Raw genomic sequence first — 115,343 nt, forward strand, 5'->3', positions numbered from 1 at the left:
GGTTCTTTAAGGTAAGGAGGTGATCCAACCGCAGGTTCCCCTACGGTTACCTTGTTACGACTTCACCCCAGTCATGAATCACAAAGTGGTAAGCGCCCTCCCGAAGGTTAAGCTACCTACTTCTTTTGCAACCCACTCCCATGGTGTGACGGGCGGTGTGTACAAGGCCCGGGAACGTATTCACCGTGGCATTCTGATCCACGATTACTAGCGATTCCGACTTCATGGAGTCGAGTTGCAGACTCCAATCCGGACTACGACATACTTTATGAGGTCCGCTTGCTCTCGCGAGGTCGCTTCTCTTTGTATATGCCATTGTAGCACGTGTGTAGCCCTACTCGTAAGGGCCATGATGACTTGACGTCATCCCCACCTTCCTCCAGTTTATCACTGGCAGTCTCCTTTGAGTTCCCGGCCGGACCGCTGGCAACAAAGGATAAGGGTTGCGCTCGTTGCGGGACTTAACCCAACATTTCACAACACGAGCTGACGACAGCCATGCAGCACCTGTCTCAGAGTTCCCGAAGGCACCAAAGCATCTCTGCTAAGTTCTCTGGATGTCAAGAGTAGGTAAGGTTCTTCGCGTTGCATCGAATTAAACCACATGCTCCACCGCTTGTGCGGGCCCCCGTCAATTCATTTGAGTTTTAACCTTGCGGCCGTACTCCCCAGGCGGTCGACTTAACGCGTTAGCTCCGGAAGCCACGCCTCAAGGGCACAACCTCCAAGTCGACATCGTTTACGGCGTGGACTACCAGGGTATCTAATCCTGTTTGCTCCCCACGCTTTCGCACCTGAGCGTCAGTCTTTGTCCAGGGGGCCGCCTTCGCCACCGGTATTCCTCCAGATCTCTACGCATTTCACCGCTACACCTGGAATTCTACCCCCCTCTACAAGACTCTAGCCTGCCAGTTTCGGATGCAGTTCCCAGGTTGAGCCCGGGGATTTCACATCCGACTTGACAGACCGCCTGCGTGCGCTTTACGCCCAGTAATTCCGATTAACGCTTGCACCCTCCGTATTACCGCGGCTGCTGGCACGGAGTTAGCCGGTGCTTCTTCTGCGAGTAACGTCAATTGCTGAGGTTATTAACCTCAACACCTTCCTCCTCGCTGAAAGTACTTTACAACCCGAAGGCCTTCTTCATACACGCGGCATGGCTGCATCAGGCTTGCGCCCATTGTGCAATATTCCCCACTGCTGCCTCCCGTAGGAGTCTGGACCGTGTCTCAGTTCCAGTGTGGCTGGTCATCCTCTCAGACCAGCTAGGGATCGTCGCCTAGGTGAGCCGTTACCCCACCTACTAGCTAATCCCATCTGGGCACATCCGATGGCAAGAGGCCCGAAGGTCCCCCTCTTTGGTCTTGCGACGTTATGCGGTATTAGCTACCGTTTCCAGTAGTTATCCCCCTCCATCGGGCAGTTTCCCAGACATTACTCACCCGTCCGCCACTCGTCACCCAAGGAGCAAGCTCCTCTGTGCTACCGTTCGACTTGCATGTGTTAGGCCTGCCGCCAGCGTTCAATCTGAGCCATGATCAAACTCTTCAATTTAAGTTTGATGCTCGTGAATTAAACTTCGTAATGAATTACGTGTTCACTCAGAGACTTGGTATTCATTTTTCGTCTTGCGACGTTAAGAATCCGTATCATTGAGTGCCCACACAGATTGTCTGATAAATTGTTAAAGAGCAGTTGCGACGCGCTTTGGCGCTCTGTCGCGAGGTCCCGTATAATACGTTTTCCTCATTCAGAGTCAAGCATTTATTTTTGCTTTTCTCTGCGAAGTTCTCAGTGGAACCCCGCTGACCCGGCGGCCTGTAGTCCGTTGTTCCGTGTCAGTGGAGGCGCATTATAGGGAGTTATTTCAGGCTGACAAGGGGAAATTTAAAATAACTTTCTGATTGCGTGTTTTTTCACCAAAACTGATTAAACCGTCAGCTTTTCGAGCGTTTTGAAGCCATAACGCTGCAAAACGGGCAATAATTGTTCAGCTTCTGTCGTCATTGCCATGCAGAAGGCAATGTTCTCATCAGTTGATTTCGCATCAGGCGCTTCATGTTCTAATAACCAAGCCGTTCGACGCGCAATCGCTGCTCCTGAATCCACCAGTCGCGTCCCTTCAGGAAGAACCTGCAAAAGTTCTTCCTGTAATAGAGGGAAATGCGTACATCCCAAGACCACCGTATCCGGTGGCTCTGGCATCCGTAGCCACGGCCGCAGAATACGACGCAGTTCCTCCAGGGAAACGGGTTCACCGTGGAGCTTCGCTTCAGCCAGCTCCACCAGCTCAGCAGATCCCAGCATTGCAATCTGGCATTCGTTAGCAAACCGCTCAATCAGTTCGTGCGTATAAGAGCGCTTTACTGTCGCACGCGTAGCCAGTAACCCGACGATGCCATTAGCCGTGAGTCGCGCCGCCGGTTTAATAGCAGGTACAACACCAACTACAGGGAAGGCGAACTTTTCGCGTAAGGCGGGGAGTGACACCGTACTTGCGGTATTACACGCGATGACAGCAAGTGAAAGGGGGTAGCGCTGCTGAACCGCAGTAACTATCTCAACGACACGCTCGACAATAAACTCCTCGCTCTTCTCTCCATAAGGAAAGGCAACGTTATCGAAAGCGTATATATAGTGGAGATCCGGCAAGAGATTCCGGATCTCATTGTAGACCGACAACCCACCGACGCCGGAATCAAACACCAGCACGGTGGGACGTGGATCAGAAGGTGTAGCTGCCAGACAAGGTGTATTCCCGTCCTGCAGTTTGGTAGCCATATACTGTCTCGTAATCTTTATCGAACAGGTTGGCGATTTTACCACGAACTGTCAGCTGTGAGGTGACCGGATATGAAAGTCCAATATCCCACAGACTAACACCACCTAGTTTAACCGGATGAGAAGTGCCGGTTGCTTCGTCATAGGCGTTGTCATTGCGCTGCCCCATATACTGGTAAGCCACATTCCAGCCGAGATCATAAATCTGCCCCGTCAGCTCATACTTCACCTGCTGTTTCGCACGGCGAGCAAGGGTCTTATTGGTTTCATCATCGCGCGGATCAACATATTGCAGCGTCAGGTGATGTTCCACCGGGCCGGTCGTCACATTCCCCGTCCACTCAAGCCCCTTAATAGTTGCCGACTTGACGTTGACATACTGGTTGAGGCCATTAGTGCTTTTATAGTCAATCAGGTTTTGAATTTCATAACGGTATGCCGAGAGACGCCAATCCAGTGGCCCGGTTAAACCATCAATCCCCGCTTCCCACTGTTTAGACTCTTCTGGCTTCAAATCCGGGTTGGCAGAGATACCAGAATAATATTCCGAAGCATAACGTGTAGCGCCAAACTGCTGACCCAGAGACGGCGCCAGAAAGCTGGTTCCGTAGGAAAGCGTTGCGCGATAGCCGTCCACAAACTCCCAACCGGCGGCGGTCTGCCACGTACCATGCCAGCCAAACTGCTCGTCGTGGTCTTCACGGCCTGAAGCTTCCAGCGTCACACTATCGATCTGCTGTTGCCCGGTCAGGTAAAGCCCGGTGGTATCGCGTTTGTAGACATCGGATTTTGTTGTGCTGCTGGATGTCAGCTTTTCCTGTTTCCAGTCAACACCACCATTAATCGCCCCATGCCCGACCTCAACGCTATTACCCCACTGGATATAGCGCTGTTCCATGTCATCCAGTGTGGCATCACCCGCATAGCGACCAAGATTATTGGTGTAGTTGTAATTTTTAAGATGTTGGTAATTAGCGATCAGTTGGGAAGAATAGATACCAGAATTGTAGCGCAGACCTGTATCCCAGGATTGGTTGTAATTCTGGCCTTCTTCATTACCTTTAGCAGAACCATATGCTGAACCCTGGTCGTAATCGCTGTTAGCGGTATAGCTATAGCCGCGGAAGAAGCCAGAGAGGTTATCGTCAAACTTGTGCTGCACGCCACCCCAGAACAGCTTATTACGGTAGCCATCACGATCGCTGTCCCCGCTGTAAGGAGAATTAGGCTGGATATTAAAGCCTTTGGTGGTCTGGTACGCGCCGGCCGCTGTCACCATCGTGTCGCCAAAACGCTTGTTAACCGCACCATCATAGGTCTGGTAGCCGTGCGTTCCCATCCCTGCATTTATTTGCGCGCGCTCATCATCCGACATGGTAATGATATTGACCACACCACCAATCGCGCCAGATCCGTACACCGCTGAACGCGGTCCGCGAATGTATTCAATGCGTTGCACCAACGATACCGGAATCTGACCAATATCAATCGCGTTGCCAATACCCGCACGCGCCATTGGCACACCATCAATCAATACCAGAACATGGCGCGATTCAGTGCCACGGACATACAGAGAAGAACTACTCCCCATACCGCCACTCTGCGAGATGTCCACACCAGGAAGGCGGCGCATTACGTCATTGAGATCTTTTGACTGCCAGCGCTGAATATCTTCATGTGTCACCACATCGGTAGGCGCCAGAACAGTATTAACAGGCTGCTGAAAACGGTTCGCAGTGACGACGAGTGTATCCGGGCTAGCGTCCTGCGCCCAACCAGAAGATGCCGCGACGGAGAGTGCCGTCAACAGCAACGATTTTTTAATCATTGTAAAGCATCCACAATATAAGAAGGATGCCGCAGGCCCCACCGATAGTACGCGATGGTGAAAACCAGATGCGACGTTAGCCGGCAGGTCTTCGGGCTTGGAAGGTTATTCAGGATATAGAATAAAAAGAAATGAAGACTTCCCACCCGCAGGCAGTGTCTGCTTACGCTCTCATCTCACCTTTCTTTACCGCTGCGCGTCAGCTCCAGATTCACACTGGATTCCCTATTAACTCACAGGACCGGAACGCGGATGCTACAGTCTGTTACAACCTTGTGTCCAGACCGTATATCACAATATCGGAAATCATCAATAACTGGACATCTACTGAGCAATCCCTACAATCCCCGCGTACTTTTATTTTTCAGGATACATCATGACCCCCGAACACCTTCCGACAGAACAGTATGACGCGCAGTTAGCTGAAAAAGTGGTGCGTTTGCAGAGCTTAATGACACCATTCTCTGATCAAGCTCCGGAAGTGTTTCGCTCACCGGTCAGTCATTACCGCATGCGCGCTGAATTCCGCCTGTGGCATGACGGTGATGATTTGTATCACATCATGTTCGATCAACAGACCAAAAGCCGTATTCGCGTCGACAGCTTTCCGGCGGCCAGCGAACTCATCAACACGCTGATGACGGCAATGATTGAAGGTGTTCGCAACAACCGTATCCTGCGTCACAAACTCTTCCAAATTGATTACCTCACCACCATGAGCAATCAGGCGGTGATATCTATGCTGTATCACAAAAAGCTGGATGACGAATGGCGCCAGGAAGCCAAGGTATTGCGTGACGCGTTGCGTGCACAGAATCTGAACGTGCATCTGATTGGTCGGGCAACCAAAACCAAAATCGAGCTCGATCAGGATTATATCGACGAGCGTTTGCCGGTTGCGGGGAAGGAGATTATCTACCGCCAGGTTGAGAACAGCTTTACACAACCCAACGCCGCCATGAATATTCAGATGCTGGAATGGGCGATTGATGTCACCAAAAATTCAAAAGGCGATCTGCTCGAACTTTACTGCGGCAACGGTAACTTCTCACTAGCCCTGGCACAAAATTTCAACCGCGTACTGGCAACCGAAATCGCCAAGCCATCTGTTGCAGCCGCACAGTACAACATTGCGGCCAACCACATAGATAACGTACAAATTATTCGTATGGCAGCTGAAGAGTTTACTCAGGCGATGAACGGTGTACGTGAATTCAACCGTTTGCAGGGAATCGATCTGAAGAGCTACCAGTGTGAAACCATTTTCGTGGACCCACCGCGTAGCGGTCTGGACAGCGAAACGGAGAAGATGGTGCAGGCGTATCCGCGAATTCTGTACATCTCTTGCAACCCGGAAACACTGTGTAAGAACCTGGAAACATTAAGCCAGACGCACAATGTTTCACGTCTGGCTCTGTTCGATCAGTTTCCGTATACGCACCATATGGAGTGTGGTGTATTGCTGACAGCAAAGTAGTTTGCAGTCCTGTAGGCCCGATATGCACAGCACCATTGGGCCTACAGAGCGGAGAAATTATTCAGAGATCTCCTGCTTACGGTTACGCACTTTGAAGCCGATCCAGAACACCAGAATTACCGACAGTACCGCCGGGAAGAAGTTAGAGCCGATATCCGGATATTCAGCCCGCACTACGGTACTGTACAGCAGGACGCCGAGAATGAAACAGGCAGCAGCCAGACCCGGCAATCCCACAGGCATGGTGCGATTTTGGTAACGTTGATGCAGGCAGTAAACCGTCAGCACCAGCGAAATAATCGGGAATACAGAGAATGGCACAATGGAGCTAAACAGCGCCGCGAATGTGCCATTGATCGATAAGCCAGCAACCAGCGCCAGCAGCAGAGTACCTTTATCTTGACCTGACTGTTTCATTGCTCGTCCTTCTCGTTACTCGGAGTGATGCGTCATCTTCTCTTGTTCACGGCGGTACCAATAAAATGCGCCTTTCGCGATCATGCGCAGCTGCAATACCAACCGCTCTTCCAACTGCCGGCGCTGTTCTGCGCCAACATCCAGTGCCTCTGCCCCCGCACTGAAAACAATCGTCACCATGGCTTCAGCTTGCGCTTCAGTAAACGCACGAGGCATATGGTTTTCGAGTTCCAGATAGTCCGCAAGTTCCGCAATGAAATGCTGAATTTCACGCGCTACCGCTGCACGAAACGCTGCGGAGGTACCAGAGCGCTCGCGCAATAATAAACGGAAGGCGTTGGGATTGTTGCCAATGAATTCCATAAATGTTGAGACCGAGGTACGGATCACACTACCGCCCTTGGCGATACGCTGACGCGCCTGGCGCATTAGCTGGCGCAGCATCAGACCACTCTCGTCTACCATCGTCAGGCCGAGTTCATCCACATCGCGAAAATGGCGATAAAAGGAAGTTGGGGCAATGCCCGCTTCACGAGCGACTTCTCGTAAACTGAGGCTGGCAAAACTACGTTCTGCGCTCAGTTGACTAAATGCAGCTTCTACCAGCGAACGCCGGGTTTTTTCTTTTTGTTGCGCTCTAACGCCCATCACGATGTCTGAATCCTTCCATATACCTTGCTGGCACTATACCAGAGATTAGGTTGTTGGCATGGCTTTGTGAATGTTTGTTTACGCGCAGTTTGTGCTTCGACTTCGCAAAAAAGCACAACGATAATTGGGTTATCCCGACAACGATGTTACTATTCTGTTGCTTTTATGTATAAGAACAGGTAAGCCTGACCATGTCACATTCCTACGATTACGATGCAATAGTAATAGGTTCCGGTCCCGGCGGCGAAGGCGCTGCAATGGGTCTGGTTAAGCAAGGAGCTCGCGTCGCGGTTATTGAGCGCTATCATAACGTCGGCGGCGGTTGTACCCACTGGGGCACTATCCCGTCTAAAGCGCTCCGCCACGCAGTCAGCCGTATCATTGAATTCAATCAGAACCCCCTTTACAGCGACCATTCCCGACTCCTCCGCTCCTCCTTTGCCGATATTCTCAATCACGCTGATAACGTGATTAACCAGCAAACGCGCATGCGGCAAGGGTTTTACGAGCGTAACCACTGCGAAATTCTGCAGGGAAATGCCCGCTTTGTTGATGAACACACCATTGCTCTGGAATGCCACGACGGCACAGTGGAAACGCTAACGGCAGATAAATTTGTTATCGCCTGTGGCTCACGCCCTTACCACCCTGCTGATGTCGACTTTTCCCACCCGCGCGTTTACGACAGCGATTCTATCCTCAGCCTGCACCATGAACCTCGCCATGTGCTGATTTATGGCGCTGGCGTGATTGGCTGTGAATATGCGTCGATTTTCCGCGGAATGGACGTCAAAGTTGATTTAATCAACACCCGCGACCGTCTGCTGGCGTTCCTCGACCAGGAGATGTCCGATTCGCTCTCTTATCACTTCTGGAACAGTGGTGTTGTTATTCGCCACAATGAAGAATACGAGAAGATTGAAGGCTGTGATGATGGCGTCATCATGCACCTGAAATCCGGCAAAAAGCTGAAAGCCGACTGCCTGTTGTACGCGAATGGTCGCACCGGGAATACAGATTCACTGGCGCTGGAAAACATTGGCCTGAAAACAGACAGCCGCGGGCAGCTCAAAGTGAATAGCATGTACCAGACAGCGCTGCCGCATGTGTATGCCGTGGGAGATGTTATCGGCTATCCGAGCCTTGCATCTGCAGCCTACGATCAGGGGCGCATTGCCGCCCAGGCGCTGGTGAAAGGTGAAGCTAACGCACATTTGATCGAAGACATTCCGACTGGCATTTACACCATTCCGGAAATCAGCTCTGTCGGGAAAACCGAACAGCAGTTAACGGCAATGAAAGTCCCTTACGAGGTTGGTCGTGCTCAGTTTAAACATCTGGCTCGCGCCCAAATCGTCGGGATGAGTGTAGGAACGCTGAAGATCCTGTTCCATCGTGAAACCAAAGAGATTTTAGGGATCCACTGCTTTGGAGAACGCGCTGCCGAAATTATTCATATCGGTCAGGCGATAATGGAGCAAAAAGGTGGTGGTAACACCATTGAGTACTTCGTTAACACCACCTTTAACTACCCGACCATGGCGGAAGCCTATCGGGTAGCGGCGCTAAATGGCCTAAACCGCCTGTTTTAACGCACTGTCGAAATGGCCATCCATTGCTCCACGGATGGCCTCTGCCAGCTGTTCATAACGGCTGCGCAGCGGCGAGCCAGGACGATACACCAGGCCAATCGTACGGCGTGGTTCAGGCTTAATGCACGGCAGATAGACAACACCATCACGTTTACGCTCCGGTGGAACCGCCAGCGCGGGCAGTAAGGTAATACCGCTGCCTGCCGCCACCATGTTACGCAGCGTTTCCAGGCTGGTAGCCCGGAAATGGGTATCTTCATCTGCACCCGCTTCAAAGCAGAAACCCATCGCCTGGTCACGCAGACAGTGGCCATCTTCCAGCATCAGCAGTTTTTCACCCGCCAAATCGGACATCGGAACGCACTCGCGATTTGCCCATGAATGTTCTTCATAGATCGCCAGCAACATCGGCTCATCAAATAGCGGAACTTCGATGAATGCCTCACTCTCTTTCACCAGCGCCAGAATTACGCAGTCAAGCTTACCGCTATCCAGTTGCGCCAGCAGCTGATGCGTCTGCGCTTCATGCAGGTACATTTCCAGTTTCGGGAAGGTCTGGTGCAACATAGGGATAATATGCGGCAGCAGATAAGGTCCCACCGTTGGGATCAAACCAATATGCAGAGGACCAGACATTGTCTCGCCTTGTTGGCTTGCCATCTCCTTGAGCACTTTGACCTCACGCAGCACAGTGCGCGCCTGATCCACCAGCAGTAAACCCGCCTGAGTGAACAGCACTTTACGACTCGTACGCTCCAGCAGCATGACGCCAAGCTCATCTTCCAGCTTACGGATTTGCCCGCTAAGCGTTGGCTGGCTGACGTGGCAGGAGTCCGCCGCTCGTCGGAAGTGACGATGTTCGGCTAGCGCTACCAGGTATTCAAGATCACGAATATTCATTATTCATCCTCCATTGCCACGATAGTTCATGGCGATAGGTAGCATAGCAACGAACGATTATCCCTATCAAGTTTTCTGTTTAATAATGCACCACAGAAACGGAGCGGTACCCTTTAACCCTTGAAGTCACTGCCCGTTCAGAGAGTCTCTCTCATACTCGAAATAACTAAAGCCAACGTGAACGTTTGCGGACCTCTGGTCCGCTTTTTTTTTTGCGTAAAAAAGCCCGGCTTAATGCCAGGCTGGATTGATACAACAATGTGCTGTTGTTACGTTGCTACCGTGCTCAGTGCATCAGCGACACGTTTGAACCGTTCGAATCGGCTCCGCAACATACTATGTTTCGCCGCATCCGGCTCCAGGCGAATCACTGGTGGCAGGGTCGCTTTAATCGCCTGTTCAAAACCTGAATAATCACCGGTTCCCACGGCAGCACACATTGCAGCTGCCCGGCAACCGGACTGTTCAATATCAACAATCTCAATCGGCAAGTTACTGGCATCACAAAACATTTGCATCCAGATACGCGAATGCGTTGGACCACCGGTAAAACGAATTGATTCCGTGCCGTCACTGAGCTGCAACAATTTGTCCTGATGCAATAAATGCGAAAAAACGACACCCTGATAGATTGCGTAAACCATATCCGCAACATCGTGATGGCCTCCTACCCCGAGAAATCCACCACTCAATGAATCGCAGTAGTTTGAGCCGTACAACCAGGGGAAAAATAGAATGCAGTCCTGTTTCTCGTAGCCACGAGCCGCCCATTGGTTGAGCGTGTCATGATCGTCCAGTAAATCCGGGAAAAAACGATTAATAAACCAGGTCAAATTACTGGCAGAAGTAGGGCTTCCTTCATGGGCAAAGTATTGCCCAGGGATACTGAATTTCCCCCACACATACGGATATTCTGCCGGAATGATGTTATCAAAAACGCGGGTGGCAATAGACCATGTTCCAGCAACAGCGCTGAGTTGCGTATTGTCATACACTCCGGAGGTCATTGCTGCGCCAACAACATCAAAGACGCCGCCAAAGACCGGCGTTCCCGGTTTTAATCCACACAATGCGGCAGCGTCTGTCGTAACGACTCCTGCCAGATCGGCGGAGCCGATCACCTTAGGCATACACCCCATCATCTCTTCAATGCCAAATATCGAGAACAATTCAGGATCGAATTCATTACGTTGCAGATTGAATAACTGGCTACCCGAAATATTAGTCTCTTCACAGGTAAATTCAGCCGTAAGGCAGTAACGTATGTAATCGTGAGCCATCAAAACATAGCCCGTACGTGCGTAACTCTCTGGCTCATGCTGCTTCAACCACCCCAACAACGCGACCGGATGAGAAGGCCATAGTTGTTGGAAACTGCGTGGATAAGCCAAACGATCGATATCCTGCGCCTTCCAGGCAGTAACCAAGGGCTGGGCCCGAGAATCAGAGGACACAATACCATTGCGTACCGGGTGCCCTGACTTATCGACCAGATAAAGCCCCTTACCGTGTGAGGAAAAACCAATCCCGCGAATCTGTTCCGCTGAAAGATGGCTCTCTGTCAACGCTCGCCGGATAACTTCACAGGTTGTCATCCAGAGGTCAGTCATATCACGTTCACAAAACCCCGCCTGCGGACTCAATAATGGTAAGGTCTGGGCGGCCACAGTGATTTCCTTACCCTCGGCAGTGTAGAGCCCCACTTTGGTAACAGTGCCGCCCAAATCAATGCCCATATAGTAATGGTCCATCGTATTCTCCTTATCCGGCGATAAGCGACCGCTCGTCATACCATCCAGCCGCCTGCATCTTGCTCTCTATCCACTGGCGTGCGTGAATAATTTCCAGTAATGGCTCTGCAGATTTTTCCGTCCACATTTCTATCAAGAAGGTTCCCCGATAGTTAAGTTGGCGTAATATTTTGAATAATTTGATAAAATCTACGCAACCTTCACCAAAGGGAACATCGCGGAACTGCCCTGGGGAATCCGGTGTCACTGGAAATGTGTCTTTAAGATGGATTGCGGCAATCCGATCAATACCTTTTGCCAGTTCACTCTCCAACTCGTTGCCCCATGCAGTTAGATTGCCGACATCAGGATAAACGGCAAACCATGGAGAGTTAATTTTGGCATCCAGCAATTTCCATTTACTGATGGAGTTAATAAAAGGTGTATCCATAATTTCCACAGCGCACATAACCTGTGCAGCCGCAGCTTGTTCCGCCGCCCAAGCCATCGCATCTTCAAACCAGGCAATAGTTTCATCATTTTGCGGCTCATAATAAACGTCATAACCGGCAAGCTGGATGGTTCTAATCCCCAGATCCTGCGCCAGTCGTAGCGCTTTTTGCATAATAATTCGCGCTTGCTGTCGAGTATCACTATCGCGACTGCCAAACGGAAAGCGTCGATGGGCAGAGAGGCACAATGTTGGAATACGTACCCCTGTCTTCTGAATGGCGCTGATAATTTCCATACGATCCGCAAGGGACCAGTCCAGGCGAGCCAGCCGGTCCTCACTCTCATCCACCGACATTTCAACAAAATCAAAGCCGCATGATTTAGCCAGTGCAAGCTTCTCGACCCAACTGGTGTTCCTGGGGAGCGCCTTTTCATAAATACCTAACGGGTGGCTACGCATTATCTTCCCTCACGAGTTGCCAATTGTTGTTGAAACGCTTTCCGACTGTTATTCATGGCGCGCCGTGCCTGCCATTTTTGTTTGAAGAACTTAAATGCCAGTGCGGCAATCAATGTAATCCCCCATACAGCCAGATTAAAATGCAGGCTAAGACCTAGCAGGCTAAGCCCGGTAGCGATAACCTGGAGCACCAATAGTGCGCAAAATACATGAGCAACTTTGCCTACCCCACCGAACGGATCGGTGCCGCCCAAAACAATGGCCAGTACTGTGAGCAGAAGATAAGAATCGCCATATCCCATACGAGCGGAATTGAAGCGAGCAAGCATAATCAGCCCCGCCAGGACGCATAACAGACTGGAGATAGCATAAATAGCAATCAGCACGCGCTCGGTGCGAATGCCGCTAAACCAGGTTGCATTAATATTGCTGCCGCACATATAGATGACTTTTCCAGTGCGCGTTTTTCCAAGGAATAGTGCCAGCCCGAGAGTCGTAATGATAAAAATCACCATCGGAACCGGCATCCCATAAATGACCTCTGACCCAATGCTACGGACTATCGGTGGCATACCACTTAAGGCAGCGCCTTTAGTGAGGTAAATACCAATACCACTGATAATCGTCATACTGCCCAGTGTTACCAAAATTGGGTGTGCGCCAACACGAGAGATGATCATTCCTGTCACAGCGCCAATCGCGACAGCGATCATCATCGCTCCCACTATCGCCAAAAATAACCACCCTAACTGCATACTGGTAGAAGCATCAGCAGGTACGAATTGGATCAACAGCCAGGCCATAAACAGGCTGGTTAGATTAGCGGTACCAATAATCGCCAGATTCAGCCCACCGCTCAGCATTGGCACAAACATCGCGAAAGTGAGCAATCCCAACTCGGGTAGCTGGAAGGCAATACTCAGAAAAGTATTATCGGTAAAAAAACGTCCGGGCATCGCCAGGCTAAAAGCCACTACTGCAAAGAAACATATCGCCAGTAAGCCGGAGCTGGTGCCATCAATTGGTAAAAATGCCTTTTTTTTCATTTCACGCCCCCTGTCAGACAAATCCAACGTCCGTTTCTTTACGCTTTTTGTAATGGGTGACGCAGATAGCCGAAACAATCACCACACCGATGACGATATTGACGAAGTAGCTGGACACGCCAATCAAGTTGAGACCATTTTTGAGTATGCCGATGAGGAAGACCCCCATAAGCGTACCGATCACCGAACCACGACCCCCGGATAAGCTAGCACCTCCCAGTACAGCAGCGGCCAGAACATCCAATTCACCGCCAACCAACGCATTGGGAACAACCTCGCTCATGCGGTAAGCCTGCAGCATTCCGCCGATCGCCGCCGCCGCGCCAAGATAGCCGTAGGCGAACAAATAAATCAGTGAAACCCGGATACCAATACGCCGCGCCGACTCTGTACTGCCGCCCACAGCATAAAGCTGACGTCCAATATGGGTTTTCGTCATTACAATCCATGTAAAACAGGCCATGCCCAGCATCACTACCAGAGGCAATCCAACCTGATAAACCTCCCCTTCAAATTCGAAGCTAAAAAGGGAACGTTGCGTTATCCACCAGTCAGGTAAGTCATAGATGCTGTGACCATTAGTCAGCCACATCAACATGCCGAATAACAACGACTGCATACTGATGGTGATAATGATGGAAACTACATTGAGGTAATAAATGAGGATCGCATTGATCAGGCCAAACAAAACACCCAGAGAAATAGCAACCCCGAGACATAGCAGTGGATTAGCTATTGTTTCGTTAAGCAGTAATGACGCCACCACATACTGAACAACTGAGGCTACAGCAGCGAATGAAATATCAATTCCTCCTGTCACCAGCACAACAAATAGCCCGAGGGCAAAGATCCCTGTAACGGCATAGCTTTCTGTCAGATCCAGCAGGTTTTGAATTGACAGAAATTGATCATTCATAAGAGAAAACAGTACCAGCATCAGGGCGATAACCCATCCCAGCCATCCTTCGACTGAACGTGGAAACCGCAGGTGCAATAAACTAGCCATTAATCACCTCCGCTAGCTGTTGTTCGGTATAGAGAGAAGGCTGCAGTTCGTTAATAATCTTCCCACGCCGCATGTGAAAAATACGATCGCAGTTGTAATACGCTTCTGGCGCTTCATCAGTAATCAGCAAGACTGAAATACCTACACCGGAAAGCCGGTGAATAAGCTGATAAATACTGTCTTTCGCTCCTATATCGACACCAACTGTAGGGGCATCAAGAATAAGTACTTTTGGACGCGTTAAAATCCATTTCGCCAGCACCACTTTTTGTTGATTACCACCAGAAAGTGTTGAAAGTGGGTTATCAGGATTGGTGACTTTAATATCCAGATCCTGAATCCATTCTTTAACCAAGGCGTCCTGGCGTTTTTCATCAATAAATTGCCATGGTGTTTTTAACCTGTTAAGAATCGAAAGTACCATATTGTCACTGACTGACTGGGATAAAACCGCTCCCAATGTAAGACGATCTTCAGAGACATAGGCAATACCTAATTTCGCTGCATGGGTATTATCTTTAATCACAACTTTTTTACCCTCCAGATAGATATCTCCGCTATCTGGATGAGTAATACCAAATAGGCTCAACGCCAGCTCTGTTCGTCCCGAACCTAACAAACCGCACAATCCCAGAACCTCACCCTGATGAAGTTTCAGGGAAATATCTTCAAATTGTCCTTTCCTGCTCAACTTTTTCAGTTCAAGGACAACTTTACCTTCAACACTATTCGGTAATTTTTTCTGGTGAACAATGGTCCTGCCGGTCATCAGTTCTGTGATGCGTCCCGGAGACAACTGTTCAGCTGCCCAGGTACCTATAATTTCACCATCGCGAATAACCGTGATACGGTCGGAAATCTCTTTGACCTCATCCAAGCGGTGGCTAACAAAAACTACAGTGATATTTTTATGACGGAGATAATTTACCGTACGTAGTAGTTGGTTAACTTCGGTACGAGTAAGCGAAGCCGTTGGTTCGTCCATTATCACCAGTCGGGCTTCTGCGACCAGAGCACGACAAATGGCAACCTGCTGGCGCTGCGCAATAGGCAAATGCTGAACCAATGCGTCAACATCGAGGTTAAAATTTAATTCCTGTATAATCTTCTCTGATACCGCTTTCAGATGTGCTTTTTTGTGCCACCTAAAATAACCCTTAAGGTTATATTCAAAGGCTATGTTTTCTGCCACCGTCAAATTAGGAAATAATGAGAGATCCTGATAAATAACCTGGATACCTAACTCGCGAGCTCTATCTGGTGAAAGTCTGGACCAGGATCTATTATCAATAATAATTTCGCTACCCGTATCCGGGATATACACACCACTCAGCGTTTTTATTAATGTACTTTTACCACAACCATTTGCACCAGCAAGACAGTGGACTTCACCTTTATTTAGAGTGAGATCAATATTTTTTAATGCCCGATGACCGCCGAAGCTTTTAGTTAACGATTTTAACGTCACTAACGGTTCACCTGTATTTTTCTCTGTAATATGAGGCATCATACTGTTCCTAAACGACCAAAGGATTTCCGGGCCAGTTTAGGCCCGGTGATGCAAACTAAAATTACAAACCTAACTTCACTAAACGTTGCGTATTTTCCAGATCGAGTTTTTCAGGGTTATCGCTGAGAATGGTGTTGTTCTGAACTTTAATTTCTCCCATATCACCGATTTTTACACCATCCTTAATTGGCTCACCGTTCATCATCGCCGTGGCGACCTGAACAAACACTTTACCTGCAGTCATCGGGTTAGAAATGTAGCCGCCATCGATAGCACCTTTTTCCAGCAACTTAATGCCCTGGCCTGGGGTGAACGTACCAAATACGCAAATTGCATCATTTTTCTTACGTTTATCAATAGCACGGCCTGCACCGATTGGTCCCTGCGAACCAAAAGACATGATGCCTTTCAGATCTTTGTATTTAGACATCAGATCATTGGCTGTACGCATAGAGTCATCTACAGACTCCGCTACACCAAAGCGATCCTCAACGAGCGTCATTTTAGGATAATGTTCTTTTTGATAAGCAATGGCGGCATCAGCCCAGTCATTCACCAATGGAACCGTCAGACTGCCTACAAACATTGCGTACTTCCCTTCTTCACCCATGCATTTCGCCATGTCTTTCATGTGATTGGCGCCCATCGTTTGGGTGTTAAGCAACTCAAAGTCCCAGTCAGCATTGGCCTGGTTCGGTGACTCATGAGTAATGACTTTAATACCAGCCTCCTGGGCGCGCTTTAACACCGGTTCCAGAACTTTCGCATCATTTGGAACAACGCCAATCACATCAACTTTCTTGGCGATTAAATCTTCAATAGCTCGCACTTGCTCGGCGGGATCCGCAGTTGTCGGTCCTACTTGCCAGGCATCTACACCTAATGCTTTACCTTCTTCCTTAATGCCTTGTTCCATCACGTTAAACCATGGAATACCACCAACTTTTACCACGACGCCCATCGTAAAAGGTTTATTCGCTTTTTGTGCTGCTGCAGGTTGTTCTGCCCATACAACAGATGATGACAAAGCTGCAGTAATCAGACAGGGTAAGATTAATTTTTTCATCGTAAATTCCTTAAGAAATATTCTTCATATGTCAGGAAATCCCGATAAAAATATCAGCCTGACTTTTTATTTATTTCAACTTTCCTCTGGTATTGGCTAAATAATCGGGCACAGCCTTAATTATTTAGTTAACGACTAACATCTATTACTTATCGACTTCTACTACATTTAATTGCGGGTAAAGGCTACGATAACGTTCGTCAATACAATTATTAGTAACCATGACGTCAATTTCATCTAACATACAAATTTTACTGAATGCATACTGCTCAAACTTACTGGAGTCTACCATTAATATTTTTTGAGCAGAGACCTGAAGCATCACCTGTTTTAATCTGGCATTTATTTCGCTGCCATCTCTAACTCCATTCTCCAAATTCAGCCCCTGACATGAAAAGAAAAAGCTATTAATCTGGAAATTCCTGATCGCACTCTCTGCTACTGGTCCATGAAAGTCATCATGACGCTCTGAATACTCTCCGCCGATACCAATAATGCGAACTTTATCCCGGCACGCTAATGCCTGGATAATCCGTAACGAATTCGTCACAACCGTAATATCAATATCCGGAATCTGCCGAGCAAGAAACCAACAGGTGCTACTGTTATCCATCAAAATACAATCGCCAGAGCGAATAAACTGCAACGCCGCCTTGGTTATTTTGGCTTTAACATCGGGATGTGCTTCAGTACGCTTGCGAAATGACTCTGCGCGATCCACGCTATTTGTTTGCCAAGTTTTATCTTCTGTTATAGCCGTAGATATTAAATCAGGAGCATCCAAAGATACGGCACCGCCAAAGCTGCGGGTGAGTTTCTTTTTTTGTTCAAGTTTTGTCAAATCTCTTCGAATAGTTTCCTGGGATACCTGGCATAATTTCGACAGTTCCGTTACACGCACAGCGCCCATTTGTTGAACGTGTGCGCAAATTATTTTATAACGTTCTGCCTGCAACATAATTTCAGCCCACCAAGACAAAATTCACTGTGTCTACATAATTAATCTTTTTGCCTTAACTTAAAGTGATTGGTATCAAGAATTGCTTTACAGAAATAATACACAATTAACAGTGTGATCTAAGCTCAATTTATTGATGTAATAAATTAATTCTATAACACCATATTGAGATTTTCATCACAGAATTAATCTCTTTTCTTATTTAACTATCACAGCATAACGACTAAACGGGCATATACGGGCATCAATAAAATAGAAAAATACGCCCGAATACTTCCGAATTTGACCGTTTTAGCCGTTTTATACATAAGTATCGTCTGCTTGTATTTTACATCTTATGTATTCGGCGTAATTTAAATAGCAACATGATTTCCCAGCAAAATTAAAGAACTCATTTTTATAAAGCTAAATAATATTTCTGGAGTCAAGAATGGATACACTGAAGGAAAAAGTATTTAACGCTAATTTATCCTTGCCAGCCCATCATCTGGTGACGTTTACATGGGGCAACGTCAGCGGCATTGATCGTGAAAAAGGCATAATGGTCATTAAACCTTCTGGTGTCGAATATGACAGCATGAGCCTGGATGATATGGTTGTTGTCGACATACAAAACGGGAAGGTTGTTGAGGGGAATAAAAAACCTTCATCTGATACCGACACACATCTGGCTCTGTATCACGCCTTTCCAAATATCGGTGGGATCGTTCATACCCATTCCCGTCATGCCACCATTTGGTCACAAGCAGGAAAAGACTTAATGCCGCTGGGAACAACGCATGCGGATTATTTCTACGGTGCGATTCCCTGTACACGAACGATGCTTGATGACGAGATTAATGGGCATTATGAACATGATACCGGCAAGGTAATCATTGAAACATTTAAACAACGTGGAATATCTCCCGACCATATCCCGGCAGTGTTGGTTAACAGTCATGGTCCTTTTACCTGGGGAACTGATCCCGCCAACGCGGTTCATAACGCTGTCGTGCTTGAAGAAATTGCCTATATGAATTTGTTCACACAGCAACTGCAACCCCATTTGACTGCCATGCAACAAACGTTACTGGATAAACACTTTTTAAGAAAGCACGGTGATAATGCTTATTATGGTCAGTAAAAAATAGGTCTTTTGACAAAAAGCCTGGCACCACGCCAGGCCTTATAATGATCAATGCCGTTACGCGAGACGTGCCTTCGCGTAGTCAATCGCTTGTGCGACTTGCTGCGGTGAAACACCACCTTTTGCCGCACGTTTATCGAGACACGACTGCAGCGACAGAATCGGGTAAACATCATCGCTAATTACGCTGCTGAACTTCTGTAAATCAGCAAGCGGCAACGCTTCCAACGGTTTGCCCTGACGAATCGCCTCTACGACCGTTTCACCCACAATATGGTGCGCTTCACGGAACGGTACGCCTTTCGCTACCAGATAATCTGCCAGTTCGGTGGCGTTAGCATAGCCCTGCTGCGCCGCTTCCTGGCAGCGTGGGCGTTTCACCTGAATACCGTCCAGCACCAGTGCAGCCATATGCATGCAGTCCAGCCAGGTATCAAGAGCATCGAACAGCCCTTCTTTGTCTTCCTGCATATCTTTATTGTAAGCCAGCGGCAGTCCTTTCAGCGTCATCATCATTCCGGTCAGCGCGCCCTGTACACGACCGCACTTGCCACGAATCAGCTCTAACGCATCCGGGTTTTTCTTCTGCGGCATCAGCGATGAACCAGACGTCACGCGATCGGACAGCTCAACAAAGCCCGCTTCGCCGGTATTAAAGAAAATCAGGTCTTCGGCGAAGCGCGACAGATGCACCATACCGATAGAGGCGTCGGAGAGCAGCTCCAGCACGTGGTCGCGGTCAGACACACTGTCCAGGCTGTTACGGGTTGCCGAAGCAAAGCCCAGCCAGTCGGCCAGTTGCTCACGATCGATTTCATAGGCGGTGCCAGCCAGCGCGCCGCAGCCTAACGGGCTAACGTCCAGGCGCTTGAGCGTATCCTGCAGGCGGCTCTCATCACGTGCCAGCATTTCTACATAGGCCAGACACCAATGAGCAAACGTCACCGGTTGCGCGCGCTGCAGGTGAGTGTAACCCGGCATTACGGCGTCCTGGTTGTTCTCCGCCGTAACCACCAGTGCACTTTGCAACTGTCGGTTGGCGGAAAGCAATTCAATCACTGTGTCTTTGCACCACAGTTTGAGATCGGTCGCAACCTGGTCATTACGGCTACGACCAGTGTGCAGTTTTTTACCGAGTTGACCGACTTTATCGATCAGCTTACCTTCCACCCAGCTATGAATGTCTTCGGCATCGCTCTCAAGAATTTGCTGCGGATTCACACGAACCTCTTCCAGCAAAGTGTTCAGCGCCTCTTCCAACTGGAGTTGTTCATCCGCAGTCAACACGCCTACCGTTACCAACGCTTTGGACCAGGCGACAGAGCCAGTAATGTCCTGCTCCGCAAGGCGATAGTCGAAGCGCAAAGAGTCATTGAACTGTTTGAACCGTTGATCCGCAGCCTGTGTAAAACGCCCACCCCAAAGTGCCATAACTTTTTTCCTTAAGTTCTTCGATTTCAATGCCGCCGGATGATGCTATGTTCATCCAGCCTTCGGTCTTGTAGGCCCGGCAAGCAAAACGCCGTCGGGCATAAAGTCTTAAGCCAAAATACGTGTGCCAATCGGCGTGCCGTTAAACAGCGCCGGAAGCTGTTCTGCATGACGCCAGGAAGCGATATCCACCGGACGACCCAGCGTACGGGCAGCATCCAGCGCGGCGTTCACCTTCACTATCATGCCATCAGTAATAATGCCCTGCTCGATCAACTGTTCCGCTTTCGCAGCGGTCATTTCGCCAATACGCTGACCTTTGCCATCGAGGATACCACTAACGTCAGAAAGCAGGATCAGATCCGCGCCCAGCGTTGCCGCCAATGCCGTCGCCGCCTGATCGGCATTGACGTTCATCAGTAACCCATCATCTGTTACGCCAATGGAGCTGACGACCGGCAAAAAACCGCTTTCCAGCAGGGTATTAATCAGCTTAGGTGAACCCGGTTGCGCCAACCCAACGTGGCCTAACTCTTTATCAAGCGGGGTTACTTTAACGCTATCACCATCGCCAAGATACAGACCCACTGAAGAAATACGATGTTTTTTCGCCCATGCCAACAGCGTTTTATTCGCGGTTCCCGCCAGCGCACCGGTGATGATGTCAATCTGATCGGCAGGCGTCACACGCAGGCCATTTTTCTTTTTCACAGGCAGGTTAAGCTGTTTCATCAGCTCATCGACCACGCAGCCACCACCGTGCACGATGACCAGTGGACGCTGATGCGACTCGCGATAATTCACCAGCGCGGTAAACAGACGCTCCAGCGCCTCTTCGCTATCCAGTAACACACCGCCCAGCTTGATAATTAATGGATTCATCATTGCACCCTTAAATAAGAGACTGCGTCTCAGCAAAGCCGAAACGGATATTTGCACACTGCATGGCCTGTGCTGCCGCGCCCTTCAATAAATTATCTTCTGTCGCTACCACAATCAGATGCTCACCCTGAACGGCGAATCCGATATCGCAGAATGGTAAACCAACCACGTTTTTCAGTGCCGGTACACCTTTGTCATACAGACGTACCAATGGCTTATTGCTATACGCCTGCTGTAACACATCGGCGACCTGGGCGTGGGTGATACCCGGCTGCAAACGGCAGGTGATAGTTTCCAGAATCCCGCGCGGGAAGTTGCCCAAATGTGGTGTGAAAATAACGTCCGCCCCCAGATGAGTAGCAATTTCTGGCTGATGGCGATGGGTAAACACGCCATACGGCTGCAGACTGACCTCGCAAAAACTGTTCGATATTGCCGCTTTACGGCCCGCGCCGCTCACGCCACTGGTGGCGTTAATCACAGGCCACTGGCTGAGATCCAGAAGATCGGCATCAATCAGCGGCTTGAGTGACAGTTGCGCTGCTGTCGGGTAACAACCGGGGACGGCAATCAGATTCGCGTCTTTCAGTTTGTCTGCGCTCCACTCAGCCAGGCCGTACACCGCCTGCTCCAGCAGGTCCGGGTGCTGGTGAGTAAAGCCATAATATTTTTCATAGAAGGCGCCGTCGTTTACACGGAACGCACCCGAGAGATCGAATACCACACAACCCGCTTGCAGAAACTGTGGCGCCAGGTCATGGCTCACTTCATGCGCTGTTGCGAGGAACACAATGTCAACCCCTGCGCTAAACTCGCTAATATCCGACATTGGCTGCAATGGTAAATCAACAATGCCCTTTAACTGCGGATGTAAATCAGAGATTAATTTTCCTGCATCATTGCTTTGCGCTGAGACAGTCAAAGCGGTTATGGTCATATCAGGATGGCGATTTACATAGGTCACAAGCTCTGCGCCAGCATAGCCACTGGCGCCCACAATCAGCGTATTCAACATCGGGGCTGTTCACCTTCTTATATTCGGTTGCCAGGTATAAGCCTTTATCACCTCACCTTACACTTGGTGGGTTTTATTACGCTTAACGTTAGTGTATTTTTATTCACAAATAATGCATGAATATTGATACTATCATGACCCGAGGTGTGTCAACAATGAAAAACAATTTACCGCCATTTATCGAGATTTACCGCGCTCTGATTGCCACACCGTCGATTAGCGCCACGGAAGAAGCGCTCGATCAAAGTAATGCAGGTTTAATCACTATGCTGGCGGACTGGTTCAAAGAATTAGGCTTCAGTGTTGAAGTCCAGCCTGTTCCCGGTACGCGCAATAAATTCAATATGCTGGCAAGTATCGGACAAGGTGCAGGTGGTCTGTTGCTTGCGGGCCATACCGATACCGTACCGTTTGATGACGGACGATGGACGCGTGATCCATTCACCCTGACCGAACACGACAATAAGCTCTATGGCCTGGGCACGGCGGATATGAAAGGCTTCTTCGCCTTTATCCTCGATGCGCTGCGCGATGTGGATGTCGCGAAACTGAAAAAGCCGCTCTACATTTTGGCGACCGCCGATGAAGAAACCAGCATGGCGGGGGCACGCTATTTCGCTGAAACCACCTCGTTACGCCCGGACTGTGCAATCATTGGCGAACCGACCTCCCTGCAACCGGTTCGTGCGCACAAAGGTCATATTTCTAATGCGATACGTATTTTGGGGCAGTCTGGTCACTCCAGCGATCCGGCGCGTGGGATTAACGCTATCGAGCTGATGCATGACGCGATTGGCCACATCATGAAGCTGCGCGATGACCTGAAAGAACGTTATCACTATGAGGCGTTTACGGTTCCGTACCCCACGCTCAATCTCGGCCATATCCACGGGGGCGATGCCGCTAACCGCATTTGTGCATGCTGCGAACTGCACATGGATATTCGTCCGCTCCCGGGCATGACGCTCAACGACCTCAATGGGTTACTAAACGATGCACTGGCTCCGGTCAGTGAACGCTGGCCGGGTCGTCTGACGGTATCCGAACTGCATCCACCCATCCCTGGCTACGAATGTCCGCCAGATCATCAATTGGTGGAAGTGGTTGAAAAACTGCTGGGCGCGCAAACGGAAGTGGTGAACTACTGCACTGAAGCGCCGTTTATCCAGACGTTATGCCCAACGTTGGTACTCGGACCGGGTTCAATTAATCAGGCGCACCAACCAGATGAGTATCTGGAAACACGCTTTATTAAACCAACTCGCGAATTGATAACCCAGGTTGTTCATCACTTCTGCTGGCATTAATTTATATTGCCCGGTGGCGTAACGCTTTCCGGGCCAACAATCGCGTGCATGCCAGCCGTGATCGTTTTGTGCTCAGTTTTGTATATTCCCATAAGCATTTCTTATCTGGCAGGTTGTGAATTAACTTTCGTAAATTCCCGCCATTTATTCGTTTGCTGAACCGATTTCGCAGCAATTGACGTCAGGGGTTTTACGTGGCTTTATAAAAGTGAATAAAGTTGAGCCTGAAAGATTTCGCAGCGCAGCAAGACGGCAAGCAGGCACATCCCAGGGAGCATAGTGACCAGGGTGAGCAAACGCAGCCAATACCGCTGTGCGTGAAAGCTACAGGGCAATCAAATTAAAGATGGGGTGTCTGGGGTCATATGAACGAACAATATTCCGCGTTGCGTAGTAATGTCAGTATGCTCGGCAAAGTGCTGGGAGAAACCATCAAGGATGCGCTGGGAGAGAACATTCTTGATCGCGTAGAAACAATCCGTAAGTTGTCCAAATCATCTCGCGCTGGCAATGAAGCTAATCGCCAGGAGTTGCTCACCACGCTACAGAACCTGTCTAATGACGAGCTACTGCCAGTTGCCCGCGCGTTTAGCCAGTTCCTGAACCTGGCCAACACCGCCGAGCAATACCACAGCATTTCGCCAAAAGGCGAAGCTGCCAGCAACCCGGAAGTGATTGCTCGCACCCTGCGTAAACTGAAAGCCCAGCCCAACCTTGATGAAGCCACCATCAAAAAAGCAGTGGAGGCGTTGTCTCTGGAGCTGGTACTGACCGCACACCCGACCGAAATTACCCGTCGCACGCTGATCCATAAAATGGGTGAGGTCAATGCCTGCCTCAAACAACTGGATAACAAAGACATCGTCGATTACGAACGCCACCAACTGATGCGCCGCCTGCGCCAGTTAATCGCCCAGTCCTGGCATACGGATGAAATCCGTAAAATACGTCCCAGCCCGGTTGATGAAGCCAAATGGGGCTTCGCCGTGGTTGAAAACAGCCTGTGGGAAGGTGTGCCGAACTATCTGCGTGAACTGAACGAACAGTTGGAAGAGCATCTGAACTATAAGCTGCCCGTCGATTTTGTCCCGGTCCGATTCACCTCCTGGATGGGGGGTGACCGTGACGGCAACCCGAACGTGACGGCGGATATCACCCGTCATGTGCTGTTGCTCAGCCGCTGGAAAGCGACCGACTTGTTCCTGAAAGACATCCAGTTTCTGGTTTCTGAGCTATCGATGGTCGATGCCACTCCGGAGCTCTTAGCGCTGGTGGGTGAAGAAGGGGCGGCAGAACCTTACCGCCACCTGATGAAAATGCTGCGTTCACGCCTGATGACGACCCAGGCCTGGCTGGAAGCGCGTCTGAAAGGCGAAAAATTGCCAAAACCTGCAGGCTTGTTGACGCAAAACGAGCAGCTATGGGAACCGTTGTACGCGTGTTACCAGTCTCTGCAAGCTTGCGGTATGGGTATCATCGCCAATGGCGAACTGCTCGATACCCTCCGCCGGGTGAAATGTTTTGGCGTACCGCTGGTGCGTATCGATATTCGTCAGGAAAGCACCCGTCATACCGAAGCGCTGGGCGAACTGACCCGTTATCTGGGAATTGGCGACTACGAAAGCTGGTCAGAAGCAGACAAACAGGCCTTCCTGATCCGCGAACTGAATTCCAAACGTCCACTGCTGCCACGCAGCTGGGAACCGAGTAACGAAACCCGTGAAGTGCTCGATACCTGTCGGGTGATTGCCGAAGCACCTTATGGCTCTATTGCCGCCTACGTTATCTCGATGGCGAAAACGCCGTCAGATGTGCTGGCCGTTCACCTGCTGCTGAAAGAAGCTGGCATTGGTTTTACCATGCCGGTAGCACCGCTGTTTGAAACGCTGGACGACCTGAACAATGCTGACGATGTTATGACTCAGCTGTTAAATATCGACTGGTATCGCGGTCTTATTCAGGGCAAACAGATGGTCATGATCGGCTACTCTGACTCGGCAAAAGACGCAGGCGTGATGGCGGCCTCCTGGGCGCAATATCAGGCACAGGATGCGCTGATCAAAACCTGCGAAAAAGCCGGCATTGAGCTGACGTTGTTCCACGGCCGTGGCGGTTCAATTGGACGGGGTGGCGCACCAGCCCATGCCGCGTTACTCTCCCAGCCGCCTGGCAGCCTGAAAGGCGGACTGCGTGTGACTGAGCAAGGTGAGATGATCCGCTTCAAATACGGTCTACCGGAAGTCACCATCAGCAGTCTGTCTTTGTACACGGGCGCAATTCTGGAAGCCAACTTGTTGCCACCGCCAGAGCCGAAAGATGCCTGGTGTCATATTATGGACGAGCTTTCAGATATCTCCTGCGAACTGTACCGTGGTTATGTTCGCGAAAACAAAGACTTTGTTCCGTACTTCCGCTCTGCAACCCCGGAGCAAGAGCTGGGTAAATTACCGCTCGGCTCACGTCCGGCAAAACGCCGCCCAACTGGCGGGGTAGAGTCTCTGCGAGCCATTCCGTGGATTTTTGCCTGGACCCAGAACCGCCTGATGCTTCCGGCATGGTTGGGTGCAGGTACCGCGCTGCAAAAAGTGGTTGAAGATGGAAAACAAAGCGAGCTTGAAGCAATGTGCCGCGACTGGCCTTTCTTCTCCACGCGTCTTGGCATGCTGGAAATGGTGTTCTCGAAAGCTGACCTGTGGCTGGCAGAGTACTACGATCAGCGTTTGGTCAAAAAAGAGCTGTGGCCGCTGGGCGAAGAACTGCGTCACCGTCTGGAAGCTGACATCAATGTGGTGCTGGCGATTGCCAATGACTCACATCTGATGGCCGACCTGCCGTGGATTGCCGAGTCTATTCAGTTAAGAAATATTTATACTGATCCGCTAAACGTTCTACAGGCAGAGCTTTTACATCGTTCGCGCCAGGCGGAAGAACAAGGTAAAGCACCGGATCCACGCGTTGAACAAGCGCTGATGGTCACTATCGCAGGTGTTGCTGCCGGTATGCGTAATACAGGTTAAGTTAATCCCCCGTCACCCTCGTGCTATTGCGCGGGGGTGACCTCGAAAACGCTTGTCATAACCACTTCATTTCAAATATATTTCCAGCCTGATTCATTCATTTCATGAATAAATCATCAACAAAACGCGATATTTACGTCGCGAAGCTTCAGTTCCTCTTAATATTTAGCCGCTACTCTTGGCGACACGATTAAAGACAGGCTCACACTATGCAATCCTTACAACTCCAGCCTAAACCTTTGTTTAGCTGGAAAGCCCTGGGTTGGGCGCTCCTCTATTTTTGGTTTTTTTCCACCTTACTACAGGCCGTTATTTATTTCAGTGGTTACAGCGGGTCTACCGGATTACGCGACTCTTTACTGTTCAGCTCACTGTGGTTGATCCCAGTATTCTTATTTCCAAACCGTATTCGCATTATCGCCGCCGTTATTGGCGTGGTGCTGTGGGCTGCTTCACTGGCTGCGCTGAGCTATTACGTTATTTACGGACAGGAGTTCTCGCAGAGCGTTCTGTACGTGATGTTTGAGACCAACGCAAACGAAGCCAGCGAATACCTGAGCCAATACTTCAGCCTGAAGATTGTCCTTATCGCATTGGCCTACACGGCAGTTGCTATTCTGCTGTGGACCCGCCTGCGCCCGGTCTATATTCCGTCACCCTGGCGTTATCTGGTGTCGTTTGCGCTGTTATACGGTCTGATTCTGCATCCGATGGCCGTTAATACGTTTATTAAACACAAACCTTTTGAGAAAACGCTGGATGGCCTTGCTTCACGTATGGAGCCAGCCGCGCCGTGGCAGTTTATCTCAGGCTACTATCAGTATCGTCAGCAACTGACCTCATTGAATAGCCTGCTGAATGAGAACAATGCGCTGCCGCCACTGGCTAACTTTAAAGATAACTCAGGTGATGCCCCGCGCACGCTGGTACTGGTGATTGGTGAATCAACTCAGCGTGGACGCATGAGTTTGTACGGTTATCCACGTGAAACCACGCCTGAGCTGGACGCATTGCACAAATCTGATCCTAATTTAACCGTGTTCAATAATGTCGTGACCTCACGTCCGTACACGATTGAAATCCTGCAGCAGGCGCTGACCTTCGCTAACGAGAAGAATCCGGATTTGTATCTGACGCAGCCGTCACTGATGAATATGATGAAACAGGCGGGGTATAAAACCTTCTGGATCACCAATCAGCAAACAATGACTGCGCGTAATACCATGCTGACCGTATTTTCTAAGCAGACGGACAAGCAGTTTTATATGAATCAGCAGCGTACCCAAAGTGCGCGCGAATACGACAGCAACGTGCTGGCTCCATTTAAAGAAGTCATGGCTGACCCGGCACCGAAAAAGTTCATCATCGTTCATCTGCTGGGTACGCACATTAAGTACAAATTCCGTTATCCGGAAGGTCAGGGCAAGTTCGATAATAATATCGACAACGTTCCTCCGGGTCTGAGCAGCGATGAACTGGAGTCATATAACGATTATGACAATGCCAATGTTTATAACGACCACATCATTGCTAGCCTGATCAAAGCTTACAAAGCGACCGATCCGAACGGCTTCCTGCTCTATTTCTCTGACCACGGAGAAGAGGTATATGACACACCGCCGCATAAAACGCAGGGTCGAAATGAAGACAACCCAACTCGCCATATGTATACGGTTCCGTTCCTGCTGTGGACCTCTGAAAAATGGCAGGCCGCGCATCCACGAGATTTCTCCCAGGATGTGAATCGAAAATACAGCAGCTCTGAGCTTATCCATACCTGGTCTGATTTAGCTGGCTTCACTTACGATGGATTCGATCCGACCCGTGCTATTACCAACCCGCAGTTTAAAGAAACAACCCGCTGGATTGGTAATCCGTACAAGAAAAACGCCCTGATTGATTACGATACCCTGCCGTATGGGGATCAAATCGGGAATCAGTAATAGAATGCCTTATCCGGCCTACGATCCACTTAGTCCCGTAGGCCGGAAAGCGCAGCGCCATCCGGTAATTTATCACTTGAGACTCCCCGCTTTCGACGCTACTGTTTCCCTGTCTGCGATCTGCAAGGGATTAACATGTATCACGACATCAGCCATCTTCTCTCCCGCCTGATTAACGGCCCGACACCACTGTGCAAGGTGTATTTCCCCAGTACTAATGGTTCAATGCCAGAGCTGGCATATCAGGTTGATTTTCCGCGACTGGAGATTGTGCTGGAGGGCGAATTCACCGATAGCAGTGTTGCAGGCGCATCCACTACGTTAACGCCTTATGATGTTCTGTATATCCCGGCAGGGGGCTGGAACTTCCCACAATGGCAAACACCGGTAACGACGCTGAGCATCTTATTCGGCAAACAGCAACTGGGTTTCAGTGTCGTGCAGTGGGATGGTAAGCAGTATCAAAACCTCACAAAGCAACACGTCGCACGACGCGGGCCACGTATCGGTTCTTTCCTGTTACATACACTCAATGAAATGCAGATGCAGCCTCAGGAGCAGCAAACGGCCAGACTGATCGTCTCCAGTCTGCTCAGCCATTGTCGCGACCTGCTGGGAAGCCAGATCCAGACGGCGTCACGCAGCCAGGCGCTTTTTGAAGCTATTCGTGACTATATTGACGAACATTACGCCTCTCCGCTCACCCGGGAATCCGTGGCCCAGGCGTTCTACATCTCTCCAAATTACCTTTCGCACCTGTTTCAAAAAACAGGGACCATTGGCTTTAACGAATACCTGAACCATACGCGGCTGGAGCACGCAAAGACGCTACTAAAGGGTTACGATCTGAAAGTCAAAGAAGTGGCCCACACCTGTGGATTTGTTGACAGCAATTACTTCTGTCGCCTGTTTCGAAAAAATACCGAGCGTTCACCTTCAGAGTATCGTCGGCAATATCACAGCCAGTTGACGGACAAGAAAGTTAGTCCAGAATAAGATGAGTATGTTGTGGTGCCGACAGTACTTTACGTACGGCACTCATCACCCGTTGAGGTTCCCGCAAAAAAGCGCTAATTCCCGACTGGACGTAACGACTTTGCGTAAATCGCTCAGCACCTGCCAGCTCAATATCGGTAATCAGCAACACCACATCGGCGCGACTAATATCGTCTTCCGTCAAACGATTCTCCGTTCCCAGCGCCCCCTGAGTTTCAATCTTGATGTTCCACTTGTCCTGCTGAAAGAGTTTTTCCAGCCGCTCGGCAGCCATATAGGTATGTGCGACGCCGCTGACGCAAGCGGTCACTGCAACCAGATATCGAACAGATGCGACTGCCATATCAACCTCCTACGGTTACCTGAAATCCGGCGTCTTCTGCCATCTTACGCAACGTCGCCACCTCTTGTGCTGACGGGGCGGGCACATCCTTCATCGACCACTGCTGCCCAAGAAGGCGATATTTCGGCTCACCATACTGATGAAACGGTAGCAGATGTACTTGCTTTATATCTAATGATGACAATAAGGTCAGCGCACGCTGCATGTTCTCCACGCTGAGCGTAAAGCCCGGAATCAGCGGCAGACGAGGGATCACATTGACCCCCTCACCAACTAATAGCTGTAAATTCTTTAGTACGCGCGGCAGATTCATATTCACCACCTCGCGAGCCTGGCTTTCATCCATAATTTTAAGATCGAAAAGCACCTCATCGCATAACTTTGCCAGCGGGAGCAGACGACTGGCGGGAGCATCCCCCGCCGTTTCAATCGCGCACTGCACACCGTTGCGTCGCAGACGCTGTAAAAACCGGATGGCGAAAGCGGCCTGCATCAGTACTTCGCCACCAGAAAGCGTCACCCCGCCACCAGAGGTTTGAAAGAAAATATCATCTTTCATTACCTCACGTTCCAGCGCATCAAGGGAGATATCACGACCAATGTGCTCAAACGCGCCGGAAGGGCATTCATCGACATCTCGCAGACACGGCGCGCAGTGCAGACATTTACTCTCCCGCCGTACTGTTTCAATACGCGGGGAAATAGATTCAGGATTAGCACACCACGGGCAGGTGTGCGGGCAGCCTTTAAAAAAGACTACAGTGCGGATCCCCTGCCCGTCATTCAGCGAGTAACGCTGAATATTGAAAATGCGTGCAACCTCCTCGCCGGATATCTCCACAACCTCACAGTTGATGTGCGGTCCGGCGAATAATGTCATCCTGAATCTCCTTCGATAATTCGACAAAGAAAGCGCTGTATCCAGCCACGCGAACCACTAGTCCGGCGAAGTCCTGCGGACGCTGCTGGGCTTCCCGCAACGTATCGGCATTCACCACGTTAAACTGGATATGCTGTAGTTTAAGCTGGGTAAACGCCCGCAAGAAATCCGCCAGCTTGCGCAAACCAGCCTCACCTTCCAGCGTGGCCGGTGTGAACTTCACGTTCAATAACGTGCCGTTCGACAGCAGGGTGTTGTCCAGCTTACTAACTGACTTCAGCACCGCTGTCGGCCCCTGCATATCCTGACCGAGCATCGGCGATAAGCCGCCATCAGCCAGCTGCTCCCCGGCATAACGACCGTCCGGCGTCGCCCCAACGACCGATCCCAGCGGTACGTGTGCAGATACAGTATATGAACCGGGTGTAAATTGCCCACCGCGCGGATTCTGGTATTTTTCCACCTCTTTACAATAATGACGCAGCAGTTCGGCACTGATGTTATCCACATCATCAATATCGTTACCGTATTTCTCAAATCGGTTAATCAGTCTGGCGCGAATTTTCTCGCCCTCCGTCGTAGCGAAATTACGCTTCAATACCGACAACAGCTCGTCAAAACTTAAGCGCTGCTGTTCGAATACCAGCCCATTAAGGGCATGCAGAGAGTCACTCAGGTTGGCAATACCGATCCCTTGTACGCCGGAGAAATTGTAACGCGCTCCACCATCGGTGATATCGCAGCCCTTCACCAGACAATCGTTAATAAACGAGGAGAGCAACGGTACCGGAGCCCAGTCACGATGACCGATGTCGCAAATATTACTCCCCTCCACCATCAGGGTAATGTAGTGGCTGATTTTGGCTCGAATGTGTGACAGCAGACCTCCGAACGTCAACTCGTGGTTACCCTCATTCTCATACAGGCTGATTTCCATCACTTTCAGCAAATTAAACATGGCAATATCGTGCAGACCGTAGGTTCTACCCGGGATCGACAGCTCCACACAGCCCACCACCGCGTAATCTCGCGCATCTTCCAGCGATACGCCCCGGTTCAGGAAAGCAGGCACCACCACTTCGTCGTTAAAGACTTGAGGAATACCGGTGCCCAGGCGGATGGTTTCCGCCGTTTTCATCAGGAATGGCGTATCAATTAACGCATTGGTGCGTACACCGAGATTTGGCTGTGGTAGTTGCACACTCTGGTAGGCATCAAGGCAGAGGAAAGAGAGCACGTTTACCGCACTGCGCCCGCTCTCCGTCAACCCACCAAGCAATGCGGTATACCCCGTCGGGAATCCGGCGAAGTAGCGCGCGCTACTGGTGGAACGCAGCAGCACGATGTCATTGCATTTCACCCACAGCGATTCGAGCAGCTCTTTTAAGAAGGCTGGATCGTCTCCCTGGGTCAGGGAAACCTGGTAAAACGGCAGCATATACTGATCAAAACGTCCCAGCGAGAGCGAGCTGGCATTGGATTCATACTGCAGAATGATGTTCATGTACCAGAACAACTGGCACGCCTGCCAGAAAGTTTGTGGCTTATGTTGCATGTTATGACGAGAGTTAGCAGCAATAGCGAGCAGTTCCTGACGACGATGCGCATCCGGACAGCTTTCCGCCATTTTCTCTGCCAGTGTGGCATAACGTTGAATGTGGTTTTGCGAGGCCTCAAGTAACAACAGCGCCGCCTGATAAAAATGGTTATCCGGATTCAGTCGACTATGTGTACGCATCTGCGATACCAGTTCACCCAACCCGTGTTTCAACAGGTGCGGATAATCAATAATGATATGCCCCTGTCCTTTATCCGTTTGGTTAATGCTAAAAATCTGTGTACTGACTGCCGCCTTCACCTCATCGGTCATCTGGCCGTTGATGAAATCTTTCATCGAGCGTTTTTCCCAGTAGGGAAACAACACCTCGCGATAGAGACGCTTATCTTCTTCGCTGATGTCAAAACGATCCTGCGGACGTGTCGGGAACTGATCCAGCTCCTTAAGCAACCAGTACGGGTCCATTTCCGGCGACATAATACCTGCTCGCGGCTTCACGGTACGGTTCCCGGCAATCAGCTCCTCATCACGAATCGATATTTCAACATGCTCAAGGATATATGCGGTTGCTTTAGCCCGACGCAGAATAACCGGCTCCCCTTCTGTCTGCTGATGGCTAGCGGTATACAGCTGCGCACGCTCGAGCGAAATCTCACGATGGTTTTTAAACAGAGCGGCTTTGAGGCGTTGAATACGATTCGTCATGAGGCAGGCTCCCTGGCATATAAAGTTACGCGGTTTGCGCCAAATGCGCGCCAATCTTGTTCATGATGGCATCGGCACGTTTTACCGCATCGCTAATGTTGACACGAACGATGGTTTTCCCCGCAAAGCGCTCCTCAAACTTGATACCGATATCTTTGGTCAGAATCACCATATCGGCATCTGCCACATCCGCTGCGGTCAGTTCGTTTTCCAGACCAATCGAACCCTGTGTCTCAACTTTTATCTCCCAGCCCCTGGCCTTCGCTGCGTTTTCCAGCGCTTCGGCTGCCATATAGGTGTGTGCAACACCAGAAGGACATGCTGTTACTGCGATAATTTTAGTCATAGCTCATTCCTCACTTAATTCGTTTCAAAATCCAAATCCAGATCGTCTTCATTCTCGTCAACCAGAGACACTTTCTTCCTTGCCAGACTTTTCAGCACGTTAACGCAGACCGCCGTCACCACTGCCCCAACCACGACCGCCGCGATATAACCTAGTTTTCCTTCCACAACGGGCAGAACGATTAAGCCCCCCCAACCGGCATAACACTGTGCGCCAAACAACGCGGCCGTTACTGCACCACAAGTCGAACCGACCATAATGGATGGAATTACGCGCAGTGGGTCAGCAGCAGCAAAAGGAATCGCCCCTTCCGTAACACCAACACACCCCATCACTAATGCGGCTTTACCCGCTTCGCGTTCTTCAGAAGAGAAATTTTTACGGCTCATTAGCGTCGCTAGCCCTAATCCCAGCGGCGGTACACAGATCCCCACAGCCGCTATCGCTACCACGGTATAAACACCCTGCGCTACGCAAATCAGCATGAACGCATAAGCAACCTTGTTAATCGGGCCACCCATATCAAAAGCCAGCATCAGACCCATAATGACCGCTAACATCACGACACTGCCCTGCTGCATTCCCTGCAACCATTGCGTCAAATTGGCGGTTAACGCACCGACCGGTTCACCCAGTCCCCACATCATGATGCCCGCAGTAATAAAGGTGCCGACAATAGGAATAACAAAGATGGGCATTACCGAGCGCAACACCTTATGCACCGGAATCTTCTTCAGATAGTGAACAACAATACCGCCGATGACCCCGGCAATCAGCGCGCCAAAGAATCCAGCGCCAAAGCTGTTGCCCACCCAGGCACCAATCGCACAAGGTGCCAGCGCAGAGCGCTCGGCGATCGAATACCCGATATACGCCGCAAGAAAAGGCACCATTAAGGTCAGCCCGGCGACACCAATATCGAATAGCTTCTTGAGATTGGGATCGGTCACAGCATCCGGTACCGCTCCTTTGCCATACAGCATGACGGAGACCGCCAGTAAAATACCGCCCGCTACGACGAAGGGGATCATATGCGAAACACCTGTCATCAGGTGCTGACGGGTGTTTTTCAGGATCTGCACCAACTCTTTCATAAGTCGCTCCCGGGCTTTTTGAGGCCCATGTCCATAATGTTGTTGCGGAAACAATAGGCAATCCGATGCAGCGCAGACAGTGGATAAAAAGGCCATTTACTGGATTTTTGTAATATCAGTACAAAAATGCGATCCGCCTCATAACTTGCGGAATACCAGGAATTATTAAATGGATTAAGACTTGTGAGGTATATCCCACTTTGAAACTTACATTACATTTGTCCAGTTTTTGACAGATTTGTCACATGGCAGGCCTGGGCATTGCCCTTTTATTCTGTAGTCAGAAATCGTTATGGGAGAGAGGCTATGGCCCTGATTGTGGAATTTACTTGTGAGCTACCCAATGGCGTACATGCCCGTCCGGCAAGCCACATTGAAACGCTGTGCAACAGCTTTATCTCACGCATTGAGTGGCATAATCTTCGCACTGACCGAAAGGGCAACGCCAAAAGCGCGCTGGCGCTAATTGGCACCGACACTCTGGCAGGTGACAACTGTCAACTGCTGATCTCCGGTGCCGATGAGGAGACTGCTCACCAGAGATTGAGTCAGTGGTTACATGATGAATTCCCTCACTGTGATGCCCCGATGGAAGAGGTCAAAAACAGTGAACTGGAACTGCTTCCGACGTCACTAACGAATCTTAATCCTCAGCTTTTTCGAGCCAGGGCAGTCTGCAGCGGCAGTGCAGGCGGCATGCTGACACTTCTCTCTTCACTGGATCTTAACGCGCTCGGCGAACTCCCAACTGCCAACGATGTGGAAGCCGAGCAATCCATGCTCGATAATGGCCTGACGCTGTTGATGAAGAATATTGAGTTCCGCCTGCTCGACAGCGATGGTGCAACCAGTGCAATTCTGGAGGCTCACCGCTCACTGGCCAGTGACACCTCCCTGCGTCAACATTTGCTGACAGGCATTTCTCGTGGTTTAAGCTGCGCCCAGGCGATTGTCGAAAGCGCCAACCATTTCTGTGATGAGTTCACCCGCTCCAGCAGCAGTTATTTACAAGAACGCGCACTGGACGTACGCGACGTCTGCTTCCAACTTCTGCAACAAGTTTATGGCGAACAGCGCTTCCCGGCACCGGGCAAACTCAGCCAGCCAGCAATCTGTATGGCTGATGAACTCACACCCAGCCAGTTCCTCGAACTGGATAAAACATTCCTTAAGGGCTTATTGCTAAAAAGCGGTGGCACGACTTCCCATACGGTTATTCTTGCACGCTCATTCAATATTCCCACGCTAGTGGGCGTGGATATTGAAGCCTTAACGCCGTGGCAACAACAAACCGCCTACATCGACGGCAACGCAGGCGCGATCGTCGTCGCACCGACTGAACCCGTTGCCCGCTACTACCAACAGGAAACCCGCGTACAGGAGGCCTTGCGCAAACAACAGCGTATCTGGCTGACTCAGGAAGCTCGTACTGCAGATGGTATACGTATGGAGGTTGCAGCCAACATTGCTCATTCCGTGGAAGCACAGGCGGCTTTTGGCAACGGTGCAGAAGCCGTTGGCTTGTTCCGTACAGAAATGTTGTATATGGACCGCACCAGCGCTCCCGGTGAAAATGAGCTGTACAACATTTTTTGCCAGGCACTGGAGTCCGCACAAGGACGCAGCATTATTGTGCGGACCATGGACATCGGTGGTGATAAACCCGTTGACTACCTGAATATTCCAGCCGAAGCGAACCCGTTCCTCGGCTATCGCGCAGTCCGTATTTATGAAGAGTACGCTTCGCTGTTTACTACGCAGCTCCGGGCGATACTTCGAGCCTCTGCACACGGCAGCCTGAAAATCATGATCCCAATGATCTCCTCAATGGAAGAGATCCTGTGGGTCAAAGAGAAGCTGGCAGAAGCCAAACAACAGTTGCGTAATGAACATATCCCGTTTGATGAGAAGATTCAGCTCGGCATCATGCTGGAAGTACCATCAATAATGTTTATCATCGATCAGTGTTGCGAAGAAATTGATTTCTTTAGTATTGGCAGCAACGACCTGACCCAGTACCTGCTGGCAGTCGATCGCGACAACGCCAAGGTTACGCGCCACTACAATAGCCTGAACCCAGCCTTCCTGCGCGCTCTGGATTTCGCGGTACAGGCGGTACATCGTCAGGGTAAGTGGATTGGCCTGTGCGGTGAACTTGGCGCAAAAGGATCGGTGTTGCCGCTACTGATTGGCCTGGGATTAGATGAAATCAGCATGAGCGCACCATCCATTCCTGCCGCCAAAGCACGGATGGCGCAACTGGACAGCCGCGCCTGCCGCCAGTTACTGAATCAGGCGATGGCCTGTCGCACCTCGCTGGAAGTGGAGCACTTGCTGGCCCAGTTCCGCATGTCTCAACAGGATGCCCCGCTGGTTACGGCGCAATGTATTACTCTGGATAGCGACTGGCGCAACAAAGAGGAAGTGATCAAAGGAATGACTGACAACCTGCTGCTGGCAAATCGTTGTCGCTACCCGCGCAAGCTGGAAGCCGATCTGTGGGCACGTGAAGCGGTCTTCTCCACTGGATTGGGCTTTAGCTTCGCCATTCCGCACAGCAAGTCTGAACATATTGAACAATCCACGATTAGCGTGGCGCGCCTGACAGCACCTGTACGCTGGGGTGATGAAGATGCACAATTCATCATCATGCTTACGCTCAACAAACACGCCGCCGGTGACCAGCATATGCGTATTTTCTCACGCCTGGCGCGCCGCATTATGCATGAAGAATTCCGCAACGCACTGGTTAACGCGGCATCTGCCGATGCTATTGCTAGCCTGCTGCAACACGAGCTTGAACTTTAAGAGGGTATTTATATGGAACTGTATCTGGATACCGCCAACGTGGCGGAAGTTGAACGTCTGGCCCGCATCTTCCCTATCGCAGGTGTGACCACCAACCCGAGCATTGTGGCGGCAGGTAAAGAGCCCATCTGGGACGCACTGCCACGCCTGCAAAAGGCCATTGGCGAAAATGGCGTTCTGTTTGCCCAGACGATGAGTCGGGATGCGGATGGCATGGTGAAAGAAGCCAAACGCCTGAGCAACGCGGTACCGGGCATCGTGGTGAAAATTCCGGTCACTTCCGAAGGTCTCGCAGCTATCAAACAATTGAAAAAAGAAGGCATTACAACACTCGGCACTGCCGTATACAGCGCGGCGCAGGGACTGCTGGCAGCGCTGGCCGGGGCAAAATATGTCGCACCGTATGTTAACCGTATTGACGCTCAGGGCGGCGACGGTATCCGCACTGTACAGGAGTTGCAAACATTGCTGGAGCTGCATGCACCAAACAGCATGGTGCTGGCAGCCAGTTTTAAAACGCCACGTCAGGCACTGGATTGCTTACTGGCAGGATGTGAGGCAATCACCCTGCCATTAGATGTAGCGCAACAAATGCTCAACACCCCTGCGGTAGAGTCAGCAATAGAGAAGTTTGAGCAGGACTGGAACAACGCATTTGGTCACATCAACCTGTGAAGAGGATTAAAGTATGGATCGCATAATTCAATCACCTGGTAAGTACATCCAGGGGGCAGATGTTATTACCCGTCTTGGCAGCTATCTCAAACCACTGGCAGAACGCTGGCTGGTCGTTGGGGACAAGTTTGTCTTAGGTTTTGCACAACCCGCTATAGAAAAAAGCTTCCATGATGCCGGTTTATCACTGGAAATCGTGCCATTTGGCGGTGAATGTTCACAAAACGAAATCGACCGCCTGCGCGGTGTGGCTGAACAAGCGAAGTGTGGCGCGGTTCTCGGTATTGGCGGTGGTAAAACGCTGGATACCGCGAAAGCGCTGGCTCACTTTATGGACGTACCCGTCGCCATTGTGCCAACCATTGCTTCAACCGATGCGCCATGCAGCGCGCTGTCCGTGATTTATACCGATGCTGGCGAATTCGATCGCTATCTGCTGCTGCCCAACAATCCGGACAGGGTTATTGTTGACACCAAAATTGTGGCGGGCGCACCGGCGCGTCTGTTAGCTGCGGGTATTGGTGATGCGCTGGCGACCTGGTTTGAAGCACGCGCCTGTTCACGCAGTGGCGCCACCACGATGGCGGGTGGTCAGTGTACTCAGGCTGCGCTGGCGCTGGCTGAACTGTGCTACAACACGCTGATTGAAGAAGGCGAAAAAGCCATGCTTGCCGCCGAGCAGCATGTGGTTACCCCGGCACTGGAACGCGTCGTAGAAGCCAACACCTATCTGAGCGGCGTCGGTTTTGAAAGCGGTGGTCTGGCTGCCGCGCACGCAATCCATAACGGCCTGACGGCAATCCCGGATGCACATCACTACTACCACGGCGAGAAAGTGGCTTTCGGCACGCTAACGCAACTGGTACTGGAAAACGCACCGGTAGAAGAAATTGAAACCGTCGCCGCATTGTGTCATTCCGTTGGTCTGCCGATTACGCTGGCGCAGCTGGACATCAAACAGGATATTCCAGCCAAAATGCGCATAGTGGCACAAGCAGCCTGTGTCGAGGGCGAAACAATTCACAACATGCCTGGCGGTGCGACACCCGATCAGGTTTATGCCGCCCTGCTGGTGGCAGACCAGTACGGTCAGCGTTATCTGCAGGAATGGGAATAAAATCTGACCAAGACCCCCGGCTCACGCCGGGAGTCTTTTTGAATGTCCTTCCTGTCGCTTCATTTTCCATCCGCCTGCGTTTTCCGGCTCACAAGCGCTAACGCCAGTACAATCAGCACAATGCCGCCGCCTTCAATCGGTCCTGGATTTTCACCAAGCAACCACCAGGAAAACAGCACACCGCATACTGGCACCGCCAGCGTACTTAAACTGGCAATGCTCGCAGGCAGATTTTTCAGCACAAACAACCACAGGCTCCAGGCCAGCGCAGTGGCCAGAATAGCGCTATAGGCCAGTGCCCAAAAAACAATAGGTTGCCAGTTAACTTCCGGTTGGGGCACCCACCAGGCAACGACGCTCATGACCAGCGCGGCATACAGCATTTGCCACGCCGTGAGTGAGAGCAAATCAATCCTGGGATGACGAGCGTACATTCGCTTGGCGACAATTGCGCTCGCCCCCCAGCTCACACCGGAAAGGATCGCCAGCAGCGCACTTTTCATCGAGGTGAAATCAAGCTGCCACGGTTGCATCACCAGCACCAGTCCAACAGCGGCAATGCCGATTGCCGCATATTGCATACGTCGAAACCGCTCCCCCAGAAACAACGCCGCCAGGATCACCACCCAGAATGGCATGGTATAAGTGAGGATGGCGACCTTTCCCGCCCCGCCGCTGACCAGCGCCCATTGCGCCAGTCCGATCATGCCACAGGTCTGTAACAACGCTATCGCCAGGGTAAATTTAAACGGCGTCGGTCTTAATCCACGACCACGCAAGAGCAAAACAAGAAATAAGACGAGGGTGCCGAAAATACAGCGAAGAGATGTAAAGTCGAACGCGCCAATATAGCTCGTGACTTGCTTCATGAAGATCCAGCTATAACTCCAGATAAGAGTGAGAACGAGAAGACCACTGACAGCCAGTGGGTTGCTCTTTCCTGAGGCAGACATGATAAATCCCGTAGAGTGACGTTTCCTTTATGTACTATACCCTAAATAATTCGAGTTGCAGGAAGGCGGCAAAGGAAGAAATCCCCAGGGGCATAGATAACTATGTGACTGGGGTTTCTGAGTGTAGCCAACACACCGGCAACTTGAAGTATGACCGGTATATACGCCTCAAAAAAAACTTCAGCGACTGCCGGGAAGCAGCCGCTGAAGTGTTAGACGTTGAGATTACAGCAGATCAAAACGGTCCAGATTCATCACTTTCACCCATGCCGCGACAAAGTCCTTCACGAACTTCTCGTGGGCATCGCTGCAAGCATAAACTTCTGCCAGTGCACGCAGTACCGAGTTAGAACCGAATACCAGATCGGCGCGGGTAGCGGTGTATTTCACATCACCGTTCAGGCGGTCGCGCCCTTCAAACAGTTCTTGCGACTCATCCACCGCTTTCCATTCGTTGCGCATATCCAGCAGATTGACGAAGAAATCATTGCTGAGCACGCCAGGACGATCGGTAAAGACGCCATGCTGGCTACCATCAAAGTTGGTTCCCAGCACACGCATACCACCCACCAGCACGGTCATTTCCGGTGCGGTTAACGTCAACTGCTGCGCTTTATCAATCAGCAGCGATTCGGTGGTTGATACGTCAGGACGGGAACGATAGTTACGGAAGCCATCGGCAATCGGCTTCAGCAATTCAAACATCTCAATATCGGTTTGATCCTGACGCGCATCCACGCGGCCTGGAACAAAAGGTACAGTGATACTGACGCCCGCTGCGCTTGCTGCCTTCTCCACACCGACAACACCGGCCAGCACGATAATATCGGCCAACGAGGCTGTATGGGCAGATTTATAGATACCTTCCAGCACAGGCAGAACACGTGCAGCAGTGGCATTCACATCCCAACCACGTTGTGGATTCAGCGCCAGGCGAGCACCGTTAGCACCGCCACGTTTGTCACCACCACGGAATGTAGAAGCCGAAGCCCACGCCACCGATACCAGCTCGCCTACGGAAAGTCCGGAAGCCGCGATGGTCGCCTTCAGGTTAAGAATATCTTCTTCGCTTGGGTTGAAGAACGCATGCGGCAGCGGATCCTGCCAAATCAGATCTTCTTGTGGTACTTCCGGTCCAATGTAACGCGCTTTCGGCCCCATATCACGGTGCGTCAGTTTAAACCACGCACGGGCAAAAGCTTCGTTGAACGCCTGCGGATCGTTAAGGAAACGACGAGAGATTTTCTCGAACTCAGGATCAAAACGCAGCGTCAGGTCGGTGACCAGCATCGTCGGCTTACGTTTTTTCGACGGATCAAACGGATCAGGAATGATTTCTGGCGCATCAACCGCTTCAAACTGGATGGCACCGGCCGGGCTGCGAGTTTGTACCCATTCGTATTTGAACAGGTTCTCGAAGAAATAGTTGCTCCACTGGGTTGGTGTTTGCGTCCAAACCACTTCCAGACCAGACGTGATAGCATCTGCGCCCGCACCGCTACCATAGCTGCTGGCCCAGCCTAAACCCTGTGCTTCAATCGGTGCTGACTCTGGGTCGGCCCCGACATGTGATGCAGGTGCTGCACCATGAGTTTTACCTAACGTATGGCCACCACCGATTAGCGCTACGGTTTCTTCGTCGTTCATCCCCATGTTGCCGAATGTCGCACGAATAGCTGCAGCTGCAGAAAGCGGCTCACCGCTGTGATCCGGACCTTCCGGGTTTACATAGATAAGCCCCATCTCGGTCGCGCCCAATGGCGCTTTTGCCAGCTCTTCAGGGTGGCGGTGAGTCAGCCAGGCTTTCTCATCACCCCAGTTTACGTCAAGATCCGGTTCCCAGACGTCTTCACGACCAGCACCAAAACCGAAGGTACGGAAACCTGAGTTTTCCAGCGCTACGTTACCCGCAAGGATAAACAGATCAGCCCAGGAAATTTTCTGACCATATTTCTGCTTAACTGGCCACAGCAGACGGCGTGCCTTATCAAGACTCACGTTGTCCGGCCAGGAGTTCAGTGGTGCAAAACGCTGCTGTCCACGACCCGCTCCACCGCGTCCATCAATAGAGCGATAGGTACCTGCGCCGTGCCATGCCATGCGGATAAATAAACCGGCATAAGTGCCCCAGTCAGCGGGCCACCACGGTTGAGATTCGGACAGGAGGGCTCTGAGATCCCCTTTCAGGGCAGAATAGTCGAGTTTGCTAAATTCTTTGCGGTAGTTAAAGTCCTCACCCAGTGGGTTCGAACGGTTGGAATGTTGGTTCAGCAGATCTACACGGAGTTGATTAGGCCACCAGTCGCGGTTGCTCGTTCCTGCTCCCGCGCTCTGGTCGTGACCGCCTTGATGAAAAGGACACTTACCGGCAGTTGATGCGTTATGGTTATCGTCGGACATGCTCATCTATATGCTCCCTTTACAGTGTTCTGACTACGATATACACCACCAGAGATAAGATATAGTCGAAATAACCCACAGATTCGATAGCTAATTCCTTTTATATTTTAAGTTACAGAGATGTAGATCAAAATGATCAATAAAAAGCCCTCCGTAGAGGGCTGGGGCATCTGTTTAATTCGGTCTTACACCCAGCGTGTGGCAAATAGCGTAGCTCATTTCCGCACGATTGAGGGTATAGAAGTGGAAATCTTTCACCCCTTCACGACTTAAAATCTTCACCATATCCATGGCGATATTCGCCCCAACCAGCTTACGGGTCTCGGCATCGTCATCCAGGCCATCAAACATTGTCGACATCCACGCCGGAATGCGAACGTTAGTCATGTCAGCAAATTTTTTCGCTTGCTTAAAGTTGGAAACCGGCAGAATGCCCGGGATAATCTCCACATCGATCCCCGCAGACACACAGCGATCGCGAAAACGCAAATAGCTTTCCACATCAAAGAAAAATTGGGTGATCGCGCGGTTCGCTCCGGCATCGACCTTACGCTTCAGGTTGAGCAAATCAGCCTGTGCGCTTTTCGCTTCAGGATGCACTTCCGGATAAGCCGCAACTGAGATATCAAAATCTGCGACATCTTTCAGCAAGGTCACCAGATCAGAAGCGTACATATCCGGCTTACCACCACCTGCCGGCAAATCACCGCGCAGAGCAACAATATGACGAATACCGTTGTTCCAGTAATCCTGAGCAATAGTGCGCAACTCATCACGGGTAGCATCAATACAGGTCAGGTGCGGAGCCGCTTCGAGGCCCGTGCGATCCTTAATTCCCTTAATAATGCTGTGCGTGCGGTCACGCTCACCCGAGTTTGCACCATAGGTGACGGAAACAAACTTAGGTTTCAGACTGCTCAGACGATCGATGGAGTTCCACAGGGTTTGCTCCATTTCACTGGTGCGCGGCGGGAAAAACTCGAACGAAACGTTAATCTGACCCTGCACTTCTGCCAGGCTCTGATTCAGGGCTTCCCGCTGGTTGGCGTGAAAAAAGCTCATACCTTACCTCATCAATCTTTTGTCGTTATATGTTGTGTTGTGAACTGCTATACGTTTAGACGTCTAGATGTAAAAATGACGGAAAAGCGCAGTGACGTCAACTGAAAAATCATTGTGGAAGGTGAGGAATACTCAGCGAAGGTGAAATAAATTCATTCTGGTTTGCTGGCAGAAGAGATTTTATCAACGCCGGGAGCCATTTCAGGCGATCTTCCTGCCCTGGTGATATCACCAGACCAGTGTTGATACGCAAATCACAGCCATTCAGCGGGCAAAAAGTCACGCCCTGACGCTGAATAGCCGCAAAAGAGGCGGGGAGAATACTCAGGCCATCGCCATGCGCAATTCGGGCTAATAAAACATCATGTTCAAGAGGTTCTTCAATACAGGCAGGAGAATAACCTGCGCGTCTGAATATCTGGTGGGTATAGTCGAAAAAGGCCGGATTACGCTCTCTCTTAAACCAGAACAGCGGCCTGTGATTGAGCGTCCTCAGTGACAGCGATTTCTCAGCCGCTTCTGGCCAGGAGGCTGGCAACGCGGCAATCAGCGGCTCATGCCAGGGTAAATCCGTCACCGTAAGCCCCGCCGTTTCCAGCGGTAATGCCACCAGCGCAGCATCCAGTTTACCCCGGCGTACCTGCCGCACCAGTTCGGTCGACGCGTGACGTACAATGTGCAGCGTCTCGACACGCTCAACCAAATGCGACTCAAACGATGCAAATATACCTTGCTCAAACGCTGTGCTTAACCCCAGTCGTAGCGCTTGCCCATCCGCTTTCGCCAGTTGGCTCAACGCAAGATAGGTTGTGTCCTGTAGCGTCAGCAGCGGGCGAACCATCTCCAGTACACGCAACCCATCTTCCGTCAGCGAGAGTCCACGGCTATGACGGGTAAAAAGCGTCACCCCCAGGCGAACTTCAAGCTGGCGAATATGGCGACTGAGCGGAGGCTGCGACATAAACAGGCGCTGTGCCGCACGGCTCATGTTGTTCTCTTCCGCTACCACGACGAAATAGCGTAGCAGGCGGATATCCAGAGAATTAAGCGGTTGGGTTGTCATACCGAAAAGGTATCACGAAAACGGTATTATCTATAGAAACGCCCACAACCTATCCTCACGTCATACACCAGACAAACGAGGGATAAACCATGTTTTCAGAACGCTATATTACCGGACAAAAAATGCTGCAACAGGTGGATGGCAAAAGCGGCGACGCAGTGCTGGAAAGCCTGAAAGATATTGCGCCAGATTTCGCCCGCTATCTGCTCGAATTTCCTTTCGGTGATATCTATTCCCGACCGGGACTCGATTTACGCAGTCGGGAAATTGCGACCGTCGCCGCATTAACCGCTCTTGGCAACGCGACGCCACAGTTGAAAGTACACATTGCCGCTGCTCTGCATGTTGGATTAACGCAGGAAGAGATCATTGAGGTGATAATGCAGATGGCTGTATATGCAGGTTTTCCAGCCGCGCTGAATGGCCTTTTCGCTGCAAAAGAGGTCTTTTCAGCTCACGAATAGCGAAGCTGCACGCCGGATAAGATGCGTTAACATCTTTATCCGGCCTAACAATCACACTGGCCGGATAAACTCAGCGTCATCCGGCAACAAAACTACAGCAGTTGCGCCAGGCGATTGATATCCGACTGAATAGCGCCAGCAGTCACATCGCGACCCGCCCCCGGTCCGCGAATCACCAGCGGGTTATCGCGATACCAGCGACTTTCAATGGCGAACACGTTATCGCACGGCAGTAGCGCCGCCAGCGGATGTTCTGGTCGCACCGCTTCAACACCGACGCGTGCTTTGCCGTTAGCATCAAAACGCGCCACGTAGCGTAGCACCAGCCCCATTTCACGGGCGGCTTCCAGACGCTGTACCATCTGCTCGTTCAGCTCATCGCCATTTTCAAAGAAATGATCAATTGAGCCTTCTTCACAGTGCGCTGGTACCAGGGACTCCACACGAACCTGATCCGGTTCGATATCGTAACCGGCTTCGCGCGCCAGAATCACCAGCTTGCGCATCACATCTTTGCCCGAAAGGTCCACTCGCGGGTCCGGTTCAGTCAACCCCTGCTGCCACGCCTGATCCACCAGATCGGTAAACGGGACAGATCCGTCAAATTGCAGGAACAGCCACGACAGCGTACCGGAGAAGATCCCACTGATCGACAGAATGGTGTCTCCACTGTCAATCAGATCGCGCACGGTATGGTTGATCGGCAATCCGGCACCCACGGTGGCGTTATACAACCAGTGGCGACCCGTTTTCTCGAAGGCATCGTGAATTTGGCGATATTTATTACTGGTGCTAGCTCCCGCCAGTTTATTGGCGCTGATAACGTGAAAACCGTGGCTGGCGAAATCCAGATACTGATCCGCCAGCTGTTCGCTGGCGGTCACGTCCAGCACAACTAAATCATCATACGGGTGGGCGCGCATCCACAGGAACAGCGACTCTTCATCCTGTTCCACTGCTTCGTCATCGAAGAAGGCTAATGCGCGGCTGGCATCCAGCCCTTCATAGTTCAGCAGGCTACGGCGGCTATCCACCACGCCTGCCAGCACAAACTCAAAACCAGTACGTGCAGAAAGCGTGCTTTGTTCACGGGCGAACAGTTCCAGCCAGCGAGAACCAATATTCCCCTTCCCGAACAACACCAGACCAATACGTTTTTCTGCGCGGAAGATAGACTGGTGCAGTCCCTGAATCAGGCTTTCAGTCGGACCGGTACGCAGTACGGCAACCAGACTGATGCCCTCTTCCGACTGCCAGGTAAACTCTACCGGCTGACCTTTCAGTTGCTGCCAGAAACGGTGGCAGTGCAGCGGATTGCGTGTCACGCCAGCCCCAACCATCGCCACCAGCGCCAGCCCCTGACGTAAACGCAGCTCGCCAGGTAAACCGGCCTCATCAAGAATTTTCAGTGCGCCGTCAGCGACTTCTGAGGTGTAGCAAAATTGCAGGAGTTGGCGATCGGGATGCACGCCAACCGCCAGCGGACGCACCTGTGTGCGTTTTAAAATCTGATCGATCTCTTTATACGCCAGCTTAAAGTCCTGACCACCTGGAACCAGGAATTCAATCAGGCAGACATCGTCATGGCTGGTCACAATACGCGCTCCGGTACCGGAAGCCAGCACGCGTTCAATGCGCGTCGATCCCTGATCCGGCGTATAGCTGCAGCGCAACTGAAGGTCGATATCGCTGCCAGAAACCGGCTGTAAAGTCCGGGCATGCAGAACCGGAGCGGCCAGACGAGCCAGTTCGCTGGCTTCGTCCAGACGCAGCAATGGCAACAGACAGGCATCCTTCACTTTTCGTGGGTCCGCACTGTATACCCCGGCGACATCGCTCCAGATGGTCACTCGGGAAACACCCGCCAGCGCACCGACTTGCGTCGCAGAGTAGTCAGAGCCGTTACGCCCCAGCAATACCGTTTCGCCCGCATTGCTACGACTGATAAAACCGGTCACTACCAGGCGCTTGCCCGGATGCTGAGCCAGCAGTTGTTGTAATAATGGGTAAGAGAGACCTTCATCCACCTGCGGTTGAGCGCCGCGCTCAGCACGCAAAAACTCACGCGCATCCAGCCAGGTCGACTCCAGCCCCTGCTGATTAAGCACGGCAGACATCAGGCGTGCCGACCACACTTCGCCATGCCCTACGACTTCGGCGTAGACCGTATCGTTCACGCCACTGTCGAGCAAACCGGCCAGGCGCTCCAGATCGTTGATAAACGCGCCGATCAACCCATCGGCCACGTCTGGCGGCAATAAGCCGCTAATAAGTTCGCTCTGATAGCGGCGTAACGCCTGCTGAACCTGATGCGCAGAAAGACGATCGGTCTGGCTTAACTTCAGCCAGCTAATCAACTGGTTAGTGGTGCTGCCTGCAGCTGAAACAACCATCATATCGTCAGGCTGCGAGTACTCCGCCATAATACCTGCGACACGCAAATAACATTTCACGTCTGCCAGACTACTACCACCAAATTTGTGCAGTTGACGACCCTTCGCCCCTGCCTGCGCAATCACACTCATGTTTACCCCTTGTTTGCAGCCCGGAAGCCATTTTCCAGGTCGGCAATTAAATCTTCGCCATCTTCAATACCGGTGGAGATACGCAGCAGCGTTTCAGAAATTCCGGCAGCAGCACGCGCTTCTGGTGCCATACCCGCATGTGTCATGGTTGCGGCGTGGGAGATCAGACTTTCAACTCCCCCTAATGATTCCGCCAGCGTAAACAACGACAACCCGCCCAGGAAGCGACGCAGCGTTTGCTCATCACCATCCAGTTCAAAACTCAACATCGCGCCAAAGCCTTTTTGTTGGCGCGCGGCAATCTCATGCCCCTGATTATCCGGCAGTGACGGGTGATACAGTTTTTTCACCAGCGGCTGGGTTTGCAAATAGTCCACAATCGCCTGAGCATTACGTTGTGCCACCTCCATACGCGGTGACAAAGTACGCAGGCCACGCAACAGCAGATAGCTATCAAATGCGCCGCCGGTTACGCCAATATTATTCGCCCACCATGCCAGCTCAGTGACCGTTTCAGGATCTTTCGCAATCACTACGCCAGCCACCACATCAGAGTGACCGTTTAAATATTTCGTGCATGAATGCAACACCAGATCGGCGCCCAATGCCAGTGGATTTTGCAGTGCAGGGCTTAAAAAAGTGTTATCCACAACACTCACCGCGCCAGCTTCACGCGCCAGCTGGCAGATTTTCGCAATATCCACCACGCGTAACAGGGGATTACTCGGGCTTTCCACCAGCACTAACTGCGGTTTTTCCGCCAGTGCCGCCTTGAGCGCCTGCTCATTACCCTGATCGACAAACAGGACGCGATAACAACCGCGCTTCGCCAGACTGTCAAACAGACGATAGCTGCCGCCGTAACAGTCGTGTGGCGCCACCAGTAAATCACCAGGCTTCAGGAACACCGTAGTCACCAGATGGATCGCCGACATACCAGTATTGGTCAGCACTGCACCAGCCCCTCCTTCCAGCTCAGCCAGCGCGCGCTGGACGACATCACGCGTCGGGTTGCCGCGACGTGAATAGTCATGGGCTCGCGGCTCATTAAAACCGGTGAAGTTATAGGTACTGGAAAGGTGAATCGGCGGGACAACGCAACCGTACTGCTCGTCGTCATTTAATCCGCTACGCACTGCGATGGTGGCCTGTTTACGCGTCATATTGAGGAGTTCCTGGCTGAGCCGGTGAAAAGTCAGGCACCAGAGTAATCATTGTTACAATAGCCGTCAATACATCTGGACATCTAAACTTCTTTGCGTATAGATTGAGCAAACTGGAAATAGCCGTTAAAATTATATGCATTAGCGCACATCTGCGATGGCTAACTTCGTGTCAGGGCCTCGCCACTACGATAAACTACGCGCAATGAAATTATGGCTCGGGCTCAGTTTCCGGCCTCAATATAAATGACAAAGAGGATTAGGTATCTCATGGCTGAATGGAGCGGCGAATATATCAGCCCATACGCTGAGCACGGTAAGAAGAGTGAGCAAGTCAAAAAAATTACGGTTTCCATTCCTCTGAAGGTGTTAAAAATCCTTACCGATGAACGCACGCGTCGTCAGGTGAACAACCTGCGCCACGCCACCAACAGCGAACTGCTGTGTGAAGCGTTTCTGCATGCCTTTACCGGGCAACCGTTACCCAACGATGATGATCTGCGTAAAGAACGCAGTGATGAAATTCCTGAAGAGGCGAAGGTAATTATGCGTGAACTGGGGATCGACCCGGAAACGTGGGAATACTAAACGCCGGATACAAAAAAAGCGCCGTAAGGCGCTTTTTTTTGACAGCAGAAAAACTTATTTGCTGCCCGGGATGCTGAAACGCTTGTTGAAGCGATCAACACGGCCACCGGTAGCAACATCACGCTGCTTGCCAGTATAGAACGGGTGGCACTGACCGCACACGTCCAGGTTCAGATCGTGACCGACGGTAGAGCGGATTTTCATGACGTTACCGCAAGAGCAGTTTGCAGTAATTTCTTCGTATTTCGGGTGAATATCTTTTTTCATGGGGAAACCTCGGTTTAAGGCCGCGTCGCTCTTCCAGCCCTAACGCCAGACACCACGCGATGTTAATAGTATAGGTCAGTGATACAAATTTGTATCAAAGGCGGCGAATCATACAGAAATTAACCTGCTCATGCAAACTGATCCGCATTCCGCTTCTCACTAATGTGTATACTAACCCGCCAGAATTCAAGTCAGGATGATTAAATGCCCGTTGCGCACGTTGCCTTACCCGTCCCGCTACCCCGCACCTTTGACTACCTCTTGCCGGAAGGCATGAACGCCAAAGCCGGGTGTCGCGTACGTGTGCCCTTTGGCAAGCAGCAGGAGCGTGTCGGCATTGTCCTGTCGGTAAGCGAGCAAAGCGAACTGCCGCTGAATGAATTAAAAGCCGTGATTGAGGTACTGGACAGCGAACCGGTCTATTCCTCCTCCGTCTGGCGTTTACTGCTGTGGGCTGCTGATTATTACCACCACCCTATTGGCGACGTGCTGTTTCATGCTTTGCCTATTCTGCTACGCCAGGGCAGACCTGCCACTAACGCGCCAATGTGGTACTGGTTTGCCACCGAAGAAGGTCAGGTTATTGATTTAAACAGCCTGAAGCGCTCCCCCAAACAACAGCAGGCGCTGGCAGCGCTACGCCAGGGAAAAATCTGGCGTGACCAGGTGGCTGAACTCGAATTTAATGACGCCGCATTACAAGCACTGCGTAAAAAAGGTCTCTGCGACCTGGCGAGCGAAACGCCAGGTTTCAGTGACTGGCGCACGCACTACGCCGTTTCCGGTGAGCGGTTACGGCTAAATACCGAACAGGCCACTGCCGTTGGAGCGATTCACAGCGAATCAGACTGTTTTAGCGCCTGGCTACTAGCAGGCGTGACGGGTTCTGGCAAAACAGAAGTCTATCTGAGCGTACTGGAAAATATCCTCGCCCAGGGCAAACAGGCGCTGGTGATGGTGCCGGAGATTGGTCTGACACCACAAACCATTGCCCGCTTTCGCGAACGCTTCAATGCTCCGGTAGAAGTATTGCACTCCGGTCTGAATGACAGCGAACGTCTTTCTGCCTGGCTGAAAGCGAAAAATGGTGAAGCGGCGATTGTCATCGGTACGCGTTCATCACTGTTTACACCGTTTAAAAATCTCGGCGTAATTGTCATCGACGAAGAGCATGACAGCTCCTATAAACAGCAGGAAGGCTGGCGCTATCACGCCCGCGATCTGGCGGTTTACCGCGCCCACAGCGAGCAGATCCCCATTATTCTCGGGTCGGCCACTCCGGCGCTGGAAACGCTGTGCAACGTGCGGCAAAAAAAATACCGTATGCTGCGCCTGACGCGCCGCGCCGGAAATGCACGTCCTGCCATTCAGCACGTACTGGATCTAAAAGGTCAGCAGGTACAGGCCGGACTGGCTCCTGCGCTTATCACCCGCATGCGTCAGCATCTGCAGGCGGATAATCAGGTAATTCTCTTTCTTAATCGCCGGGGATTTGCCCCTGCACTGCTATGCCACGACTGCGGCTGGATTGCCGAATGCCCGCGCTGCGATCACTACTACACGCTGCATCAGGCGCAGCATCATTTGCGCTGCCACCACTGTGACAGTCAGCGTCCCATACCGCGTCAGTGTCCTTCCTGCGGTTCTACGCATATGGTACCGGTCGGACTCGGCACCGAACAGCTTGAACAGGCTTTAGCCCCCTTCTTCCCAGGTGTACCGATTTCGCGTATTGACCGCGATACCACCAGCCGTAAAGGGGCGCTGGAGCAGCATCTGGCAGAAGTGCATCGCGGCGGCGCACGAATTCTTATCGGCACACAAATGCTGGCAAAAGGTCACCACTTCCCGGACGTCACACTGGTGGCATTACTGGATGTGGACGGGGCGCTATTCTCGGCAGATTTTCGTTCAGCAGAGCGCTTCGCCCAGCTTTACACACAGGTATCCGGGCGTGCAGGCCGTGCCGGTAAACAGGGTGAAGTGGTGCTGCAAACGCACCACCCTGAACATCCACTGCTGCAAACCTTGCTGTATAAAGGTTATGACGCCTTTGCCGAACAGGCACTGGCCGAACGCCAAACGCTGCAGCTTCCACCGTGGACCAGCCATGTGATCGTACGGGCAGAAGACCATAACAATCAGCATGCGCCGATGTTCCTGCAGCAACTGCGCAATCTGATTCAGGCCAGTCCGCTGGCCGACGACAAACTCTGGGTGCTCGGCCCGGTTCCTGCACTGGCACCCAAGCGTGGCGGCCGTTATCGCTGGCAAATTTTGTTGCAACATCCGTCACGCATTCGACTACAACATATCGTTAGCGGGACACTGGCGTTAATCAATACGCTGCCTGATGCACGCAAGGTCAAATGGGTGTTGGATGTCGATCCCATTGAGGGATAGCCCCCTCATGATGCGAGGCGGATCGTAAAATTAAATATCCATCACACTTTTTATGAAAATTCTGTAACTGCTTCTATTCACTATCTGATAAAAATATTTCAAATGAAGGTTACCCAGGGACAGGTCTGCGCCAGCAGCTCTCTGGCGAGGAGAAAGAGTGAAACCGAATAAGCAGGTCGCTGCCGCTACGATGAAAGATGTTGCCCTGAAGGCGAAAGTCTCCACGGCAACCGTCTCCCGTGCATTAATGAACCCGGACAAAGTCTCTCAGTCCACCCGTAGCCGGGTTGAGCAGGCCGCGCTGGAAGTGGGATATCTCCCCCAATCGATGGGGCGCAACGTTAAGCGCAATGAATCACGTACCATTCTGGTGATTGTTCCGGATATTTGCGACCCGTTCTTTAGTGAAATTATCCGGGGCATTGAGGTCACCGCCGCAGAGCAGGGTTACCTGGTGCTGATCGGTGATTGCGCGCACCAGAACCAGGAGGAAAAGACTTTTCTTAACCTCATTATCACCAAGCAGATCGATGGCATGGTACTGCTTAGCTCACGTCTGCCGTTTGATGCCAGCGTGGAAGAGCAACGCAATTTGCCACCGATGGTGATGTCCAACGAATTCGCGCCAGAGCTGGAGCTCCCCACCGTTCATATTGATAACCTCACCGCTGCGTTTAATGCGATGAACTATCTGCTTGAACTGGGTCATCAGCGTATTGGCTGTATCGCCGGACCAGAGGATATGCCACTGTGTCACTACCGCCTGCAAGGTTACGTTCAGGCGTTGCGCCGCAGCGGGATTACGGTCGATCCACATTTTATCGCGCGCGGTAATTTTACCTATGAAGCAGGTGCAAACGCACTGAAACAGCTGCTTGAGCTACCACAGCCGCCTACCGCTGTTTTCTGTCACAGCGATGTCATGGCGCTGGGCGCACTCTCATATGCCAAACGTCAGGGCTTAAAAGTACCTGACGATTTATCCATTATTGGCTTTGATAACATTTCACTCACAGAATTTTGTGATCCACCCCTGACAACCGTTGCACAGCCGCGTTTCGATATCGGACGTGAAGCTATGCTGTTACTGCTCGATCAATTACAAGGGCATAACGTCAGTAGTGGCTCACGTTTACTGGACTGTGAGCTTATTATTCGGGGCTCTACGCGGGCATTGACTTAAAGTAAAGTGCTTTCGGACTCCCCTGTCTGGTCAAAGGCCCGCCGCTTAAGTAACATGGCGGGCTGACGAACGAATAAATACAGCGAAACGATAGTGGCACAACGAGATTATGTACGTCGCGGCCAACCGGCACCTTCGCGGCGCAAAAAGAGCACTTCACGGAAAAAGCAACGCAATACGTCAGCGGTATCCCCCGCGATGGTCGCTATTGCGGCAGCCGTACTTGTGACCTTTATCGGTGGTCTGTACTTCATTACGCATCACAAGAAAGAAGAGTCCGAAACGCTGCAAAGCCAGAAAGTCACCGGTAATGGGATCCCACCGAAACCGGAAGAACGCTGGCGATACATCAAAGAGCTGGAAAGCCGCCAGCCGGGCGTGCGTGCGCCAACCGAACCTTCTGCTGGCGGTGAAGTGCTTAACGCCGATCAGCTTACCAATGAGCAGCGTCAGCTCCTGGCGCAAATGCAGGCTGATATGCGTCAGCAGCCCACGCAGCTCAATGAGGTACCGTGGAACGAACAAACGCCTGAACAACGCCAGCAAACTCTGCAGCGCCAGCGTCAGGTGCAGCAACAGCAGTGGACCAACGCACAGCAACAGGCTCAGCAGCCGCGTACGCGGGTAACGGAACAACCTTACCAGCAACAGCAACAGCAACAAACGCGTACGGTACAGGCTGCGCCGGTACAACAGCCGCGTCAAACGCAGCCAAAACCGGCGGCCCAACAGCCGTACCAGGATCTGTTGCAGACGCCAGCGCATACCACAGCTGCTCAGCCGAAAACGCAACCAGCCGCGCCGATTACGCATGAAACAGAAGCGCCAAAACAGACGGCAGAGAAAAAAGATGAACGTCGCTGGATGGTTCAGTGTGGATCATTTAAAGGGGCTGAGCAGGCAGAAACTGTGCGTGCACAGTTGGCCTTTGAGGGCTTCAATTCCCGCATAACCACCAACAACGGCTGGAATCGCGTGGTCATTGGCCCGCTCAAAGGCAAAGAAAATGCTGACAACACTATCAGTCGTCTGAAAGTGGCTGGCCACACAAACTGCATTCGACTCGCTACCGGGGGTTGAAACCCCCAAAATCCCCCCCATCTATACTTGCATTACGCCCCGTACACTGTGCGGGGCCTGTATTCTGCATTTGTAACCAAGGGGTCTGCTCGTGACAACAATAGTAAGCGTACGCCGTAACGGCCATGTGGTAATCGCCGGTGATGGTCAGGCCACACTGGGTAACACCGTAATGAAAGGCAACGTGAAAAAAGTCCGCCGTCTGTACAACGACAAAGTCATTGCGGGCTTTGCGGGCGGCACTGCGGATGCATTCACGCTGTTTGAATTGTTTGAACGCAAACTGGAAATGCATCAGGGTCATCTGGTGAAAGCTGCCGTTGAACTGGCGAAAGACTGGCGAACCGATCGTATGCTGCGCAAACTCGAAGCATTGTTGGCCGTTGCAGATGAAACTGCATCGCTCATCATCACGGGTAATGGCGATGTCATCCAGCCAGAAAACGATCTGATTGCCATCGGCTCCGGCGGTCCCTACGCCCAGGCTGCAGCACGCGCTCTGCTGGAAAACACCGAGCTTGGCGCACGCGAGATTGCTGAGAAAGCGTTGGATATTGCAGGGGATATCTGCATTTATACCAACCACTTCCATACCATCGAAGAATTGAACTCCAAAGCGTAAGGATCCCCCATGTCTGAAATGACCCCACGCGAAATTGTCAGCGAACTGAACAAACACATTATCGGCCAGGATAACGCCAAGCGTTCCGTGGCGATTGCCCTGCGTAACCGCTGGCGCCGTATGCAGCTCGACGAAGAGCTGCGCCATGAAGTCACGCCAAAAAACATTCTGATGATTGGTCCAACCGGTGTCGGTAAAACCGAAATTGCCCGCCGTCTGGCAAAACTGGCCAACGCACCGTTCATCAAAGTTGAAGCAACGAAATTCACCGAAGTAGGCTATGTTGGTAAAGAAGTTGACTCCATCATCCGCGATTTAACCGACGCAGCCATTAAAATGGTTCGCGTTCAGGCTATCGAGAAAAACCGCTTCCGTGCAGAAGAAATGGCGGAAGAACGTATTCTCGATGTGCTGATTCCTCCAGCCAAAAATAACTGGGGACAGTCAGAACAGCCGCAGGAACCTTCCGCTGCACGTCAGGCGTTCCGTAAAAAACTGCGTGAAGGCCAACTGGACGATAAAGAGATTGAGATTGATCTCGCTGCTGCACCGATGGGCGTAGAAATCATGGCGCCTCCGGGAATGGAAGAGATGACCAGCCAGTTGCAGTCCATGTTCCAGAACTTAGGCGGCCAGAAACAAAAACCGCGTAAGCTGAAAATTAAAGATGCGATGAAGCTGCTGATTGAAGAAGAAGCGGCGAAACTGGTCAACCCGGAAGAGCTGAAACAGGAAGCTATCGACGCCGTTGAACAACACGGGATCGTGTTTATCGACGAAATCGACAAAATCTGTAAGCGCGGTGAATCTTCTGGTCCGGATGTGTCCCGTGAAGGCGTACAGCGCGACCTGCTGCCGCTGGTTGAAGGCTGCACCGTCTCCACCAAGCACGGCATGGTGAAAACCGATCACATACTGTTTATCGCCTCCGGCGCGTTCCAGGTGGCGAAACCGTCTGACCTGATCCCAGAACTGCAGGGTCGTCTGCCAATCCGCGTCGAGCTACAGGCGCTGACCACCAGCGATTTCGAGCGTATTCTGACTGAACCGAATGCCTCTATCACCGTGCAATACAAAGCGCTGATGGCGACCGAAGGCGTGAATATCGACTTCACTGAATCAGGTATTAAACGTATTGCCGAAGCGGCCTGGCAGGTCAACGAAACCACCGAAAACATCGGTGCACGTCGTCTGCATACCGTTCTCGAGCGTCTGATGGAAGATATTTCCTATGATGCGAGCGATTTGAACGGCCAAAGCATCACAATTGATGCCGAATATGTGAGCAAACATCTGGATGCGCTGGTCGCAGATGAAGATCTGAGCCGTTTTATCCTATAATCGCGTTCAATGCATTTTCATCACTGTTGATGGGGCTGATAAAGCCCCATTTTTATTGGCGCTAAATATGACTGAACAACAACAAATTAGCCGCTCACAAGCCTGGCTGGAAAGTTTACGACCTAAGACCTTACCGCTCGCCTTCGCGGCGATCATCGTCGGTACGGCATTAGCATGGTGGCAAGGGTATTTCGATCCGCTGGTTGCTCTGCTGGCATTAATCACGGCAGGACTGCTGCAAATTCTGTCCAACCTTGCGAACGACTATGGCGATGCTGTCAAAGGCAGCGACAAGCCCGACCGCATAGGGCCGTTACGTGGAATGCAAAAAGGGGTCATCACGCAGCAGGAAATGAAGCGCGCGTTGATTATCACCGTGGTCTTAATCTGCTTGTCCGGTCTGGCGCTGGTAGCAGTGGCCTGCCACACGCTGACTGATTTTGTCGGCTTTTTGATACTCGGCGGCCTGTCGATTATCGCCGCTATCACTTATACCGTAGGTAATCGTCCTTACGGCTATATTGGCCTGGGCGATATTTCCGTGCTGGTCTTCTTCGGCTGGCTCAGCGTTATGGGGAGCTGGTATCTGCAGGCGCATACGCTTATTCCCGCGTTGATTTTGCCGGCAACGGCCTGCGGTCTGCTGGCAACCGCCGTGCTCAATATCAATAACCTGCGCGATATCAACAGCGACAGAGAAAATGGCAAAAACACGCTGGTTGTACGTTTAGGCGCCGTCAATGCCCGTCGTTACCATGCCTGCCTGCTGATGGGTACGCTGGTCTGCCTGGCACTGTTTAACCTGTTCTCGCTGCAAAGTCTGTGGGGATGGCTGTTTATTCTGGCCGCTCCGTTGCTGATCAAACAGGCAAGATATGTGATGCATGAGATGGATCCTACAGCGATGCGCCCAATGCTGGAACGCACCGTGAAAGCTGCGCTATTAACTAACTTACTGTTTGTTGTTGGGATTTTCTTAAGTCAGTGGTCCCTTTAACTGACAAATATCAATTAACAATTGATGATTTTGCCAACAGTACACATAGCGCGATATACTAAAAATTCTCGCAGCAACTGAACGTTAAGCCTATGAAATACGATACATCCGAGCTTTGTGACATCTATCAGGAAGATGTCAACGTCGTGGAACCGCTGTTCTCTAACTTTGGGGGACGGTCGTCGTTTGGCGGACAAATCATCACGGTAAAATGTTTCGAGGACAACGGGTTGCTGTACGATCTGCTCGAACAAAATGGCCGTGGTCGAATTCTGCTGGTCGATGGCGGCGGTTCTGTCCGTCGTGCGCTGGTCGATGCCGAACTGGCTCGTCTGGCTGTACAGAATGAGTGGGAAGGTCTGGTCATCTACGGCTCAGTCCGCCAGGTGGACGATCTGGAAGAACTGGACATCGGCATTCAGGCGATTGCCGCTATTCCGGTGGGTGCCGCAGGTGAAGGAACCGGGGAAAGCGATGTGCGCGTCAACTTTGGTGGCGTGACGTTCTTCTCCGGCGACCATCTGTACGCCGACAATACCGGGATAATCCTTTCCGAAGACCCGCTCGATATCGAGTGATCAAAAAAGGCACCGCAAGGTGCCTTTTTTATGCGTTATCGCTGAGTACCGGAAGCAGCTTGCGCCTTATCCAGCCTACACGTAGGGGCGATTACGCGAGAGATTTCGTGTTGTAGCAAGGCGGCAAACGAAGGTATCCCCAGGAGCGTAGTAAACTACGAGACTGGGGTAACTAAGCGCAGCCAACGCTGCTACGGCGCGAAAGATAAAGCGTAATTAGACTTCTTCCATACGGCCGAGCAGAGCATGCAGACGATCCTGCCAGCCATTCTGCTGTTCTTTCAGGCTGTTATTCTCACGCTCCAGCTCTTCACGCTGCTGCTGTGCAGACTGAACTTCCTGCGACAGTGAGTTATTCTTTTCTTTCAGCTCTTCGATTTCCATCTGCAACAGCGTGATGGTATCAATCGCCTGCTGTACTTTTGCTTCCAGTTTCTCAAACACTTCTAATGACATCGTCATACCTCTCCTGAATTGCAAGGCGTTGATGGATAAAAATCCTCGTCCCGATAACCGGCGACGCCTTAATAAAAACGAGCGCACTCTACTTAGCTCCGATTGTATGAAGCCGCGCCATCCCTGTCCAGCAGCATCCCGCGCAGATTGCGGTTTGCAACACTTTTAATCTTTGTCCTGGTGACAGACAGCGCATAACTCAAAAGTGTTAACATATTGGTTAATGAAATGATTCAGCTCACACTCTTTTTGTATAACAAATACCTCGTTATGGCGCGATAACGCTCATTTTGTTGATGCAGTACACACATTTCAATTTCGATATTTCTCGTTTTTGCTCGTTAACGATAAATTAACAGTGTGCCTACCGGCTCCGGGGATGTCAGTGACCTTCTCGAACACAATAAACATTAAACTCTCTTCAGGATCCGATTATGAGTCAAACATCAACCTTAAAAGGCCAGTGCATTGCTGAATTCCTCGGTACCGGGTTGTTGATTTTCTTCGGTGTGGGCTGTGTTGCTGCACTTAAAGTGGCTGGCGCTACTTTTGGTCAGTGGGAAATCAGTATCATCTGGGGTCTGGGGGTAGCGATGGCTATCTATCTGACGGCAGGCGTTTCTGGTGCACACCTGAACCCAGCAGTCACAATCGCACTCTGGTTGTTTGCGTGTTTTGACAAACGCAAAGTAGTACCTTTTATTATTTCGCAAATTGCCGGCGCCTTTTGCGCAGCGGCATTGGTTTACGGGCTTTATTACAATCTTTTCATCGATTTCGAACAAACTAACCATATCGTGCGCGGCAGTACCGAGAGCCTGGGTCTGGCTGGTACTTTCTCCACCTATCCGAACCCGCATATCAATTTTGTGCAGGCCTTCGCGGTTGAAATGGTCATTACCGCTATTCTAATGGGGCTGATTCTGGCACTGACCGACGATGGTAACGGTGTACCTCGTGGTCCGCTGGCACCCCTGCTGATCGGCTTATTGATTGCCGTTATTGGTGCCTCCATGGGTCCACTGACCGGTTTTGCGATGAACCCGGCTCGTGACTTTGGGCCGAAACTATTCGCCGGGCTCGCAGGATGGGGAGAGATTGCCTTTACGGGTGGTCGCGATATTCCTTACTTCCTGGTACCGGTGTTTGGCCCGATTACCGGCGCGATTTTGGGCGCATGGGCATATCGCAAACTGATTGGTCGCCATTTACCGTGCGATGTCTGCGCGATTGAAGAGAAAGACATTGCGGCCAACACTCAACAAAAAGCTTCGCAGTAATGTGACTACGGGACAAAAAATTATGACTGAGAAAAAATATATCGTTGCGCTCGACCAGGGCACCACCAGCTCCCGCGCGGTCGTGATGGACCACGATGCAAATATCGTTAGCGTTTCACAACGCGAATTCGAGCAAATCTACCCGAAAGCAGGCTGGGTAGAACACGACCCAATGGAAATTTGGGCGACCCAAAGCTCCACGCTGGTAGAAGTGCTGGCGAAAGCCGATATCAGTTCCGATGAAATTGCAGCGATTGGTATTACTAACCAGCGTGAAACCACTATCGTCTGGGAGCGTGAGACCGGTAAACCTATCTATAACGCCATTGTGTGGCAGTGTCGTCGTACCGCTGATATTTGCGAGAAACTCAAGCGCGACGGGATGGAAGATTACATCCGTAACAACACCGGCCTGGTAATTGACCCGTATTTCTCCGGCACCAAAGTAAAGTGGATCCTTGACCACGTAGAAGGTTCTCGTGAGCGCGCTCGTCGCGGTGAACTGCTGTTCGGTACAGTGGATACCTGGCTTATCTGGAAAATGACTCAGGGACGTGTACACGTAACGGATTACACCAACGCCTCACGTACCATGCTGTTCAACATCCACTCCCTGGACTGGGACGACAAGATGCTGGATGCGTTGGACATCCCGCGCGCAATGCTGCCGGAAGTTCGTCGTTCCTCCGAAGTCTACGGTCAGACCAACATCGGTGGTAAAGGTGGCACACGTATTCCAATCTCCGGTATCGCAGGCGACCAGCAGGCTGCGCTGTTCGGCCAACTGTGCGTGAAGGAAGGGATGGCGAAAAACACCTACGGCACCGGCTGCTTCATGCTGATGAACACCGGTGAGAAAGCGGTTAAGTCCGAAAACGGACTGCTGACCACCATCGCCTGTGGCCCAACCGGAGAAGTGAACTACGCGCTGGAAGGTGCGGTGTTTATGGCTGGCGCATCCATCCAGTGGCTGCGTGATGAAATGAAACTCATCAGCGATGCTTTCGACTCCGAATATTTTGCCACCAAAGTGAAAGACACCAACGGCGTGTACGTTGTTCCGGCATTCACTGGTCTGGGTGCACCGTACTGGGACCCGTATGCCCGTGGCGCGATTTTCGGTCTGACCCGTGGCGTAAACTCTAACCACATCATCCGTGCAACGCTCGAGTCTATCGCTTACCAGACCCGTGATGTTCTGGAAGCGATGCAGGCCGATTCCGGTATTCGTCTGCACGCACTGCGTGTTGATGGCGGTGCGGTTGCCAACAACTTCCTGATGCAGTTCCAGTCAGACATTCTCGGCACTCGCGTTGAGCGCCCGGAAGTCCGCGAAGTTACCGCACTGGGTGCCGCATACCTGGCAGGCCTGGCCGTAGGTTTCTGGCAGAATCTGGATGAGTTGCAGGAAAAAGCTGTTATTGAACGTGAATTCCGCCCTGGTATTGAAACCACAGAGCGTAACTTCCGTTACAGCGGCTGGAAAAAAGCGGTCAAACGCGCCCTTGCGTGGGAAGACCACGAAGAGTAATGCTGAAATGCCGGATGGGGTTAACGCCTTATCCGGCAAAACCTTCTCAACCCTGCACACGCACACACATCAATAATCCAGCCCCTTACCCTGTGCTACACTTCGCGCCATTCCTTTCTGCTACGAGTTTGCAATGAGACGAGAACTTGCCATTGAATTTTCACGCGTGACCGAAGCAGCCGCACTGGCTGGCTATAAATGGCTGGGTCGCGGCGATAAAAACATCGCTGACGGCGCGGCGGTGAACGCCATGCGTATTATGCTCAACCAGGTCAACATCGACGGCACTATTGTTATTGGTGAGGGCGAAATCGATGAAGCACCAATGTTGTTTATCGGTGAGAAGGTTGGGACCGGTCTCGGCGATGCCGTGGACATAGCTGTCGATCCAATCGAAGGCACGCGCATGACAGCAATGGGCCAGGCGAATGCCCTGGCAGTACTGGCTGTCGGTGATAAAGGCTGCTTCCTGAACGCGCCGGATATGTATATGGAAAAGCTAATTGTCGGCCCTGGTGCGAAAGGATCAATCGACCTGAATCTGCCGCTGGAAGCTAACCTGCGTAACATTGCTGCCGCACTCGGTAAACCACTTGGTGAGCTGACCGTCACCATCCTTGCAAAGCCTCGTCATGATGAAGTTATCGCTGAGATGGCGAAGCTGGGCGTACGCGTGTTTGCCATTCCTGACGGCGATGTCGCCGCCTCAATTCTGACCTGCATGCCAGACAGCGAAGTCGACGTACTGTACGGTATCGGCGGTGCACCGGAAGGTGTAGTTTCCGCTGCCGTAATCCGCGCACTGGATGGCGACATGCAGGGCCGCCTGCTGGCACGTCACGACGTCAAGGGCGACAGCGAAGAGAATCGTCGCATTGGCGAACAGGAACTGGCTCGTTGCCAGGCAATGGGCATTGAAGCAGGCAAAGCGCTGCGTCTGGACGAAATGGCGCGCAGCGACAATGTGATTTTCTCAGCGACCGGGATCACCAAAGGCGACCTGCTGGAAGGGATTAGCCGTAAAGGCAATATCGCAACCACTGAAACACTGCTGATCCGCGGGAAATCGCGCACGATCCGCCGCATTCAATCCATTCACTACCTGGATCGCAAAGATCCTGATGTGCAGGCGCACATCCTGTAACAGATTTGTTTGATTGAGCTTTCCAGTCCTCCGGGACTGGAATTTTTTTGTTCAGCGAACGAAGATAAGGCAAGCAAATCAGACAGGAGAAAACCATGGCAGATTGGGTAACAGGTAAAGTCACGAAGGTACATAACTGGACCGATGCCCTGTTTAGTTTGACCGTGCGAGCTCCAGTTCATCCCTTCACTGCTGGTCAGTTTACTAAGCTTGGCCTTGAGATCGACGGTGAGCGCGTCCAGCGCGCCTATTCCTATGTGAACGCGCCTGATAATCCTGATTTAGAGTTTTATCTGGTGACCGTTCCCGACGGTAAACTCAGTCCACGTCTGGCTGCGCTGAAACCTGGCGATGAAGTGCAGGTCGTAAGCGAAGCCGCAGGATTTTTCGTGCTGGATGAAGTTCCCGATTGTGACACGCTGTGGATGCTGGCAACCGGCACCGCTATCGGCCCATATTTGTCGATTCTGCAGTTGGGTAAAGATCTTGATCGCTTTAAAAATCTGGTGCTGGTCCATGCTGCCCGATATGCCGCCGATTTAAGCTACCTGCCGCTGATGCAGAGGCTGGAAAAACGCTACGAAGGTAAATTACGTATCCAGACCGTCGTCAGCCGTGAAACGGCTACAGGCTCGCTTACTGGACGGGTTCCCGCGCTAATTGAAAACGGCGAGCTGGAAAAAGCAGTTGGGCTGGCAATGGATACCACCACCAGCCATGTGATGCTTTGTGGAAATCCACAGATGGTACGCGATACCCAGCAGTTACTGAAAGAGACCCGGCAGATGACCAAACATCTGCGTCGTCGACCGGGCCATATGACTGCCGAGCACTACTGGTAAGACATTGCCGTGGGTTTATTGATTTTGTAGGTCCGATAAGCGTAGCGCCAGCGGGCGATCTGCCGGATGGCGGCAACGCCTCATCCGGCCTACGCTTTACCCTTTATACTTCACATCCAGCGTATCTACGCCAAATTTGTTTTCACCCTGAGTGCCAACAAACGCGCCCAGATCGATAATCATACCGACCAGAATCAGCGTAGGAATAAAGCGACCTACCACCCACTGCCAGATGCCTGGCAATATCGCCCAGTTTCCGGCCAGCAGCATCCACGCCAGAATCATCAATAGCGCCCACAATCCAGAGCGCCCCCGGTCATGCAGGCGTTTTACCGTCACTGCCGCCGTCGGCCAAAACAGACAGACCAGGCAAAACGCAGCCGTCTGGATATCGAGTAATTTTTTACTCGCCAGTGAGAACAGAACCAGCATACCGACAATCCAGAGGCCGACCCAAATCCAAAAATCACGGCGTCCGATACGCCCTTTAAATGAGAATAACCACTGCTGTATGGTCATGTAGGTTCCTTTAAAATTGGCCTTCAGAACAGTTTACCCTTTTGACAAGCCCGACAGTTATCGTTTTAATCGTGGACAGTCATAACGAAAGGTACGATTGATGAAGCAAGGATTTACTCTGTTTTTATTATTGTTTTCAGCCCTGTCCGTAAACACTACGGCACTGGCGGAAGAGCACTCGACAGCAACCACAGCCCCCTACCTGCTGGCGGGTGCGCCGACGTTTGATCTGTCGATCAGCCAATTTCGTGAAAACTTTAATACGCAGAATCCAAAACTTGCATTGAATGAGTTCCGTGCCATCGACAGCAGCCGTGATAAGGCAAATCTCACCCGCGCCGCCAGTAAGATCAATGAAAACCTGTATGCGTCATCTGCTCTTGAGCGCGGTACGCTGAAAATCAAAAGCATGCAGGTAACCTGGCTGCCGATTCAGGGGCCGGAACAAAAGGCCGCCAAAGCGAAAGCGCTGGAATACATGAGCGCCATCATCCGCACCGTAGCCCCTTTACTGACCAAAGAACAAAGCCAGAAAAAGCTGCAAAAATTGCTCACCGCAGGCAAAGGTAAGCATTACTACGCAGAAACTGAGGGTGCAATTCGCTATGTTGTTGCAGATAACGGCGAAAAGGGGCTGACCTTCGCTGTTGAACCGATTAAGCTGGCATTATCTGAGAGTCTGGAGGAGTCGAATAAATGACAAAAAGCAAAGCCTTTCCAGGGATGAATCTCTATACTGTTTCACAGACCATGCTGCCCTGACGGGCGGCCATATTCCTTAATTCGCTGATAAAGCGTGGAGAAATGAAATGCGACATCCTTTAGTGATGGGTAACTGGAAACTGAACGGCAGCCGCCATATGGTAAACGAACTGGTTGCTAACCTGCGTAAAGAACTGGCTGGCGTAGCTGGCTGTGCAGTAGCAATCGCTCCACCGGAAATGTATATCGACCTGGCAAAACACGCTGCTGCCGGTAGCCACATCATCCTGGGCGCGCAGAACGTTGACCTGAACCTGTCTGGCGCATTCACTGGTGAAACTTCAGCTGAAATGCTGAAAGACATCGGCGCGCAGTACATCATTATCGGCCACTCCGAGCGTCGTACTTATCACAAAGAGTCTGACGAGCTGATCGCTAAAAAATTCGCTGTGCTGAAAGAACAGGGTCTGACCCCGGTTCTGTGCATTGGTGAAACCGAAGCAGAAAACGAAGCAGGCAAAACTGAAGAAGTTTGCGCACGTCAGATCGACGCCGTTCTGAAAACTCAGGGGGCTGCGGCATTCGAAGGCGTGGTTATCGCTTACGAACCTGTATGGGCTATCGGTACTGGCAAATCTGCAACTCCGGCACAAGCTCAGGCTGTTCACAAATTCATCCGTGACCACATTGCTAAAGCTGACGCGAAAATCGCTGAACAAGTTATCATCCAGTACGGCGGTTCCGTAAACGCAGCTAACGCAGCAGAACTGTTTGCCCAGCCGGACATCGACGGTGCGCTGGTTGGCGGTGCTTCGCTGAAAGCTGACGCCTTCGCGGTGATCGTTAAAGCAGCTGAAGCCGCTAAACAGGCTTAAGTCGTTGCGACGGGAGGCATGCTCCTCCCGTCACATCCGGCGATTCCGTTTTACCAGTATCCCAGCCAGTGCCACCAAAAGGCTCCGGTCACTCCCCAGATAGTCAGGTTGACCACGCTCATCACTAGCCCCGTTTTCCACCACTCCGCCAACGTGACATAGCCCGAGCCAAAGATGATGGGTGCAGTACCCGTACCATAATGCGTGAGCGACATCATCAGTGAGGAAGAGAAACCCAGCATCAGTCCAAGCAGTGCCGGGGGAGCGCCGAGACCTAATCCCGCAGCGAAGAACGCCGCGAACATGGCCGTAATATGCGCGGTGGTACTGGCGAAAAAGTAGTGTGAATAGACGTAAAGCAGGATCAGCAGCAGTGTCGCGATACTCCAGTGGACACCGAGATGATCAATTGCACTGCCCACGCTCGTCGCCAGCCAACCCACCAGACCCAGTTTGCTCAGGAAGTCCGCCATCATCACCAGAGCGGCAAACCAGACTATCGTATCCCATGCACCGCGGCATTTAAGAATATCGTCCCAGTTTAATACCCCCGTCACGAGCAGAATGGATAGGCCAATTAACGCCGCACTGGTGGGGTTAACAGCCCAGCCGTTGCCCATCAGCATCGCAGGAACACCCGCCCACAGGCAAAGCAACAAAACGAAAACTGCGAGGGTGATTTTTTCTGCCAGCGATAGCGGGCCAAGCGCGCCCAGCTTTTCCCGGGCAAACTGCGGCGCATTCGGCGTACGCGTAATGGCCGGTGGATAGAGCCACCAGATAACGATGGGCATCACGATCAATGAGACGACAGCAGGAAGGAGCGCCGCGATGGCCCACATCCCCCAGGTCATATTCAGCACCCCATCTGACCCTTTAGTCAAAAAGCTAACAATTAAGGGGTTAGGTGCAGTCGCTGTGATAAACATTGCTGAACTGATCGGGTTAATGTTGTAGTTCACCAGTGCAAGATATCGCCCCGTTGAACCATTTTCCTTGTCGCCGGGTTGAGACCCGAGACTTTCTGCAATCGCCCGCATCACCGGATGGATAATGCCGCCGCCGCGCGCGGTATTGCTCGGCGTTACGGGCGCGATCATCGTTTCCGCCAGCGTTAATGCCCAGGCGATACCCAGTGTTCTTTTGCCGAACAAGGCAATAAACCCATAGCCGATACGCGCACCCAGCCCCGTTTTCAACAGACTTTGCGACAGCATGATGGATAACCCAATCAGCCAGATCAGTTGGTTCGAGAAACCGCTTAGCGCGTCGTTCAACGCCGCTGAAGGTTTACCAGGGTTGGTAACGCCTGTCATAGCCACCAGCATAATCGCCACAATTGCGATAGCGCCGATGGGCATGGCCTTGCCAATAATCGCCGCGATCGTGCCGATAAACAGCGCCAACAGATGCCACGCCTCAGGAGTTACGTCAGGGGGGCAAGGAATAATAAACCAGATTGTCAGCGTAATAACGATCGAGATGATGGCAGGCCAACAGCGGATGGGGGTCAATCTGTCCATGAATCAATCCTTGAGTTTCCAGTGCGCAAGTACGCGCTCCGGTATTAACCGGTATCAGCACAAATAAAACAATTCATCATCTCACAAAACAAAAAATTAACACCACGATGAAACTATAATTTCCCTAATACGCTAAACCACACGTAATCCAGCGGCAACAGTACCAGATACGTCGCCACCGCCAGCGTAATACACAGCAACATCCCTGCTCTTGCGGGCACTTTCCCTAACGCCATCGCCACCACAATCGGTGATGCCTGATACGGCAACAACGGGGTGGAATAACCCAGAACCTGAATCATAATCACCGACAACAGCGGGAACCCGGTCGCATCGGAAAAGCTCTGGGCCAACGTGGTATACAGTGCCGGAACGCCGTTAGCCGTCATAATAAAATTGAGCGCGGTGGTGATACCGGTCAACGCCAGGAAGCTGGTAAACGGTTTATTCGCATCCAACGGCATCACCTGTAACAGTGCCTCGCCCACCGCACTACCAATGCCGGTCTGCGTCACAGTGATCGCCAGCCCCAGGATACCTGCCACATATATACAGGTGCGGATATTTACGCCACTGGAAAACTCCTCCCCATTAATAAAACCAACACGGGGCAACAGCGTAATGACCGCTGCCGTCAGGCCGGTCCAGGCTGGACCAATGCCGTGCCAGCTTTCACTCACCCACATAATCAGCACGACCGTCAACATCCAGGCCAGACGTTTCTCATCACCACTCATCGGTTCAGGTGGCGTCAGATCACGCGGTGCATGAGGCTTGCCGGGGAACAGCCAGCAAATAAGCACAATAAGTACCACACCTTTCAGCCAACCCAGCACAGGCGTATGTAACAGCAAATAGGGAAGGTAATTCAGATGGATACCGTAAGAGCCTTCTGCTGCACCACTCATTACCAGGTTAGGTACGTTCGCGGGTAGAATCGTGGCGGAAAGCTGGAAGGTGCCAAAACCAACGGCTAACGCCAGGCCGTACCAGGCGCGGGTACCATCGGCAATTCCGGCACGTTTCGCCATCGCCGCAACAATCGGCATCAACAACGCAATGCGCCCCATATTGGATGGCATTACAAACGCCAGCGCATAGCTAAGCAGCACCACGCTCGCAACCATTAACGGCCAGGAGTCGGTCAGCCGGGACGACAACGCACGCGCAGCCCGATCCGCCAGTCCCGTTTTACGAATCGCAATACCCAGTACGAAACCGCTAAAGACCAGCCAGAACGCTGACGATGCAAAGCCACCAAAGATCACATCCGGTGAAGCAATTTTGGCCACCATCGCCACAGAAAAGAACAGCAGAGCGGTTATAAACTCCGGTAACAGCGACGTTGCCCAGAGCAGAATGGTGATGCCAACCACCAGAGAAGGAATAAACAGAGGGTGCGTAAGCCAGATCGACATGCCTGTCTCCTGTTGTTTTTTTCAACAAGAATACGGGGACAGGCAAAGAGAGTAAACGCCAGATTAGGTGGGGTTACTTCAGAATATCACATTGATGATCCTGAATTTCCTCGGCGGAGGCGAGATTCAATGACAGCAGATCGCGCTGCGTCGCCAGCAGGACAAAGGAGTCATCGCTCTGGCGTGCCATCGCCAGCGCATAGCTGCCCATGTGCTCACGCGCATCAGGAACTTCTTCCGCCAGCATCATAAACGGGCTACGTTGTACCAGCTCGCTTTCCGTCACGCGGCGCGCCAGATACTGGTGTCCGCGTAGCCCACCGGGTAAAGGCAGCCAGCGAGTACCGATCTTCGCCAGATTGTCATCCAGTTGCGTTCTGACATCAGGACGCAGACAAGAGATATGAATATGAAAGTGGTTTTGCGTGCGACCAGTGACTGAGTTGATCGCCAGTGATACTGCCTTGTCGGGAATTTCCTGACCATATTTCTGACTCATAAAGCTACGCGCCTGCCAGGCGAGCCAGAAAAAGTTTGGCGTGCCCGATTTCAGCAACAGCGGGCTTTCCATCCCGTTAATACGGTAGCCAGGCATCAACAGATATTGCAGAGGGCCGTTACGGTCCTTGAACACCACGTATCCGGCATCCGGCTTAACTTCAGCGCACGGTGCAGGATTTTGGTGTTGTAACTGGTTCGGCAGACATTGCTCAAGCACAATCTGGCGTAACGCGTCCGGATTAGCGGTAAACTTCCAGTAGCCAATACCCGCCGTCGCAGCGATAACGATCACCACCAGTAAAAAATAGCCTGCTTTTTTCATTGCGCGTTCCCTGTATCTTATTGAAGTGGAAGAGTAACGCAAAATGATGACAAATAAAAAAGCCCGGTCGCATTATGCCACCGGGCCTGAAAACGACATCCGCACTTACCGTTTACTAATCTGATCGAACGTGCCGCCGTTAGAGAAGTGTTCTTTCTGCGCCTTTGTCCAGCCGCCAAACTCCTCGTCGATGGTGAACAGCTTCAGCTTCGGAAACGCATTTTCGTATTTCTTCGCAATTTCAGGATCGCGTGGACGATAGTAGTTTTTCGCTGCAATTTCCTGACCCTGCGGGGAATAGAGATACTTCAGATAAGCTTCTGCCACTGCTTTGGTATCTTTCTTTTCGACCACTTTGTCGACAACAGAAACGGTCGGTTCCGCCAGGATAGATTCGCTCGGAGTGACAATTTCGAACTTATCTTTACCCAGTTCATTTGTCGCCAGCAGCGCCTCATTTTCCCAGGCAATCAGCACATCACCGATCCCGCGCTCGACAAAAGTATTGGTTGAACCACGTGCGCCGGAATCCAGTACTTCAACGTTTTTAAACAGAGCCTTGACGAAGTCCTGTGCTTTGGCCTGATCGTTGTTGTTGTGGTGCAGCGCGTAGCCCCACGCGGCCAGATAGTTCCAGCGGGCGCCGCCTGAACTTTTCGGGTTTGGCGTAATGACCGACACGCCCGGTTTAACCAGATCGTTCCAGTCATGAATTTGCTTTGGATTTCCTTTGCGGACCAGGAAGACGATGGTGGAGGTGTAAGGCGCAGAGTTATCCGGCAAACGCTTAATCCAGTTTTTATCGATACGACCACGTTCAGCGATGGCATCAACATCATAGGCCAGCGCCAGGGTTACCACATCGGCTTCAATACCGTTAATAACGGAGGTTGCCTGTTTGCCGGAGCCACCGTGTGACTGGCGGATCACGACATTATCACCCGTTTCTTGTTTCCAGTGCGCGCTGAATGCTTTGTTGTACTGTTCGTACAGTTCACGCGTTGGATCGTACGATACGTTAAGTAACTGAATATCCTTTGCCAGAACGCTGGTCGATGCCAGCAATAATGTTAACCCCACGCTCCATTTGTTCATCGCCCAGCTCTCTTATGTTGTGTTGTGATGAGCAAAGCGTGCCAGAAAGCGATCCAAACATTAAAGAATAAAAAAAGATTTGCTATAACTTGGGGGAATAAAAGCGAGGGGATGTGCCGGATGGCGACTAACGCCCTATCCGGCCTACAAGTCTCTGCAACCTGTAGACCTGATAAGCGTAGCGCCATCAGGCGCGGAAAAAACAATCAGTACAGTTTTTTCGCGCAGTCCAGCCAGTCACCTTTGAACGGACGCTTCATGTTTTCAATTGCGTCAATGATGTCGTGGTGAACCAGTTGTTCATTCTGAATGCCGACGCAACGACCGCCATGACCTTCCAGCAGCAGTTCAATGGCATACGCGCCCATACGGGAAGCCAGGATACGGTCGTAAGGCACCGGAGAACCACCACGCTGGATGTGGCCCAGTACGGTTGAACGCGTTTCACGGCCTGTTTCTTTCTCGATGTAATGCGCCAGTTCGTCAACGTCACACATGTGCTCAGTAATGGCGACGATGGCGTGTTTTTTACCTTTCGCGATCCCAGCTTTGATTTCAGCGACCAGATCGTCACGGCTGAATTCCACTTCCGGTACCACAACAAACTCACAGCCACCCGCGATTGCTGCCGCCAGGGTCAGATCGCCACAGTAACGGCCCATCACTTCAACGATGGAAATACGCTGGTGAGAAGAAGAGGTATCACGCAGGCGGTCAATCGCTTCTACCACGGTACCCAGTGCAGTGAAGTAGCCGATAGTGTAGTCAGTGCCTTTAATATCGTTGTCGATCGTGCCCGGCAGACCGATGCACGGGAAACCCATTTCAGTCAGGCGTTTTGCACCCAGGTAAGAACCGTCACCACCAATAACAACCAGTGCATCAATGCCACGTTTCTTCAGGTTTTCGATAGCCACTGCACGCACATTTTCGTCGCGGAATTCAGGGAAGCGAGCAGAACCGAGGAAAGTACCGCCACGGTTAATCATGTCGGATACGCTGTAGCGGTCAAGCTGGACCATACGGTCTTCATACAAACCCAGGTAGCCATCATGGATCCCCATGACTTCCAGTCCTTCCGACAACGCTGCACGTACAACACCACGGATTGCTGCGTTCATGCCCGGCGCATCACCGCCGCTTGTCAACACACCGATTTTCTTAATCATGACTACCTCTGAACTTTGGAATGCAAAATGAAATCTGCTGCCGGAAGTCGATTCCGCATATCGAAACGATCCAACGAATATGCAGATAGTATAACAATCACTTCCTGCTGAATTGATTCAGGTCAGGCCAAATGGTGGTAATTTATACACAAAATGCTGGCCTGGCACACTTTTTACAACGAATTAAACATCTTGCCTTCCCTGGGTACGACGGAACAGGGATCCTGGTGAATAATCACATCCGATCCCGGGAAACGCCGCAAAATTGCCTGCTCAACCTGTTCAGCCACTAAATGCGCCTGAACGAGCGGCAGATTATCTTCCATTTCCAAATGAATCTGAATAAAGCGGGTCGGCCCTGACTGCCGCGTGCGAAGATCGTGAGCGCCGCTGACTCCCGGCCATGACGTCACAATATCAATAATTTCCTGACGTTCCCCATCGGGTAAAGCGCGATCCAGTAAGGATTGCACCGCCTCATACCCCATACGTAATGCGCTATATAAAATATAGATGCCAATTCCGAGGGCAAACAAGGCATCCGCACGATGCCAGCCATACCAGGCAAGGCCAAGCGCAACGAGGATCGCTCCGTTCATCATAACATCAGACTGATAATGAAGCATATCTGCCCGGACAGCCTGACTTTGCGTACGTTTCACAACCCAGCGCTGAAACGTGACCAGTATGATAGTACAAATTAACGCAATGACGGTGACGATCACCCCTACGCCCGGATCTTTCATCGGCGTCGGCTGGACCAGATGCTGAATACCGGTCAAAAACAAAAACAGCGCCGAGCCTGAAATAAACATACTTTGTGCCAGCGCCGCCAGCGATTCTGCCTTCCCATGTCCGAAAGTGTGCTCATCATCAGCCGGTTGCAATGAATAACGCACCACCAAAAGATTGGTCAACGACGCGGCGATATCTACCAGAGAATCCACCAGTGCAGCCAGAATACTCACCGATCCGGTGTACCACCACGCAAAAATTTTGATCAAAAGTAACAGCGATGCCATCACTGTCGCGGCGATTGCCGCCCGGCTCACCAGCCGCCCATAGGTTTGATTCATAAACACTCCTGCCAGGATATGCCGCTAGTATAACGGATGAAGTAAAACAGTCAGGCAATAACAGAGTGTCAAATTTTGGGCAAAAAAAACCCCCACATCATGTGGGGGAAGACAGGGATGGTGTCTATGGCAAGGAAAACAGGGTTACTACTGGGAACGTGAGTTGCTACTACTCAATAAATTCAACGATGAGCTTTTTTGCCATTGCGCCATGTCGCGCAGTTGCTCCATTCGTTGTTCATGTTTCTCATTTAAAACCGCTTGCTGCTCGGGCGTTAACAGGCGATACATCTGGTTGCGAACCTTGGCTATTTCAACCTGGCGGGCAACCTGCTCTTGTGCCATTTTTTCTGCCTGAGCGCGCACAGCGCTTTCATCAAATTTCTCTGCGGTGACAAGGCGATGCATTGTCTCTATTTCGCTAACATTAACAGGAGGCTGCTCATGTCTTGCCTGCTGCATTAAATCTCGCATCTGTTGGCGTTGATGTTCGGTTAAACTGATACCGTCGAACATGTGGCTCTGCGCATTACGTTGCGAGCCGCTTTCTCCCAGGTGCCAGTGATCGCCTGTGACGACTTCAGCTGCATGGCTTAAAGTGCTGAGTGCCAGCGTTGAGGCCATGACGGCAGCGGTAACTTTGCCCATCACTTGCTCCCAAAATCTTTTCTGTCGCGATTCAACGAGAGACAGTTTACGATTCGGGCTGCAAACATGCGTCAGGGGGTGTAAAACAACGTAAAGTCATAGATTAGCGCCGCCTGATGACGTAATTTCTGCCTCGGAGGTACGTAAACAATGAATAAAATCCTGTTAGTTGATGATGACCGAGAGCTGACATCCCTGTTAAAGGAGTTGCTCGAAATGGAAGGTTTCGATGTGCTGGTTGCCCATGATGGGGAGCAGGCACTTGAGCTTCTGGATGACAGCATCGATTTACTTTTGCTCGATGTCATGATGCCGAAGAAAAACGGCATTGATACGTTGAAAGCGCTTCGCCAGACACACCAGACACCCGTAATCATGCTGACCGCACGCGGCAGCGAATTGGATCGCGTACTCGGCCTTGAGCTGGGCGCGGACGACTATTTACCGAAACCGTTTAACGACCGTGAACTGGTCGCGCGCATCCGCGCTATTCTGCGCCGCTCACACTGGAGCGAACAGCAGCAGAACAGCGACAACGGTTCGCCGACGCTGGAAGTGGATGCGTTAAGCCTCAACCCAGGTCGCCAGGAAGCCAGCTTCGATGGACAAACCCTGGAGTTAACTGGCACCGAATTCACCCTGCTCTATTTGCTGGCACAGCATCTCGGTCAGGTGGTTTCTCGTGAACATTTAAGCCAGGAAGTGCTGGGCAAACGTCTGACACCGTTCGACCGTGCTATCGATATGCATATCTCTAACCTGCGTCGTAAGCTGCCAGAGCGTAAAGACGGACACCCGTGGTTTAAAACCCTGCGCGGTCGCGGCTACCTGATGGTCTCCGCTTCATGATAGGGAGCTTAACCGCACGCATCTTTGCCATCTTCTGGTTGACGCTGGCACTGGTGTTGATGTTGGTACTGATGTTACCCAAGCTCGACTCACGCCAGATGACCGAGCTACTGGACAGCGAACAGCGCCAGGGGTTGATGATCGAGCAACACGTTGAAGCTGAACTCGCGAACGATCCACCCAATGATTTGATGTGGTGGCGTCGCCTGTTCCGTGCAATAGACAAGTGGGCACCGCCGGGACAACGTTTATTGCTTGTTACGACGGAAGGACGCGTGATCGGTGCAGAACGCAACGAAATGCAGATCATTCGTAACTTTATTGGTCAGGCGGATAACGCCGACCACCCACAAAAGAAAAAGTACGGTCGCGTTGAGATGGTCGGGCCTTTCTCTGTCAGAGATGGCGAAGATAACTACCAACTGTATCTCATTCGACCTGCCAGCAGTTCACAATCAGACTTTATCAACCTGCTGTTTGACCGACCGCTGTTACTGCTGATCGTCACCATGCTGGTCAGTTCCCCGCTGTTGCTCTGGCTTGCCTGGAGCCTGGCGAAACCGGCACGTAAGCTGAAAAATGCGGCGGATGAAGTGGCACAGGGTAACCTGCGTCAGCATCCGGAACTGGAAGCAGGTCCGCAGGAATTTCTTGCAGCAGGCGCCAGTTTTAACCAGATGGTGACCGCTCTGGAACGGATGATGACCAGCCAACAACGGCTGTTGTCGGACATCTCCCACGAGTTGAGAACGCCGCTGACGCGCCTGCAACTGGGTACCGCTCTGCTACGCCGTCGTAGCGGTGAGAGCAAAGAGCTGGAACGTATTGAAACGGAAGCACACCGACTGGACAGCATGATCAACGATTTACTGGTCATGTCGCGTAATCAACAGAAAAACGCGCTGGTCAGTGAAACCGTGAAAGCAAACCAGTTGTGGGGCGAAGTGCTGGATAACGCCGCCTTTGAAGCTGAGCAGATGGGTAAATCGTTAACGGTAAACTTCCCGCCAGGGCCGTGGCCGCTGTACGGTAACCCGAATGCGCTGGAAAGTGCGCTGGAGAACATTGTTCGCAACGCCCTGCGTTACTCGCACACCAAGATTGAAGTGGGCTTCGCGGTGGATAAAGACGGGATTACCATCACCGTAGACGATGATGGCCCGGGGGTGAGTCCCGAAGACAGAGAACAGATTTTCCGTCCGTTCTATCGTACCGATGAAGCGCGTGACCGCGAATCCGGCGGTACCGGTCTGGGTCTGGCGATCGTTGAAACCGCTATTCAGCAGCACCGTGGCTGGGTGAAGGCCGAAGACAGCCCGCTGGGTGGTCTGCGTCTGGTTCTCTGGCTGCCGCTGTATAAACGCTCGTAATTAAACCTGTTGTGCCGGGCGGCGACTTCGCCTTACCCGGTCTACGCTTCCTGCTGGGGGAATTATTTCCCCCACAATCTCCGCGAATTGTCTTCGATTTTGCCGCTTAAACGACGTTTCTGCATCGTTCTGGTCCAGCTTTTTGATAATCCCGCAGCCGACAGCAAACGGTGGTACTGTTCATCATCGAACGGCATATGCCAGGCAATAGCAATTGCCTCCTGTACGCTGACGTCACTGACACGTGAAGTCAGAATCAAGGGGGCATCCGCCGACACCATCCCTGGCGCGATAACGCTGTACAGCCAGCCGGTTTTGCCTGAGTTTTGCATCTGGCTGGCCATATCACTGATGCCAAAATGGTAGTTAAGCTTAAAACACGGCGAGCGCGGCTGCGTGACCTGAATCAGTGCCTCTCCCCAATGGAAGATATCACCGATATAAACATTCTCTTCCGTCATTCCTTCAGTTGAGAGGTTCTCACCAAAGGCGGGGGCAATAAATAACTCTGACTGTTCGGGGAATTCTTGTCTCCAGTGCAGATAGTGTTCACGCGGATAGTGGCACAGCGCTCGGTCCGGTCCACCGTGAATTTTCGTTTCCGCCTGCTCATCGCCTGCCAGACCCAGTTCAGTCAATATCAGCTCGCCATCGACCTGAACTTTCGCAATCGCGCTGGGACGGCTTCCTATGTAGTCCCGAATCTTGCCTGTAAAAACATCAACCGGATATCGCATCTGTTCCCTCTCCCGATAAATTTCCCCCATTACACCATATTTATTTTACCCCAGTCGCTCAAAATGAGAGCACGGTTCACATGAAAATTAGGTACACATGCTATCAATGTAAACTGGTTTTGAAACATCATTTCAATTAAGGAGTCAACAACGTGACTGGTCAATCGCAATTTGCTGGCGTCTGGTGTCCGTCCATTACGCCGATGGACAATGATGGCAAGATCGATCTCAACGGTCTGAGTCAGCATCTCAAACGCCTTACCGAGGCAAAGATCGACGTTATTTTACTGATGGGCAGCATTGGGGAATTTGCCTCCTTTACGCTGGAAGAGAGACTGTTACTGATCCGTGAGGCCCGGGCCATGAGCTCGCTGAAGATGGTCGCAAATGTCTCATCCACATGCCAAAATGATGTTCTGCTGATGGCGCAAGAAGCGTTTCACTCGGGATATGATGCCGTCATGATCCTGCCACCTTACTACTACGGACAAACATCGAAACAGTTGCTGAGCTACTTCCGCCAGCTAGGACAGAAGCTCAGTGGAAAATGGTTTGCCTATAACTTCCCGGCACGTACCGGCTGTGATTTAACGCCTGAACTGGTTGCCACACTCGCCGCTGAGTTCCCGAACTTCGCCGGTATTAAAGACACAGTGGACTGCCAGTCGCATACCCGCAGCATGATTCAGACAACCCGCGCCGTGCGGGAAGATTTTGCTGTGCTCTCCGGCTACGACGAATACTACATTCCTAACCTGCTGGCAGGTGGCGCAGGGATTATCTCAGGGTTGAACAACGTCATGCCGGAACTGTTTGTCAGCGCGCGCGAGGCATTTAAGCAGGGCGACCTGGCGGCGCTACGCGACATTCAGGATAAGATTGGCACGTATATGTCCATCTACGCGATTGGCGAGGATTTTGTCACCACCATTAAAACTGTAGTGTCACGTAAGTATGGTTATTGCTCAGGGGTTTCACGTAATGCAGGTGGGGAACTGAACGAGAGTGAGTGTCGGACAATTGACGAGGTCTTTGTCCTTTAGTTTTGCACCTGATGCCCGGTAGCGCGAACGCTTACCGGGCCTACATTGGCTGGATAAGCGCAGCGCTATCCGGTAAAAAATATTTACTTCACCGTGCCGCGAATATCAATTTCCGCCGCTCTGGCTTTAGCTCTTTTCGACCAGATAGAAGTGATAATCGGCACAAGAATTGATGTCACAATCACCGAGGTTGCCACCAGAGAAGTCGCTGCCGGAGCCATTGGTTTAAACGCTGGAACCATTTCGGCAATCAGCACCGGCGTGGCAACTGCCGCACCTGCAGAGCTGGAAGCCGCAATCCCCGCCGTACCATCCCCGCCGCCAATCAGTTTATCGGCGATAATCAATGGGATACCGGTGACGATAATCACCGCTACGCCCAGCAGTATACCCAGCACGCCGGTCTGAGCAATCACGCTCAAATCAATGGTGTTACCCAATGCGAAGGCAAAGAAAGGTATCAGCGTTTGCACCGCTTTACTGAAGAACTCGCGAAGCTCAGGGTCCAGATTTCCCAGTGCAAAACCAATCAGGAACGGCAACACCGCACCGACAAACACATGCGGTTCAAACGAAGCAATCCCCGCAGTTCCCAGAATGACCATAGTCATGAGCGGGCCGGACTCCAGTGACATCAGGACAAACGCCCCAGCCTCTTCCTTGGTGCCGTATTGCTGCATGATCGAGGCATACAGCCCGCCGTTGGTCATATCCATTGCAGCCACCAGCGCCAGTGTGGACAACCCGGCAAAGAACCCCACCTCCACTCCATGTTCTGGAAGAATGCGCGAAGCGATCGCCGCCACTACCCATGCCACAAGAATCTTGGTTATTACTAACGTGCCAGATTTACGCAGTACGGTTCCGGTGGCGCTTAGCTTAATCGACGCCCCCATGCAAAAGAACCAGACAGCCAGAATCGGCACTGTGCCAGTGATCATACCGTTGGTGAATGAGCCGAAGTATTTTCCGGCGCCGGGTGAAAAGGTGTGACATAACGCGCCCAGAAATAGCGGCACCAGCATCATACCGCCTGGGATTTTCTCTATCGTACGTTTGATATGCATTTCCATCACCTGTAGACATAAAAATGGGGCATTTTTATGGGCGATTGCATCTTGCTTATGAGATGCGCCCGTCTTGATGGAAAGAAGATAGACACTCAGAGGACAGATAAAAGTGATCCTAATCGCACAATAAAACATTGTTTCAATTTAAATGGATCAATGTTCCCATGTTGATTTTGATCACAAAAAAGCCCCCACAAGCATGACTTGTAAGGGCTGTATCAGGTCATCAGATCCCGGCCTGATAATCGTAACGCTATCAGGTTTCAGGCATCATCAAACTTATTTTTTCGTCGCAAAACGCGCTGCTGCTTCGTCCCAGTTCACCACGTTCCAGAACTCTTTGATGTAGTCCGGGCGACGGTTCTGGAATTTCAGGTAGTAAGCGTGTTCCCATACGTCCAGACCCACGATCGGGAAGCCAGAAGCACCAGAGATAGCTTCGCCCATCAGCGGGGAATCCTGGTTAGCAGTGGAAACAACAGCCAGCTTGTCACCTTTCAGAACCAGCCACGCCCAGCCAGAACCGAAACGGGTTGCTGCCGCTTTTTCAAATTCAGCTTTGAAGTTATCAACAGAGCCAAAGTCGCGCTCAATAGCGGCTTTCAGATCGCCCTGCAGCGTGGTACCGGTTTTCAGGCCTTTCCAGAACAGGCTGTGGTTAGCGTGACCGCCAGCGTTGTTACGCAGTACGGTTTTCTTATCCGCAGGCAGTTGATCCAGTTTGGTGATCAGCTCTTCAGCAGACAGGTTGGCGAATTCAGGCAGGCTTTCCAGCGCAGCGTTAGCGTTGTTTACATAGGCCTGGTGGTGTTTGGTATGGTGAATTTCCATCGTCTGCTTATCAAAGTGCGGTTCAAGGGCATCATAAGCGTACGGCAGGGATGGCAGTGTATAACTCATAATCATCTCCAGTATTGTCGGGCGGCCAGTGTTAACGCCGCGTAAGCAGTTGAGTCATTATAGTTAATTAAATGATATTGAAAATGATTATCAATGCCGTACTTTTTACATGGCTATTATGAGATGAAAATGTGAGCATTAGCGGAATAATCAGGCGAATTTTGCCAACACGCAGAGAAAACAGGCAACGACATAAAGGACACGGGAGACAAAGCAAGAGATAGTCTCTGGATTATCTCACGAGGAAATATTGCTATGTCTGTCAACATCGCCCTTTTCGGTATCGGCCTCGACACATACTGGCCCCAGTTTACTGGCCTGGAGTCACGACTTCAGGACTATCTGCAAACAATTGACGAGCGTCTGACGGCGCAACAAGCCACCGTAATTAACGGCGGCCTGATCGATAACGTCGACAAAGCCGACGCCCTTATCAGGCGGTTGCAGCAGCAGCCTGTCGATGCTGTCTGCCTGTACATCAGCACCTATGCCCTTAGCGCAACGGTACTGCCTTTGGTGCAAAGCATCAACAAGCCGGTCATTATTCTGGCCTTACAGCCAGAGCCTGGCCTGCCCTATTCGACAATCCGTCAAATCCCGGATCGGGGCGGGCGTACCGGAGAATGGCTGGCGCACTGCCAGGCCTGCAGCGCGCCCGAACTGGCAAACGTGTTTAACCGCGCGAATATCCGCTTTCAACTGATTGTGGGTGCATTACAGGGCGATGAGTACGTCTGGCAACAAACTGCGCAGTGGCTACAGGCCCTGAACGTACGCCAGATGCTGTCAAACTGTCAGGTCGGCGTACTCGGACACTATTATGACGGTATGGTGGACGTTTACAGCAATATGACGAATTTATCCGCCAGATTGGGCGTACGTTTTAAGCCGCTGGAAATGTGTGAGCTGGCGGAATATCGCGAGCAGGTCAGCGAGACGGACCTCTGCGCTAAACGGCAAGAGACGAACCGCGTGCTACAGGTGGAAGCAGCCTGTGAACCCGCTGAACTTGACCGCGCGCTCACCACGGCCTGCGCCATGGATAAACTTATTGCCCGGAATACCCTTGGCGCACTGGCCTATTACTACGAAGGTCGAAGCGGTAATGCTTACGAAAATATCATCACCTCAATCATCCTCGGTAACACGCTGCTCACCCACCGCGGTATTCCCGTGGCAGGAGAATATGAAATCAAAAACGTGCTGGCAATGAAGATCCAGCAGCTCCTGGGGGCCGGAGGTTCGTTCTCTGAACCCTATGGAATTGAATTTAATGACAATGTTGTACTGTGGGGGCATGACGGCCCGGCACATCCGCTGATGGCGGACGGCCCGGTTAACCTGGTACCGCTGCCGGTTTATCATGGTAAACCCGGTAAAGGTGTATCTATCCAGATGACCGTAAAACCCGGCCCGGTAACCTTTCTTTCGGTTGTTGAAGATGCCGAAAACGGCGTGCGTTTGCAGTATGCCGAAGGTGAAGCTGTGGCGGGTGAAGTACTGGATATCGGCAACACCAACAGCCGCTATCGTTTCCCTTTATCGGCTCGCGAATTCACAACGCAGTGGTGCCTGGGCGGTCCAGCCCACCATTGCAGCATTGGCCTTGGTCATCATGGCGACGTGCTGGATAAACTCGCCTGGCTGCTGGGCATTCAGGCAGTAAAAATCTGCTAACCCGCGACATTTCCGCCCTTCTCAAAAAAGAGGGGCGGAAGATCAATTTGTGATCAACATCCCTATCATCCCCTGAATTTTGCCAGCATTGCCAATCCTGCGGCAGCATGCTGAAGGTTAATTCATTGCTCACTCTTTAGACTTTCGATCATCAAAACGGGAGATTTTTATCCAGCCAGATCGATAATTTAAAAGGAAACAGAATGGGTAACGCAATTACGATGGGGATATTCTGGCATCTTATTGGTGCCGCAAGTGCCGCTTGTTTCTACGCCCCTTTTAAAAAGGTACAACACTGGACCTGGGAAACCATGTGGTCCATAGGCGGTTTTGTTTCATGGCTAATCCTTCCCTGGCTCGTCAGTTCGATCCTGCTACCGGACTTCTGGGCCTATTACCGTTCTTTCAGCGCTTCCACACTGCTGCCGATATTTTTATTTGGCGCGATGTGGGGGATCGGTAACATTAACTATGGTCTGACCATGCGCTACCTCGGCATGTCGATGGGAATCGGGATCGCCATCGGTATTACGCTGATTGTCGGCACCTTAATGACGCCTATCATTGCCGGTAAATTTGATGTGCTCGTCGGCACACCCGGTGGCCGTATGACCCTGTTCGGTGTGCTGGTCGCCCTGATCGGCGTAGCAATTGTCACCCGCGCCGGGCAGCTAAAAGAGCGCAAGATGGGCATCAAAGCGGAAGAGTTCAACCTGAAAAAAGGTCTGATACTGGCGGTGATGTGCGGCTTTTTCTCCGCCGGGATGTCCTTTGCAATGGATGCGGCAAAACCGATGCACGAAGCCGCTGCCGCACTCGGGATCGATCCGCTGTATGTTGCCCTGCCAAGCTACGTGGTGATCATGGGCGGCGGTGCGGTAATCAACCTCGGCTACTGCTTCATTCGTCTGGCAAAAATGAAAAACTTGTCGATAAAAGCCGACTTCTCGTTAGCAAAACCGCTGATTATCAGCAATATCCTGTTTTCGGCGCTCGCCGGGCTGATGTGGTATCTCCAGTTCTTCTTTTACGCCTGGGGCCATGCCAAAATTCCGGCGCAGTATGACTACATGAGCTGGATGCTGCACATGAGTTTCTACGTCCTGTGCGGCGGTATTGTAGGCCTGATTATGAAAGAGTGGAGCAATGCGGGCCGACATCCGGTCAGCGTGCTAAGCCTCGGCTGCGTGGTGATTATCGTCGCGGCCAATATTGTCGGTATGGGAATGGCAAGCTAATCGTTTTGATTACCGAGATGACGCCACTGGCTGGGCGTCATCCCGGTTTCCCGTGTGAACACCACCGAAAAATAGTTACTGTCCTCAAAGCCACAGCGCATAGAAATTTCACTGATCATCAACCGACTATGCTGAAGCAGATACTGAGCATGGCAAATTCGCACTTGCCGGAGGTACTGGTTGATAGTCATTCCTGTCTGGTTACGAAACTGCTGGCGCAAAACACGTTCGCTGCACTGCTCACGGTCGCAAAATTTGTCCAGTTCAAAGGCGTGTTCATGGCTCCCGGCCAGAGCGGTGATCAGTTTATCCAGCAGCGTTTCGCTTGATGTCGCCGGAAGCGTGTCCGTGGCATAACGATGCCGTTTCAGGATCATCACCAGTTGTCCAAATAACAGCTCTGCCAGGTCAAAAGCCTGCGGGTCGCGTTGATGGCTCTCATGCTCAAGCTGGCTAATGACCTGCCGGGCTTGAGTCATCCCGGCGCTGCCCAGTCGCCAGTGCGGCTGTCCCGCCGAGTCATTAAATCCTGGGATCGCGCTTTCCCAGCCCAGATTCAACGTCAGCCGTTCCGGGCAGTAGATAATATTCTGCAAAACGAGGTCGTTAACTGAGGTGTAGGAATGTTTATCTTCAGCACGAATATAAAACAGATCGCCACGGGTGATGCGGTACGGGCGATCGTTGAGAACATGCAGGCCATTGCCTCGCCAGACCATAACCAGTTCGCAAAACTCATGGGTGTGCTCAGCAAAGACGTTTTGCGGATAGCGATCGGCAACGGCGACCGCCTGCCGGGCATTGGCAAAAAAGTCTGACTTTAGAAGAATTAACCGCTCAGTCACCGTACCACCTCGATGCTTTGTTGCCTGATGGCGATACGCTTATCAGGCCGACACTGCGCCCTTGTAAGCCGGATAAGACGAAACTGTCATCCGGCGTTAAGGAACGTGATTATCTGAGAACTGGCGGCAAAAAACGTTGATAGCATTCGCGTTACTGGAGGCTGCTTCCCGCAGTGCGGTCACGTCCCTGGCGAATATCGCGTGGCGACCAGTCGAACTCCCGGCGAAACAGCGTCGAAAAGTGGTTACTGTCGCCAAAACCACAGCGATAAGCGATGTCCGTAACACTATCATCGCTGTGGCGTAATAAATGCCGGGCCTTAATGAGCCGCAGACGATTAAGATAGCGCTGTGGCGTCAATCCGGTTTGCTGTTTAAGCTGGCGGTGCATAGTGCGTAAAGAGAGCGAAAACTTTTCGGCTACCGCTTCCCAGCACACCTCATCGGCAAAGTGATCTTCCAGCCACGCCATCAGCTGATTAAGCCGCGCATCATTATCTGTAGCCACTTCCATCAGGCTACTTTTGCGTAACAACACCAGCAGTTGCATAAACAGGATCTCGCGATTTGCCGCCGACGGCGTGTCCATCTCATCACCGAGTTTTTCCATCTGCCCCACCAGCAAACGAACCTGTTGCAACACGCCCTGATTTACCCGCCAGTGGGACGGATACTGACCGTTCAGTTCCTGGGGCAAAAGCTGGTTCAGTCCGGCCAGAAACTGAAACGCATCCGGGGAACGATACAGAATATTTGTCAGACACAGGTTGTCAGTATGTTCATATAAGTGTCTGTCATGATCGCGGACAAAACAGACTGTTCCGCCGCTGATGGTGTAGGGCTGTCCGTTGAACACATGGATACCTGTCCCATGCTCAACCACCACAATTTCATGAAAATCATGGTGATGTTCAGGGAATGCTGACTGAGGAAGCCGCGGTTCAATCGTGAGGGTTGCTTTACCTGTCGGAAAAAAATCCACGCAATGCAGTACGGTCATGATGACATCCTTCCCGATCAAATGAACATGGCTGAATAGTAATTAAGGGTTACCAACCTCACCTTAAATTTTTGACGCCAAAGCGCGTAAACAGAGTTAATTCTTCAAGAAATAGTGGGAAAAAACGGGAATTGCGGAAGGGGTCACACCAGGCAAAATCACCTCCATTACCAGGAATTGTGAACACCATCACGTTCACCTTTGCCAGGCTGCCAGCCGCTTATTGAGGCTGTCACTAACAAGAAGGTACACCTTTCCGGGAGTTCTTAGACTGAGCGTAATAAAACTCAGAAGGACCTCGCTATGACTCTTCGCCATTGTGTCGCTGTCGATCTCGGCGCATCCAGTGGACGCGTAATGCTGGCGCGTTACGACAGTGAACACCGCACCCTGACGCTGCGTGAAATCCATCGCTTCGTTAACTGTCTGCAAAAAACAGACGGTTTCGACACCTGGGACATCGACAGCCTGGAAAACGACATTCGCCTTGGTCTGAAGAAAGTCTGCGATGAAGGCATTCGGATAGACAGCATCGGAATTGATACCTGGGGCGTGGATTACGTTCTGATCGGCAAAAACGGTCAGCGTGTCGGACTCCCCGTCTCTTATCGCGACAGCCGCACAACGGGCGTTATGGCACATGCCATGGCGCAGCTTGGCAAAAGCGAGATCTATCGCCGTAGCGGTATTCAGTTTCTCCCCTTCAACACCTTGTATCAGCTCCGAGCCCTGACAGAACAACAGCCAGAACGGGTCTCCCAGGTGGCCCATGCCTTGCTGATCCCCGATTACTTCAGCTATCGCCTGACCGGTGAACTGAACTGGGAATACACCAACGCCACAACCACCCAGTTAGTCAATATCAACACCGACGACTGGGATGACACTCTGCTGGCCTGGACCGGTGCAGCAAAATCCTGGTTCGGTCGTCCCACACATCCGGGGAACGTTATCGGCAACTGGATTTGCCCGCAGAAAAATCAAATCCCTGTGGTTGCCGTCGCCAGCCACGACACTGCCAGTGCGGTGATCGCGTCACCGCTGGCCGATCAAAACAGCGCGTATCTCTCTTCAGGCACCTGGTCACTGATGGGGTTTGAGAGCAGAACACCGTATACCAACGATACGGCGCTGGCAGCCAATATCACTAACGAAGGCGGCGCGGAAGGACGCTACCGCGTGCTGAAAAATATCATGGGGCTGTGGCTGCTCCAGCGCGTGTTAAAAGAACGGAACATCACCGACCTGACGGCGCTTATCGCCCAAACGCAAGCCTTACCGGCCTGCCGTTCCCTGATAAACCCTAACGACGACCGCTTTATCAATCCTGACGATATGTGCGCGGAAATTCAGGCGGCATGCCGCGAAGCAGGTCAGGCCGTTCCCACGCAAGACGCTGAACTGGCTCGCTGCATTTTCGACAGCCTGGCATTGCTGTACGCCGACGTCCTGCAGGAACTGGCGGACCTTCGGGGTGAGGCATTCAGCCAATTACATATTGTCGGTGGCGGCTGCCAGAACGCGTTACTCAACCAACTTTGCGCTGATGCTTGCGGTATCCGCGTCATGTCCGGGCCAATTGAAGCCTCTACCCTCGGCAATATTGGCGTTCAACTGATGACGCTGGACGAGCTGAACAACGTCGATGATTTCCGCCAGCTAGTGATAGCCAACTATGACCTGACGACCTTCATTCCAAATCCTGAAAGTGAAATTGCCCGCTACCAGGCGCAGTTTCAATCAATACGACAGACAAAGGAGCTTTGCGCATGACCACTCAACTTGAACAAGCCTGGGAACTGGCAAAACTACGTTTTGCAGCGGTAGGTATCGATGTCGAAGAGGCATTACGCCAGCTCGATCGCCTGCCAGTCTCTATGCACTGCTGGCAGGGCGATGATGTCGCTGGATTCGAAAACCCGGAAGGTTCGCTCACGGGCGGTATTCAGGCTACCGGCAACTATCCGGGCAAAGCGCGTAATGCCGTCGAACTACGTGCCGATCTGGAGCAGGCGCTGAGCCTGATCCCTGGTCCAAAACGTCTGAACCTGCATGCTATCTATCTGGAATCCGATACGCCAGTTGCCCGCGACCAAATCAAACCCGAACACTTTAAAAACTGGGTTGAATGGGCGAAAGCAAACCAGTTAGGCCTGGACTTCAACCCATCCTGTTTCTCTCACCCGCTGAGTGCCGACGGCTTCACGCTGGCACATGCTGACGACAGCATCCGTCAGTTCTGGATTGACCACTGCAAAGCCAGCCGCCGCATTTCGGCCTATTTCGGCGAGCAATTGGGAACACCATCGGTGATGAACATCTGGATCCCGGATGGCATGAAAGACATTACCGTCGACCGTTTGGCTCCGCGTCAGCGCCTGCTGGAAGCGCTGGATGATGTCATCAGCGAAAAACTCGATCCAGCGCATCACATCGATGCCGTGGAGAGCAAACTGTTTGGCATCGGCGCAGAAAGCTACACCGTCGGCTCCAACGAGTTCTACATGGGCTATGCCACCAGCCGCCAGACTGCGCTGTGCCTGGATGCGGGTCACTTCCACCCGACTGAAGTCATTTCCGACAAGATCTCCGCCGCCATGCTGTACGTACCTCGCCTGCTGCTGCACGTCAGCCGTCCGGTCCGTTGGGACAGCGACCACGTGGTGTTGCTGGATGATGAAACCCAGGCGATTGCCAGCGAGATCGTCCGCCACAACCTGTTCGACCGTGTACACATCGGTCTCGACTTCTTCGATGCCTCAATCAACCGCATCGCGGCCTGGGTTATTGGCACCCGCAATATGAAAAAAGCCCTGTTGCGTGCGCTGTTAGAGCCGACTGAACAGCTTCGTCAGCTCGAAGCCAGTGGTGACTACACCGCACGTCTGGCCCTGCTGGAAGAGCAGAAATCTCTGCCGTGGCAGGCGGTCTGGGAGATGTATTGCCAGCGTCATGACGCTCCGGCAGGCAGCCAGTGGCTGGACAGTGTCCGCGCCTATGAAAAAGAGATTCTGAGTAAACGTAAATAACCCTGATTGCCGGATGGCGCTGCGCTGATCCGGCCTACGGAAACGACATACATCGTAGGCCCGATAAGGCGTAATCCGCCATCGGGCAACAAAACAGACAGGAACACCAAACATGCAGAACATAACCACATCCTGGTTCGTTCAGGGAATGATCAAAGCCACTTCTGATGCCTGGCTGAAAGGCTGGGATGAGCGCAACGGAGGCAACCTGACGCTGCGCCTGGATGAAGCGGATATTGCGCCCTTTACCGCCGATTTCCACAAAGAACCACGTTATATCGCGCTGAGTCAGCCGATGCCGCTGCTGGCGAACACGCCTTTTATCGTCACCGGCTCCGGCAAATTCTTCCGCAACGTCCAGCTCGATCCGGCAGCAAATTTGGGCGTAGTGAAAATCGACAGCGACGGTGCGGGCTATCACATTCTTTGGGGGCTGACCCACGAAGCCGTTCCAACTTCCGAACTGCCAGCTCACTTTCTTTCCCACTGTGAGCGCATTAAAGCCACCCACGGTAAAGATCGGGTGATCATGCACTGCCACGCGACCAACCTGATTGCCCTGACCTACGTGCTGGAAAACACCACCGCGCTGATCACCCGCAAACTGTGGGAAGGCAGCACCGAGTGCCTGGTAGTGTTCCCGGATGGCGTCGGCATTCTGCCGTGGATGGTGCCTGGCACCGATGAAATCGGGCAGGCCACCGCGCAGGAAATGCAAAAGCACTCACTGGTACTGTGGCCGTTCCACGGCGTGTTCGGCAGCGGCCCTACACTCGACGAAGCGTTCGGTTTGATAGATACCGCAGAGAAATCTGCTGAAGTTTTAGTCAAAATTTATTCGATGGGCGGTATGAAGCAAACCATCACGCGTGAAGAGCTGATTGCTCTCGGCAAACGTTTCGGCGTCACCCCGCTTGCCAGCGCATTAGAGCTGTACTGATACCTCCCACCGTAGGCCTGATAAGGCGCGCCAGCGTCGTCATCAGGTAATAACACAATGCCGGATGGCAGTTCGCTTTATCCGGCCTACAGGACATTACTTTTAAGGAGAATATTCATGAGCTTTATGTTGGCACTTCCTAAAATCAGTCTTCACGGCGCAGGGGCAATTGGCGACATGGTTAATCTGGTCGCTAACAAGCAATGGGGTAAAGCGCTGATCGTTACCGATGGTCAACTGGTCAAGCTTGGCCTGCTGGATAGCCTGTTTGCCGCGCTTGATACGCATAAAATGTCGTATCACTTGTTCGACGAGGTGTTCCCTAACCCAACAGAAGAACTGGTGCAGAAAGGCTTTGCGGCGTATCAGGACGCACAGTGTGATTACATTATCGCTTTCGGCGGCGGCAGCCCAATCGATACCGCCAAAGCGGTGAAAATTCTGACCGCAAACCCTGGTCCGTCTACCGCGTATTCCGGGGTGGGCAAAGTGAAAAATGCGGGCGTACCGCTGGTCGCAATTAACACCACCGCAGGCACAGCGGCAGAAATGACCAGTAATGCGGTGATCATCGATTCCGCGCGCAAGGTCAAAGAGGTCATTATCGATCCGAACATTATTCCTGATATCGCCGTGGATGACGCCAGCGTCATGCTGGAAATTCCGGCCTCGGTCACCGCGGCCACCGGTATGGACGCCCTGACTCATGCGATTGAAGCCTATGTTTCCATCGGTGCGCATCCACTGACCGACGCCAACGCGCTGGAAGCCATTCGCCTGATCAACCTGTGGCTGCCAAAAGCGGTTGACGATGGTCATAACCTCGAAGCGCGTGAACAAATGGCGTTTGGCCAGTACCTGGCGGGCATGGCGTTCAACAGCGCCGGCCTCGGGCTGGTGCATGCGCTGGCACATCAGCCGGGCGCAACGCATAACCTGCCGCACGGCGTTTGCAACGCCATCCTGCTGCCCGTTATCGAAAACTTTAACCGCCCGAACGCCGTGGCTCGCTTTGCTCGCGTAGCGCAGGCAATGGATGTCGATACCCGAGTGATGAGCGATGAGACCGCAAGCATGGAAGCCATCAACGCTATCCGCGCGTTAAGCAAACGTGTCGGTATTCCTGCCGGGTTTAGTTCGCTTGGCGTCACCAAAGAGGATATCGAAGGCTGGCTGGACAAAGCTCTGGCCGATCCGTGTGCACCATGTAATCCGCGCACCGCCAGCCGCGACGAAGTCCGCGAGCTGTATCTGGAGGCGTTATGATCCGCAAAGCCTTTGTGATGCAGGTGAATGCTGATGCACATGAAGAGTATCAGCGTCGTCATAATCCCATCTGGCCGGAACTGGAAGCCGTACTGAAAGCCCACGGCGCACATCACTATGCCATTTATCTCGACCAGGAACGCAATTTACTGTTCGCCACCGTTGAGATTGAGTCCGAAGAGCGCTGGAATGCGGTAGCCAGTACCGACGTTTGTCAGCGCTGGTGGAAGCATATGCGTGACGTAATGCCTGCCAATCCGGACAACAGCCCGGTAAGTGCAGAGCTAAAAGAAGTGTTTTACCTGGAGTGATGTGTACATCGGATAGTGCTTGCGCTTGACCGGCCTACGGCGAATACAGTCCACAGGCCGGATAAGGGTGCAAGCACCATCATCCGGCACAACGTCATTTTGAGATCAGTTCTGCTCTGCCACCAGAATTGCCTGCGTGTCAGGCTCCAGCGCTTTAAAGATATGTTCCTGATCAGCGGGGTAACAAATGTAATCCCCTTCTGCCAACTCCTCGGGGGCTTCGGTCAGTCCCACCAGCGCCTTGCCCTGCGTCACAATAATGTGCTCGACCGATCCCGGCGGATGCGGGTGAGAAATACGATCTGCTCCCGGTTGTGTCAGCAGCAAATAGATATCCCTTCTTGCACCCGGTGGACAAGCTGCCAGTAAAATCGCCTGATAATGAGCCTGCTCAGCCACCACTTTTGTCCCTTCACCGCGACGTATCACCTGGGTTTTTTGCTCCAAAGGCTCCAGCAGCCGTGCGAAGGGAATATCCAGCGCCACACACAGCGACCACAGCGTTTCCAGGCTAGGATTTCCATTGCCCGCTTCCAGTTGCGAAAGCGTGGATTTTGCAATCCCCGCGCGTCGTGCAATCTCTGCCAGTGACAGACCGGTACGCTGACGTTCGCGCACCAGGCTTTTCGCAATCATACTGATGGGTTGGGTCATACATGACTCCATGTTTTTTATATCGAACGAATCGTTCGACTTGTAAAGCAAATCTGTTGCGTTCATTATAATGGAAATTCGTTCGATATAGCCAAAACAGTATGAAACATTATTTTTCCAGTCTTAAAGGCGACACGATAAAAGCGATACTTTTAGTGTGTCTGGCGGTCGGTGTGGTAGGGATGTCTTACGGCTCACTGGCAATGGCTTACGGATTTCCACTTTGGGTACCGTTTGTACTCTCCATTACTGTGCTGGCTGGCGCATCCGAATTTATGTTTATCGGCATTGTCGCCAGCGGGGGTAACCCGCTGGCCGCAGCGGCAGCCGGGCTGCTGGTTAACGCCCGTCACGTCCCGTTTGGCGTTACGGTGCGCGACCTGGTTGGAACACGTGCCGCCACTTTCCTCGGCTGCCATATCATGAACGATGAAAGCGTGGTGTTTGGCCTGTCGCAAAAAACACCGGAGCAGCGTAAAGCGGCCTACTGGCTGTGCGGTTTGGGCGTCGCCATTATCTGGCCATTGGGCACGCTGCTTGGGGCGATGGTTGGCAAGCTATTGCCAGCACCAGAAACCATCGGTCTGGACGCCGTATTTCCCGCCATTCTGCTGGCCTTAGTTGTTCCGGCATTTAAAAACCGTACCACACTGGTCCGCGCCTGTAGCGGTGCTGCGCTGTCGCTCGCCGCCGTACCTTTTGCCCCGGTGGGACTGCCGGTGTTGTTCTCACTGTTTGGCCTACTGACGAGGAAAAAATAATGGGCAACATGACGCTGTTTATCGTCGGTATCGCTATCCTGTCTCTGGGAACGTATCTAATGCGTTTAGGGGGAGCAAAACTGGGTAGCCGCCTGGCGTTCTCCGAGCGTTCCCAGGCGCTGCTTTCAGATGCTGCAACGGTATTACTGTTCTCCGTCGCACTGGCAACCACCTTTTATGAAGGCGAACATTTTGCCGGTATGGCGCGCCTGCTGGGTGTTGGCTTCGCCGTATTTCTCGCCTGGCGTAAGATGCCACTAATTGTGGTGATTATTGCCGCGGCGGTCGTGACAGCACTGTTGAGAATGGCAGGAATAAATTGATTCCCCCTTTAACCTGATGACGACAAATTCATCAGGTTAATTTTCCATATGATTATGTGTAGCACCCCGCAAAAACAGTACCCGACTCAGCGGTGTATTGTCACATTTCCCCGACATATTGCCTCTCATCTCTTCACCGTCCCACCGTTAAAATCAAATCAAACAGGTTTTAATGGAGTCTTACCATGGCAGCCCTCACCGCAAACTGTCTTGATCTGAATATTCAGGGCAATAGCGTTTATTCCATTCTAAAGCAGTTCGCAAATATGGCATTTAAGAACGGCTATATCACCGATCGCCCCCTGTTCCTGCAAACGCTGCTGCTACGAGAAAAATTGCATTCCACCGGATTTGGATCGGGTATCGCTGTTCCCCACGGCAAAAGCACCTGCGTGAAGCAGCCCTTCGTTCTGTTTGCGCGTAAATCCGAAAGCGTGGACTGGAAAGCCAGCGACAGTGAGGACGTCAACTGCTGGATATGCCTCGGTGTACCGCAAACCGGCGAAGACTCTCAGGTCCAAATCATCGGCACCCTGTGCCGAAAAATTATCCATCAGGATTTCATCAACCAACTGAAACAGGGCAACGCTGAACAGGTTCTTGCCTTGCTAAATCAGACCTTAACTTCATAAGGAAGCGGCTATGGAGTCATCCTTACGTTTAGTGGCGATCACCAACTGTCCTGCGGGAATCGCCCACACCTACATGGTGGCAGAAGCGCTGGAACAGAAAGCGCAGTCACTTGGCCATACGATTAAAGTCGAAACTCAAGGTTCAAGCGGCGTCGAAAACCGCCTGACCAGCGAAGAAATAGCCGCTGCGGACTACGTGATTCTGGCAACGGGACGCGGATTAAGCGCCGAAGATCGGGTTCGGTTCTCCGGGAAGAAAGTGTATGAGATCGCTATTTCCCAGGCGCTGAAAAATATCGATCAGATATTCACGCAACTTCCTTCACATTCGCAGCTGTTTACAACAGATAGCGGCATGAAATTAGGTAAACAGGATGTTCAGCAAGGCAGTGTGATGAGTCATCTGATGGCGGGAGTTTCCGCCGCGCTGCCGTTTGTTATTGGCGGCGGTATTCTGGTTGCGCTCGCCAATATGCTGGTGCAGCTCGGTTTACCGTATACCGATATGTCGAAAGGTGCGCCGTCGTTTACCTGGGTAGTCGAGTCTATCGGCTATCTCGGCTTCACCTTTATGATCCCGATTATGGGCGCATACATCGCATGGTCGATTGCTGATAAACCCGCTTTCGCTCCGGCATTTCTGGTTTGCTATCTGGCGAACGATAAAGGATTGCTGGGCACCCAGTCTGGTGCGGGTTTTCTCGGCGCGGTGGTGCTGGGACTGGCGGTCGGCTATTTCGTGCTGTGGTTTCGCAAAGTACGCCTCGGCAAAGCGCTCCAGCCGCTGCTCGGCTCAATGTTGATCCCATTCGTGACTCTGCTGGTGTTTGGGGTATTGACCTGGTATGTCATTGGCCCGGTGATGTCCGACATCATGAGCGGATTACTGCACTTCCTGAACACTATTCCCCCATCAATGAAAATGGGTGCAGCCTTTCTTGTCGGAGCGATGCTGGCATTCGACATGGGCGGACCAATCAACAAAACTGCATGGTTCTTCTGCTTCTCACTCCTGGAAAAACAGATCTACGACTGGTACGCCATCGTCGGTGTAGTGGCACTGATGCCCCCCGTCGCAGCGGGTATCGCTACATATCTGGCGCCTAAACTGTTTACTCAACAGGAGAAGGCCGCCGCCAGTAGTGCGATTGTGGTAGGCGCAACGGTTGCGACTGAACCCGCAATCCCTTACGCGCTGGCCGCACCGTTACCGATGATCACTGCCAATACGCTCTCTGGCGGTATTACTGGCATGCTGGTAATCGCCTTCGGAATCAAACGGCTGGCGCCGGGATTAGGTATCTTTGATCCGCTGATCGGCCTGATGTCGCCGGTTGGGTCGTTTTATCTGGTGCTGGCAATCGGTCTGGCACTGAACATTGCGTTAATCATCATCCTTAAAGGACTGTGGCTCAAACGGAAAGCTAAGGCCGCGCAGCAGGAGCTTGCACATGAACAATGAATTACTTCAGCAGTTATGCGAGGCCAGTGCCGTCAGCGGCGATGAGCAGGAAGTGCGCACCATCCTCATCAATTCGCTAGAGTCCTGCGTGGATGAAATTACCTTTGACGGTCTGGGTAGTTTTGTCGCCCGCAAAGGACATCGGGGACCGAAAGTTGCAATCGTCGGCCATATGGATGAAGTCGGTTTTATGGTGACGCATATCGACGCTAGCGGTTTTCTGCGTTTTACCACTATTGGTGGCTGGTGGAACCAGTCGATGCTCAACCATCGGGTAACCATTCGCACCCGCGAAGGATGTAAAATTCCTGGCCTCATTGGCTCCGTAGCGCCCCATGCTTTAACGGAAAAGCAGAAACAACAACCACTGAACTTTGACGAAATGTTCATTGATATTGGTGCGAAAAGTCGTGAGCAGGTGGAAAAACAGGGCATCGCCGTCGGTGATTTCATCAGCCCGGAGGCGAATTTCGCTCGTTGGGGTGAAGATAAAATAGTGGGTAAAGCGCTGGATAATCGCGTCGGTTGCGCTCTGATGGCGGAGCTGTTGCAGACGGTGGATAACCCTGAAATTACCCTGTACGGCGTCGGCAGCGTGGAGGAAGAAGTTGGGCTGCGCGGAGCGCAAACCTCAGCCGAGCACATTAAACCTGACGTGGTGATCGTGCTCGATACCGCCGTCGCGGGCGACGTGCCGGGAATCGACAGCATCAAATACCCGCTGAAACTGGGTGATGGGCCAGGCCTGATGCTGTTTGATAAACGCTATTTCCCTAACCAGAAGTTGGTCGCCGCGTTAAAAGAGAGCGCGGAAAGCAGTGGTGCCCCGTTGCAATTTTGCACCATGAAAACCGGCGCAACGGACGGCGGTCGCTACAACGTGATGGGCGGCGGTCGCCCCGTCGCGGCATTGTGCCTGCCCACCCGCTATCTGCACGCCAACAGCGGCATGATTTCTGCAACAGACTATGACGCCCTGTTTACGCTGGTGCGAGAACTGTTGTGTTCACTGACTGCAGAGAAGGTCGAAGAGTTTACCCACTTTCGCCAGGATATCGATACACGAACTCGTTCGGGTTACATCAAAGCGGCAAATGAATGAATCCACAGGAGCGTACAGGTAGTACGTAACCGGGGTGAATGAATACGGCCAACGCAGAAGCAGCCTGAAAGAGGAAATGTATATGTTGAACGACCGCCAGTTAAAGATCGTGGACATTCTGGAACAGCAGGCCAGCCCGCTTAGCGAGCTGGCACGACAAACTGGCGTTTCGGGCAGAACCATCCTGCGTGATATTGATTACCTTAATTTTACTCTGAGCGGCAAAGCGCGTATCCAGCCAGGTGGCAGCGCGGGATATCAGTTGGATATTGTTGACAGACGTAGCTACTTCCAGCTTCTGCAACGACATGATAATGATGACCGGTTGCTGGCGTTTCTATTACTGAACACCTTCACGACCCGCCTGCAGCTGGCGTCTGCGTTAAACTTACCCGAGACCTGGGTGGCCGACAGATTACCGCGCCTGAAGCAACGCTATGAGCGCACATTTAGCATTTCCAGCCGTCCGGGCGTGGGGCACTTCATTGATGAGCCGGAAGAAAAACGTATTATTCTGCTGGCGAACTTGTTCAAAAAAGACATGTTCCTGATCCCGCTACCAGGCCTCACACATGACAATATTGAACGGCTCAACGTTGCATGTGAAGGCCTCGATGAACTCCCCCTGATATCAGGTGAATACCTCGCCAGCCTGGTACTGGCGGTCTATGCCTTGCGCAATCAGCTCACCGCCTGCTGGCCCGAATGTCGGCATACGTCGCTGAAAAATACCGTGGAACAGAGTGGGATCTACCTGGGAGATAACGCATTCAGAACGCTGAGTGGGTTGCTGGAAATGCAGCAACAGCAAGCCGCGGCGATAACCCCCGGTGCTATAATTTCAGTGCTACAAAAGTTACCGGGCACCACCTCACTCAACATTATCGATAGCCAGTTGGTTGATAACATCACCGGACACTTACTGAGATGTGTTGCAGCACCTGTCTGGATACCTGAACATCGCCAGAGCAGCATGAACAATCTAAAAGCAGTCTGGCCAGCCGCCTTCGATATGAGTTTGCGTTTTATTGCCCTGCTGCGTGAGCAGTTAAATACTCCACTTTTTGATAGTGATCTGACCGGGCTGTATTTTGCCTGCGCACTGGAACGGCATCAAAATGAGCGTCAGCCCATTATGTTGTTATCTGACCAAAATGCGATTGCCACGATTAACCAGCAAGCCATTGAACGGGATGTATTAAATTGCCGGGTAATCATTGCGCGTACGCCTGGCGAACTGAATGCAATTTTCCAGGAAGTAAAACCGTTACTGATCATCAATAACAGCCATTATTTACTTGATGATTCAGTAAAAAATGTCATCACCATTAAAAGCATCATTACCTCGGCAGGAACAGAGCAGATCAAAAACTTTCTTGCCACGGCCTTTATTCGCCAGCAGCCGGAGCGTTTTTTTTCAGCGGCGGGTAGCTTTCATTATCCGAATACACCGGACGAAAGCTGGCGGAGCATTATTGTGAAAATTTGCGCACAGCTCGTGACGCAAGAACATATGACTGATGATGAAGCGCGGCATATCTGCGCTCGTGAGAGCGAAGGTGAAAATCTGATTGTCAACCGGCTGGCGATCCCCCATTGCTGGAGTGAGCAGGAACGCCGCTTTCGCGGTTTTTTTATTACTCTCACCCATTCGGTGCAGGTTAACAACGAACCGGTCAGCCATGTCCTTATCGCATGTGCCGCCGCCGACGCACGGCATGAATTAAAAATCTTCAGTTATCTGGCCAGCGTGCTGTACCGCCATCCAGCCGAAGACATTATCGAATTAACTGGCTATGAAGCATTTATCTCGCTACTAAAAGAGTAACCACAGAAATGAAAAAAGCGCCCTGAGGCGCTCTTTCAACAATGGTCTGCAATATTATTTCAGCAGTTCAGCGGTCATATGCACGCGGTTACCGGTGTATGCCTGAGTAATTTTATAATCGCTGGCACCTGCACGTTCAGCCTGTGCAGCGATTTTTGCTTCAGCGCTGTCCAGTGTAGAACCGGTTGCAGTAACTGATTGAGCAGCGAAAGAACCGAATGAAGTAGCGAGAGCGATAACTGCGACAAAAGTTTTGATGCTTTTCATGATATAAACCCTTTAACTTAGTTGTTTGAATAAGGCACCGTGCCTTGATGTGATAAATAATAGCCCTCACATCACACAACTAAAAGCGGAAGGATTTGCCAGTCTTGTTCAATTTTTTTGAATTTATATCATTCAGCAATCAGACGCTGTGGGTGCGTATAAATTGTCGCCCTACCCGGTTTGCAAAAACCCACCAGCGTCAGGTTACAACGTTCGGCAACTTCAACGGCGAGCGTCGTAGCCGCAGAAACAGCGAACAGGATCTCAACACCACACATCGCTGACTTCTGCACCATCTCATAGCTGGCACGACTGGAAACTAATACCGCCCCCTGCTGCCAACTTTCCCCTTCGATTGCGCGCCGCCCCAGTAATTTATCCAGTGCAACATGGCGGCCAACATCTTCATGCCCGCCCGCCAGAATCCCCGACGGCTGTACCCAGGCCGCCGCATGCGTGCAGCCAGTACGTTGACCTACGGGCTGGAAATCATTCAGATGCGTTAATGCGCGATCGAGGTCCGCCAGATCAAATGTCTGCGTAAACGGCAGAGGCTGGACCGGCTTACCAATGTCATTGAGTTGTTCCACGCCGCAAACGCCGCAGCCAGTGCGACCTGCCAGTGCGCGACGACGCTCCTTCAACCCCATAAAACGGCGGCTGGAGAGTTCAACCTGCACCTCAAGTCCGTTACAGGAAGGAACCACTTCCATCCCGAAGATATCCTGTGGGCTCTCAATAATGCCTTCAGAAAGCGAAAAGCCCAGCGCGAAATGCTCAAGATCTTTCGGTGATGCCATCATCACCACGTGTGAAATCCCGTTGTAAACCAGCGCAACAGGCACTTCTTCAGCCACCTCATCCGGCTGAGGATGTTGCAAATCCTCACGTTTCCAGAGGGTCAACTGACGTGATCCCGTAACAGTCGTCACATTTTGGTTGTTTTCTTGAATAATCTTATTCACTTTCTTTTAACCATATTGGAACACACATACCAACATTGTGGTATTCTTTACAAACCCCTCCTGGACGGAGGGAAATTCACCCAATTCTGGACCTTTGCGGTCCCGTCCGCAAAGAAAAATAACAACCACTTCCCTCGCGTTCGCGTTACAAAAAACGAAGGGAACGTGACAATGTCGAAACAAGGAGCGAACCATGCAGGTCAGCAGAAGGCAGTTCTTTAAGATCTGCGCTGGCGGTATGGCAGGCACCACGGCAGCGGCACTGGGCTTTGCACCCGGCGTAGCGCTAGCGGAAACACGGCAATATAAATTGCTGCGCACCCGCGAAACCCGTAACACCTGCACTTACTGTTCCGTTGGCTGTGGACTGTTAATGTACAGTCTCGGTGACGGAGCAAAAAACGCCAAAGCATCCATCTTCCATATCGAGGGTGATCCGGACCATCCGGTCAACCGTGGTGCGCTTTGCCCTAAAGGGGCCGGTCTGGTGGATTTTATCCATTCCGAAAGCCGCCTCAAATTCCCGGAATACCGCGCGCCTGGCTCCGATAAATGGCAACAAATCAGTTGGGATGAGGCATTTGACCGCATCGCTAAACTGATGAAAGAAGACCGCGACGCAAACTACGTTGCGCAGAACGCCGAAGGCGTTACCGTTAACCGCTGGCTTTCAACCGGGATGCTGTGTGCTTCCGCTTCCAGTAATGAAACCGGGTACTTAACGCAAAAATTCTCTCGCGCGCTCGGTATGCTCGCGGTCGACAACCAGGCGCGTGTCTGACACGGACCAACGGTAGCAAGTCTTGCTCCAACATTTGGTCGCGGTGCGATGACCAACCACTGGGTCGACATCAAAAATGCCAACCTTATCGTGGTGATGGGCGGTAACGCCGCTGAAGCTCACCCGGTCGGATTCCGCTGGGCGATGGAAGCCAAAATTCACAACGGCGCGAAGCTGATTGTGATCGATCCGCGCTTTACGCGAACTGCTGCGGTGGCTGATTTTTATGCCCCAATTCGTTCTGGTACTGACATTGCATTCCTGTCAGGCGTTTTGCTGTACCTGCTGAATAACGAAAAATTTAACCGCGAATACACCGAGGCCTATACCAACGCCAGCCTGATTGTGCGTGAAGATTATGGCTTCGAAGATGGCCTGTTCACCGGCTATGACGCGGATAAACGCAAGTATGATAAAACCAGTTGGAACTACGAGCTGGATGAAAAAGGCTTCGCCAAACGCGATGTCACCCTGCAACATCCGCGCTGTGTCTGGAACCTGCTGAAAACACACGTTTCCCGCTACACGCCGGACGTCGTAGAAAACATCTGCGGTACGCCGAAAGCCGACTTCCTGAAAGTCTGCGAATATATCGCTGAAACCAGCGTGAAAGATAAAACCGCCTCGTTCCTGTACGCGCTGGGCTGGACACAACACTCCGTTGGTGCGCAGAACATTCGTACCATGGCGATGATCCAGTTGCTGCTTGGCAATATGGGTATGGCTGGCGGCGGTGTTAACGCCCTGCGTGGTCACTCCAACATTCAGGGGCTGACTGACTTAGGTTTGCTGTCACAAAGCCTGCCAGGCTATATGACGCTGCCAAGCGAAAAACAAACCGACCTGCAAACCTACCTTGCTGCTAACACACCAAAACCGTTGCTGGAAGGTCAGGTAAACTACTGGGGCAACTACCCGAAATTCTTCGTTTCGATGATGAAGGCCTTCTTTGGCGATAAAGCGACAGCGGAAAACAGCTGGGGCTTCGATTGGCTGCCGAAGTGGGACAAAGGGTATGACGTTCTGCAGTACTTCGAGATGATGAACCAGGGCAAAGTGAATGGCTACATCTGCCAGGGCTTCAACCCGGTTGCCTCATTCCCTAACAAAAACAAGGTCGTGGCTTCACTGTCGAAACTGAAGTTCCTGGTAACTATCGATCCGCTCAACACCGAAACGTCCACCTTCTGGCAAAACCACGGTGAGTCAAACGATGTTGATCCCTCGAAAATCCAGACTGAAGTTTTCCGCCTGCCGTCCACCTGCTTCGCGGAAGAAAACGGTTCTATCGTTAACTCTGGTCGCTGGCTGCAATGGCACTGGAAAGGTGCGGATGCCCCAGGGATTGCCGCCACTGACGGTGAAATCCTCGCCGGTATCTTCCTGCGTCTGCGTAAAATGTACGCCGAACAGGGCGGCGCAAACCCGGAACAGGTGCTGAGTATGACCTGGAACTACTCCACACCACATGAACCGGCTTCGGAAGAAGTGGCGATGGAGAGTAACGGTAAAGCGTTGGCCGACATCACCGATCCGGCTACCGGCGCGGTTATCGTCAAGAAAGGCCAACAGCTTAGCTCGTTTGCCCAGTTGCGCGATGACGGTACGACCTCCAGCGGTTGCTGGATTTTCGCCGGAAGCTGGACGCCGGAAGGCAACCAGATGGCGCGTCGCGATAACGCCGACCCGTCGGGCCTTGGCAATACGCTGGGCTGGGCATGGGCATGGCCGCTCAACCGGCGCATTCTGTATAACCGTGCCTCCGCTGACCCACAGGGTAACCCGTGGGATCCGAAGCGCCAGATCCTGAAATGGGATGGGGCGAAATGGAGCGGGATGGATATTCCGGACTACAGCGCCGCCGCACCTGGCAGCAATGTCGGACCGTTTATCATGCAGCCCGAAGGTATGGGACGTCTGTTTGCTATCGATAAAATGGCAGAAGGCCCATTCCCGGAACACTACGAGCCGTTTGAAACCCCACTGGGGACTAACCCGCTGCACCCGAACGTTATCTCTAACCCTGCCGCCCGTATCTTTAAAGGCGACGAAGAAGCACTGGGGAAAGCAGATAAGTTCCCGTACGTCGGGACAACGTATCGCCTGACTGAGCACTTCCACTACTGGACCAAACATGCGCTGCTGAACGCCATCGCCCAGCCAGAACAGTTTGTAGAAATTGGTGAGAAGCTGGCGAATAAGCTCGGTATATCCCACGGCGATACTGTCAAAGTCTCCTCTAACCGCGGCTACATTAAAGCCAAAGCAGTGGTGACAAAACGCATTCGCACGCTGAAGGCAAACGGTCAGGATATCGACACTATCGGTATTCCTATTCACTGGGGCTACGAAGGCGTGGCGAAAAAAGGCTTTATCGCTAATACGTTAACGCCATTCGTCGGTGATGCGAACACGCAGACACCGGAATTTAAGTCCTTCCTCGTGAACGTGGAAAAGGTGTAACGGAGACGACCTATGGCTTATCAATCGCAAGACATCATTCGTCGTTCCGCCACTAACGGTTTCACGCCCGCGCCTCAGGCGCGGGACCATCAGGAAGAGGTGGCAAAGCTTATCGACGTCACCACCTGCATCGGCTGTAAAGCATGTCAGGTGGCGTGTTCGGAATGGAACGATATCCGTGATGAAGTGGGTAACAACGTTGGGGTATATGACAACCCGGCTGATTTAACCGCCAAATCCTGGACGGTGATGCGTTTCTCGGAAGTGGAACAAGACGACAAACTCGAATGGCTTATCCGTAAGGATGGCTGTATGCACTGCGCCGATCCGGGCTGCCTGAAGGCATGTCCGGCTGAAGGCGCAATCATTCAGTATGCCAACGGTATCGTCGACTTCCAGTCCGAGCAGTGTATTGGCTGCGGTTACTGCATCGCGGGCTGCCCGTTCGACGTGCCACGACTCAACCCGGACGATAACCGCGTCTATAAATGTACGCTGTGCGTTGACCGTGTCGTGGTCGGGCAAGAACCGGCCTGCGTGAAAACCTGCCCAACCGGCGCGATTCATTTCGGTACCAAAGAGTCGATGAAAACGCTGGCAGGCGAGCGCGTGGCGGAGCTGAAAACTCGTGGTTACGACAATGCGGGTCTGTACGATCCAGCGGGTGTTGGCGGTACGCACGTAATGTATGTATTGCACCACGCCGACAAGCCGAATCTGTATCACGGCCTGCCGGAGAACCCGGAAATCAGCGCCACCGTGAAGTTCTGGAAAGGCATCTGGAAACCCCTCGCAGCCGTCGGCTTTGCAGCGACATTTGCGGCCAGTATCTTCCATTACGTCGGTGTCGGTCCGAACCGTGCGGAAGAGGAAGAAGACAATCTGCATGAAGAAAAAGACGAGGTGCGCAAATGAAACGACGTGACACCATCGTGCGCTACACGGCGCCGGAACGCATCAACCACTGGATCACCGCCTTCTGTTTCATCCTGGCGGCAGTGAGCGGGATGGGCTTTCTCTTCCCGTCTTTTAACTGGCTGATGCAAATTATGGGCACTCCACAACTGGCGCGAATTCTGCACCCGTTTGTCGGTGTGATCATGTTTGCCTCGTTTATCATCATGTTTTTCCGTTACTGGCACCACAATCTAATCAATCGGGATGATATCTTTTGGGCGAAGAATATTCGTAAGATCGTCGTCAACGAGGAAGTAGGTGACACGGGACGTTATAACTTCGGCCAGAAATGCGTATTCTGGGCGGCGATTATCTTCCTGGTCCTGTTGCTGGTGAGTGGAGTGGTCATCTGGCGTCCATATTTTGCGCCTGCTTTCTCAATCCCGGTGATCCGATTCGCGTTAATGCTGCATTCATTTGCCGCAGTAGCGTTAATTGTGGTTATCATGGTGCACATTTACGCCGCCCTTTGGGTGAAAGGCACCATTACCGCGATGGTGGAAGGATGGGTCACCAATTCATGGGCGAAGAAACATCACCCACGCTGGTACCGTGAAGTCCGCCAGAAACAGGAAAAGTCATCTGAATGAGTATTCGCATAATCCCGCAAGATGAGCTGGAGAAGAGCGATAAACGCACGGCGGATATGATTCCGCCGTTATTATTCCCCAGGCTCAAAAATTTGTATAACCGCCGTGCTGAACGTCTGCGCGAGCTGGCTGAAAACAACCCGCTGGGTGATTACCTGCGCTTTGCCGCGCTGATCGCCCATGCACAGGAAGTGGTGCTGTACGACCATCCGCTGCAGATAGACCTGACCGCACGCATCAAAGAAGCAAACGATCAGGGCAAGCCGCCGCTGGATATCCACGTCCTTCCACGCGATAAGCACTGGCAAAAGCTGCTGCAATCGTTAATTGCTGAGCTGAAACCGGAAATGAGCGGTCCAGCTTTAGCAGTGATCGAGAATCTGGAAAAAGCCTCAGAGCAAGAGCTGGAACTGATGGCCAGTGCGCTGTTTGCTTCTGATTTTGCGTCTGTCAGCAGCGATAAAGCGCCGTTCATCTGGGCCGCTCTGTCACTCTACTGGGCACAAATGGCAAGCCTGATCCCCGGAAAAGCGCGTGCAGAATACGGTGAACAACGCCAGTTCTGCCCAGTGTGCGGTTCGATGCCAGTTTCCAGTATGGTGCAAATTGGTACCACTCAGGGGCTGCGCTATCTGCACTGCAACTTGTGTGAAACCGAGTGGCACGTCGTGCGCGTGAAGTGCAGCAACTGCGAGCAAAGCCGTGATTTGAACTACTGGTCACTGGATAACGAGCAGTCAGCTATTAAAGCTGAAAGCTGTGGCGACTGCGGAACTTACCTGAAGATTTTATATCAGGAAAAAGACCCTAAAGTAGAAGCTGTTGCCGACGACCTCGCCTCACTGATGCTGGACGCGCACATGGAACAAGAGGGTTTTGCCCGCAGTTCCATCAACCCGTTCCTGTTTCCGGGAGAGGGAGAGTAAATTCTCTGTTGTACCGGGCGGCGTAAGTCGCCCAAGTTACCATTCGTATGGCGTCGTCACGCCCGGTATTCCGGCAAAGTCCCTGGTGTTACGCGTGACCAGTTCAAGGCGATGAACCTGCGCTGTCGCCAGAATAATGGCATCCGGAAGTTTCATTCCATACTCCTGGCGCAAAGCAACACTTCGCTCGGCAATTTCCTGCGATACACCGATAACATTAAATGCGCTCATCGCAACGCGCGTGCGGTGCTCCTGATTGTACTTTTTGGCACCAACCATCACTTCCATCCAGGTAATAAGGCTAATCGCATTCTGCGGCGGCCATGCATCTAACGCTTGTTTTGCTTCGCACCGCCCGCTGAATAAGTCGATTAAAATATTGGTGTCAAAAAGTGCCGATCCATTAGCCATTACCACTCCTCACGCAGTTTGCGCTGGTATTCCACACCGTCTTCTTCACAGCCCTGCCATAAGCCAAGTGCGCTAGAAATCGTGGTTTCTGCCTGCTCCTGTCTTTCCAGATATTGCTCAACAGCCTCTCGCAACAGTTCCGCGCGGGGAAGATTGCGCTGCACTTTGAGATCGTCCAGTCGTTTAATCACTTCATCTGATAAATCGAGTAAAATTCGGCCCATACCAAGTCCAACCATCACGCTCATATATATCTCCAGTATATCACTCAAGATTAAAACACGAGCAATTTATACCCGGTAAATTCTAAAGAGAAGAGCTCTGCGAGTGGTTAATTTACTTTTGCGAGCCGCTTTCCAGAATCACTGTCCAGACAAAATTCTCCATTTTCTTTTGCTAATATCCAGGCTATAACACTGTATATTCACACAGGTTAAAGACAAAAAAATGGCACTGGAAAATGGAATTGCACAGCTGGTTGAAGAGTTTATTGCAGCGGGTCGCCCTTCTTCACGCACACAGAGTATTGATGACCGGAGAGCAGGGTACATCGCCAGCACCGTGCTCGCCGGGGAAACAGAAACCCACGTACAGGTTGAAGATATTGAACTCGATGCCATGACATTTCGCGTCGTTTCGCCGCCCGGCGTCTCGGGTTTACTGCCCTGCGTCATCTATTATCATGGTGGTTGCTTTGTCAGCGGTGGATTTACGACACATGATAACCAACTGAGGCAACTTGCCTGGTACAGCGGCTGCCGGGTGATTGCGGTGAAGTACCGCCTTGCGCCAGAACACCCTTTCCCGGCAGCACATGATGATGCCGAAAGAGGGTCTAATATCATCTGGAAGTATGCCGAGAAACTGGGTGTAGACCGCAATAACATCACGCTTACTGGCGATAGCGCGGGCGGGCATCTGGCGCTGGTCACCGCACTACGCCTGAAAGCCAAAAATATCTGGCAACCCGCCAAGCTTATTCTGATTTACCCAATGCTGGATGCAACCGCCAGGTTTGAGAGTTATACCCGTAATGGGCAGGATTACATCATTACTCGCGACACGCTGCTGTCTGGCTATGAGATGTATTTGTCGCATACCGATCCTCTCCACCCTGAGGCCAGCCCATTGTGGCGGGATGATTTCAACGGTTTACCACCCACACACATCATTACCGCTGAATTTGACCCACTACGCGATGAAGGTGAAGCCTTGTATCAACGGTTCCTGGAGCAAGGTGTAGAGTGCACCTGCCAGCGTTATTTCGGTGTCATCCACGGTTTTTTTCAGCTTGCAGGTATTAGCCATGCGGCACGCAATGCTATACGTGACGTGGCCTGGAGAGTGGGGTACCTTCAGTGATGTAGTAAAAACTATTTCTTTGTGAAGCCAAAGGTGCAGCGAAGCCGAGCATCACAAGGCGCTCGCAGCACCCCGTAATCTTCCGGCAGACGCGTTCATCGAATAAAAAGGAATCCCTTTCTGACTACTCTTCCTCGTTGCCGCCCTCTTCCAGCGGTCCGAAGGGTTTCGCAGGCAACACGATGTACGTGCCTTCAAATACCACGCCCGCCGTATCATCGCCAAACAGCTCTACCTGCATCTGAACTCGCGCCTTGCGGCCTCTCGCCAGACGGTCGAGGTCTCCACTCAGTGAGCCCAGATCAGCGATGGCAGTGGGTTTCCCGGTGATAGGCCTGCTGTATCGGATATGTGCGTCGGCGAGGATAATTGTCCCGCCCAGATGGCGCTCGCGTAACATCAACCAGATGAGTCCCCAGCCGGTTAATGTCGCCAGTGAAAACAGGCTTCCCGCGAACAAGGTATGGTGAGGATTCTGATTGCCGGTCTCGGGCATCGTCGTAATAAATTTTTGCCCGGTATACTGCTGAATACGCACACCCATCTTCTCACTCAACGGAATATGCTCGTACCAGGCTTGCTGTAACTGCCCACACCAGTCACCACGATGGAGAATATCATCCAGCGTAGCGATGGGTTTAATCATCAAAAAGTGGCGCACTGGCGTGGTCTGCGGCGTGGTAATTTCTCCCTGACTCACAAATCCCAGCTTGGCGAAAAATTCGACTGCGTCTTCACGGGCGCTGCAGGTTACGCGCTTAACGCCTTCCTGACGCGCCACAGACTCGAGGGTCATCGCCATTAGCGTTCCCAGTCCCTTCTCCTGTACTGACGGATCAACCGCCATAAAGCGTATAGAGGCTTCGTTATCCGCATTGATGTACAGACGGCCTACAGCAACTAGATTACCCTCTTCATCCACCACCATCTGGTGATGAGCCATGGCATCCCAGGCATCCCGTTCTGAGCCTTTTGGCTGGTGCAGCGGTTTACGCAGCATCTCCCAGCGGAACTGGTAGTAACGCTCCAGTTCTTCTTCTGTTTGCGGTACTCGAAGGTGATACATAGTTGTATTCTCTCTTGTTACCCGCGACCACGCCGGAAGCTGGTTCATACCTGTAACCAGAACGTCACGGGGCCATCATTAACCAGTGAAACCTGCATATCAGCAGCGAATCGTCCGGTCTGCGTGTTCATTTCCTGCTGACGGCAGCGCTCAACGAAGTACTCGTACAGCGCCTCTGCCCGATCGGGTGCCGCACCCTTTGAAAATCCGGGGCGCATACCGCGTTCGGTATCTGCTGCCAGCGTAAACTGTGATACCACCAGCACACTGCCACCGGCCTGCTGCACGTTCAGATTCATCTTACCTTCGGAATCACTAAAAATTCGATATCCGAGCACGCGTTCACACAGGCGGTTCGCTTTCTGTTCATCATCATCCTTTTCGACACCTAATAAGACCAAAAGTCCTGGGCCGATTTCACCCGTCACCTCGCCCTCCACGGTGACGCTGGCACGGGTTACGCGCTGAATTAATGCAATCATGGTTGCTCTGCTTCTTCTTGTTCTGCGGCTTGTTTAAGTTTGCGGTATTCCCCGAGAGTGACAGTTATTTCCGCGCCTAGCAAGACGATACACCACGTCCAGTACACCCAGACAAATAAAATGGGGATCACCGCCAGGACACCGTAAATAAGCTGATAAGACGGGAACATAGTGATGTAGAGCGCAAATCCTTTTTTCCCGGCTTCGAACAAAACGGCAGCGACAAATGCCCCGATCACCGCATCGCGATTGGGTACGCGCGTCGTGGGTACGATGCTGTAAAGCAGCCAGAATGAGAGCCAGGAGAGCACCAACGGAAAAATGCGCAGTACATCATCAATGACTGAGTTGAGATCGCTGGCCCAGCGAAGTGACAACAGATACGAGCTGATTGCCAGGCTGGCCCCTGCCAACAGCGGACCCAACGTTAAAATCATCCAGTAGACAGCAAAAGAATACACTTTAGGCCGTGTACGCTTGCTACGCCAGATGGTATTCAACGCGCTGTCTATGGCATACATCAGCAATAGCGCCGTCACAATCAGCCCACACGCGCCAACCGCTGTCATTTTGTTTGAGTTTGCGACAAACTGTTCGATATAACGCTGAATGACGTCACCCGTCGCCGGGATAAAATTAGCAAAAATAAAATGCCGTAGCTGAATGCTGACGTCAGAAAACATCGGAAATGCGGCGAAAAGAGCAAAAACAACGGCGATAAGCGGCACTAATGAGAGCAATGAAACGTAGGCAAGATTTCCTGCCAGCGTCGTCATATTGTCCTCATCAATGCGATGCCATAATAGCTTAAGCCAGGCCCATACAGGACGCGTATGATGCCGGGCTTTTTGGTGTACATTTTTTAGCATAACAACTTCGCGAAATAGTCAGGAATGGTCGTTTTATCGACGACCTGGATACTGGTGATCCCTAGCCGGTTAGCCCCTTCAATATTATCGGCGTTGTCATCAAAAAAGACCGCATCCGCAGCGGAAAAACCTTCAGACTGCAGGACATGCTGGTAAATCCGCGCTTCCGGTTTACGCATGCCGAGTTCCTGGGAAAGATAAATATGGTCAGCAGCCTGACGAACTTCAGGATACTCATCCGGCCAAAACGTCGTGTGCAAGCGGTTGGTATTCGAGAGCACGACCACGCGATGCCCTTGCTCACGCAGTTTATGCATAATGTCGATCACTTCAGGTCGTAATGCGACGAAAACAGCCTGCCAGCCATGAGAGAACTGCTCATAACTCAACGGAAGCGCCATGTCATGGCACAGAGCCTCGGCAAAGGCCTCATCCGTTATTTCACCCCGTTCATGCTGGTGAAAAGCATCTCCCATGGTAAAACTTTGCTTCAGCGAAGCCAGCGGTACACGACTCAGATCGCTCCATGTACCTAACACGCGATTGAAGTCGATATCGACAATCACATTACCCAAATCAAAGATATAGAGCATGCCCTTCTCCTTACTCGCCGTGGATGAATAACTGTAGCGGGAAAGGAGAAGTTTGACTATGAGTCCCTGTCGGGATTATTCGGTAATTACCTTAGTCTTCATGACTAAATTGCCAGCGAGACTCAATCACCAGTGGAAGATCGACGCTGACAAATTGTGGCGTCACATTTATTGCATTCGGTGCCTGAGTGAGCGGGTTGACACAGGTTGCATCGGGCTGTTTATCAAAGACAACCAGACTTTGTGCAGCCGATGTCATCACCATGCTCAGCTTTCCTGGCCATTGTAATCTGACATGAAGATCGGCATTAAAACCAAAGCAGTCATCCCATGGACCAAGCTGCGGAGAGACCTTGTTGCCTGTCGGTAGTTCATTACTTCCAGCTTCTTCCTGCCAGTCGGCATTAAAGCTCACCCGCAATTCCTCATCTTCATGCTGCGCATCCAGGTGTTTAACAAACCAGGGGTGCCAGCCTGCTGATGCCGGAAAGGTTTCTGACATAGAACGAATTTCTAATCGCAGAATTAGCGCGTTGTCTTCTAGGGCTAGCGTTTGCAAGACCTCACCCTGCCAAGGCCAAGGCGCACCCAACGGCATACGCAGCATCAATTTATCTTTCTTATGTTCAATAATTTCCCATGATGAATAACAAGCCATACCGTGCAAAGCATGGGGGGGCTTATTAGCCGGTAAATCATACTGCTTCTCACCCACTTTCAGCGTTGCATACCCGAGGCGCCCCGCCCAAGGGACCATGGGAAAGCAGCCATATTGAAACGCCCTGCGCTGCGGTTCCCATTGCCTCAAGACTTCAAAGCCAAATGCCTGTAGCGAGGTAATTCTGGCACCATCACGCGGAAAGACCTGAAGACGGAGATGGCCTTTTTCCAGCAAAACCGGTTGGCCGATAGGCCCTGGCCAGGGGGCATCAAACGCACGCTGTAATGCTTGTTGATGTTCGGTACTCAGTTCAGTATTCATTTAATTTTTCTCTGATATTTAGGTAAGAAGTTAATTATTGTTAGCGTCATTTTTGTTGTCCGAATGTGGCTCAATAAGCCAGACGCAAATAAATGAAAGTATTGAGATAACAAACAGAAACAGTGCTACATACCACGGCTTACCGCCACCCAGAGCCAGCAAACTGGAGGCAATCAACGGGCTTAACCCGCCCAGAATGGCAGAAAACTGATAGGCAAATGACAGCCCCGTATAACGAACCCGGGTACCGAACATGCGGGTAAACAGCGTGGGCTGTACCGCAAACATCATCGTAGGCCCCAGGTTATAACCAAGGATCATGCAGCCCCAGATGATAAGAGTGTTCTTTGTGTCCAGCAGCAAGAAGAAGGGGAACGCAAACAGAATACAAAAGCCCGCCCCGAGCAGGTACATTTTTCGTTGCCCGACACGGTCAGAGATCCAGCCAATTAACGGACAACTCACAATACCAATCGCTGAAGCGATCAGCATACCGTTGAGTGGGATATCCCTTGATAACGCCAGTTGACTGGAAATATAGACAATCCCAAACGCGTTGATGATGTTCGATGAAACACTCTCTGCCAACCTGGCACCAAGCGCCAGCAGAATATTGCGCGGGTGTTTACGGAAGAGTTCAATCAGCGGAGGGGTCGATTTGGTCTGCGTTACAGCATTTTTTTGCTGTTTAAAATCCAGAGTCTCTTCGGTATGAAGTCGTATGAACATCCCCACAATTAACATGATGGAGGATAACCAAAATGGGATACGCCATCCCCAGGAAAGAAATTCCTCCTGGGTCAGGAAATGGTTACACAGTGCGAATACGCCCGTTGCCAGCATAATTCCGACTGAGGCCGCCGTTTGCGGGAGCGAACCTAAAAATCCACGCTTCGCCTCGGGAGCAGATTCAATGGTCATCAACGCCGCTCCACCATACTCGCCTCCCAAACCAAACCCCTGAACCAGACGCAAAATCATCAATATAATCGGCGCCCAGATACCAATATCCTGGTATGTTGGTATAAAACCGATTAAAAACGTTGAGGAGCCGACAATTGCTAATGTCCAAATCAGCGTTATTTTGCGGCCAACTTTATCGCCGAAATGACCAAAAACAATGCCGCCTAGTGGACGGGATAAAAAGCCCACGCCAAAGGTTGCGAAAGCGGCAATCAAACCAATAAAAGGATCACTATCAGGGAAAAACAGGGGAGCAAAGACCAGTCCTGCCGCCGTTCCGAAAATAAAAAAGTCGTACCATTCCATCAACGCTCCAGCAAAACTCCCCATGACAACACGCCTCATGGCTTTGCCGGATAGTTCTTTCCCTGGTGTATGTTCTTTTTCAGCCATAATTTTCCTCTCCGGGTCGGCGAGAAATCTGCTCAACAGAATCACTTAAAGACGGAGGATTTTTATGAGAAAGCGCGCCTACACATGCGACGCGCTTGCTTGTTATTTCTCCAGCTCAGCCAGCACCTCAGCATCTTCAGCATCAACATTTGCACCAAGTGGTTCCCACTTAATCAATACACATGTCAGAAAGCCGAGGAAAGGAACAATTGCCAGCCAATAGAATGCTTCTGTCTTTAATGCCCCCCACAACATAGGCCAGAAGATCAACCCAGCTATCGCCCCCGTACGCATAATGGCACGCGCGAATCCTACACCGGTCGGACGAATGGTTGGCGGATAAGAAAGCGTGGCGATGGTCATTCCCAGACCACCAGGGCCAGCAGAGTGGAAGAAAATAATTGCGCCCAACAACCCTAAAGAAAGCCATGGATTTGTGGTTGCCAGCGTTCCTAATGCCAGCAACGCTACCGTCACGACAGCGAATCCATACATTGACTGAAGACGTGTCCCCAGCCGCTGGAGAATAAGTGAGCCGATCAATCCCCCGGTAATTCCACATAACGCATTCACAACTGCGGAACCGCTAAGCGCGCCGGTTAATCCTCCACTCAGTATTCCCGCCAGAGTCAACGGTAAATAAACACCCACAGCGTTATATTGCCAAGCCTGCATTGTCGCCACGACGCAACCGAGGATGGTACGTTTGCGGTAACGTGAATTAAATAAGATGCCATATCCACCGTGAAACTTACTTTCTGTTTTTTCGGAGGAAATATCATTGTTTTTTGACGTGGCAGCAACGCGAGCATGGACACCATAACGTTTTGCCAGAATACCGCAGGCTTCATCATAACGTCCGACTCGCGCGGCCCACATTGCAGACTCACCAATAAAGAAGTAACGCAGGATCATGATAATGACGGCAAAAATAGCGCCAATGAAAATCCCATAGCGCCACAATTGCTCTTCAGCAATACCCGACAGCAGCAGCGGGAGCAGCACAAGATAGACAACTGTAGTTGAGACATACCAGGCCATTTGCCAGAGGTTAACTGACGAACCAGTCTTCCTGGAGGTTGAACCTCGTAGTTCCGCAACTGCGTTTGTTGCCAGAGGGAAATCAATGCCCAGGCCAAATCCCATAATCACACGGCACACTAGCACCCACCATATATTGGGGGCTATCGCGACAGCTGCTGCACCAATCGTGCACAACCCCATCCCGATGATAAATGCACGCTTTTGACCAAAGCGGTTAATCACACGGTTCGCCAACAACCCACCAATCAGGGCTGCAACTAAAACAGATGCGTTGACCGTTGCCGCAAGGCCCGGTGAAATACCAAATTGCAGTGCGATATATTTGTTACCAAACCCCACCATCGCCGCCTGATAAGCATCAATAAGAATACCGCCCAGAGCGATAAAAATGATGCCGACACTGGTGTTTACTGCTGAATGTTTATTAACAATATCAATCACGTCCTGGGGACGACCGATCGAATAAGGTGCAGGACTGGTGATGTGACTCATCGCAGTATCCTTTTTCATTGTTGTAGGGTGGCGCTACCATTAAGTAGCGCCAGACAGAGGGTTATGCCATCAAGCCTCAGCAAATTGCAGCATGACTTTTATCGAGTCATTTTGCTGCGCACGTTCAAACGCCTTCGCCGCATCTTCAATCGGGAATAGATCGGTCACCAGTTCGCTGGTATCAAACCGCCCATCCGCAAGCCACTCGATTACCGCATCAAAGTCTTCCGGGATATACATGCCAGAATTCAGTAGATCACGTTCGAAACGCTGCATCATCGGGAGAGGGATTTCGCGTGGACCGCTTGGTACGCCCATACACACCACGGTTCCCCCGGCATAGACATGGGTAAAGGCATCATTCAGCGTGGCTTGCGCAGCAACAACATCGATTGCACCCGTAAAACGAGCCTGCGGATCCAGTTCCCCCGGAGCGCAAACTTCTGCCGCCCCCAGCTTTAACGACAGCGCTCGTTTGTTAGGATCAGGTTCGATGACGGTGATTTTTCCTGCCCCCATGATGCGCAGCGCCTGCACAATGGATAAACCAATGGTTCCGGCACCAATCACTAATACACTTTCCAGAGAAGCTGTCGGCATACGACTCACACAGTGACGCGCGCAGGCTGCCGGTTCAGCAAAAGCAAGCGTCTTAAGTGGCAGGGAAGCAGGGGCAACATGACAGTTTCGCGACGGAACAATATGTTGCGATCGGGCGAAGCCCGGCGCGCGGAAACCAGCTACCTGCGGAGGTTCACACAAATTAAAGCGGCCGGCTTTACAGGCTCGACACTCCATACAGGCCATAATCGGGTCGACAACAACATGGTCGCCCGGTTTAACATTCGTCACCTCACAGCCAACCTCTGTTACACGTGCCGCTATTTCATGTCCTGGCACAACCGGGGGTTTGGCAAAGGGATGCCCCCCTTTCAGTACATGCAGATCAGAGCCGCAAATTCCGTAGAAAACAGGGGCAATGCGGACTTCCATCGGTTTAAGTTCCTGGTGCGGCAGCTCAACATATTGAGTCGTCACTGTCCCAATATCAGAAAATAGAACTTGGGTAATCTTATCCATGGTTCTGCTCCAGATTCGTTAAAAATCGGTGATTAACGCTGAGAAATACCTTCATCCACAATTTCTGCCAGACGTTGTAAACGTGGAACGGACACATCACGCAGCATAGTTTGCGGATCCTGAGCGCCAACAACCGACGCCCATACAGCACGCCCTGCCAGGAATCCCGAAGCACCACCCTTCATGGCGATGCGAACTGCGCGGCCAAAGATATCCGCATCAACGCCCGAGGAGAGAATGACCCATGGCATTTTCATTTGATCATGTAACTTTTGACATGCAGCAAGCAGGGTCTGTTCATCACCTTTGCCGCCTAATGGCATTTCCGCTTTATAGAGGTCGGCATCAGTGCAGCCAAGCTCCGCCGCAGCAGCAACAATGGCACTTTCCTTGTCAAATACCCAACCGCGACGTGGGGGACGGACGACCGGCTCAATGATGCTAACCAGCCCGGCACTACGGCATCGTTGAACAAACTCCTCCACCATGGCCAGACGTGCTTCCGCTGGTTCATCTTCGCGCCATAGCACCAACAGCTTCATCGCTTTTGCCCCCATCTCACGGGCTTTATGAGGGTCAATTGCCCTGTCGATTTCTACACTATCTACCGGGATACCATTGCCCGGGACAAAATGGTCAGCCGCCACAATCAGGCCGCATGAATCCGCTACTGCGCCCTGTGAGACAATCTGCTCGAGGCAAAATTGTTTATCGGCCAGAACCGCAGAGGCATAAGGAGACAGAATTTGGGTCGCAGCGACTTTAAAATCAGTTAATACGCTGTCAGCAACTGGTTTAGGATGCCCTGAAGCAGCAAACATCAGGCGCATAGCTTCACGCTGATCGACAGCCAGCATGGCAAATCCTCCACCAGGGCGAGAAATATCTTTCAGCGTGTATGAGGTATTGTGGGAAGACATAGTAACTCCTGTGAATGTTTAAAATTTAAAGTGAATCTGGTCGACCAGCCTGCTGACGAACCTGAGATAACAGAGCGCTCCAGTCCTGACGGCCTCTACCATTCTCACTGGCGCTGGTGTAATACGTTTCAGCAGCAATCCCCATATTGAGTGGTGCACCGGTCTGGCTGGCGACATCGACAGCAATACGTAGATCTTTCAACGCCAGGTCCACCATAAATGCCGGGGAAAGATCCCCTTTCAGCACTTTGCTAGGCCAGGTTGTCGTAAAGTGCCCCTTACCTGCGGCCGTACCGCTCATGACCTTGATTGCTACATCCAGACTCAGACCCAATGATTCGCAAAGCACTGCTGCTTCCGCTGACAAGGCATTTAGCGCGATACTCATGTAATTGTTGATAAGCTTTACGCGGATCCCCATACCAGGCCCCCCGGCTTCTACCAACTCATTTCCCATGCACATCAAAACTGGACGAGCGCGTTCAACCTGTTCAGGTGTACCGCCCGCGAGGATCAGCAGCGTACCGTCGATAGCGTTAACGGACGTTCTGCCTACCGGAGCATCCATCATGCTGATGCCTTTCTCTTGCATTTCAGTAATCAACGCATCAGTCTGCAATGGATGAATGGTGGACATATCAATAACCAGCGCATCATGAGACAGACCTTCACTCACCCCATCTTTGCCCAGTAGCACTTGCCGAACGATGTCGCCATTTGGCAGCATAGTGATAATGAATTCGGCACCTTTAGCAGCTTCGGCGGGAGTTTGGGCAGCAATTGCACCTTTTTGTACTAACTCATTAACGGCCTGTTGGTTTACGTCGAACACGCGTAAGGCATGTCCCTTTTGCAACAGATTGTTAGCCATTGGGCTGCCCATCTGACCCAATCCCAAAAATGCAACGGTAATCATGAACGGTCTCCTGTCTTAGGTTGACAAAATAATTACAAACAAAAACTCATTTCCGTCTGTTTTTGAGCATATTTGTAATTTATGACGAAAAACAAGACATGCGTCACTAATTTGATCATTTATGTCATTAAAATGAACAAAAGAAGACAGGATCACACAGGACTAAACAAATATGACCAGAATCGCATGTGTTGGAATTACCGTTCAGGACCGTATTTACTCGTTAAACACGCTGCCTGACGGCGGTGGGAAATATCAGTCAAATCAATATCTGGAGACAGGTGGCGGCCCGGCAGCAACAGCGGCCGTCGCTATTGCCCGGCTCGGCGTTGACGTCGATTTTATCGGTCGGGTGGGTGATGACAGTTGTGGGAATACCTTGCTTAACGAACTTCAGGGCTGGGGGGTTAATACACAATTCTGTCGTCAGTACCCAAATTCCCGTTCATCTCAATCCGCAATATTGGTTGATCAACACGGCGAACGCATCATCGTGAACTATCCAAGCCCGGATCTCGATACAGATGCAAAGTGGCTAGAATCGATTGATTTTACTCGCTATGACATCGTTCTTGCAGATGTGCGTTGGCATGAAGGGACATTAAAATCCTTCGCACTGGCACGTGCAGCTGGTGTACAGACGCTACTGGATGCAGATATGACACCGCAAGATATAACCCCATTGGTGGCACTTGCCGACCACGCGGTTTTTTCGGCTCCAGGACTTAAGCGAATGACTGGGCAGGATAATACACAACATGCTCTAAAACTGGCTGCCGGGCGAACTGATGGTAAAGTGTACGTTACGCTTGGTGGCGAGGGGTCGCAATGGATTGAAAATGAACATATGTATCAACAGGCTGCATTTTCAGTCAA

The 115,343-nt window shown here is 51.7% G+C and carries 103 protein-coding genes, 1 rRNA gene and 1 riboswitch (1 of these 105 running past the window's edge); of the genes, 47 read left to right on the forward strand and 57 right to left on the reverse strand.

The features are described 5' to 3' along the window. Window positions 1-12: 12 nt before the first annotated feature. The 3 genes from OGY01_RS17390 to btuB all read right to left on the reverse strand — a co-directional run bounded on the left by OGY01_RS17390 (window position 13) and on the right by btuB (window position 4,609). A 16S ribosomal RNA gene (locus OGY01_RS17390) occupies window positions 13-1,554 on the reverse strand. A gap of 375 nt (window positions 1,555-1,929) precedes the next feature. After that, window positions 1,930-2,781 (reverse strand): glutamate racemase, encoded by an 852-nt coding sequence (gene murI / locus OGY01_RS17395; RefSeq protein WP_045449386.1) that lies wholly within the window; start codon window positions 2,779-2,781, stop codon window positions 1,930-1,932. After that, window positions 2,726-4,609, reverse strand: coding sequence for a TonB-dependent vitamin B12 receptor BtuB (gene btuB, locus OGY01_RS17400; protein WP_045449384.1), 1,884 nt, complete (start codon window positions 4,607-4,609; stop codon window positions 2,726-2,728). The genes murI and btuB overlap by 56 nt, the downstream gene beginning before the upstream one ends. A 65-nt stretch (window positions 4,610-4,674) precedes the next feature. Beyond that, window positions 4,675-4,870, reverse strand: a riboswitch (cobalamin riboswitch). 115 nt (window positions 4,871-4,985) lie between these two features. Here btuB and trmA point away from each other — a divergent pair. Then, window positions 4,986-6,086 carry a tRNA (uridine(54)-C5)-methyltransferase TrmA gene (gene trmA, locus OGY01_RS17405; protein ID WP_045449383.1) on the forward strand — a complete coding sequence of 367 codons (1,101 nt, stop codon included), beginning with the start codon at window positions 4,986-4,988 and terminating at the stop codon, window positions 6,084-6,086. A gap of 57 nt (window positions 6,087-6,143) precedes the next feature. Here trmA and OGY01_RS17410 read toward each other — a convergent pair whose 3' ends face one another. Further along, window positions 6,144-6,503: a YijD family membrane protein gene (locus OGY01_RS17410; RefSeq protein WP_045449381.1), complete on the reverse strand. Its 360-nt coding sequence runs from the start codon at window positions 6,501-6,503 to the stop codon at window positions 6,144-6,146. A 15-nt stretch (window positions 6,504-6,518) separates the two neighbouring features. Beyond that, on the reverse strand, window positions 6,519-7,154 hold the full coding sequence (fabR, locus tag OGY01_RS17415; RefSeq protein ID WP_003028862.1) for an HTH-type transcriptional repressor FabR: 636 nt from the start codon (window positions 7,152-7,154) through the stop codon (window positions 6,519-6,521). Between the two features lie 191 nt (window positions 7,155-7,345). On the opposite strand from fabR, the gene sthA reads away from it, so the two are divergent. Continuing rightward, window positions 7,346-8,746 carry a Si-specific NAD(P)(+) transhydrogenase gene (gene sthA, locus OGY01_RS17420; RefSeq protein WP_286493441.1) on the forward strand — a complete coding sequence of 467 codons (1,401 nt, stop codon included), beginning with the start codon at window positions 7,346-7,348 and terminating at the stop codon, window positions 8,744-8,746. On the opposite strand, the gene oxyR is transcribed toward sthA, so the two are convergent. From oxyR to OGY01_RS17460, 8 genes are all read right to left on the reverse strand, one after another. Beyond that, entirely contained in the window at window positions 8,729-9,646 is a 918-nt protein-coding gene (gene oxyR / locus OGY01_RS17425; protein WP_045449377.1) for a DNA-binding transcriptional regulator OxyR, read from the reverse strand. The genes sthA and oxyR overlap by 18 nt on opposite strands. A gap of 269 nt (window positions 9,647-9,915) precedes the next feature. Next, window positions 9,916-11,397, reverse strand: a complete 1,482-nt coding sequence (locus OGY01_RS17430; RefSeq protein ID WP_284097143.1) for an FGGY-family carbohydrate kinase — start codon at window positions 11,395-11,397, stop codon at window positions 9,916-9,918. Window positions 11,398-11,407: 10 nt separating this feature from the next. Then, complete coding sequence (locus OGY01_RS17435) at window positions 11,408-12,289, reverse strand: L-ribulose-5-phosphate 3-epimerase (protein WP_048223436.1); 882 nt, start codon at window positions 12,287-12,289, stop codon at window positions 11,408-11,410. Beyond that, complete coding sequence (locus OGY01_RS17440) at window positions 12,289-13,335, reverse strand: ABC transporter permease (RefSeq protein ID WP_048223434.1); 1,047 nt, start codon at window positions 13,333-13,335, stop codon at window positions 12,289-12,291. Before OGY01_RS17440 ends, OGY01_RS17435 begins: the two co-directional genes overlap by 1 nt. 13 nt (window positions 13,336-13,348) lie before the next feature. After that, on the reverse strand, window positions 13,349-14,341 hold the full coding sequence (locus tag OGY01_RS17445; protein ID WP_048223431.1) for an ABC transporter permease: 993 nt from the start codon (window positions 14,339-14,341) through the stop codon (window positions 13,349-13,351). After that, complete coding sequence (locus OGY01_RS17450; RefSeq protein WP_502873413.1) at window positions 14,334-15,851, reverse strand: sugar ABC transporter ATP-binding protein; 1,518 nt, start codon at window positions 15,849-15,851, stop codon at window positions 14,334-14,336. Before OGY01_RS17450 ends, OGY01_RS17445 begins: the two co-directional genes overlap by 8 nt. A gap of 61 nt (window positions 15,852-15,912) precedes the next feature. Beyond that, a complete protein-coding gene (locus tag OGY01_RS17455; RefSeq protein WP_048223427.1) occupies window positions 15,913-16,917 on the reverse strand; it encodes a substrate-binding domain-containing protein in 1,005 nt (334 codons plus the stop codon). Between the two features lie 145 nt (window positions 16,918-17,062). Further along, window positions 17,063-17,875, reverse strand: a complete 813-nt coding sequence (locus tag OGY01_RS17460; protein ID WP_048223424.1) for a DeoR/GlpR family DNA-binding transcription regulator — start codon at window positions 17,873-17,875, stop codon at window positions 17,063-17,065. A gap of 430 nt (window positions 17,876-18,305) precedes the next feature. On the opposite strand from OGY01_RS17460, the gene araD reads away from it, so the two are divergent. Beyond that, the gene (gene araD, locus OGY01_RS17465; RefSeq protein WP_286493442.1) at window positions 18,306-18,998 is read left to right on the forward strand and encodes an L-ribulose-5-phosphate 4-epimerase; all 693 of its coding nucleotides are present in this window, start codon (window positions 18,306-18,308) and stop codon (window positions 18,996-18,998) included. 60 nt (window positions 18,999-19,058) lie between these two features. Here the strand turns inward: araD and argH are convergent, their stop codons facing one another. The 3 genes from argH to argC all read right to left on the reverse strand — a co-directional run bounded on the left by argH (window position 19,059) and on the right by argC (window position 22,329). Beyond that, the gene (gene argH, locus OGY01_RS17470; protein ID WP_048223418.1) at window positions 19,059-20,432 is read right to left on the reverse strand and encodes an argininosuccinate lyase; all 1,374 of its coding nucleotides are present in this window, start codon (window positions 20,430-20,432) and stop codon (window positions 19,059-19,061) included. Between the two features lie 108 nt (window positions 20,433-20,540). Continuing rightward, the gene (gene argB, locus OGY01_RS17475) at window positions 20,541-21,317 is read right to left on the reverse strand and encodes an acetylglutamate kinase (protein ID WP_144243093.1); all 777 of its coding nucleotides are present in this window, start codon (window positions 21,315-21,317) and stop codon (window positions 20,541-20,543) included. 7 nt (window positions 21,318-21,324) lie between these two features. Beyond that, on the reverse strand, window positions 21,325-22,329 hold the full coding sequence (gene argC, locus OGY01_RS17480; RefSeq protein WP_048223413.1) for an N-acetyl-gamma-glutamyl-phosphate reductase: 1,005 nt from the start codon (window positions 22,327-22,329) through the stop codon (window positions 21,325-21,327). Window positions 22,330-22,484: 155 nt separating this feature from the next. Between argC and argE the strand changes: the two genes are divergently transcribed. The 4 genes from argE to OGY01_RS17500 all read left to right on the forward strand — a co-directional run bounded on the left by argE (window position 22,485) and on the right by OGY01_RS17500 (window position 29,592). Continuing rightward, the gene (gene argE / locus OGY01_RS17485; protein ID WP_045449364.1) at window positions 22,485-23,636 is read left to right on the forward strand and encodes an acetylornithine deacetylase; all 1,152 of its coding nucleotides are present in this window, start codon (window positions 22,485-22,487) and stop codon (window positions 23,634-23,636) included. 365 nt (window positions 23,637-24,001) lie between these two features. Beyond that, window positions 24,002-26,653 (forward strand): phosphoenolpyruvate carboxylase, encoded by a 2,652-nt coding sequence (gene ppc, locus OGY01_RS17490; RefSeq protein ID WP_045449361.1) that lies wholly within the window; start codon window positions 24,002-24,004, stop codon window positions 26,651-26,653. A 209-nt stretch (window positions 26,654-26,862) separates the two neighbouring features. After that, the gene (locus OGY01_RS17495; protein WP_286493444.1) at window positions 26,863-28,596 is read left to right on the forward strand and encodes a phosphoethanolamine transferase CptA; all 1,734 of its coding nucleotides are present in this window, start codon (window positions 26,863-26,865) and stop codon (window positions 28,594-28,596) included. A 135-nt stretch (window positions 28,597-28,731) separates the two neighbouring features. Then, complete coding sequence (locus tag OGY01_RS17500; protein ID WP_045449357.1) at window positions 28,732-29,592, forward strand: AraC family transcriptional regulator; 861 nt, start codon at window positions 28,732-28,734, stop codon at window positions 29,590-29,592. Here OGY01_RS17500 and OGY01_RS17505 read toward each other — a convergent pair. Genes OGY01_RS17505 through OGY01_RS17525 form a run of 5 tightly spaced genes read right to left on the reverse strand, consistent with a single transcriptional unit; the run spans window position 29,579 to window position 34,518 of the window. After that, complete coding sequence (locus OGY01_RS17505) at window positions 29,579-29,935, reverse strand: PTS fructose-like transporter subunit IIB (RefSeq protein ID WP_045449354.1); 357 nt, start codon at window positions 29,933-29,935, stop codon at window positions 29,579-29,581. The genes OGY01_RS17500 and OGY01_RS17505 overlap by 14 nt on opposite strands. A 1-nt stretch (window position 29,936) precedes the next feature. Further along, window positions 29,937-30,815: a [formate-C-acetyltransferase]-activating enzyme gene (locus tag OGY01_RS17510; RefSeq protein ID WP_045449352.1), complete on the reverse strand. Its 879-nt coding sequence runs from the start codon at window positions 30,813-30,815 to the stop codon at window positions 29,937-29,939. Continuing rightward, a complete protein-coding gene (locus tag OGY01_RS17515) occupies window positions 30,781-33,078 on the reverse strand; it encodes a formate C-acetyltransferase (RefSeq protein ID WP_045449351.1) in 2,298 nt (765 codons plus the stop codon). Before OGY01_RS17515 ends, OGY01_RS17510 begins: the two co-directional genes overlap by 35 nt. 25 nt (window positions 33,079-33,103) lie before the next feature. Next, window positions 33,104-33,424 carry a PTS fructose-like transporter subunit IIB gene (locus tag OGY01_RS17520; protein WP_045449349.1) on the reverse strand — a complete coding sequence of 107 codons (321 nt, stop codon included), beginning with the start codon at window positions 33,422-33,424 and terminating at the stop codon, window positions 33,104-33,106. Window positions 33,425-33,438: 14 nt separating this feature from the next. Beyond that, entirely contained in the window at window positions 33,439-34,518 is a 1,080-nt protein-coding gene (locus OGY01_RS17525; protein WP_045449347.1) for a PTS fructose transporter subunit EIIC, read from the reverse strand. Between the two features lie 306 nt (window positions 34,519-34,824). On the opposite strand from OGY01_RS17525, the gene ptsP reads away from it, so the two are divergent. From ptsP to gldA, 3 genes are read left to right on the forward strand one after another with little or no spacing between them, the layout of a single operon-like run. Continuing rightward, the gene (gene ptsP / locus OGY01_RS17530) at window positions 34,825-37,326 is read left to right on the forward strand and encodes a phosphoenolpyruvate--protein phosphotransferase (RefSeq protein WP_286493445.1); all 2,502 of its coding nucleotides are present in this window, start codon (window positions 34,825-34,827) and stop codon (window positions 37,324-37,326) included. Between the two features lie 12 nt (window positions 37,327-37,338). After that, window positions 37,339-38,001 (forward strand): fructose-6-phosphate aldolase, encoded by a 663-nt coding sequence (gene fsa, locus OGY01_RS17535; protein ID WP_286493447.1) that lies wholly within the window; start codon window positions 37,339-37,341, stop codon window positions 37,999-38,001. A 13-nt stretch (window positions 38,002-38,014) separates the two neighbouring features. Further along, a complete protein-coding gene (gldA, locus tag OGY01_RS17540) occupies window positions 38,015-39,118 on the forward strand; it encodes a bifunctional L-1,2-propanediol dehydrogenase/glycerol dehydrogenase (protein WP_286493449.1) in 1,104 nt (367 codons plus the stop codon). Window positions 39,119-39,177: 59 nt separating this feature from the next. On the opposite strand, the gene OGY01_RS17545 is transcribed toward gldA, so the two are convergent. From OGY01_RS17545 to OGY01_RS17560, 4 genes are all read right to left on the reverse strand, one after another. Next, window positions 39,178-40,071 (reverse strand): DMT family transporter, encoded by an 894-nt coding sequence (locus tag OGY01_RS17545; protein WP_045449339.1) that lies wholly within the window; start codon window positions 40,069-40,071, stop codon window positions 39,178-39,180. 225 nt (window positions 40,072-40,296) lie between these two features. Further along, on the reverse strand, window positions 40,297-42,477 hold the full coding sequence (gene katG / locus OGY01_RS17550) for a catalase/peroxidase HPI (protein ID WP_048223404.1): 2,181 nt from the start codon (window positions 42,475-42,477) through the stop codon (window positions 40,297-40,299). Window positions 42,478-42,645: 168 nt separating this feature from the next. Continuing rightward, a complete protein-coding gene (gene metF, locus OGY01_RS17555) occupies window positions 42,646-43,533 on the reverse strand; it encodes a methylenetetrahydrofolate reductase (RefSeq protein ID WP_045449335.1) in 888 nt (295 codons plus the stop codon). Window positions 43,534-43,642: 109 nt separating this feature from the next. Further along, window positions 43,643-44,596: a LysR family transcriptional regulator gene (locus tag OGY01_RS17560; RefSeq protein ID WP_200012980.1), complete on the reverse strand. Its 954-nt coding sequence runs from the start codon at window positions 44,594-44,596 to the stop codon at window positions 43,643-43,645. An 89-nt stretch (window positions 44,597-44,685) separates the two neighbouring features. On the opposite strand from OGY01_RS17560, the gene OGY01_RS17565 reads away from it, so the two are divergent. Beyond that, entirely contained in the window at window positions 44,686-45,060 is a 375-nt protein-coding gene (locus tag OGY01_RS17565; protein ID WP_045449331.1) for a carboxymuconolactone decarboxylase family protein, read from the forward strand. A 92-nt stretch (window positions 45,061-45,152) separates the two neighbouring features. Here the strand turns inward: OGY01_RS17565 and metL are convergent, their stop codons facing one another. Together metL and metB are read right to left on the reverse strand one after the other, a co-directional pair. Continuing rightward, a complete protein-coding gene (gene metL / locus OGY01_RS17570; protein WP_200012978.1) occupies window positions 45,153-47,585 on the reverse strand; it encodes a bifunctional aspartate kinase/homoserine dehydrogenase II in 2,433 nt (810 codons plus the stop codon). A gap of 2 nt (window positions 47,586-47,587) precedes the next feature. Beyond that, window positions 47,588-48,748, reverse strand: a complete 1,161-nt coding sequence (metB, locus tag OGY01_RS17575; protein WP_045449327.1) for a cystathionine gamma-synthase — start codon at window positions 48,746-48,748, stop codon at window positions 47,588-47,590. A 270-nt stretch (window positions 48,749-49,018) separates the two neighbouring features. Here metB and metJ point away from each other — a divergent pair, with 270 nt between their 5' ends. Then, window positions 49,019-49,336, forward strand: coding sequence for a met regulon transcriptional regulator MetJ (gene metJ, locus OGY01_RS17580; RefSeq protein ID WP_003862042.1), 318 nt, complete (start codon window positions 49,019-49,021; stop codon window positions 49,334-49,336). A gap of 54 nt (window positions 49,337-49,390) precedes the next feature. Here metJ and rpmE read toward each other — a convergent pair whose 3' ends face one another. Next, window positions 49,391-49,603 carry a 50S ribosomal protein L31 gene (rpmE, locus tag OGY01_RS17585; protein ID WP_008787040.1) on the reverse strand — a complete coding sequence of 71 codons (213 nt, stop codon included), beginning with the start codon at window positions 49,601-49,603 and terminating at the stop codon, window positions 49,391-49,393. 204 nt (window positions 49,604-49,807) lie between these two features. Here rpmE and priA point away from each other — a divergent pair, with 204 nt between their 5' ends. From priA to rraA, 7 genes are all read left to right on the forward strand, one after another. Next, window positions 49,808-52,006 (forward strand): primosomal protein N', encoded by a 2,199-nt coding sequence (priA, locus tag OGY01_RS17590; protein WP_048223394.1) that lies wholly within the window; start codon window positions 49,808-49,810, stop codon window positions 52,004-52,006. A 157-nt stretch (window positions 52,007-52,163) separates the two neighbouring features. Then, a complete protein-coding gene (gene cytR / locus OGY01_RS17595; RefSeq protein WP_045449321.1) occupies window positions 52,164-53,189 on the forward strand; it encodes a DNA-binding transcriptional regulator CytR in 1,026 nt (341 codons plus the stop codon). 93 nt (window positions 53,190-53,282) lie between these two features. Further along, entirely contained in the window at window positions 53,283-54,269 is a 987-nt protein-coding gene (ftsN, locus tag OGY01_RS17600) for a cell division protein FtsN (RefSeq protein ID WP_200042386.1), read from the forward strand. Window positions 54,270-54,360: 91 nt separating this feature from the next. After that, entirely contained in the window at window positions 54,361-54,891 is a 531-nt protein-coding gene (hslV, locus tag OGY01_RS17605; protein WP_003028805.1) for an ATP-dependent protease subunit HslV, read from the forward strand. Between the two features lie 9 nt (window positions 54,892-54,900). Beyond that, entirely contained in the window at window positions 54,901-56,232 is a 1,332-nt protein-coding gene (gene hslU, locus OGY01_RS17610; RefSeq protein WP_045449318.1) for an ATP-dependent protease ATPase subunit HslU, read from the forward strand. Between the two features lie 67 nt (window positions 56,233-56,299). Then, a complete protein-coding gene (gene menA, locus OGY01_RS17615; RefSeq protein WP_045449316.1) occupies window positions 56,300-57,229 on the forward strand; it encodes a 1,4-dihydroxy-2-naphthoate polyprenyltransferase in 930 nt (309 codons plus the stop codon). Between the two features lie 92 nt (window positions 57,230-57,321). Further along, a complete protein-coding gene (gene rraA, locus OGY01_RS17620; protein WP_045449315.1) occupies window positions 57,322-57,807 on the forward strand; it encodes a ribonuclease E activity regulator RraA in 486 nt (161 codons plus the stop codon). A gap of 216 nt (window positions 57,808-58,023) precedes the next feature. Here rraA and zapB read toward each other — a convergent pair whose 3' ends face one another. Then, window positions 58,024-58,269 (reverse strand): septal ring assembly protein ZapB, encoded by a 246-nt coding sequence (gene zapB / locus OGY01_RS17625; protein WP_005121725.1) that lies wholly within the window; start codon window positions 58,267-58,269, stop codon window positions 58,024-58,026. 428 nt (window positions 58,270-58,697) lie between these two features. On the opposite strand from zapB, the gene OGY01_RS17630 reads away from it, so the two are divergent. The 4 genes from OGY01_RS17630 (at window position 58,698) to fpr (ending at window position 63,060) form a co-directional block, all read left to right on the forward strand. After that, window positions 58,698-59,543, forward strand: coding sequence for an MIP/aquaporin family protein (locus tag OGY01_RS17630; RefSeq protein ID WP_045449313.1), 846 nt, complete (start codon window positions 58,698-58,700; stop codon window positions 59,541-59,543). A 22-nt stretch (window positions 59,544-59,565) separates the two neighbouring features. Continuing rightward, window positions 59,566-61,074 carry a glycerol kinase GlpK gene (glpK, locus tag OGY01_RS17635; RefSeq protein WP_045449312.1) on the forward strand — a complete coding sequence of 503 codons (1,509 nt, stop codon included), beginning with the start codon at window positions 59,566-59,568 and terminating at the stop codon, window positions 61,072-61,074. Between the two features lie 133 nt (window positions 61,075-61,207). Next, window positions 61,208-62,218, forward strand: a complete 1,011-nt coding sequence (gene glpX / locus OGY01_RS17640) for a class II fructose-bisphosphatase (protein WP_045449305.1) — start codon at window positions 61,208-61,210, stop codon at window positions 62,216-62,218. A 95-nt stretch (window positions 62,219-62,313) separates the two neighbouring features. Continuing rightward, window positions 62,314-63,060, forward strand: coding sequence for a ferredoxin--NADP(+) reductase (fpr, locus tag OGY01_RS17645; protein WP_048223389.1), 747 nt, complete (start codon window positions 62,314-62,316; stop codon window positions 63,058-63,060). Between the two features lie 96 nt (window positions 63,061-63,156). Here fpr and OGY01_RS17650 read toward each other — a convergent pair whose 3' ends face one another. Further along, window positions 63,157-63,579, reverse strand: a complete 423-nt coding sequence (locus OGY01_RS17650; protein ID WP_286493451.1) for a DUF805 domain-containing protein — start codon at window positions 63,577-63,579, stop codon at window positions 63,157-63,159. A 100-nt stretch (window positions 63,580-63,679) separates the two neighbouring features. Between OGY01_RS17650 and OGY01_RS17655 the strand changes: the two genes are divergently transcribed. Both OGY01_RS17655 and tpiA read left to right on the forward strand, forming a co-directional pair. Continuing rightward, window positions 63,680-64,279, forward strand: coding sequence for a YiiQ family protein (locus tag OGY01_RS17655; protein ID WP_045449300.1), 600 nt, complete (start codon window positions 63,680-63,682; stop codon window positions 64,277-64,279). Window positions 64,280-64,388: 109 nt separating this feature from the next. Further along, window positions 64,389-65,156 carry a triose-phosphate isomerase gene (tpiA, locus tag OGY01_RS17660; RefSeq protein WP_003028783.1) on the forward strand — a complete coding sequence of 256 codons (768 nt, stop codon included), beginning with the start codon at window positions 64,389-64,391 and terminating at the stop codon, window positions 65,154-65,156. A 50-nt stretch (window positions 65,157-65,206) separates the two neighbouring features. Here tpiA and OGY01_RS17665 read toward each other — a convergent pair whose 3' ends face one another. The 7 genes from OGY01_RS17665 to cpxP form a co-directional block, all read right to left on the reverse strand. Beyond that, window positions 65,207-66,679, reverse strand: coding sequence for a DASS family sodium-coupled anion symporter (locus tag OGY01_RS17665; RefSeq protein ID WP_048223382.1), 1,473 nt, complete (start codon window positions 66,677-66,679; stop codon window positions 65,207-65,209). A 113-nt stretch (window positions 66,680-66,792) separates the two neighbouring features. Further along, the gene (locus OGY01_RS17670; RefSeq protein WP_286493454.1) at window positions 66,793-68,097 is read right to left on the reverse strand and encodes an SLC13 family permease; all 1,305 of its coding nucleotides are present in this window, start codon (window positions 68,095-68,097) and stop codon (window positions 66,793-66,795) included. 73 nt (window positions 68,098-68,170) lie between these two features. Then, the gene (locus OGY01_RS17675) at window positions 68,171-68,920 is read right to left on the reverse strand and encodes a CDP-diacylglycerol diphosphatase (protein ID WP_045449291.1); all 750 of its coding nucleotides are present in this window, start codon (window positions 68,918-68,920) and stop codon (window positions 68,171-68,173) included. Window positions 68,921-69,025: 105 nt separating this feature from the next. Next, the gene (sbp, locus tag OGY01_RS17680; RefSeq protein WP_045449289.1) at window positions 69,026-70,015 is read right to left on the reverse strand and encodes a sulfate/thiosulfate ABC transporter substrate-binding protein Sbp; all 990 of its coding nucleotides are present in this window, start codon (window positions 70,013-70,015) and stop codon (window positions 69,026-69,028) included. Between the two features lie 206 nt (window positions 70,016-70,221). Further along, window positions 70,222-71,184 carry a 6-phosphofructokinase gene (gene pfkA, locus OGY01_RS17685; RefSeq protein ID WP_045449287.1) on the reverse strand — a complete coding sequence of 321 codons (963 nt, stop codon included), beginning with the start codon at window positions 71,182-71,184 and terminating at the stop codon, window positions 70,222-70,224. 173 nt (window positions 71,185-71,357) lie between these two features. Continuing rightward, window positions 71,358-72,260, reverse strand: coding sequence for a CDF family cation-efflux transporter FieF (gene fieF / locus OGY01_RS17690; RefSeq protein ID WP_045449286.1), 903 nt, complete (start codon window positions 72,258-72,260; stop codon window positions 71,358-71,360). Window positions 72,261-72,407: 147 nt separating this feature from the next. Then, window positions 72,408-72,908: a cell-envelope stress modulator CpxP gene (gene cpxP / locus OGY01_RS17695; RefSeq protein ID WP_286493455.1), complete on the reverse strand. Its 501-nt coding sequence runs from the start codon at window positions 72,906-72,908 to the stop codon at window positions 72,408-72,410. Window positions 72,909-73,058: 150 nt separating this feature from the next. Here cpxP and cpxR point away from each other — a divergent pair, with 150 nt between their 5' ends. Together cpxR and cpxA are read left to right on the forward strand one after the other, a co-directional pair. Further along, complete coding sequence (gene cpxR / locus OGY01_RS17700; protein ID WP_005121756.1) at window positions 73,059-73,757, forward strand: envelope stress response regulator transcription factor CpxR; 699 nt, start codon at window positions 73,059-73,061, stop codon at window positions 73,755-73,757. Continuing rightward, the gene (gene cpxA, locus OGY01_RS17705; RefSeq protein WP_045449282.1) at window positions 73,754-75,127 is read left to right on the forward strand and encodes an envelope stress sensor histidine kinase CpxA; all 1,374 of its coding nucleotides are present in this window, start codon (window positions 73,754-73,756) and stop codon (window positions 75,125-75,127) included. Before cpxR ends, cpxA begins: the two co-directional genes overlap by 4 nt. 62 nt (window positions 75,128-75,189) lie before the next feature. Here the strand turns inward: cpxA and yiiM are convergent, their stop codons facing one another. Beyond that, the gene (gene yiiM / locus OGY01_RS17710; protein WP_284097130.1) at window positions 75,190-75,864 is read right to left on the reverse strand and encodes a 6-hydroxyaminopurine reductase; all 675 of its coding nucleotides are present in this window, start codon (window positions 75,862-75,864) and stop codon (window positions 75,190-75,192) included. 152 nt (window positions 75,865-76,016) lie between these two features. Between yiiM and OGY01_RS17715 the strand changes: the two genes are divergently transcribed. Next, window positions 76,017-76,907, forward strand: coding sequence for a dihydrodipicolinate synthase family protein (locus OGY01_RS17715; protein WP_045449278.1), 891 nt, complete (start codon window positions 76,017-76,019; stop codon window positions 76,905-76,907). An 83-nt stretch (window positions 76,908-76,990) separates the two neighbouring features. Here OGY01_RS17715 and kdgT read toward each other — a convergent pair whose 3' ends face one another. Further along, window positions 76,991-77,974: a 2-keto-3-deoxygluconate transporter gene (kdgT, locus tag OGY01_RS17720; RefSeq protein ID WP_045449276.1), complete on the reverse strand. Its 984-nt coding sequence runs from the start codon at window positions 77,972-77,974 to the stop codon at window positions 76,991-76,993. 282 nt (window positions 77,975-78,256) lie between these two features. Further along, the gene (sodA, locus tag OGY01_RS17725; protein WP_286493456.1) at window positions 78,257-78,877 is read right to left on the reverse strand and encodes a superoxide dismutase [Mn]; all 621 of its coding nucleotides are present in this window, start codon (window positions 78,875-78,877) and stop codon (window positions 78,257-78,259) included. A gap of 255 nt (window positions 78,878-79,132) precedes the next feature. Between sodA and OGY01_RS17730 the strand changes: the two genes are divergently transcribed. Both OGY01_RS17730 and rhaT read left to right on the forward strand, forming a co-directional pair. After that, complete coding sequence (locus tag OGY01_RS17730) at window positions 79,133-80,554, forward strand: L-fucose/L-arabinose isomerase family protein (RefSeq protein ID WP_200012967.1); 1,422 nt, start codon at window positions 79,133-79,135, stop codon at window positions 80,552-80,554. 203 nt (window positions 80,555-80,757) lie between these two features. Continuing rightward, window positions 80,758-81,792 (forward strand): L-rhamnose/proton symporter RhaT, encoded by a 1,035-nt coding sequence (gene rhaT / locus OGY01_RS17735; protein ID WP_045449272.1) that lies wholly within the window; start codon window positions 80,758-80,760, stop codon window positions 81,790-81,792. On the opposite strand, the gene rhaR is transcribed toward rhaT, so the two are convergent. Both rhaR and rhaS read right to left on the reverse strand, forming a co-directional pair. Then, window positions 81,789-82,637, reverse strand: a complete 849-nt coding sequence (gene rhaR / locus OGY01_RS17740) for an HTH-type transcriptional activator RhaR (protein WP_045449271.1) — start codon at window positions 82,635-82,637, stop codon at window positions 81,789-81,791. The two genes, rhaT and rhaR, sit on opposite strands and share 4 nt — an antisense overlap. Before the next feature lie 151 nt (window positions 82,638-82,788). Then, window positions 82,789-83,637, reverse strand: coding sequence for an HTH-type transcriptional activator RhaS (gene rhaS / locus OGY01_RS17745; protein ID WP_045449270.1), 849 nt, complete (start codon window positions 83,635-83,637; stop codon window positions 82,789-82,791). A 303-nt stretch (window positions 83,638-83,940) separates the two neighbouring features. Here rhaS and rhaB point away from each other — a divergent pair, with 303 nt between their 5' ends. The 5 genes from rhaB to rhaM all read left to right on the forward strand — a co-directional run bounded on the left by rhaB (window position 83,941) and on the right by rhaM (window position 89,183). Then, window positions 83,941-85,410: a rhamnulokinase gene (gene rhaB, locus OGY01_RS17750; RefSeq protein ID WP_045449269.1), complete on the forward strand. Its 1,470-nt coding sequence runs from the start codon at window positions 83,941-83,943 to the stop codon at window positions 85,408-85,410. Then, entirely contained in the window at window positions 85,407-86,666 is a 1,260-nt protein-coding gene (rhaA, locus tag OGY01_RS17755) for an L-rhamnose isomerase (RefSeq protein ID WP_200012965.1), read from the forward strand. Before rhaB ends, rhaA begins: the two co-directional genes overlap by 4 nt. A gap of 112 nt (window positions 86,667-86,778) precedes the next feature. Next, a complete protein-coding gene (rhaD, locus tag OGY01_RS17760; protein ID WP_045449266.1) occupies window positions 86,779-87,606 on the forward strand; it encodes a rhamnulose-1-phosphate aldolase in 828 nt (275 codons plus the stop codon). A 117-nt stretch (window positions 87,607-87,723) separates the two neighbouring features. Then, a complete protein-coding gene (fucO, locus tag OGY01_RS17765) occupies window positions 87,724-88,872 on the forward strand; it encodes a lactaldehyde reductase (protein ID WP_286493458.1) in 1,149 nt (382 codons plus the stop codon). Beyond that, entirely contained in the window at window positions 88,869-89,183 is a 315-nt protein-coding gene (gene rhaM, locus OGY01_RS17770; protein ID WP_045449257.1) for an L-rhamnose mutarotase, read from the forward strand. Before fucO ends, rhaM begins: the two co-directional genes overlap by 4 nt. Window positions 89,184-89,288: 105 nt before the next feature. Here the strand turns inward: rhaM and OGY01_RS17775 are convergent, their stop codons facing one another. Beyond that, entirely contained in the window at window positions 89,289-89,837 is a 549-nt protein-coding gene (locus tag OGY01_RS17775) for a helix-turn-helix domain-containing protein (protein ID WP_045449256.1), read from the reverse strand. 101 nt (window positions 89,838-89,938) lie between these two features. Here OGY01_RS17775 and OGY01_RS17780 point away from each other — a divergent pair, with 101 nt between their 5' ends. The 6 genes from OGY01_RS17780 to OGY01_RS17805 all read left to right on the forward strand — a co-directional run bounded on the left by OGY01_RS17780 (window position 89,939) and on the right by OGY01_RS17805 (window position 95,945). Then, entirely contained in the window at window positions 89,939-90,598 is a 660-nt protein-coding gene (locus OGY01_RS17780) for an AzlC family ABC transporter permease (protein WP_286493460.1), read from the forward strand. Further along, entirely contained in the window at window positions 90,598-90,921 is a 324-nt protein-coding gene (locus tag OGY01_RS17785; RefSeq protein WP_045449252.1) for an AzlD domain-containing protein, read from the forward strand. The genes OGY01_RS17780 and OGY01_RS17785 overlap by 1 nt, the downstream gene beginning before the upstream one ends. A gap of 185 nt (window positions 90,922-91,106) precedes the next feature. Further along, complete coding sequence (locus OGY01_RS17790) at window positions 91,107-91,553, forward strand: PTS fructose transporter subunit IIA (RefSeq protein ID WP_045449250.1); 447 nt, start codon at window positions 91,107-91,109, stop codon at window positions 91,551-91,553. Window positions 91,554-91,563: 10 nt separating this feature from the next. Then, window positions 91,564-93,015 (forward strand): PTS fructose-like transporter subunit IIBC, encoded by a 1,452-nt coding sequence (locus OGY01_RS17795; protein WP_045449249.1) that lies wholly within the window; start codon window positions 91,564-91,566, stop codon window positions 93,013-93,015. Further along, complete coding sequence (locus OGY01_RS17800; protein ID WP_200012960.1) at window positions 93,005-94,117, forward strand: aminopeptidase; 1,113 nt, start codon at window positions 93,005-93,007, stop codon at window positions 94,115-94,117. Before OGY01_RS17795 ends, OGY01_RS17800 begins: the two co-directional genes overlap by 11 nt. Window positions 94,118-94,199: 82 nt before the next feature. Next, a complete protein-coding gene (locus tag OGY01_RS17805; RefSeq protein WP_045449245.1) occupies window positions 94,200-95,945 on the forward strand; it encodes a putative frv operon regulatory protein in 1,746 nt (581 codons plus the stop codon). A gap of 54 nt (window positions 95,946-95,999) precedes the next feature. Here the strand turns inward: OGY01_RS17805 and OGY01_RS17810 are convergent, their stop codons facing one another. Together OGY01_RS17810 and fdhD are read right to left on the reverse strand one after the other, a co-directional pair. Next, on the reverse strand, window positions 96,000-96,212 hold the full coding sequence (locus OGY01_RS17810; RefSeq protein ID WP_045449244.1) for a YdgH/BhsA/McbA-like domain containing protein: 213 nt from the start codon (window positions 96,210-96,212) through the stop codon (window positions 96,000-96,002). 128 nt (window positions 96,213-96,340) lie between these two features. Next, window positions 96,341-97,177: a formate dehydrogenase accessory sulfurtransferase FdhD gene (fdhD, locus tag OGY01_RS17815; RefSeq protein ID WP_045449242.1), complete on the reverse strand. Its 837-nt coding sequence runs from the start codon at window positions 97,175-97,177 to the stop codon at window positions 96,341-96,343. A 193-nt stretch (window positions 97,178-97,370) separates the two neighbouring features. On the opposite strand from fdhD, the gene fdnG reads away from it, so the two are divergent. Genes fdnG through fdhE form a run of 4 tightly spaced genes read left to right on the forward strand, consistent with a single transcriptional unit; the run spans window position 97,371 to window position 102,894 of the window. Then, window positions 97,371-100,421, forward strand: a complete 3,051-nt coding sequence (gene fdnG, locus OGY01_RS17820; RefSeq protein ID WP_144243092.1) for a formate dehydrogenase-N subunit alpha — start codon at window positions 97,371-97,373, stop codon at window positions 100,419-100,421. 12 nt (window positions 100,422-100,433) lie between these two features. Then, window positions 100,434-101,336: a formate dehydrogenase O subunit beta gene (fdoH, locus tag OGY01_RS17825; protein ID WP_045449238.1), complete on the forward strand. Its 903-nt coding sequence runs from the start codon at window positions 100,434-100,436 to the stop codon at window positions 101,334-101,336. Further along, window positions 101,333-101,968, forward strand: coding sequence for a formate dehydrogenase cytochrome b556 subunit (gene fdoI / locus OGY01_RS17830; RefSeq protein ID WP_286493462.1), 636 nt, complete (start codon window positions 101,333-101,335; stop codon window positions 101,966-101,968). The genes fdoH and fdoI overlap by 4 nt, the downstream gene beginning before the upstream one ends. Continuing rightward, complete coding sequence (gene fdhE / locus OGY01_RS17835; protein WP_045449235.1) at window positions 101,965-102,894, forward strand: formate dehydrogenase accessory protein FdhE; 930 nt, start codon at window positions 101,965-101,967, stop codon at window positions 102,892-102,894. The genes fdoI and fdhE overlap by 4 nt, the downstream gene beginning before the upstream one ends. A gap of 36 nt (window positions 102,895-102,930) precedes the next feature. Here fdhE and OGY01_RS17840 read toward each other — a convergent pair whose 3' ends face one another. Continuing rightward, window positions 102,931-103,305 (reverse strand): type II toxin-antitoxin system VapC family toxin, encoded by a 375-nt coding sequence (locus OGY01_RS17840; RefSeq protein ID WP_048223353.1) that lies wholly within the window; start codon window positions 103,303-103,305, stop codon window positions 102,931-102,933. Then, a complete protein-coding gene (locus OGY01_RS17845; protein ID WP_048223351.1) occupies window positions 103,305-103,553 on the reverse strand; it encodes a ribbon-helix-helix domain-containing protein in 249 nt (82 codons plus the stop codon). The genes OGY01_RS17840 and OGY01_RS17845 overlap by 1 nt, the downstream gene beginning before the upstream one ends. Window positions 103,554-103,752: 199 nt before the next feature. Between OGY01_RS17845 and OGY01_RS17850 the strand changes: the two genes are divergently transcribed. Continuing rightward, complete coding sequence (locus tag OGY01_RS17850; RefSeq protein WP_048223348.1) at window positions 103,753-104,667, forward strand: alpha/beta hydrolase; 915 nt, start codon at window positions 103,753-103,755, stop codon at window positions 104,665-104,667. Window positions 104,668-104,791: 124 nt separating this feature from the next. Here the strand turns inward: OGY01_RS17850 and fabY are convergent, their stop codons facing one another. The 10 genes from fabY to yihU form a co-directional block, all read right to left on the reverse strand. Beyond that, the gene (gene fabY, locus OGY01_RS17855; protein WP_045449228.1) at window positions 104,792-105,733 is read right to left on the reverse strand and encodes a fatty acid biosynthesis protein FabY; all 942 of its coding nucleotides are present in this window, start codon (window positions 105,731-105,733) and stop codon (window positions 104,792-104,794) included. A gap of 44 nt (window positions 105,734-105,777) precedes the next feature. Then, on the reverse strand, window positions 105,778-106,215 hold the full coding sequence (gene dtd / locus OGY01_RS17860) for a D-aminoacyl-tRNA deacylase (protein WP_045449226.1): 438 nt from the start codon (window positions 106,213-106,215) through the stop codon (window positions 105,778-105,780). Further along, on the reverse strand, window positions 106,212-107,084 hold the full coding sequence (locus OGY01_RS17865; RefSeq protein ID WP_045449224.1) for a virulence factor BrkB family protein: 873 nt from the start codon (window positions 107,082-107,084) through the stop codon (window positions 106,212-106,214). Before OGY01_RS17865 ends, dtd begins: the two co-directional genes overlap by 4 nt. Beyond that, the gene (gene yihX, locus OGY01_RS17870; RefSeq protein WP_048223344.1) at window positions 107,078-107,677 is read right to left on the reverse strand and encodes a glucose-1-phosphatase; all 600 of its coding nucleotides are present in this window, start codon (window positions 107,675-107,677) and stop codon (window positions 107,078-107,080) included. The genes OGY01_RS17865 and yihX overlap by 7 nt, the downstream gene beginning before the upstream one ends. 91 nt (window positions 107,678-107,768) lie before the next feature. Continuing rightward, window positions 107,769-108,659, reverse strand: a complete 891-nt coding sequence (locus OGY01_RS17875) for an aldose epimerase family protein (protein ID WP_048223341.1) — start codon at window positions 108,657-108,659, stop codon at window positions 107,769-107,771. Window positions 108,660-108,689: 30 nt separating this feature from the next. Further along, the gene (locus OGY01_RS17880) at window positions 108,690-110,015 is read right to left on the reverse strand and encodes an MFS transporter (protein ID WP_048223340.1); all 1,326 of its coding nucleotides are present in this window, start codon (window positions 110,013-110,015) and stop codon (window positions 108,690-108,692) included. Window positions 110,016-110,117: 102 nt separating this feature from the next. After that, a complete protein-coding gene (locus OGY01_RS17885; protein ID WP_045449214.1) occupies window positions 110,118-111,551 on the reverse strand; it encodes an MFS transporter in 1,434 nt (477 codons plus the stop codon). A 69-nt stretch (window positions 111,552-111,620) separates the two neighbouring features. Further along, entirely contained in the window at window positions 111,621-112,631 is a 1,011-nt protein-coding gene (locus OGY01_RS17890) for a zinc-dependent alcohol dehydrogenase (RefSeq protein WP_045449212.1), read from the reverse strand. A gap of 32 nt (window positions 112,632-112,663) precedes the next feature. Next, on the reverse strand, window positions 112,664-113,551 hold the full coding sequence (locus OGY01_RS17895; protein ID WP_045449211.1) for an aldolase: 888 nt from the start codon (window positions 113,549-113,551) through the stop codon (window positions 112,664-112,666). A 25-nt stretch (window positions 113,552-113,576) separates the two neighbouring features. Next, window positions 113,577-114,467: a sulfolactaldehyde 3-reductase gene (gene yihU / locus OGY01_RS17900; protein WP_286493465.1), complete on the reverse strand. Its 891-nt coding sequence runs from the start codon at window positions 114,465-114,467 to the stop codon at window positions 113,577-113,579. A 172-nt stretch (window positions 114,468-114,639) separates the two neighbouring features. On the opposite strand from yihU, the gene OGY01_RS17905 reads away from it, so the two are divergent. Next, window positions 114,640-115,343, forward strand: partial view of a sugar kinase gene (locus OGY01_RS17905; RefSeq protein WP_045449207.1) — the 5' portion only. 193 nt of this gene lie beyond the right edge of the window; only the first 704 of its 897 coding nucleotides appear in the window; its start codon is at window positions 114,640-114,642; its stop codon lies beyond the right edge, outside the window.

The organism is Citrobacter sp. Cm038, assembly GCF_030333105.1.
GTDB lineage: Bacteria > Pseudomonadota > Gammaproteobacteria > Enterobacterales > Enterobacteriaceae > Citrobacter > Citrobacter murliniae.

What these genes read in the sequence shown, in the direction of transcription:
- zapB (WP_005121725.1), bottom strand. Translation starts at nt 58,269, where the DNA reads ATGACGATGTCATTAGAAGTGTTTGAGAAACTGGAAGCAAAAGTACAG.
- OGY01_RS17520 (WP_045449349.1), bottom strand. Translation starts at nt 33,424, where the DNA reads ATGACTAAAATTATCGCAGTAACAGCATGTCCTTCTGGTGTTGCACAC.
- OGY01_RS17810 (WP_045449244.1), bottom strand. Translation starts at nt 96,212, where the DNA reads ATGAAAAGCATCAAAACTTTTGTCGCAGTTATCGCTCTCGCTACTTCA.
- OGY01_RS17450 (WP_502873413.1), bottom strand. Translation starts at nt 15,851, where the DNA reads ATGATGCCTCATATTACAGAGAAAAATACAGGTGAACCGTTAGTGACG.
- rhaB (WP_045449269.1), top strand. Translation starts at nt 83,941, where the DNA reads ATGACTCTTCGCCATTGTGTCGCTGTCGATCTCGGCGCATCCAGTGGA.
- argC (WP_048223413.1), bottom strand. Translation starts at nt 22,329, where the DNA reads ATGTTGAATACGCTGATTGTGGGCGCCAGTGGCTATGCTGGCGCAGAG.
- cpxA (WP_045449282.1), top strand. Translation starts at nt 73,754, where the DNA reads ATGATAGGGAGCTTAACCGCACGCATCTTTGCCATCTTCTGGTTGACG.
- OGY01_RS17730 (WP_200012967.1), top strand. Translation starts at nt 79,133, where the DNA reads ATGTCTGTCAACATCGCCCTTTTCGGTATCGGCCTCGACACATACTGG.
- araD (WP_286493442.1), top strand. Translation starts at nt 18,306, where the DNA reads ATGGATACACTGAAGGAAAAAGTATTTAACGCTAATTTATCCTTGCCA.
- cpxR (WP_005121756.1), top strand. Translation starts at nt 73,059, where the DNA reads ATGAATAAAATCCTGTTAGTTGATGATGACCGAGAGCTGACATCCCTG.
- OGY01_RS17560 (WP_200012980.1), bottom strand. Translation starts at nt 44,596, where the DNA reads ATGACAACCCAACCGCTTAATTCTCTGGATATCCGCCTGCTACGCTAT.
- OGY01_RS17495 (WP_286493444.1), top strand. Translation starts at nt 26,863, where the DNA reads ATGCAATCCTTACAACTCCAGCCTAAACCTTTGTTTAGCTGGAAAGCC.
- OGY01_RS17650 (WP_286493451.1), bottom strand. Translation starts at nt 63,579, where the DNA reads ATGACCATACAGCAGTGGTTATTCTCATTTAAAGGGCGTATCGGACGC.
- OGY01_RS17865 (WP_045449224.1), bottom strand. Translation starts at nt 107,084, where the DNA reads ATGCTAAAAAATGTACACCAAAAAGCCCGGCATCATACGCGTCCTGTA.
- katG (WP_048223404.1), bottom strand. Translation starts at nt 42,477, where the DNA reads ATGAGCATGTCCGACGATAACCATAACGCATCAACTGCCGGTAAGTGT.
- OGY01_RS17630 (WP_045449313.1), top strand. Translation starts at nt 58,698, where the DNA reads ATGAGTCAAACATCAACCTTAAAAGGCCAGTGCATTGCTGAATTCCTC.
- kdgT (WP_045449276.1), bottom strand. Translation starts at nt 77,974, where the DNA reads ATGCATATCAAACGTACGATAGAGAAAATCCCAGGCGGTATGATGCTG.
- argH (WP_048223418.1), bottom strand. Translation starts at nt 20,432, where the DNA reads ATGGCACTTTGGGGTGGGCGTTTTACACAGGCTGCGGATCAACGGTTC.
- OGY01_RS17670 (WP_286493454.1), bottom strand. Translation starts at nt 68,097, where the DNA reads ATGTCGATCTGGCTTACGCACCCTCTGTTTATTCCTTCTCTGGTGGTT.
- btuB (WP_045449384.1), bottom strand. Translation starts at nt 4,609, where the DNA reads ATGATTAAAAAATCGTTGCTGTTGACGGCACTCTCCGTCGCGGCATCT.
- priA (WP_048223394.1), top strand. Translation starts at nt 49,808, where the DNA reads ATGCCCGTTGCGCACGTTGCCTTACCCGTCCCGCTACCCCGCACCTTT.
- OGY01_RS17440 (WP_048223434.1), bottom strand. Translation starts at nt 13,335, where the DNA reads ATGAAAAAAAAGGCATTTTTACCAATTGATGGCACCAGCTCCGGCTTA.
- rraA (WP_045449315.1), top strand. Translation starts at nt 57,322, where the DNA reads ATGAAATACGATACATCCGAGCTTTGTGACATCTATCAGGAAGATGTC.
- OGY01_RS17515 (WP_045449351.1), bottom strand. Translation starts at nt 33,078, where the DNA reads ATGACGAATCGTATTCAACGCCTCAAAGCCGCTCTGTTTAAAAACCAT.
- OGY01_RS17805 (WP_045449245.1), top strand. Translation starts at nt 94,200, where the DNA reads ATGTTGAACGACCGCCAGTTAAAGATCGTGGACATTCTGGAACAGCAG.
- yihU (WP_286493465.1), bottom strand. Translation starts at nt 114,467, where the DNA reads ATGATTACCGTTGCATTTTTGGGATTGGGTCAGATGGGCAGCCCAATG.
- OGY01_RS17880 (WP_048223340.1), bottom strand. Translation starts at nt 110,015, where the DNA reads ATGGCTGAAAAAGAACATACACCAGGGAAAGAACTATCCGGCAAAGCC.
- argB (WP_144243093.1), bottom strand. Translation starts at nt 21,317, where the DNA reads ATGATGAATCCATTAATTATCAAGCTGGGCGGTGTGTTACTGGATAGC.
- OGY01_RS17795 (WP_045449249.1), top strand. Translation starts at nt 91,564, where the DNA reads ATGGAGTCATCCTTACGTTTAGTGGCGATCACCAACTGTCCTGCGGGA.
- OGY01_RS17410 (WP_045449381.1), bottom strand. Translation starts at nt 6,503, where the DNA reads ATGAAACAGTCAGGTCAAGATAAAGGTACTCTGCTGCTGGCGCTGGTT.
- OGY01_RS17655 (WP_045449300.1), top strand. Translation starts at nt 63,680, where the DNA reads ATGAAGCAAGGATTTACTCTGTTTTTATTATTGTTTTCAGCCCTGTCC.
- yihX (WP_048223344.1), bottom strand. Translation starts at nt 107,677, where the DNA reads ATGCTCTATATCTTTGATTTGGGTAATGTGATTGTCGATATCGACTTC.
- OGY01_RS17545 (WP_045449339.1), bottom strand. Translation starts at nt 40,071, where the DNA reads ATGTCTGCCTCAGGAAAGAGCAACCCACTGGCTGTCAGTGGTCTTCTC.
- sbp (WP_045449289.1), bottom strand. Translation starts at nt 70,015, where the DNA reads ATGAACAAATGGAGCGTGGGGTTAACATTATTGCTGGCATCGACCAGC.
- sodA (WP_286493456.1), bottom strand. Translation starts at nt 78,877, where the DNA reads ATGAGTTATACACTGCCATCCCTGCCGTACGCTTATGATGCCCTTGAA.
- OGY01_RS17895 (WP_045449211.1), bottom strand. Translation starts at nt 113,551, where the DNA reads ATGTCTTCCCACAATACCTCATACACGCTGAAAGATATTTCTCGCCCT.
- rhaS (WP_045449270.1), bottom strand. Translation starts at nt 83,637, where the DNA reads ATGACCGTACTGCATTGCGTGGATTTTTTTCCGACAGGTAAAGCAACC.
- murI (WP_045449386.1), bottom strand. Translation starts at nt 2,781, where the DNA reads ATGGCTACCAAACTGCAGGACGGGAATACACCTTGTCTGGCAGCTACA.
- OGY01_RS17435 (WP_048223436.1), bottom strand. Translation starts at nt 12,289, where the DNA reads ATGCGTAGCCACCCGTTAGGTATTTATGAAAAGGCGCTCCCCAGGAAC.
- argE (WP_045449364.1), top strand. Translation starts at nt 22,485, where the DNA reads ATGAAAAACAATTTACCGCCATTTATCGAGATTTACCGCGCTCTGATT.
- oxyR (WP_045449377.1), bottom strand. Translation starts at nt 9,646, where the DNA reads ATGAATATTCGTGATCTTGAATACCTGGTAGCGCTAGCCGAACATCGT.
- trmA (WP_045449383.1), top strand. Translation starts at nt 4,986, where the DNA reads ATGACCCCCGAACACCTTCCGACAGAACAGTATGACGCGCAGTTAGCT.
- fieF (WP_045449286.1), bottom strand. Translation starts at nt 72,260, where the DNA reads ATGAATCAAACCTATGGGCGGCTGGTGAGCCGGGCGGCAATCGCCGCG.
- OGY01_RS17800 (WP_200012960.1), top strand. Translation starts at nt 93,005, where the DNA reads ATGAACAATGAATTACTTCAGCAGTTATGCGAGGCCAGTGCCGTCAGC.
- OGY01_RS17890 (WP_045449212.1), bottom strand. Translation starts at nt 112,631, where the DNA reads ATGGATAAGATTACCCAAGTTCTATTTTCTGATATTGGGACAGTGACG.
- metJ (WP_003862042.1), top strand. Translation starts at nt 49,019, where the DNA reads ATGGCTGAATGGAGCGGCGAATATATCAGCCCATACGCTGAGCACGGT.
- OGY01_RS17885 (WP_045449214.1), bottom strand. Translation starts at nt 111,551, where the DNA reads ATGAGTCACATCACCAGTCCTGCACCTTATTCGATCGGTCGTCCCCAG.
- glpX (WP_045449305.1), top strand. Translation starts at nt 61,208, where the DNA reads ATGAGACGAGAACTTGCCATTGAATTTTCACGCGTGACCGAAGCAGCC.
- OGY01_RS17430 (WP_284097143.1), bottom strand. Translation starts at nt 11,397, where the DNA reads ATGGACCATTACTATATGGGCATTGATTTGGGCGGCACTGTTACCAAA.
- fdhE (WP_045449235.1), top strand. Translation starts at nt 101,965, where the DNA reads ATGAGTATTCGCATAATCCCGCAAGATGAGCTGGAGAAGAGCGATAAA.
- rhaA (WP_200012965.1), top strand. Translation starts at nt 85,407, where the DNA reads ATGACCACTCAACTTGAACAAGCCTGGGAACTGGCAAAACTACGTTTT.
- fsa (WP_286493447.1), top strand. Translation starts at nt 37,339, where the DNA reads ATGGAACTGTATCTGGATACCGCCAACGTGGCGGAAGTTGAACGTCTG.
- fpr (WP_048223389.1), top strand. Translation starts at nt 62,314, where the DNA reads ATGGCAGATTGGGTAACAGGTAAAGTCACGAAGGTACATAACTGGACC.
- rhaD (WP_045449266.1), top strand. Translation starts at nt 86,779, where the DNA reads ATGCAGAACATAACCACATCCTGGTTCGTTCAGGGAATGATCAAAGCC.
- fdoI (WP_286493462.1), top strand. Translation starts at nt 101,333, where the DNA reads ATGAAACGACGTGACACCATCGTGCGCTACACGGCGCCGGAACGCATC.
- OGY01_RS17775 (WP_045449256.1), bottom strand. Translation starts at nt 89,837, where the DNA reads ATGACCCAACCCATCAGTATGATTGCGAAAAGCCTGGTGCGCGAACGT.
- OGY01_RS17445 (WP_048223431.1), bottom strand. Translation starts at nt 14,341, where the DNA reads ATGGCTAGTTTATTGCACCTGCGGTTTCCACGTTCAGTCGAAGGATGG.
- yiiM (WP_284097130.1), bottom strand. Translation starts at nt 75,864, where the DNA reads ATGCGATATCCGGTTGATGTTTTTACAGGCAAGATTCGGGACTACATA.
- metB (WP_045449327.1), bottom strand. Translation starts at nt 48,748, where the DNA reads ATGACGCGTAAACAGGCCACCATCGCAGTGCGTAGCGGATTAAATGAC.
- fdoH (WP_045449238.1), top strand. Translation starts at nt 100,434, where the DNA reads ATGGCTTATCAATCGCAAGACATCATTCGTCGTTCCGCCACTAACGGT.
- OGY01_RS17845 (WP_048223351.1), bottom strand. Translation starts at nt 103,553, where the DNA reads ATGAGCGTGATGGTTGGACTTGGTATGGGCCGAATTTTACTCGATTTA.
- menA (WP_045449316.1), top strand. Translation starts at nt 56,300, where the DNA reads ATGACTGAACAACAACAAATTAGCCGCTCACAAGCCTGGCTGGAAAGT.
- metF (WP_045449335.1), bottom strand. Translation starts at nt 43,533, where the DNA reads ATGAGCTTTTTTCACGCCAACCAGCGGGAAGCCCTGAATCAGAGCCTG.
- ptsP (WP_286493445.1), top strand. Translation starts at nt 34,825, where the DNA reads ATGGCCCTGATTGTGGAATTTACTTGTGAGCTACCCAATGGCGTACAT.
- metL (WP_200012978.1), bottom strand. Translation starts at nt 47,585, where the DNA reads ATGAGTGTGATTGCGCAGGCAGGGGCGAAGGGTCGTCAACTGCACAAA.
- sthA (WP_286493441.1), top strand. Translation starts at nt 7,346, where the DNA reads ATGTCACATTCCTACGATTACGATGCAATAGTAATAGGTTCCGGTCCC.
- pfkA (WP_045449287.1), bottom strand. Translation starts at nt 71,184, where the DNA reads ATGATTAAGAAAATCGGTGTGTTGACAAGCGGCGGTGATGCGCCGGGC.
- OGY01_RS17780 (WP_286493460.1), top strand. Translation starts at nt 89,939, where the DNA reads ATGAAACATTATTTTTCCAGTCTTAAAGGCGACACGATAAAAGCGATA.
- fabY (WP_045449228.1), bottom strand. Translation starts at nt 105,733, where the DNA reads ATGTATCACCTTCGAGTACCGCAAACAGAAGAAGAACTGGAGCGTTAC.
- OGY01_RS17525 (WP_045449347.1), bottom strand. Translation starts at nt 34,518, where the DNA reads ATGAAAGAGTTGGTGCAGATCCTGAAAAACACCCGTCAGCACCTGATG.
- rpmE (WP_008787040.1), bottom strand. Translation starts at nt 49,603, where the DNA reads ATGAAAAAAGATATTCACCCGAAATACGAAGAAATTACTGCAAACTGC.
- hslU (WP_045449318.1), top strand. Translation starts at nt 54,901, where the DNA reads ATGTCTGAAATGACCCCACGCGAAATTGTCAGCGAACTGAACAAACAC.
- OGY01_RS17790 (WP_045449250.1), top strand. Translation starts at nt 91,107, where the DNA reads ATGGCAGCCCTCACCGCAAACTGTCTTGATCTGAATATTCAGGGCAAT.
- rhaT (WP_045449272.1), top strand. Translation starts at nt 80,758, where the DNA reads ATGGGTAACGCAATTACGATGGGGATATTCTGGCATCTTATTGGTGCC.
- glpK (WP_045449312.1), top strand. Translation starts at nt 59,566, where the DNA reads ATGACTGAGAAAAAATATATCGTTGCGCTCGACCAGGGCACCACCAGC.
- OGY01_RS17505 (WP_045449354.1), bottom strand. Translation starts at nt 29,935, where the DNA reads ATGGCAGTCGCATCTGTTCGATATCTGGTTGCAGTGACCGCTTGCGTC.
- rhaM (WP_045449257.1), top strand. Translation starts at nt 88,869, where the DNA reads ATGATCCGCAAAGCCTTTGTGATGCAGGTGAATGCTGATGCACATGAA.
- tpiA (WP_003028783.1), top strand. Translation starts at nt 64,389, where the DNA reads ATGCGACATCCTTTAGTGATGGGTAACTGGAAACTGAACGGCAGCCGC.
- OGY01_RS17840 (WP_048223353.1), bottom strand. Translation starts at nt 103,305, where the DNA reads ATGGCTAATGGATCGGCACTTTTTGACACCAATATTTTAATCGACTTA.
- cpxP (WP_286493455.1), bottom strand. Translation starts at nt 72,908, where the DNA reads ATGGGCAAAGTTACCGCTGCCGTCATGGCCTCAACGCTGGCACTCAGC.
- OGY01_RS17455 (WP_048223427.1), bottom strand. Translation starts at nt 16,917, where the DNA reads ATGAAAAAATTAATCTTACCCTGTCTGATTACTGCAGCTTTGTCATCA.
- ppc (WP_045449361.1), top strand. Translation starts at nt 24,002, where the DNA reads ATGAACGAACAATATTCCGCGTTGCGTAGTAATGTCAGTATGCTCGGC.
- OGY01_RS17875 (WP_048223341.1), bottom strand. Translation starts at nt 108,659, where the DNA reads ATGAATACTGAACTGAGTACCGAACATCAACAAGCATTACAGCGTGCG.
- fucO (WP_286493458.1), top strand. Translation starts at nt 87,724, where the DNA reads ATGAGCTTTATGTTGGCACTTCCTAAAATCAGTCTTCACGGCGCAGGG.
- OGY01_RS17675 (WP_045449291.1), bottom strand. Translation starts at nt 68,920, where the DNA reads ATGAAAAAAGCAGGCTATTTTTTACTGGTGGTGATCGTTATCGCTGCG.
- OGY01_RS17785 (WP_045449252.1), top strand. Translation starts at nt 90,598, where the DNA reads ATGGGCAACATGACGCTGTTTATCGTCGGTATCGCTATCCTGTCTCTG.
- dtd (WP_045449226.1), bottom strand. Translation starts at nt 106,215, where the DNA reads ATGATTGCATTAATTCAGCGCGTAACCCGTGCCAGCGTCACCGTGGAG.
- OGY01_RS17510 (WP_045449352.1), bottom strand. Translation starts at nt 30,815, where the DNA reads ATGACATTATTCGCCGGACCGCACATCAACTGTGAGGTTGTGGAGATA.
- gldA (WP_286493449.1), top strand. Translation starts at nt 38,015, where the DNA reads ATGGATCGCATAATTCAATCACCTGGTAAGTACATCCAGGGGGCAGAT.
- OGY01_RS17565 (WP_045449331.1), top strand. Translation starts at nt 44,686, where the DNA reads ATGTTTTCAGAACGCTATATTACCGGACAAAAAATGCTGCAACAGGTG.
- OGY01_RS17460 (WP_048223424.1), bottom strand. Translation starts at nt 17,875, where the DNA reads ATGTTGCAGGCAGAACGTTATAAAATAATTTGCGCACACGTTCAACAA.
- OGY01_RS17665 (WP_048223382.1), bottom strand. Translation starts at nt 66,679, where the DNA reads ATGGACAGATTGACCCCCATCCGCTGTTGGCCTGCCATCATCTCGATC.
- OGY01_RS17850 (WP_048223348.1), top strand. Translation starts at nt 103,753, where the DNA reads ATGGCACTGGAAAATGGAATTGCACAGCTGGTTGAAGAGTTTATTGCA.
- OGY01_RS17500 (WP_045449357.1), top strand. Translation starts at nt 28,732, where the DNA reads ATGTATCACGACATCAGCCATCTTCTCTCCCGCCTGATTAACGGCCCG.